102 protein-coding genes and 1 pseudogene (1 of these 103 running past the window's edge) are annotated in these 115,343 nt (G+C 52.2%); 56 read left to right on the forward strand and 47 right to left on the reverse strand.

Translation table 11 applies throughout. The features are described from left to right. Positions 1-13: 13 nt before the first annotated feature. Positions 14-1,912 (forward strand): ABC transporter substrate-binding protein, encoded by a 1,899-nt coding sequence (locus BM231_RS20120; RefSeq protein ID WP_093522479.1) that lies wholly within the window; start codon positions 14-16, stop codon positions 1,910-1,912. 75 nt (positions 1,913-1,987) lie between these two features. On the opposite strand, the gene BM231_RS20125 is transcribed toward BM231_RS20120, so the two are convergent. From BM231_RS20125 to BM231_RS20145, 5 genes are all read right to left on the reverse strand, one after another. Continuing rightward, a complete protein-coding gene (locus tag BM231_RS20125; protein WP_244527200.1) occupies positions 1,988-2,410 on the reverse strand; it encodes a GFA family protein in 423 nt (140 codons plus the stop codon). Positions 2,411-2,418: 8 nt separating this feature from the next. Then, a complete protein-coding gene (locus tag BM231_RS20130) occupies positions 2,419-3,456 on the reverse strand; it encodes a phosphotransferase (protein WP_093522206.1) in 1,038 nt (345 codons plus the stop codon). Between the two features lie 84 nt (positions 3,457-3,540). Beyond that, positions 3,541-4,452 (reverse strand): SDR family NAD(P)-dependent oxidoreductase, encoded by a 912-nt coding sequence (locus tag BM231_RS20135; RefSeq protein WP_093522208.1) that lies wholly within the window; start codon positions 4,450-4,452, stop codon positions 3,541-3,543. Further along, a complete protein-coding gene (locus tag BM231_RS20140; RefSeq protein ID WP_093522210.1) occupies positions 4,449-4,919 on the reverse strand; it encodes a MaoC family dehydratase in 471 nt (156 codons plus the stop codon). Before BM231_RS20140 ends, BM231_RS20135 begins: the two co-directional genes overlap by 4 nt. Before the next feature lie 7 nt (positions 4,920-4,926). After that, a complete protein-coding gene (locus BM231_RS20145) occupies positions 4,927-5,760 on the reverse strand; it encodes an SDR family oxidoreductase (RefSeq protein WP_093522212.1) in 834 nt (277 codons plus the stop codon). 347 nt (positions 5,761-6,107) lie between these two features. Here BM231_RS20145 and BM231_RS20150 point away from each other — a divergent pair, with 347 nt between their 5' ends. From BM231_RS20150 to BM231_RS20160, 3 genes are all read left to right on the forward strand, one after another. Continuing rightward, positions 6,108-7,367 carry an acyl-CoA dehydrogenase family protein gene (locus BM231_RS20150; RefSeq protein ID WP_244527196.1) on the forward strand — a complete coding sequence of 420 codons (1,260 nt, stop codon included), beginning with the start codon at positions 6,108-6,110 and terminating at the stop codon, positions 7,365-7,367. Positions 7,368-7,431: 64 nt separating this feature from the next. Next, complete coding sequence (locus BM231_RS20155) at positions 7,432-8,622, forward strand: acyl-CoA dehydrogenase family protein (RefSeq protein WP_093522214.1); 1,191 nt, start codon at positions 7,432-7,434, stop codon at positions 8,620-8,622. Between the two features lie 11 nt (positions 8,623-8,633). Next, complete coding sequence (locus BM231_RS20160) at positions 8,634-9,749, forward strand: acyl-CoA dehydrogenase family protein (protein WP_093522216.1); 1,116 nt, start codon at positions 8,634-8,636, stop codon at positions 9,747-9,749. A 156-nt stretch (positions 9,750-9,905) separates the two neighbouring features. On the opposite strand, the gene BM231_RS20165 is transcribed toward BM231_RS20160, so the two are convergent. Next, positions 9,906-10,697, reverse strand: a complete 792-nt coding sequence (locus BM231_RS20165) for an SDR family NAD(P)-dependent oxidoreductase (protein WP_093522219.1) — start codon at positions 10,695-10,697, stop codon at positions 9,906-9,908. A gap of 2 nt (positions 10,698-10,699) precedes the next feature. Beyond that, entirely contained in the window at positions 10,700-11,686 is a 987-nt protein-coding gene (locus BM231_RS20170; protein ID WP_093522221.1) for an NADPH:quinone oxidoreductase family protein, read from the reverse strand. 233 nt (positions 11,687-11,919) lie between these two features. Between BM231_RS20170 and BM231_RS20175 the strand changes: the two genes are divergently transcribed. Beyond that, on the forward strand, positions 11,920-14,313 hold the full coding sequence (locus BM231_RS20175) for a plasma-membrane proton-efflux P-type ATPase (RefSeq protein WP_093522223.1): 2,394 nt from the start codon (positions 11,920-11,922) through the stop codon (positions 14,311-14,313). Between the two features lie 78 nt (positions 14,314-14,391). Then, positions 14,392-15,435: a helix-turn-helix domain-containing protein gene (locus BM231_RS20180; RefSeq protein WP_093522484.1), complete on the forward strand. Its 1,044-nt coding sequence runs from the start codon at positions 14,392-14,394 to the stop codon at positions 15,433-15,435. On the opposite strand, the gene BM231_RS20185 is transcribed toward BM231_RS20180, so the two are convergent. The 3 genes from BM231_RS20185 to BM231_RS20195 all read right to left on the reverse strand — a co-directional run bounded on the left by BM231_RS20185 (position 15,432) and on the right by BM231_RS20195 (position 16,962). Further along, positions 15,432-16,040, reverse strand: coding sequence for a hypothetical protein (locus tag BM231_RS20185; RefSeq protein WP_093522225.1), 609 nt, complete (start codon positions 16,038-16,040; stop codon positions 15,432-15,434). The two genes, BM231_RS20180 and BM231_RS20185, sit on opposite strands and share 4 nt — an antisense overlap. Positions 16,041-16,148: 108 nt before the next feature. Then, a complete protein-coding gene (locus BM231_RS20190; RefSeq protein ID WP_093522487.1) occupies positions 16,149-16,565 on the reverse strand; it encodes an acyl-CoA thioesterase in 417 nt (138 codons plus the stop codon). Positions 16,566-16,596: 31 nt separating this feature from the next. Further along, on the reverse strand, positions 16,597-16,962 hold the full coding sequence (locus BM231_RS20195; protein ID WP_093522227.1) for a SpoIIAA family protein: 366 nt from the start codon (positions 16,960-16,962) through the stop codon (positions 16,597-16,599). A gap of 251 nt (positions 16,963-17,213) precedes the next feature. On the opposite strand from BM231_RS20195, the gene BM231_RS20200 reads away from it, so the two are divergent. The 7 genes from BM231_RS20200 (at position 17,214) to BM231_RS20235 (ending at position 22,351) form a co-directional block, all read left to right on the forward strand. Further along, entirely contained in the window at positions 17,214-17,474 is a 261-nt protein-coding gene (locus BM231_RS20200) for an SHOCT domain-containing protein (RefSeq protein WP_159437976.1), read from the forward strand. 666 nt (positions 17,475-18,140) lie between these two features. Then, positions 18,141-18,749 carry a protein-methionine-sulfoxide reductase heme-binding subunit MsrQ gene (locus BM231_RS20210; protein ID WP_093522233.1) on the forward strand — a complete coding sequence of 203 codons (609 nt, stop codon included), beginning with the start codon at positions 18,141-18,143 and terminating at the stop codon, positions 18,747-18,749. A 127-nt stretch (positions 18,750-18,876) separates the two neighbouring features. Then, complete coding sequence (locus tag BM231_RS20215; protein WP_093522235.1) at positions 18,877-19,479, forward strand: peroxidase-related enzyme; 603 nt, start codon at positions 18,877-18,879, stop codon at positions 19,477-19,479. Positions 19,480-19,609: 130 nt separating this feature from the next. Continuing rightward, positions 19,610-19,936, forward strand: coding sequence for an ArsR/SmtB family transcription factor (locus BM231_RS20220; RefSeq protein ID WP_093522237.1), 327 nt, complete (start codon positions 19,610-19,612; stop codon positions 19,934-19,936). 46 nt (positions 19,937-19,982) lie between these two features. Then, on the forward strand, positions 19,983-21,032 hold the full coding sequence (gene arsB / locus BM231_RS20225) for an ACR3 family arsenite efflux transporter (RefSeq protein ID WP_093522239.1): 1,050 nt from the start codon (positions 19,983-19,985) through the stop codon (positions 21,030-21,032). Between the two features lie 104 nt (positions 21,033-21,136). After that, positions 21,137-21,646, forward strand: a complete 510-nt coding sequence (locus tag BM231_RS20230) for an NUDIX hydrolase (RefSeq protein ID WP_093522241.1) — start codon at positions 21,137-21,139, stop codon at positions 21,644-21,646. Between the two features lie 54 nt (positions 21,647-21,700). Then, positions 21,701-22,351 (forward strand): histidine phosphatase family protein, encoded by a 651-nt coding sequence (locus tag BM231_RS20235; protein WP_093522243.1) that lies wholly within the window; start codon positions 21,701-21,703, stop codon positions 22,349-22,351. A gap of 110 nt (positions 22,352-22,461) precedes the next feature. Here the strand turns inward: BM231_RS20235 and repC are convergent, their stop codons facing one another. The 3 genes from repC to repA all read right to left on the reverse strand — a co-directional run bounded on the left by repC (position 22,462) and on the right by repA (position 26,308). Beyond that, positions 22,462-23,763 (reverse strand): plasmid replication protein RepC, encoded by a 1,302-nt coding sequence (repC, locus tag BM231_RS20240; protein ID WP_093522245.1) that lies wholly within the window; start codon positions 23,761-23,763, stop codon positions 22,462-22,464. A gap of 254 nt (positions 23,764-24,017) precedes the next feature. Continuing rightward, on the reverse strand, positions 24,018-25,091 hold the full coding sequence (gene repB, locus BM231_RS20245; RefSeq protein ID WP_063310228.1) for a plasmid partitioning protein RepB: 1,074 nt from the start codon (positions 25,089-25,091) through the stop codon (positions 24,018-24,020). Continuing rightward, positions 25,088-26,308, reverse strand: coding sequence for a plasmid partitioning protein RepA (gene repA, locus BM231_RS20250; protein ID WP_093522247.1), 1,221 nt, complete (start codon positions 26,306-26,308; stop codon positions 25,088-25,090). The genes repB and repA overlap by 4 nt, the downstream gene beginning before the upstream one ends. Before the next feature lie 845 nt (positions 26,309-27,153). Here repA and BM231_RS20260 point away from each other — a divergent pair. Continuing rightward, entirely contained in the window at positions 27,154-27,861 is a 708-nt protein-coding gene (locus tag BM231_RS20260; protein WP_280142358.1) for a GntR family transcriptional regulator, read from the forward strand. Positions 27,862-27,981: 120 nt separating this feature from the next. Here the strand turns inward: BM231_RS20260 and BM231_RS20265 are convergent, their stop codons facing one another. Both BM231_RS20265 and gshA read right to left on the reverse strand, forming a co-directional pair. After that, on the reverse strand, positions 27,982-28,512 hold the full coding sequence (locus tag BM231_RS20265; protein WP_093522251.1) for a GNAT family N-acetyltransferase: 531 nt from the start codon (positions 28,510-28,512) through the stop codon (positions 27,982-27,984). Further along, entirely contained in the window at positions 28,494-30,098 is a 1,605-nt protein-coding gene (gshA, locus tag BM231_RS20270) for a glutamate--cysteine ligase (protein ID WP_093522253.1), read from the reverse strand. Before gshA ends, BM231_RS20265 begins: the two co-directional genes overlap by 19 nt. 786 nt (positions 30,099-30,884) lie before the next feature. Here gshA and BM231_RS20275 point away from each other — a divergent pair. Next, the gene (locus BM231_RS20275; RefSeq protein ID WP_139226378.1) at positions 30,885-31,361 is read left to right on the forward strand and encodes a hypothetical protein; all 477 of its coding nucleotides are present in this window, start codon (positions 30,885-30,887) and stop codon (positions 31,359-31,361) included. Here BM231_RS20275 and BM231_RS20280 read toward each other — a convergent pair. Then, positions 31,358-32,257 (reverse strand): LysR family transcriptional regulator, encoded by a 900-nt coding sequence (locus BM231_RS20280; protein ID WP_093522257.1) that lies wholly within the window; start codon positions 32,255-32,257, stop codon positions 31,358-31,360. The genes BM231_RS20275 and BM231_RS20280 overlap by 4 nt on opposite strands. A 121-nt stretch (positions 32,258-32,378) precedes the next feature. On the opposite strand from BM231_RS20280, the gene BM231_RS20285 reads away from it, so the two are divergent. Then, positions 32,379-33,101, forward strand: a complete 723-nt coding sequence (locus BM231_RS20285) for an SDR family oxidoreductase (protein WP_093522259.1) — start codon at positions 32,379-32,381, stop codon at positions 33,099-33,101. 88 nt (positions 33,102-33,189) lie between these two features. On the opposite strand, the gene BM231_RS20290 is transcribed toward BM231_RS20285, so the two are convergent. Continuing rightward, on the reverse strand, positions 33,190-34,428 hold the full coding sequence (locus tag BM231_RS20290) for a serine hydrolase domain-containing protein (protein ID WP_093522261.1): 1,239 nt from the start codon (positions 34,426-34,428) through the stop codon (positions 33,190-33,192). Positions 34,429-34,642: 214 nt separating this feature from the next. Here BM231_RS20290 and BM231_RS20295 point away from each other — a divergent pair, with 214 nt between their 5' ends. Further along, positions 34,643-34,996 (forward strand): hypothetical protein, encoded by a 354-nt coding sequence (locus BM231_RS20295; RefSeq protein ID WP_093522263.1) that lies wholly within the window; start codon positions 34,643-34,645, stop codon positions 34,994-34,996. Positions 34,997-35,025: 29 nt separating this feature from the next. Here the strand turns inward: BM231_RS20295 and BM231_RS20300 are convergent, their stop codons facing one another. Beyond that, a complete protein-coding gene (locus tag BM231_RS20300; protein WP_093522265.1) occupies positions 35,026-35,877 on the reverse strand; it encodes an AraC family transcriptional regulator in 852 nt (283 codons plus the stop codon). A 369-nt stretch (positions 35,878-36,246) separates the two neighbouring features. Between BM231_RS20300 and BM231_RS20305 the strand changes: the two genes are divergently transcribed. Continuing rightward, positions 36,247-37,083 carry a ferredoxin--NADP reductase gene (locus BM231_RS20305; protein WP_084403631.1) on the forward strand — a complete coding sequence of 279 codons (837 nt, stop codon included), beginning with the start codon at positions 36,247-36,249 and terminating at the stop codon, positions 37,081-37,083. Positions 37,084-37,157: 74 nt separating this feature from the next. On the opposite strand, the gene BM231_RS20310 is transcribed toward BM231_RS20305, so the two are convergent. Then, complete coding sequence (locus tag BM231_RS20310) at positions 37,158-38,318, reverse strand: aromatic ring-hydroxylating oxygenase subunit alpha (RefSeq protein ID WP_093522267.1); 1,161 nt, start codon at positions 38,316-38,318, stop codon at positions 37,158-37,160. Positions 38,319-38,410: 92 nt separating this feature from the next. Between BM231_RS20310 and BM231_RS20315 the strand changes: the two genes are divergently transcribed. Beyond that, positions 38,411-39,004 carry a TetR/AcrR family transcriptional regulator gene (locus tag BM231_RS20315; RefSeq protein ID WP_093522269.1) on the forward strand — a complete coding sequence of 198 codons (594 nt, stop codon included), beginning with the start codon at positions 38,411-38,413 and terminating at the stop codon, positions 39,002-39,004. On the opposite strand, the gene BM231_RS20320 is transcribed toward BM231_RS20315, so the two are convergent. From BM231_RS20320 to BM231_RS20335, 4 genes are all read right to left on the reverse strand, one after another. Further along, entirely contained in the window at positions 39,001-40,782 is a 1,782-nt protein-coding gene (locus tag BM231_RS20320) for an ABC-F family ATP-binding cassette domain-containing protein (protein ID WP_093522271.1), read from the reverse strand. The two genes, BM231_RS20315 and BM231_RS20320, sit on opposite strands and share 4 nt — an antisense overlap. Positions 40,783-41,124: 342 nt before the next feature. Then, positions 41,125-44,430 (reverse strand): error-prone DNA polymerase, encoded by a 3,306-nt coding sequence (locus tag BM231_RS20325; protein ID WP_093522273.1) that lies wholly within the window; start codon positions 44,428-44,430, stop codon positions 41,125-41,127. Continuing rightward, complete coding sequence (locus BM231_RS20330; protein WP_093522275.1) at positions 44,427-45,905, reverse strand: Y-family DNA polymerase; 1,479 nt, start codon at positions 45,903-45,905, stop codon at positions 44,427-44,429. The genes BM231_RS20325 and BM231_RS20330 overlap by 4 nt, the downstream gene beginning before the upstream one ends. Beyond that, on the reverse strand, positions 45,859-46,452 hold the full coding sequence (locus tag BM231_RS20335; protein WP_093522277.1) for an ImuA family protein: 594 nt from the start codon (positions 46,450-46,452) through the stop codon (positions 45,859-45,861). Before BM231_RS20335 ends, BM231_RS20330 begins: the two co-directional genes overlap by 47 nt. 208 nt (positions 46,453-46,660) lie before the next feature. On the opposite strand from BM231_RS20335, the gene BM231_RS20340 reads away from it, so the two are divergent. After that, a complete protein-coding gene (locus BM231_RS20340; protein WP_093522279.1) occupies positions 46,661-46,894 on the forward strand; it encodes a hypothetical protein in 234 nt (77 codons plus the stop codon). A gap of 8 nt (positions 46,895-46,902) precedes the next feature. On the opposite strand, the gene BM231_RS20345 is transcribed toward BM231_RS20340, so the two are convergent. Then, positions 46,903-47,469, reverse strand: coding sequence for an invasion associated locus B family protein (locus BM231_RS20345; protein WP_093522281.1), 567 nt, complete (start codon positions 47,467-47,469; stop codon positions 46,903-46,905). A gap of 130 nt (positions 47,470-47,599) precedes the next feature. Here BM231_RS20345 and BM231_RS20350 point away from each other — a divergent pair, with 130 nt between their 5' ends. After that, on the forward strand, positions 47,600-47,953 hold the full coding sequence (locus tag BM231_RS20350; protein ID WP_093522283.1) for a VOC family protein: 354 nt from the start codon (positions 47,600-47,602) through the stop codon (positions 47,951-47,953). Between the two features lie 112 nt (positions 47,954-48,065). Beyond that, positions 48,066-48,452: a hypothetical protein gene (locus BM231_RS20355; RefSeq protein ID WP_093522285.1), complete on the forward strand. Its 387-nt coding sequence runs from the start codon at positions 48,066-48,068 to the stop codon at positions 48,450-48,452. A gap of 30 nt (positions 48,453-48,482) precedes the next feature. Here BM231_RS20355 and BM231_RS20360 read toward each other — a convergent pair whose 3' ends face one another. Continuing rightward, on the reverse strand, positions 48,483-49,745 hold the full coding sequence (locus BM231_RS20360; RefSeq protein WP_063310212.1) for a multidrug effflux MFS transporter: 1,263 nt from the start codon (positions 49,743-49,745) through the stop codon (positions 48,483-48,485). A gap of 302 nt (positions 49,746-50,047) precedes the next feature. Here BM231_RS20360 and BM231_RS20365 point away from each other — a divergent pair, with 302 nt between their 5' ends. Beyond that, positions 50,048-51,289, forward strand: a complete 1,242-nt coding sequence (locus tag BM231_RS20365) for a hypothetical protein (RefSeq protein ID WP_093522287.1) — start codon at positions 50,048-50,050, stop codon at positions 51,287-51,289. An 8-nt stretch (positions 51,290-51,297) separates the two neighbouring features. Here the strand turns inward: BM231_RS20365 and BM231_RS20370 are convergent, their stop codons facing one another. Both BM231_RS20370 and BM231_RS20375 read right to left on the reverse strand, forming a co-directional pair. Continuing rightward, complete coding sequence (locus BM231_RS20370; RefSeq protein ID WP_244527198.1) at positions 51,298-51,771, reverse strand: GtrA family protein; 474 nt, start codon at positions 51,769-51,771, stop codon at positions 51,298-51,300. Next, entirely contained in the window at positions 51,747-53,225 is a 1,479-nt protein-coding gene (locus BM231_RS20375; RefSeq protein ID WP_093522291.1) for a UbiA family prenyltransferase, read from the reverse strand. The genes BM231_RS20370 and BM231_RS20375 overlap by 25 nt, the downstream gene beginning before the upstream one ends. Positions 53,226-53,723: 498 nt before the next feature. Here BM231_RS20375 and BM231_RS20380 point away from each other — a divergent pair, with 498 nt between their 5' ends. The 6 genes from BM231_RS20380 to BM231_RS20405 all read left to right on the forward strand — a co-directional run bounded on the left by BM231_RS20380 (position 53,724) and on the right by BM231_RS20405 (position 59,579). Continuing rightward, entirely contained in the window at positions 53,724-55,352 is a 1,629-nt protein-coding gene (locus tag BM231_RS20380; protein ID WP_093522293.1) for a peptide ABC transporter substrate-binding protein, read from the forward strand. Positions 55,353-55,446: 94 nt separating this feature from the next. Continuing rightward, entirely contained in the window at positions 55,447-56,370 is a 924-nt protein-coding gene (gene oppB / locus BM231_RS20385) for an oligopeptide ABC transporter permease OppB (protein ID WP_093522295.1), read from the forward strand. Positions 56,371-56,381: 11 nt separating this feature from the next. Further along, the gene (locus BM231_RS20390; RefSeq protein ID WP_208860535.1) at positions 56,382-57,311 is read left to right on the forward strand and encodes an ABC transporter permease subunit; all 930 of its coding nucleotides are present in this window, start codon (positions 56,382-56,384) and stop codon (positions 57,309-57,311) included. Between the two features lie 11 nt (positions 57,312-57,322). Then, positions 57,323-58,177, forward strand: coding sequence for an ATP-binding cassette domain-containing protein (locus BM231_RS20395; protein WP_093522297.1), 855 nt, complete (start codon positions 57,323-57,325; stop codon positions 58,175-58,177). Positions 58,178-58,179: 2 nt separating this feature from the next. Beyond that, a complete protein-coding gene (locus BM231_RS20400) occupies positions 58,180-59,040 on the forward strand; it encodes an ATP-binding cassette domain-containing protein (RefSeq protein ID WP_093522299.1) in 861 nt (286 codons plus the stop codon). Between the two features lie 131 nt (positions 59,041-59,171). Beyond that, positions 59,172-59,579: a GFA family protein gene (locus BM231_RS20405; RefSeq protein WP_093522301.1), complete on the forward strand. Its 408-nt coding sequence runs from the start codon at positions 59,172-59,174 to the stop codon at positions 59,577-59,579. 2 nt (positions 59,580-59,581) lie between these two features. On the opposite strand, the gene BM231_RS20410 is transcribed toward BM231_RS20405, so the two are convergent. After that, complete coding sequence (locus tag BM231_RS20410; RefSeq protein WP_093522303.1) at positions 59,582-60,778, reverse strand: benzoate/H(+) symporter BenE family transporter; 1,197 nt, start codon at positions 60,776-60,778, stop codon at positions 59,582-59,584. Between the two features lie 290 nt (positions 60,779-61,068). On the opposite strand from BM231_RS20410, the gene BM231_RS20415 reads away from it, so the two are divergent. Continuing rightward, entirely contained in the window at positions 61,069-62,064 is a 996-nt protein-coding gene (locus BM231_RS20415; RefSeq protein WP_093522305.1) for a UDP-glucuronic acid decarboxylase family protein, read from the forward strand. Between the two features lie 25 nt (positions 62,065-62,089). Here BM231_RS20415 and BM231_RS20420 read toward each other — a convergent pair whose 3' ends face one another. The 3 genes from BM231_RS20420 to BM231_RS20430 form a co-directional block, all read right to left on the reverse strand. After that, positions 62,090-62,749, reverse strand: a complete 660-nt coding sequence (locus BM231_RS20420) for an SDR family NAD(P)-dependent oxidoreductase (RefSeq protein WP_093522307.1) — start codon at positions 62,747-62,749, stop codon at positions 62,090-62,092. A gap of 70 nt (positions 62,750-62,819) precedes the next feature. Continuing rightward, on the reverse strand, positions 62,820-63,749 hold the full coding sequence (locus BM231_RS20425; RefSeq protein WP_093522309.1) for a nuclear transport factor 2 family protein: 930 nt from the start codon (positions 63,747-63,749) through the stop codon (positions 62,820-62,822). 12 nt (positions 63,750-63,761) lie between these two features. Continuing rightward, a complete protein-coding gene (locus BM231_RS20430) occupies positions 63,762-64,685 on the reverse strand; it encodes an alpha/beta hydrolase (RefSeq protein ID WP_093522311.1) in 924 nt (307 codons plus the stop codon). A 269-nt stretch (positions 64,686-64,954) separates the two neighbouring features. On the opposite strand from BM231_RS20430, the gene BM231_RS20435 reads away from it, so the two are divergent. From BM231_RS20435 to BM231_RS20460, 7 genes and pseudogenes are all read left to right on the forward strand, one after another. Further along, positions 64,955-65,581: a class I SAM-dependent methyltransferase gene (locus BM231_RS20435; protein WP_093522313.1), complete on the forward strand. Its 627-nt coding sequence runs from the start codon at positions 64,955-64,957 to the stop codon at positions 65,579-65,581. Positions 65,582-65,778: 197 nt separating this feature from the next. Then, positions 65,779-66,387 (forward strand): TetR/AcrR family transcriptional regulator, encoded by a 609-nt coding sequence (locus BM231_RS20440; RefSeq protein WP_093522315.1) that lies wholly within the window; start codon positions 65,779-65,781, stop codon positions 66,385-66,387. Positions 66,388-66,541: 154 nt separating this feature from the next. After that, positions 66,542-66,685, forward strand: a pseudogene (locus tag BM231_RS27485) (TetR/AcrR family transcriptional regulator); the annotation flags it as partial. A 51-nt stretch (positions 66,686-66,736) separates the two neighbouring features. Further along, positions 66,737-67,129, forward strand: a complete 393-nt coding sequence (locus BM231_RS20445; protein WP_244275146.1) for a TetR family transcriptional regulator C-terminal domain-containing protein — start codon at positions 66,737-66,739, stop codon at positions 67,127-67,129. A 60-nt stretch (positions 67,130-67,189) separates the two neighbouring features. Further along, a complete protein-coding gene (locus tag BM231_RS20450; RefSeq protein WP_093522317.1) occupies positions 67,190-67,603 on the forward strand; it encodes an Ohr family peroxiredoxin in 414 nt (137 codons plus the stop codon). 47 nt (positions 67,604-67,650) lie between these two features. Beyond that, entirely contained in the window at positions 67,651-68,682 is a 1,032-nt protein-coding gene (locus BM231_RS20455; protein ID WP_093522319.1) for an NADP-dependent oxidoreductase, read from the forward strand. A 90-nt stretch (positions 68,683-68,772) separates the two neighbouring features. Further along, on the forward strand, positions 68,773-69,450 hold the full coding sequence (locus tag BM231_RS20460; RefSeq protein WP_093522321.1) for a type 1 glutamine amidotransferase domain-containing protein: 678 nt from the start codon (positions 68,773-68,775) through the stop codon (positions 69,448-69,450). Positions 69,451-69,616: 166 nt separating this feature from the next. Here BM231_RS20460 and BM231_RS20465 read toward each other — a convergent pair whose 3' ends face one another. Then, positions 69,617-70,165: a TetR/AcrR family transcriptional regulator gene (locus BM231_RS20465; RefSeq protein ID WP_208860536.1), complete on the reverse strand. Its 549-nt coding sequence runs from the start codon at positions 70,163-70,165 to the stop codon at positions 69,617-69,619. 93 nt (positions 70,166-70,258) lie between these two features. On the opposite strand from BM231_RS20465, the gene BM231_RS20470 reads away from it, so the two are divergent. Beyond that, positions 70,259-71,548 (forward strand): DJ-1/PfpI family protein, encoded by a 1,290-nt coding sequence (locus tag BM231_RS20470; RefSeq protein WP_093522323.1) that lies wholly within the window; start codon positions 70,259-70,261, stop codon positions 71,546-71,548. Between the two features lie 166 nt (positions 71,549-71,714). Further along, complete coding sequence (locus BM231_RS20475; RefSeq protein WP_093522325.1) at positions 71,715-72,245, forward strand: YcnI family copper-binding membrane protein; 531 nt, start codon at positions 71,715-71,717, stop codon at positions 72,243-72,245. A 131-nt stretch (positions 72,246-72,376) separates the two neighbouring features. On the opposite strand, the gene BM231_RS20480 is transcribed toward BM231_RS20475, so the two are convergent. Continuing rightward, positions 72,377-76,237: an autotransporter outer membrane beta-barrel domain-containing protein gene (locus tag BM231_RS20480; RefSeq protein ID WP_208860537.1), complete on the reverse strand. Its 3,861-nt coding sequence runs from the start codon at positions 76,235-76,237 to the stop codon at positions 72,377-72,379. 344 nt (positions 76,238-76,581) lie between these two features. On the opposite strand from BM231_RS20480, the gene BM231_RS20485 reads away from it, so the two are divergent. The 3 genes from BM231_RS20485 (at position 76,582) to BM231_RS20495 (ending at position 78,551) form a co-directional block, all read left to right on the forward strand. Then, entirely contained in the window at positions 76,582-76,920 is a 339-nt protein-coding gene (locus BM231_RS20485) for an MbcA/ParS/Xre antitoxin family protein (protein ID WP_082826935.1), read from the forward strand. Further along, complete coding sequence (locus tag BM231_RS20490; protein ID WP_244527199.1) at positions 76,917-77,645, forward strand: RES family NAD+ phosphorylase; 729 nt, start codon at positions 76,917-76,919, stop codon at positions 77,643-77,645. Before BM231_RS20485 ends, BM231_RS20490 begins: the two co-directional genes overlap by 4 nt. 150 nt (positions 77,646-77,795) lie before the next feature. Beyond that, positions 77,796-78,551: a hypothetical protein gene (locus BM231_RS20495; RefSeq protein WP_208860538.1), complete on the forward strand. Its 756-nt coding sequence runs from the start codon at positions 77,796-77,798 to the stop codon at positions 78,549-78,551. A 45-nt stretch (positions 78,552-78,596) separates the two neighbouring features. On the opposite strand, the gene BM231_RS20500 is transcribed toward BM231_RS20495, so the two are convergent. The 3 genes from BM231_RS20500 to BM231_RS20510 form a co-directional block, all read right to left on the reverse strand. Continuing rightward, on the reverse strand, positions 78,597-79,073 hold the full coding sequence (locus BM231_RS20500; RefSeq protein ID WP_093522329.1) for a GNAT family N-acetyltransferase: 477 nt from the start codon (positions 79,071-79,073) through the stop codon (positions 78,597-78,599). Positions 79,074-79,245: 172 nt separating this feature from the next. Then, positions 79,246-80,619: an alanine/glycine:cation symporter family protein gene (locus BM231_RS20505; RefSeq protein ID WP_093522331.1), complete on the reverse strand. Its 1,374-nt coding sequence runs from the start codon at positions 80,617-80,619 to the stop codon at positions 79,246-79,248. Between the two features lie 313 nt (positions 80,620-80,932). Beyond that, positions 80,933-81,847 carry a LysR family transcriptional regulator gene (locus BM231_RS20510; RefSeq protein WP_093522333.1) on the reverse strand — a complete coding sequence of 305 codons (915 nt, stop codon included), beginning with the start codon at positions 81,845-81,847 and terminating at the stop codon, positions 80,933-80,935. 105 nt (positions 81,848-81,952) lie between these two features. Between BM231_RS20510 and BM231_RS20515 the strand changes: the two genes are divergently transcribed. Next, positions 81,953-82,849: an AEC family transporter gene (locus BM231_RS20515; protein ID WP_093522335.1), complete on the forward strand. Its 897-nt coding sequence runs from the start codon at positions 81,953-81,955 to the stop codon at positions 82,847-82,849. Positions 82,850-82,931: 82 nt separating this feature from the next. Here BM231_RS20515 and BM231_RS20520 read toward each other — a convergent pair whose 3' ends face one another. Beyond that, positions 82,932-85,235 (reverse strand): hypothetical protein, encoded by a 2,304-nt coding sequence (locus BM231_RS20520; protein WP_093522337.1) that lies wholly within the window; start codon positions 85,233-85,235, stop codon positions 82,932-82,934. Between the two features lie 369 nt (positions 85,236-85,604). On the opposite strand from BM231_RS20520, the gene mbfA reads away from it, so the two are divergent. Beyond that, on the forward strand, positions 85,605-86,555 hold the full coding sequence (gene mbfA, locus BM231_RS20525; RefSeq protein WP_193758278.1) for an iron exporter MbfA: 951 nt from the start codon (positions 85,605-85,607) through the stop codon (positions 86,553-86,555). Positions 86,556-86,561: 6 nt separating this feature from the next. Here the strand turns inward: mbfA and BM231_RS20530 are convergent, their stop codons facing one another. The 4 genes from BM231_RS20530 to BM231_RS20545 form a co-directional block, all read right to left on the reverse strand. Further along, complete coding sequence (locus BM231_RS20530; protein WP_093522340.1) at positions 86,562-87,617, reverse strand: ABC transporter ATP-binding protein; 1,056 nt, start codon at positions 87,615-87,617, stop codon at positions 86,562-86,564. A gap of 11 nt (positions 87,618-87,628) precedes the next feature. Continuing rightward, positions 87,629-88,507: a carbohydrate ABC transporter permease gene (locus tag BM231_RS20535; RefSeq protein ID WP_093522342.1), complete on the reverse strand. Its 879-nt coding sequence runs from the start codon at positions 88,505-88,507 to the stop codon at positions 87,629-87,631. Then, entirely contained in the window at positions 88,500-89,381 is an 882-nt protein-coding gene (locus tag BM231_RS20540) for a carbohydrate ABC transporter permease (RefSeq protein ID WP_093522344.1), read from the reverse strand. The genes BM231_RS20535 and BM231_RS20540 overlap by 8 nt, the downstream gene beginning before the upstream one ends. 141 nt (positions 89,382-89,522) lie before the next feature. Next, positions 89,523-90,794, reverse strand: coding sequence for an ABC transporter substrate-binding protein (locus tag BM231_RS20545; RefSeq protein ID WP_093522346.1), 1,272 nt, complete (start codon positions 90,792-90,794; stop codon positions 89,523-89,525). 279 nt (positions 90,795-91,073) lie between these two features. On the opposite strand from BM231_RS20545, the gene BM231_RS20550 reads away from it, so the two are divergent. Genes BM231_RS20550 through BM231_RS20570 form a run of 5 tightly spaced genes read left to right on the forward strand, consistent with a single transcriptional unit; the run spans position 91,074 to position 97,919 of the window. Then, complete coding sequence (locus BM231_RS20550) at positions 91,074-91,799, forward strand: IclR family transcriptional regulator (protein ID WP_057462437.1); 726 nt, start codon at positions 91,074-91,076, stop codon at positions 91,797-91,799. A 3-nt stretch (positions 91,800-91,802) separates the two neighbouring features. Further along, on the forward strand, positions 91,803-92,870 hold the full coding sequence (locus tag BM231_RS20555) for a Gfo/Idh/MocA family protein (protein WP_093522348.1): 1,068 nt from the start codon (positions 91,803-91,805) through the stop codon (positions 92,868-92,870). 17 nt (positions 92,871-92,887) lie between these two features. After that, positions 92,888-94,762 (forward strand): thiamine pyrophosphate-binding protein, encoded by a 1,875-nt coding sequence (locus tag BM231_RS20560; RefSeq protein WP_093522350.1) that lies wholly within the window; start codon positions 92,888-92,890, stop codon positions 94,760-94,762. A gap of 2 nt (positions 94,763-94,764) precedes the next feature. Beyond that, positions 94,765-96,213 carry an NAD-dependent succinate-semialdehyde dehydrogenase gene (locus BM231_RS20565; protein WP_093522352.1) on the forward strand — a complete coding sequence of 483 codons (1,449 nt, stop codon included), beginning with the start codon at positions 94,765-94,767 and terminating at the stop codon, positions 96,211-96,213. Beyond that, on the forward strand, positions 96,213-97,919 hold the full coding sequence (locus tag BM231_RS20570; protein ID WP_093522354.1) for a dihydroxy-acid dehydratase: 1,707 nt from the start codon (positions 96,213-96,215) through the stop codon (positions 97,917-97,919). The genes BM231_RS20565 and BM231_RS20570 overlap by 1 nt, the downstream gene beginning before the upstream one ends. Positions 97,920-97,974: 55 nt before the next feature. Here BM231_RS20570 and BM231_RS20575 read toward each other — a convergent pair whose 3' ends face one another. Further along, positions 97,975-99,075: a TIGR03032 family protein gene (locus BM231_RS20575; RefSeq protein WP_093522356.1), complete on the reverse strand. Its 1,101-nt coding sequence runs from the start codon at positions 99,073-99,075 to the stop codon at positions 97,975-97,977. Between the two features lie 93 nt (positions 99,076-99,168). Continuing rightward, a complete protein-coding gene (locus tag BM231_RS20580) occupies positions 99,169-101,895 on the reverse strand; it encodes an autotransporter family protein (protein WP_208860539.1) in 2,727 nt (908 codons plus the stop codon). A 551-nt stretch (positions 101,896-102,446) separates the two neighbouring features. Between BM231_RS20580 and BM231_RS20585 the strand changes: the two genes are divergently transcribed. The 7 genes from BM231_RS20585 (at position 102,447) to BM231_RS20615 (ending at position 109,802) form a co-directional block, all read left to right on the forward strand. Continuing rightward, complete coding sequence (locus tag BM231_RS20585; protein WP_208860540.1) at positions 102,447-103,463, forward strand: cytochrome-c peroxidase; 1,017 nt, start codon at positions 102,447-102,449, stop codon at positions 103,461-103,463. An 11-nt stretch (positions 103,464-103,474) separates the two neighbouring features. Beyond that, complete coding sequence (locus BM231_RS20590) at positions 103,475-105,154, forward strand: methyl-accepting chemotaxis protein (protein WP_093522358.1); 1,680 nt, start codon at positions 103,475-103,477, stop codon at positions 105,152-105,154. Positions 105,155-105,335: 181 nt separating this feature from the next. Then, on the forward strand, positions 105,336-106,565 hold the full coding sequence (locus BM231_RS20595) for an HlyD family efflux transporter periplasmic adaptor subunit (RefSeq protein WP_093522360.1): 1,230 nt from the start codon (positions 105,336-105,338) through the stop codon (positions 106,563-106,565). Continuing rightward, positions 106,562-107,737 (forward strand): FtsX-like permease family protein, encoded by a 1,176-nt coding sequence (locus tag BM231_RS20600; RefSeq protein ID WP_093522362.1) that lies wholly within the window; start codon positions 106,562-106,564, stop codon positions 107,735-107,737. Before BM231_RS20595 ends, BM231_RS20600 begins: the two co-directional genes overlap by 4 nt. An 11-nt stretch (positions 107,738-107,748) precedes the next feature. Further along, a complete protein-coding gene (locus tag BM231_RS20605; protein ID WP_063295815.1) occupies positions 107,749-108,465 on the forward strand; it encodes an ATP-binding cassette domain-containing protein in 717 nt (238 codons plus the stop codon). 266 nt (positions 108,466-108,731) lie between these two features. Then, positions 108,732-109,193 carry a c-type cytochrome gene (locus tag BM231_RS20610; protein WP_093522364.1) on the forward strand — a complete coding sequence of 154 codons (462 nt, stop codon included), beginning with the start codon at positions 108,732-108,734 and terminating at the stop codon, positions 109,191-109,193. Positions 109,194-109,196: 3 nt separating this feature from the next. Next, positions 109,197-109,802: a cytochrome b/b6 domain-containing protein gene (locus BM231_RS20615; RefSeq protein ID WP_093522366.1), complete on the forward strand. Its 606-nt coding sequence runs from the start codon at positions 109,197-109,199 to the stop codon at positions 109,800-109,802. Positions 109,803-109,855: 53 nt separating this feature from the next. Here BM231_RS20615 and BM231_RS20620 read toward each other — a convergent pair whose 3' ends face one another. The 4 genes from BM231_RS20620 to BM231_RS20635 form a co-directional block, all read right to left on the reverse strand. Beyond that, positions 109,856-110,947, reverse strand: coding sequence for a DUF2235 domain-containing protein (locus BM231_RS20620; protein WP_093522368.1), 1,092 nt, complete (start codon positions 110,945-110,947; stop codon positions 109,856-109,858). Positions 110,948-111,139: 192 nt separating this feature from the next. Beyond that, positions 111,140-112,210: an ABC transporter ATP-binding protein gene (locus BM231_RS20625; protein ID WP_093522370.1), complete on the reverse strand. Its 1,071-nt coding sequence runs from the start codon at positions 112,208-112,210 to the stop codon at positions 111,140-111,142. Between the two features lie 23 nt (positions 112,211-112,233). After that, positions 112,234-114,441 carry an ABC transporter permease gene (locus BM231_RS20630; protein ID WP_167550324.1) on the reverse strand — a complete coding sequence of 736 codons (2,208 nt, stop codon included), beginning with the start codon at positions 114,439-114,441 and terminating at the stop codon, positions 112,234-112,236. A gap of 106 nt (positions 114,442-114,547) precedes the next feature. Beyond that, positions 114,548-115,343, reverse strand: the 3' portion of a protein-coding gene (locus BM231_RS20635) for an ABC transporter substrate-binding protein (RefSeq protein WP_093522372.1). The gene runs 227 nt beyond the window's last position; the window shows 796 of its 1,023 coding nt (coding positions 228-1,023); its start codon lies off the right edge, out of view; it ends in the stop codon at positions 114,548-114,550.

Here is a 115,343-nt window from a genome sequence, read left to right on the forward strand (position 1 = left end):
GGGGGAGAATTTGATGAAGAGCGTTACACTCACGTCGATTGCTGCTTTGACGCTGCCGTTTCTGGCCGCCAATGGCTGGGCCTATAACGAAGCGCCCATGCTCAAGCAGTTAGTTGAAGCCGGTCAATTGCCGCCGGTTGAAGAGCGCCTGCCGAAAAATCCACGCGTCATTCCAGTCTACGACAGCATCGGCACCTATGGCGGTGTCATGAAGCGTGCATTCAAAGGCCCAAGCGACCGCTGGGGCCCAACCAAGCTCATGGAAGAGCGTGTGGTTGAAACCTACATGGACGGTGACAAGAACCTGTCTCTTGTTCCCGGCTGGGTTGGCGAATATTCCGTGAGTGAAGATGCCCGCGAGTTCACCTTTACAATCCGCGAAGGTCTGCGCTGGTCCGATGGTGCACCTGTCACCACCCGTGACGTTCGCTTCTGGTATGAGGATGTGTTCCTCAACGAAGACTTGATGCCATCCATCAAAGCGCTTTACACCTCCAACGGTGTGCCAATGAAGCTGTCTTTTGCGGATGATTACACCTTCACTGTTTCCTTCGAAAAGCCTTACCCGCTGTTCCTGACAGTGTTGGCCAAGGAGAGCACCGGTCGTCCGGGCCTTGATCGCCCAGGCTTCATCGAGCCATTCCACTACCTCAAAGACTATCACCCAACCTACGCTGACCCGGCCAAGTTGGAGGCGGCCATTGCTAAGTATGGTGCTAAGAAATGGACGGACCTCTGGGATTCCAAAGGCCAGATTCAGGCGTGGTGGTTCAATCCGAATATGCCAGTTCTCACCGCATGGCGCGTGAAAACACCACCACCATCTGACACTGTGGTGATGGAGCGCAATCCCTACTATTACGGCGTGGATGCGGAAGGTAATCAGCTTCCTTACATCGACCAGATCGAGCACCGGCTGTTCCAAGACCCTCAAGCCATCAACTTCATGGCCATTCAGGGCGAGATCGACCTCCAGAACCGCCACATCAACGTGGCTGACTTCACGCTGCTGAAGGAAAACGAAGCCAAGGGTGACTACACCATTGAAAAATGGACCAAGGCGCTGACATGGTCGATCATGCCGAACCTGAACTCGGCTGATGCAACCAAACAAGCCTTGTTTGAGGACATTCGCTTCCGCGAGGCTCTCAACATCTCCGTAGACCGCGAAACCATCAACGAACTGGCGTTCTCCGGTCTCGGTGAAGCACGTCAGGCCTCCCCGATCTCCGGCTCACCGTTCTACGACGAAACCGCCGAGAGCCGCTGGACGCAGTACGACCCGGAACGGGCTACCGAATTACTCGACGAGATTGGCCTCACAGAACGGGACTCAGCCGGTTTTCGTCTGATGTCAGATGGCCGTCGTTTGAGCCTGGTGCTGGAAACTCGCTGGGACATTCAGGGGGAATTGCTGGAAGTTGTCCGCACTTATTGGCAGGACATGGGCATTGAGGTTCTGGTGCGAATCATCGACCGAACCCTGTTCCAACAGCATGTTGAGACCGCCGATTTTGACATGATCCTCGATACGTTCGATCGCTCCTCTGTCATCACCGCTGACCCGGTTCGTTTCCTTGGCCGCGGCGGCTTTGCGCAGAACTACTTCAACTGGTGGTACTCCAACGGCAAATCCGGAGAAGAGCCGCCAAAGGATCACGCAATCCGCGATGTTTGGGCAGCTTGGGACTCAGCGCAGACGGCAACCAGTCTGGAAGAAGCAAATGCCTATGCAAAACAGATGGTTGACGTTCACACCAAGAACGTTTGGCACATTGGATTGGTGGGCGAAACACCAGCGATTTATGTGCGCAAAAACAATCTGAAGAACTTCCCTGCGGGGTTTGTCCATGACGACGCGTTACGCGGCGTTGGCCTCGCATACCCGCAGCAGCTCTACTTTGAGAAGTAAGCACCTCAACTGAGCTCTGCGTAACATGCCCGCCTAACCCGATTTAGGCGGGCATTGTTGTGTTTGGGATCTGGATCAGACCTTCTCCGGCTTCCAATCCGGTTGAGTTTCAAAGACCGCAGCTGTTTCCGGCAAGGCATCCCAATGCGGTTTGTCGCGGTCGAAGATGACGACCTGAATCTCCAAATCATCCGCGTTGTCCATGGAGCCGAGAGGGAGTGTCATGTGGTCAGGCGCCTTGGTATTACGGCCATAAATCGGACTTCCGCAGCCTGAGCAGAAGGCTTTGGTGACCTGCGAGCTGTTGGCGGAAGTATAGACATACTCTCCCAGTTTGCCCGAGATAATCACCTGATCCGCACGGAACATGGCGCCAACCGTGTGACCAGTGCCACTCAGCCGGCGGCATTCCTCACAATGACATTGAGCTGTAACCACCGGATCACCCTCAATCTTGTAGGACACTGCCCCACACATGCAACGCCCGGATCGTTTCATCACGCTCATTACTCCACCAGTTCGCCAACCACTTCACACGCCATACCTGCGATGAGAGGGACAGCTTTTCGCATCATTTCTGCAGCTTGCGGATTGGACGCATTACCCGCTTCCGCACGGGCCACAACCCCTTGAAGAATAGCGGCTAATCGGAACATAGAAAACGCGAGATAGAACTCCCAGTTCTCAATCTCGCTGAGCCCACGACGCATACAGTACTGGCGTACATACTCTTCTTCAAGCGGAATACCAAGCGCCACACGATCCAGCCCCGCCAACCCGCGCAGGCCTTTGAAAGACGGCAATCGCCACTGCATGCACTGATAAGCCAGATCCGCCAGCGGATGCCCGAGCGTGGAAAGCTCCCAGTCCAATACCGCAACAATGCGTGGTTCTGTGGGATGGAAGATCAGGTTGTCGAGGCGGTAATCCCCGTGCACAAGCGAGGATGTTCCGTCGTCCTCCACCATATTGGCTTCCAACCACTCCATCAGGCGGTTCATCGCTGGAATCACTGTGGTTTCAGAGGCTTTGTACTGCTTGATCCAGCGCCCAGTTTGCCTCTCAAAATAGTTGCCGGGCTTACCATAGTGCATCAGGTCAACGGCATTGGGAGAGACATCATGAAGTGCCGCCAACACGCGGTTCATCTCCGCAAAGATCGCCATGCGCTCTGTGTTAGAGCATTCCGGCAATGAAGGATCCCAAAAGATCCGCCCTTCAACATACTCCATCACAAAGAACATGGTGCCGATTGGAGAGCTGTCCTCGGACAAATGATAGGTTTTGGGCACTGGCACATCGCTACCCGCCAGAGCCGTCATCACCTGATACTCGCGATCCACCATATGGGCGGATTTCAGCAAATTTCCCGGGGGCTTAGCCCGCATGACGTAGGTCTTGTCAGAGGTCACCAGCTTGTAGGTCGGGTTGGATTGCCCACCCGGAAACTTCTCAATCTCCAGAAGCTCACCAAACTCCGGTATGTGCTGCTTCAGATAAGCCTGTAGCACTGGTTTCTCTAATGTATGCAAGGCGTTCGTCATGGGCTCCCCTCCTCCATGAAACATCCGGTTGCCTGACTATTCCACCGTCCCGTGAACAGTCAGGCTCTTTTTCGGCTTTTATGATCAGGCGTTGGCCATTGCCTTTACCAGTTTGGCGACACCTTCCATGGCGCTGTTCACCGGCTCCGCATCCGTGCGGTCAGCAATACGGCCCCAATTGGCAGCAATTGCCTCTGGTGTACGGTCGCCCTCAGCCAAATGAATGCCTTGTGTTTCAACCATTTCCGCCAGTGTGTAGGTGCCGGCAGCTGCCACAAGCACCTTGCGGGATGGCGCAGCCTCAGAGCACAGGAAAATCACAGCAGGTGTGATGTTTTCCGGCGCCAGCATCTTCAGCGTGCCAGCATCCATGATGGTTTCTGTCATGCGTGTCCCAGCAGAAGGTGCGATGCAGTTGATGTGAATGTTGCTCTTTGCCCCTTCCAGACCAAGCGTATTCATCATGCCCCAAAGGCCCGCTTTCGCAGCGCCATAGTTCGCCTGCCCAAAGTTGCCATAGATGCCGGAGGGAGATGTGGTCATGATGATACGGCCATAGCCTTGTTCTTTCATCACGTTCCAGACGGCCTTGGTGCAGAGCGCCGCACCATTGAGGTGCACATCTACTACCTTGTTCCAGTTGGACATTTCCATCTTGGCAAAGGACTTATCGCGCAGGATGCCAGCGTTGTTGATGAGAATATCAACGCGCCCGAATGCTGCAATAGTGTCCGCCACCATAGCGTTGACGGCAGCCTCGTCCGTCACATCCGCAGCATTCGCGATTGCTTTGCCGCCTGCTGCTTTGATCTCTTCAACAACAGTTTCAGCCGCTGATGCCGATGAGCCGGAACCATCAACAGAGCCGCCCAGATCATTCACCACCACGGCAGCACCGCGCGCTGCAAGATCCAGCGCGTAAAGACGGCCAAGCCCGCCGCCTGCGCCTGTAACAATCGCTACCTGACCGGCAAAATTTATCGTGTCCTGCGTCATGCAGCTACCTCTTCAAAAAACGTCATTGTCAGCCATTGTGCGACCAACGCGGGGCTTTCGACACCCTCAATCTCAATTGAAAGACCAAACTCCTGAAGGATCTGCCCTTCTCCCTTGCGGGTCAGATTATCCAGAGTAAAACGTCCCCGGATGCGCTTACCACTGGCAACCGGATGTAAGAAGCGGATTTTATTGAAACCATAGTTGATCCCCATGGTCCGCCCTTTCACACCCGGCAGGGTTTCCACGGCAAATTTGCTGGCAAGAGAGAGCGTGAGAAACCCATGGGCGATGGTACCGCCAAACGGAGTTTCAGCAGCGGCGCGCTCAGGATCCATATGGATAAACTGCTCGTCAAAGGTCAGCTTGCCGAAGGTGGAGATCATATCCTGATCCACTTCCACCCAGTCAGACAGGCCAATCTGCTCGCCAACTTTTCCTTCAAGCTCTGTTACTGTCAGTTCCATAAGCCCCTCACTGTCCAAACAAATTGGTACCTGTGGCGATATGAATGCCGCCATCCAGCGGGATCACTTCTCCCGTGACATAGGACCCGCCTTTGCCACAAAGGAACAGCGTTGCGCCTGCGATATCATCAGGGTGCCCGATCCGGCCAAGTGGCACACCTTTCCCGACATGCGCTGCTTTTTCGTCCGTGCCCGTTGCAAACGCTGTCATGTTGGATTGGAACGGTCCCGGCGCGAAGCCGTTGAATGTAATGTGTTCTTTCGCCAGCTCCTTTGCGAGGATACGCGTCAGCTGGTGCACTGCGGCTTTGGAGGCTGAGTAAGAGTAAGCTCCATCCCCAATCGGCGTGGAGCCCATGACCGAGCCCAAATTGATAACGCGGGCCGGATCTTCCGGTCGTCCACTGGCTTTCAACTCCGGCAATAAGGTCTGCGTCAGATGAAACAGGCCTGCCACATTGACATCCATCACCTTCTTCCATGCGAAATATGGGAAAGTGCCCAGTGGCTCTCCCCAAGTGATGCCCGCGTTGTTGACCAGAATGTCAAGCTTTGGACTGCGCTCACGCACTGCTTCAGCGAGAGCTAACACGCCTTCTTCAGAGCCAACATCTCCCTGAAACGCCTCAACCGATCCGGCAGCCTCTGGATTGTTGGCTTTCAGGTTTGTATTGATCTCTTCTGCTGTTTTCTCAACCACGTCCAACTTGCGTGAGCAGATGAAGACGCGTGCGCCACCCTCTGCCAGTGCAGTGGCAACCATGCGGCCAATGCCAGTTCCACCACCTGTTACCAGCGCCGTTTTGCCAGCTACACCAAACAGTTCCTCAAGATATCCCATGAAGACACCCTACCTCCCATAGTGTTCTTCGATCTGTCACCGCATCTCACGCGACCTGATTTAGGCATTTCTTCATTCAGATACCTCCGCCCACGTCTTTGGGAGGCCACCTTAAACCAATGGTCAAGCGTGCTCTTCTTCGCGCGCAGTTGACAACATACTCACTAGTATGTTTCCGTATATCAACAGTTGTAAAGCAAAATTTTTAGCTCGTTTCTTTTGTCTCTCCGACCTGGGAATTTGATTTTGTGTGGGAGCTCATAATCACTTATCCCTCTGATAGTAAGTGGAATTTCACCACGGGTTTGTGAAGATAAAAGAGCTCAGATGTCTTGGGAGGGTCAATCATGAGCGACACTTTATTAGCCGAACGTCCAGCTATGGACCTTGGGGTAAGCCAGCGTGTAGCGCCACTCAGGGAGCAAGTGCGCAACATGGTTCGCGATGAAATCATGCCTCTTGAAGATGAATTCCATGACGAGATTCCCGTGGGAGACCGCTGGCAACATACGCCGCGGCAGACCGAGATTCTGGAAAGCCTTAAAGCAAGTGCACGCGCCAAGGGACTTTGGAATTTCTGGCTGACAGACTCCAAGCGCGGCTATGGCCTCAGCACCGTTGAATACGCTTATCTGGCAGAAGAGATGGGCAAATCCCCCCTCGCTCCGGAAGTATTCAACTGCAATGCACCTGACACCGGCAACATGGAAGTGTTTGAGCGCTATGGTTCCGAGGAGATGAAAGAAACCTGGCTGAAGCGCATGCTTAACGGCGAGATTCGCTCAGCCTACCTGATGACTGAGCCAGATCACGGATCATCCGACGCCACCAATATTCGTATGTCCTGCGTGCGAGATGGCGACCATTATGTGCTGAATGGTGAGAAGTGGTGGTCTTCTGGCGCTGGCGATCCGCGCTGCGCGGTTTACATCACTATGGTTCACACCCCAACAGACGGCACCAAGCACCAGCAGCACTCTATGATCGTGGTAGACGCCAACACGCCGGGCATCACCAAGCTGCGCCCGATGCAGGTGTTTGGCCATGATCACGCACCTCATGGACACCTGCACCTGCGGTTTGAAGATGTACGCGTTCCTGCCGAGAACCTGCTTTTGGAAGAAGGACGTGGCTTTGAAGTGGCACAAGGCCGCCTCGGCCCGGGCCGCATCCACCATTGCATGCGCGCAATTGGGCAGGCAGAACAAGCGCTTGAGCTGATGTGCAAGCGTTCCATCAACCGGGAAGCCTTTGGTAAGCAGCTCTACAAACTGGGCGCCAATTTCGACATCATAGCCGAATGCCGCATGGAGATTGAGCAGGCCCGCCTTCTCTGCCTGAAAGCCGCATGGATGATGGACAATGCCTCCGCCCGTGAAGCGGCGTTCTGGATCAGCCAGATCAAGGTTGTTGCACCGCGCATGGCACTTAAAGTTACAGACGAAGCCATGCAGATGTTTGGTGGTCAGGGCATCTCTCAGGATACCCCACTGGCAACCAACTGGATGAACCTGCGCACCTTGCGCTTTGCGGATGGTCCTGATGCCGTACACCGCAACTTCATTGGCCGCTCTGAGCTGCGCAAACACACTCAGGAAAAGATCTGATAAGGCAGGAGAGCCACCGCTCTCCTTATCCTTTGCATCTGCACTCCAAAACAGGGAGAACGCAATGACATCACTTGATGACTTCCGCATGGAAACAAGGGCTTGGTTGGAAGAGAACTGCCCCCAAGACATGCGTAAAACCGTCACCACAGAGAGCGACATCTGTTGGGGTGGTCGTAACTGGACGTTCAAGTCCGAAGCACAACAGCAATGGCTGGAGCGTATGGCCGAGCGTGGCTGGACGGTGCCAAGCTGGCCGAAGGAATACGGCGGCGGCGGCCTCAATGGTGACGAAGCTAAGATCCTCAAAGAGGAGATGACGCGCATCAACGCCATGTCTCCGCTGGAAAGCTTCGGCATCTGGATGCTTGGTCCTGCTCTGCTGAAATACGGCTCTCACGAGCAAAAGCTGCAGCACCTGCCCAAAATCGCACGCGGTGAAATTCGCTGGTGTCAGGGTTACTCAGAGCCAGGTTCCGGCTCCGATCTGGCGTCTGTTCAGACCAAAGGCGTGGACATGGGCGATCATTTCCTCGTCTCCGGCCAGAAAATCTGGACATCCTACGCTGATCAAGCAGACTGGATCTTTGCCTTGGTGCGCACAGAGCCGGATGCGAAGAAACACAAGGGCATTTCGTTCCTTCTGTTTGATATGACCAGCGAAGGCGTCTCCACCAAGCCAATCCGCCTCATTTCCGGCAGTTCTCCGTTTTGTGAAACCTTCTTTGATGAAGTGAAGGTGCCTATGGAGAATGTGGTTGATGAGCGCGGCAACGGCTGGACAATCGCCAAGTACCTGCTGACCCATGAACGCGAAATGGTCAGCAACCTAGATGCAATTTTTGGTGGTTCCGCAGGTCTTTATGAAACTGCAATTGACTCAATCGGGCTCGATGAGACAGGCCGATTGGATGACCCGCTCCTTCGCGCTGATATCGGGGAGTTCCTGATTGATGAGATGGCGCTGACCGCACACCTTGCCGCCGCAAAAGACTTCCACCGTGCTGGCAACCAGCTGGGCGCCCGCTCAGCAGAGCTGAAGTATCTTGGCACCGAACTGAACAAACGCCGCCAGAGCCTTGTTGTACAGGCTGGCGGATTGGAAGCGTTGTCCGGACCGGAAGAGAACAACGGTATCGGTAATCAGTCTGCGTCATGGCTGCGCTCCAAAGGCAACAGCATTGAAGGCGGCACCTCGGAGATCATGCTTTCCATCATTTCAAAAGCAGTGCTACGCCTGCCATCATTGGGTTAAGGAGAGAAAACATGGAACTTTTCAGCTCTGAAGAAACCCTTCTCAAGGACTCTGCCTCTGGCTTTATGGCAGAAAACGCCTCCGTGCAGGCGCTGCGTGATCTGCGCGATCAGAAAGAGGCTCTTGGCTTTAATCAGGAGCTTCACAAAACACTGGCCGAGATGGGCTGGTTTGGCATGTTGCTGCCGGAAAACGCTGGCGGTTATGACTTTGGCCACCGCGCTGCAGGCCTTGTGGCAGAAGAAATGGGGCGCAACCTGACAGCCTCTCCGTTCCTCTCCACCGCTGTTTTGAGCGCAATTGCACTGCGCCAGTCTGGTGGTGATCATCTGAGTGAGTGGGGACCAAAGATTGCCGCTGGTGAAGCTGTTATCGCACTGGCAATCGACGAAGGCGCAAAGCACAACCCATCCCGCATCAAAGCCACGGCAGAGCCGGATGGCAACGGCTTCATTCTCAACGCCAGAAAACGCGCCGTGTTTGATGGTTACAATGCCGACCGGCTGATTGTTGTTGCAAAAACCGGCGAAGACACAGGGCTTTTTCTGGTAGACCCAAGCGCGGCGGAAGTTGCGGTAGAGCGCAACGCTATGCTGGACAGTCGCAATGCGGCAAACATTCAGATCACAAATTTGCATCTGGATGGCAAGGATCTGCTCTGCCCGCTTGATAAAGGCGCAGCCGTTCTGGAAGCCACACTCCGCTCCGGTCGTGCAATTGCAGCATCAGAGCAACTTGGAGTTGCAAAAGAAGTTGCAGAGCGCACAACGGAATACCTGAATGAGAGAAAGCAATTTGGTGTACCAATCGGCATGTTTCAGGCACTTCAGCACAGAATGGCCGACCTTTACTGCCAGATTGAACAAACAGCTTCACTCATCTCCTCCGCGTTACGTGCGATAGATACAACCTCAGATAAAGCAGAGGCACTTTCGAGAGCAGCCAAAGCGAAGGTTGCTAAGGTTTCTCGCGTGGCAACAGAAGAAGCAGTGCAGATGCATGGTGGAATCGGTATGACAGACGAAGTTGATGTCGGATTGTTCATGAAACACGACCGCGTGTTAACAGAGATGCTCGGTGACAGCGCTCACCATATAGACTTTCTGCTAAAAACACGGGGTCTTTAACTGTATAATCCGTAATTCTACTTGTGATTATTTCTAAAGTAACTTCATAATTGAAGCCATCTGGTCCACCCCTTTGGATCAGCGAGAGCCAGTCCGCAACAGCATTGCCCGGTGTTGCAGACTGGCTCTTTCCTTTTTTGGCTAACCAAAACCATCTCAGATCTTCATACCCGGCATGTTGAGGGAGGATGTGTTTCCGCCATCAACGGCAAGGGCCTGTCCGGTGATGAAGCTGGCATCACGGCTGGCAAGGAATGCGATTGTTGCTGCAACTTCAGCAGGATCCCCGTGACGACGCAGCTCTGCCCTTGAGCCGAGTCTGTCTTCTTTGCCCACATTGCGGGCATGATCAAACACAGGTTTTGTCATTCCGGTTTCAATAAGCCCCGGACAAACTGCATTCACACGCACGCCGTGCTCGCCAAAATCACAGGCAGATGTCTTCGTAAAATTGATGAGCGCAGCTTTGGAAGCACTGTAGGCATTTCCGCCAGCACCGGCTCTGATTCCAGCAACGGATGCAGTATTCACAATAGAACCGCGGCCTGAAGCCTTGAGTTGCTCGCGGGTGTACTTGGTAAATAGCATTGCGCCGAGTACATTCACCTCATAAACCTTGAGCCAGTCGCTAAAGTCCTCATGGCTGCCGCCCCAGGAACCTTCGCAGATGACCCCGGCATTGTTGCAAAGAACGCTTATACCGCCAAAGGTGTTCTCAACCGCATCCACACAGCTCTCAACCGCTTCTTCATTCGCAACATCGACGACATAGACCCGTGCACGGCAACCTTCTGGCAACAGCTCTGCGGTTTCATCAAGGCCGTCCTCATTCAAGTCCACCAGAGCGATCGCGGCACCTTCTTCTGCCAGACGGATTGCGGTTGCGCGACCGATGCCGCTGCCTGCTCCTGTGATCAGGGCTGCCTGACCTGCAAATCTGGGTTGCATCTTCATTCCCTCCCGGTTTCCAGAACAACCTTCCCTATCACACGTCGTTCCATGAGGTCTCGAAGCGCCTGAGGAGCTTCTTCCAGTGAATAGCTCTTACTGACAACTGGGTTGATTTTGCCGTCCTCAAGCCATTTAAACAGCTCTGAGAAGTTCTTCTGGTCCTTATCCGGCTCCCTCATGCGGAACGCCCCCCAGAACACGCCCATAACCGCACAGCCCTTCAGCAGAGGCAGGTTGGTGGGGATCGTCGGGATATCGCCTGCCGCAAAGCCTACAACCAATGCGCGACCATTCCAGGCTGTGGAGCGCAACGCCTGCTCAAAGAGCTCCCCGCCGACAGGATCATACACAACATCAACGCCGGTCTTGCCGGTGATCTCCTTGAGTCGCTCTCTCAGGTCCTGCGTGGAATAGTTGATCAGCTCATCTGCACCTGCTTTTCGCGCAGCTTCCAGTTTTTCGGCAGAGCTGGCCGCAGCAATCACCTTGGCACCCATAACTTTGCCCAGCTCAACAGCCGTGAGCCCAACACCACCGCCAGCGCCCAACACCAGCAGTGTTTCTCCTGCTTGCAGCTGCGCACGCTGCTTCAAGGCATGCATGGATGTGCCGTAGGTCATCGTAAAGCCAGCTGCAACGTGAGCGGACATCGCTTCAGGTCGCTTCATCACCGCAGACGCATCAACCACAACCTCTTCGGCATATCCGCCTTGCTGCAGCAGAAGCGCCATCACAGGATCGCCCGGAGAAAATTGGGTGACACCCTCACCCACCGCCTCAATTCTGCCAGCAACCTCACCACCTGGCACAAATGGCATTGGCGGCTTGATCTGATATTTTCCCGCAATCACCAGCGTATCAGGGAAGTTGACGCCCGCAGCTTCCACCGCGATCCGCACTTGCCCTTTTCTCGGCTCTTTACGTTCAACATCTTCCACACGCAGAGCCTCTGGTGGTCCGTATTCTGAGCAGACAACAGCACGCATGATTTCCCTCCCAAATCAAAACATACCCGTGAGTATGTTACGGAAACACAGTGAGCGCAACCACAACGCTAGGTGCAACGCCCCTTCCCTCTTGGCAAACCTGAATAATTTGAACAAGCGGCTTCGCAATCAGGAAACCACGGTTCATGGAAGCTCAGCTTGTTCTCATCATCCGTTTACATGCTGCGGTGAAGATAATTCCATGATGTGTACGCAATCCATGGAAAGACCGGATGGCAGAACAGGAAAAGCCTAATTTAGCTGATGAGTTCAAACGCCTTGAAAGCTCACCGGAAGGGCTGTCTGGTTCAACCGCATCCAACCGGCTAAAGCAGTATGGTCCCAATGCGCTGGAGGAAAAGAAGACCAGCAAACTGGTTGAGTTGCTTTTGACATTCTGGGGCCCAATTCCGTGGCTCATCGAAATCGCAGCCATCCTGTCTGCCATCATTGAGCACTGGGCCGATTTTGCGATCATCCTGTTTATGCTGGTCCTCAACTCTGGCATCGAGTTTGTTCAAAGCAGCAAAGCAGCAGACGCGCTTGCCGCACTGAAATCATCCATGGCTCTCAAAGCACGCGTGAAACGAGACGGGAAGTGGACTGACATTCCAGCCGAGGAAATCGTACCCGGCGACATCATCAATCTGGAAAACGGAGATATCATCCCGGCAGACTGCATTTTGGAACGCGGGCCATACCTTGCCGTCGACCAGGCTGCTCTAACGGGAGAGTCACTCCCAGTCGACAAGCAAATCGGCGATGTGGCGTATTCTGGATCGATCATCAAACAGGGCACCATGCAGGCGCTTGTTACAGCGACGGGCGGCAACACATTCTTTGGTAACACAGCCAAGCTGGTTCAGTCTGCCGGTAACATTTCTCATTTCCAGAAAAGCGTTCTGGGCATCGGCAAGTTTCTCATTCTGGGCACGGCCTTGTTTGCGGCGCTGATCATCATCAAACAGCTTTATCTGCAGCAAAGCATTTTGGGTATCATTGAACTGGTGCTCGTACTGGTAATCGCATCCATCCCGGTTGCGATGCCCGCAGTTCTATCTGTCACTATGGCTCTTGGCGCACTCACGCTTTCAAAGAAGAAGGCCATCGTTTCACATCTTCAGGCAATTGAAGAGCTGGCAGGAGTGAATGTGCTGTGCTCGGACAAAACCGGGACGCTTACCAAAAACGAACTCACACTTGGCGAGCCCGTGTTGTTTGATGCGAAGAGCGAGAAAGAACTGGTCGTCATGGCAGCTCTTGCCTCGAGTAGCATTGAAAAGGACGTCATCGACCAACTGATTGTCAGCAAAGCCGAACGGGGCGTGCTGGAACTTTACAAGCAAAACACATTCACACCGTTTGATCCTGTGAGCAAAAGAACGGAAGCCGGCATCTCCGGCCCAAGCGGGGCGTTCAAGGTCATCAAAGGTGCGCCGCAAGTCGTCATCGATCTCAGCACAAATACACCAGAGGAGAAAGCCGTCGCCAGCAAAGCCGTGCACGAGTTTGCAGTCAAAGGCCTGCGCGCGCTTGGCATTGCCAAGACCAACGAGAACCACGAGTTACGCCTGCTCGGGATCCTCTCTCTTTTTGATCCGCCCCGCGACGATTCCAAAGCGGTGATTGAAGAAACCCAGAATGCTGGCATTGCGGTAAAGATGGTAACAGGCGACGATGTTGCAATTGGCCGAGAGATCGCCGGACAACTGGGACTTGGCACCTCGCTTAAAAGCGCCAGCCAAGTGTTTTCTAAAACCAAGGATATGGACAACCTACCAGCCAACATCCGCGAGGAGATCGTCAACGCAGATGGCTTCGCCCGTGTCTTTCCCGAGCACAAATACGGCATTGTCAAAGCACTTCAGCAATCCGGAGATTACGTCGCCATGACGGGTGACGGCGTGAATGATGCTCCAGCATTGAAACAAGCTGATGTGGGCATTGCCGTTTCAGGTGCAACAGATGCAGCCCGATCTGCCGCAGATTTGATCCTCACACTGCCTGGCCTCTCCGTCATCACCGATGCAGTTATAGAGGCACGCAAAATCTTCGCACGGATGATCAGCTACGTTGATTATCGCGTGGCTATGACAATCAACCTGATGGTGTTTGTCTCTGCCAGTGTGCTGTTGTTAGAAGAGGTGCCTCTGACAGCCATCATGATTGTGATGCTGGCGCTGTTGGATGACATCCCAATCATCACCATCGCCTACGACAACACCGAGGCTGCACCAGCGCCAATGGAATGGCAGCTCGGAAACATGTTGCGCACGGCAACGGTGCTCGGGCTCATTTCAGTTGTCGAGAACTTTGCCCTGATGATGGCAGTGCGGCATTGGCTGGATGTACCCGCTGCGGAGTTGCAGAGCGTCATGTTCTTGCAGTTGGTTGTGGCCGGACATCTACTCCTGTTTGTCTGCAGGCACGATCACTGGTTCTGGCAGGCACCACGCCCTTCAGCGAAATTGCTCATGGCAATAATCACCACTCAATTACTGGCGGTTGTCATCTGTCGATCCGGCTTCCTTGTTCCCGCTATCAGTTGGGATCTGATCGGCATCGTCTGGGCGCAAGCCATCCTCTGGATGTTCGTACTCAATGTTGCCCGAAAGCTCTGCCGCTAAAAGAAATGCAGTACGCTCTTTTACTCCTTACGCAGACAGACTAGATATAGAGCATTGTCTGCAATTGGAGTTGGCGCGTTGCCGAGCTTACCCCTTCCCTTTTTTACTGCCTTGTTCTTATGCTTCATCCTGCTGCGCCTTATGGTGGGGTATGGACGCAAAATTCCGTCACTGCTTATTGCAACCATCAGCCTTTACGCAATCCAGTCGGTTCTTCTTGGTATCAAGTGGGGCATGGGAGGCCTCCCACTCTGGTCGCTCATAGGGCTGGCATTGTTGTTGCCGCCTGCGACCTGGCTCTCATTTCTTCAACTCACTGATCGCCTTTCGAAGAAGGCTGTCGGCTGGACTATTGGTGCAACAGTTGCATCTATTAGCTCTCTCGCTTTGGCACCCGCTTTCAACGCCCCGGTGCTGATCGACCTTACAAGTGTCGTTGTCTATCTCGGTTATGGACTGTTGTTCTTCCGGTCTGCAACGACCAGGCAGTGGGAATGGGCCAGCCATCTGCCCATTGATCAGATGCTCCCGGCGCGCCAGACACAGCTGATCGCAGGCGCTATTTTCTCAACCTCCGCACTTGTTGATTTAGCCGTTGCAGCAGACTTTGCCGTAAACAAGGGGACCAATGCAGCAACCATCGTTGGCACGGCAAACCTCTTCATGCTGCTTGCGCTGGTTACAATCGCTGTTCTGTTTACTCGCAAACCAGCTGCTACACCGCAGTTGCCACAACCCGAAGCAAAGACCGTTTCGGCCTCCGAGGAACAGATTGTGCTGGTCGAGGCTCTCGATCAACTCATGCAAAATGAACATCTGTATCGGGATGAGAACCTTTCTCTCGACAGGTTGGCACGTAAACTCCGAGTGCCAGCGCGTCAGATTTCGACAGCTGTCAACACAGTGCGTGAGGTCAACCTGCCGCAATACACCAACGGCTTTCGTGTGACTGAGGCCTGTCATCTGCTAGAGACAACAGACACCCCAATCACCACGATCATTTACGAGGTTGGCTTTACGACAAAGTCTAACTTCAACCGCGAGTTCCAACGCATCACCGGCAAGAGCCCGAGTGCCTGGCGAAAAGAAAGCCGTACATCGCAGAGCGTGGAACCTGCTTAAAAGATCTCCAGCAAGATGCTCGTGGCGTGCTTCCAACCGCGCGCTATGTTGATGTCGGATACGAGTTTGTCGACGTTGATGCGGATGTTTTCTTTTGGAACATCTGCATCAAATTTCAGATACACTGCTGCTATCTCGCCAGCTAAATCAAAGCGCGAAACACTCCCGTCGAAGTGAATGACAGACTTCTCCGATGCGATGGCAACCTCCTTAAACCTGCCCACGAAGTCCCCCGCTAATCTATCCATCTTAACATTGACGTTCATCGGTTTCGGCAGTCGGAGCGTCGCTGCCGGATCGCACCAACCAATCCCCCAGGACCCGCGTCTCTCAAATTGAATGGTCAGCAAACCATCTTCACTTTGGGATGTTGTAGCGGTGAGAGAACAGCCTCTTGCATCACTTGTCTCAAGTTTGATGTCACTTGAACCACTGGTGTCTCCGACAATGCGAAGCCCCAAATTACTTCCTGCAATTTTGATTGAATGCACGCCTGCAGGGGTAAGGACCTGAGAGGTCTCCATTCCCGTAGAGAATGTCGCGTAGGCCGCAATTGCTATCACTCCAACTGCGATGAGGGCTTTGGTACTGTGTTTGATTGTCATCTGGAAACTCCATGATTTGCCTAGTGAAACCATGGGCGTTTGCGGGAATGACTGCGACCTAGAACCTGATTTAGGACCAGAAAGACCTCCTGAAACGCGTTGGAGGACTTAGTCGGGCTTAATGAGAAGGAGCTTCGCCGTGTCACGCACAGTTGGTGGAAACGGACATGCGTGGCGTGTCTCCCGATCCAGATGCGCGCAGATCAGTTCAGTGGTCGCAATCAATTTTTGCGTCTCGGAATTATACATCTCGTGCAGGATAAAGAGCGTCTTTTCATGAATATCCATCACCCCAGATCGGCACTGGAGCAGGTCTCCCGCGAGCGCTTCAGCATGATATTTCGTCGTCTGCTGAACGGCAGCCATACCCTTTTTGTGTTCTCGAAAATAGGCGGCGCTGAGCCCGGCTCGGGAGAATAAATGCCAGTTGGCTTCGTCGAATTTCTCGGTGTACCACTGAACATTCATGTGTCCCATATGGTCCAATTGGTATGGGTAAACAACACCACGATAGGTCTCGATCATCATTCGATCCTGGCCTCGATAAGGCTTCGCTCTACTCTTTAACCCACTCCCAGGCCTTGTCGAGATTAGCCAAATCAAAGTGCTTTTCGCCTATGCCAAGCATGGCAGCAAACGGGCTATCCATCGCGACGAGCCATTCCCAGATCTTTGTATCAGACACAATTGCGATGCGATGAAAGCTCTTGATATGAGTCATCGCCCACTTCAAATCTTCGTAGCCAGCCTCAATGCCCCACTTCGCTTGGTCATTCAAAATCACCAACACACTAACCTTGGCATGCTTATCGAGGACATTCTCAACCTGCGAAATCAGCTCCATTTCCTCGCTAAGATCGACCTTTCCATCCACCTCAAAGCCAAGGACATTTTCCGAACTTTCTGCGAGTTTTTTGATCATGCTGACACCTCTTTTCCTGTCTGTATGCTACCTGATCTACGCCTTCCATCCTATTGCAATCGACAGTTAGTTTCGACGTAAATTGGAAATCACTCACCATTTTGAAAAGTTGACAGCTGTCCACTTTTTTAAAAGTGTAACCGTTATGCGCATGCAACGCGGTTGGGACAGTTGATTACAAATCTAATTTGAAAGCTAATACGGCACTCTCCATTCTAGAGATGTCTAACAAACATCCCAAGGAGATCACTATGTTTCACCAAGCTGGAATGCACGGGTTCCACTTTTTCCCATTCCCAATCACTCTTATCCTTTTGCTCATAATCGGCTTTTTGATCGCACGCTCATATGGCTATTTCGGAGGTTCAAGCACCGCGAGCAAGGTCGCTCCGGAAGCGCCGAAGTCGCAAAACTCAGAAGCTCTGGACATTCTAAGCAGGCGTTTTGCAACTGGTGAAATTGATGAGGAAGAGTTCCAGAAACGCACTCAAGTGCTGCGTTTGAACCTGTAACATCACCAAACATCGGCACTCAGTTCGGGCAACACGAGTGCCGATTTCATCCAGCAAGATCAATGTTGCCAGCTGGCAACTCAAGCATACTCACCTCATCAGTTTGGTTTAGTTGAGCCCCGCACCCCAACACTCATGGCCAAACCGCGCATCAGTGAACTGATGTTTCGGGCAGCAGCTTTCCCCATATTACCCTCCAAGCCGACATAACCAGAGAACAGCTTCAGATTAGCGAACCGCAGTTTCGCCAAGTCAGTTTGCAACGAAACAGCTGTCGCCGCTTGCGTTTGCAACAATGTTTGCATCAAGAACAACGCAACTCTTGTTAAAGTGTAATCAAGGAGATCCTCTGCCAATCACCCGCAGAAATGATGAATTTGGAGCCTTTATAGAAGCTTCATAAATTGTCTCGTTCCTTCAATAACTTGCATCATAACCTAACCAACACCACAAACCGGCTAGACCTCAAAGTCAGCCAAGTCTCAAGACATTTTGTTACATCTGATTTCTTGCGGAAAAGTCAGAGCTGATCCAGTGTTTGGACAAGGTTGAACAGCGAACACCGCAGTCGCAATCGACCGCACACTGCTGGCTTCCCACGTACCCCAACACCGCGAAATCAGCAGTGTGCACCTTACAACTCTCTGCAAACTCATCCGGGCGATCATGTCTTACCTTCGAGCATTCTGGAACTCACCATTTACCTTCTGGTTCATCCTTGCGCTCCCGGGGCTTCTCATCATTGGAGAGCTTCTCCGCGAAGTTGATAAACTGGAGCATCTACTCCACCCAACTGGTGAATTTGCCGCTCGTTTTCTAATCATCAGTTTGATGATCACGCCGCTTATGTTCTTAACCAACGGCCAACGCTGGGTCCGTTGGTTGATGGCACGGAGACGGTATATCGGTGTAGCTGCCGCCTGCTATACAGCCCTACACATCGCTATCTATCTGCTAGATAAAGGATCTCTTGGCCCCATCTTGGAAGATCTGGTCAAAATCGGAATCTGGACCGGTTGGCTGGCCTCCCTCATTTTCATTCCGCTCACAGTTACCAGCAACGACTGGTCCATTGCTCGGCTTGGTTCCAACTGGAAGGGTCTTCAAAAGCTAGCCTATGCTGCAGCGCTTCTCGTGTTTACGCACTGGGTTCTTGTAGACTTCAAATTTGGGCCTGCTCTGGTTCATTTCACACCGCTTCTGCTCTTGCAGATCTACCGATATGTGCACGTCTCCAATAAACGAAAAGAGCGTAAACTCACCGCCCACGCCTAAAATCCCAAGCAGGCCTCCAACTAAGCCCGCCTTTTCCCAAAGGCGGGCTTTTCTTTGCTCTCCTTTTGTAGTGAGGACAGTCCCTTCAATCACGGTTAAGCTGTTGAAATGGAGGAGGGACCATATAATGACAACAACCGATTTTCAGAAGATAGAGAGCGCAAGCCTTACGCACCCAACGGCCTTGAAGCTCAGCCTGCCAGATCCGTTACCTGATGATATTCAGGAACTTTTTGGTAAATGTCAGAGCAAGCTCGGGTTGATCCCCAACGTGTTAATCGCATTTGCGCATAGACCAGAGAAGCTCAGGGCATTTTCTCAGATGTACAATGAACTGATGCTTGGAGACTCTGGTATTTCCAAGCTGGAAAGAGAGATGATCGCAGTCACAGTCTCGTCGATCAATTCCTGCTGGTATTGCCAAGTCGCGCATGGTGCAGCTGTTCGGGAGTATTCTAATAAGCCGGAACTGGGTGAAGCTATGGTGATGAACTATCGCTATGCTGATCTGACTGACAAGCAGCGTGTTATGCTCGATTTTTCTACGAAGATTGCGAAGGCATCCTCCGAGATCGTGGAGCGTGACCGGCAAGGGCTCCGGGATGTTGGCTTCTCTGAAGAAGACATCTGGGATATTTGCGAAGTCGCCGCCTTTTTCTCCATGTCCAACCGCATGGCCTCCGCGACAGGTATGCAGCCCAACCCAGAGTATCACTCTGCTGCCAGATAAACAGAGCAGGGGAGGGGTCTTTCAGCTGTCAACTTGGATTCAAAAAAGTTGACAGCTGTCAACACAGAAAGATCTTGCCAATCTGAAGGGGCAGGAGTATATCGTTTATCGACGATATACGGAATCAACGATGACTGAAAACATCTGCGTAACAGAATTCACACCTGCCTCTCTCAATGAAGAGGAAGAAGAAAAGCTGGCCGTCCAGGCGAAAGCCCTGGCTCATCCCGCGCGTGTCCGTCTGCTTAAGATCATGGCAGCTCAACCCGGTTGCGTCGGCGGCGATCTGGTGAACTCCATCGGTTTGGCACAGTCGACCGTGTCCGAGCATCTTCGTATCTTGAAGGATGCGGGCTTCATACTGGCAGAAGTTCAGCGTCCGCGCATATGTTACTCAGTCAATCGATCCGAATTGAAGAACTTCAACTTCCTCTTTGAGAGCAGCTTCAAGCTCTAAAAATTTGTCGAAATAAATCGTCTATCGACGATAGGCAGGAGAAATCATGGGTATTTTTGAGCGCTACCTCTCAGTTTGGGTAGGTCTGGCAATGGCACTGGGAGTGGGAGCAGGGTTCCTTCAACCTAGCCTTTTTCAGTTTATCGGAGACCTACAGGTTGGCGGCATCAACCTGGTTATAGCGGTCCTCATCTGGTTGATGATCTACCCAATGATGGTGCAGGTCGAGTTTACCGAAGTTCGCAATTGCTTCGTCAAGCCAAAGGGCCTGATTGTAACACTTGCCATGAACTGGCTGGTCAAACCGTTCACCATGGCTGCGCTTGCTGTGCTGTTCATGCGCCATCTATTCGCGCCATTCATTCCTGCTGATCTGGCCGATCAATACATCGCAGGCATGATTTTGCTTGGCGTTGCCCCATGTACCGCAATGGTGTTTGTTTGGTCCTATCTGACAAAGGGGAATGCAAGTTACACCGTTGCACAGGTTGCCACCAATGACTTGATCATGATTTTCGCGTTCGCGCCAATCGCAGCGTTTCTTTTGGATGTCTCTAACATCATCGTGCCATGGGATGTCTTGTTGGTTTCAACCGCGCTGTTTGTCGCGCTGCCTTTGGGGGCAGGGTGGTTAACCCGCATCGCACTTAAAGACGAAGAGCATCTTTCCTCCTTCAGCTCCGGAATGAAACCGTTTTCGATCGCAGGTCTGGTTGGTACAGTGTTCTTGCTGTTCGGTCTTCAGGCCAACAACATCATCTCATCACCAGCGGACATCGTTTTGATTGCAGTTCCGCTGCTCATCCAAACTGTCCTGATTTTCTTCGTGACGTACTTCTGGATGAGAAAATGGCGTCAGCCACACAATGTGGCAGCCCCCGGTGCGATGATCGGCGCCTCGAACTTCTTTGAACTGGCCGTTGCTGTCGCAATCAGCTTGTTTGGTGTCACCTCTGGTGCAGCCCTAGCAACAGTCGTTGGTGTCCTGGTTGAAGTGCCCGTGATGTTGGCCCTGGTTTCTTATGCCAACCGCACGCGAGGCCAGTTTTCTGAAGACAGCCAGGTTTCGGGCCCAACGGCCCATTCCAAAACTTAATAATGAGGGCAGGGGAGTTATCTCCTGCCCTTCGTCCCTCTTGGTTTTTGAATTTTCTCTGAGTATGCTCATGGTCTATTGGATCTATATTTTATGAGTTACTCATGCGCCCCAACAATATTCCCATTCTGAGCAATGCTGTTTCTGTTTTTCTTCTCGACTTGAATGCAGTGGAGCCACAGGTCTTGCTCATGCGCCGCGCTCATACTCTGCTCGGAGCCTGGTGTCAGGTCGCTGGCAAGGTGGAACCAAATGAGACCGGTTGGGAAGCAGCATTGCGAGAGGTGAAAGAGGAAACCGGTTTGGTTCTCACCGAACTCTGGTCCGCAGATCTTTGCGAAGAGTTCTATGTTGCGGAAAAGAACATCATCCAGAAACTGCCAGTGTTTGTGAGCTTTGTCTCCAGCGATACGCCAATCACCATCAACGAAGAGCACGACGCTTATCAATGGTTCTCATTTGATGATGCTATGGAGCTGTTCAGCTTTCCCGGCCAACGACGCGTTCTTGAATATCTCCAAGCCGAGTTCGTGACACGCAAGGCAAGCCCGCATCTTCGGATAGAATTGCCAGCCCAGCAAAATGAAGAGGCCAGCGAAGTTCTGACTTCCTGACGTCTACCTATGCGTAGGGATGGTTTCCAAAGAACGAAAAGCTAACGGTCGAAAATGATAAATGAGCTCATCCTTTTGCGGCATGGCGAAAGCCAGCATATGCTGGATGGTGTTGTGGGAGGCTGGACAGATTCCGCCCTTACACCTCACGGCGTTAATCAAGCGAAGCAAACGGCTGACCACTTGGCGACTTTTGTTCCAGCTCATGTCTTCCAAATTTTCACCAGTGATCTAACGCGTGCAGTGCAAACCGCGCAATGGTTAACTGCGAAAACCGGAAAGACGTTCGTCCAAGCCCGCCAGCTGCGTGAGTTGAACAACGGTGTGGCAAAGGACCTCTCAAAAGCAGAAGCCCAGAAGATTTGGATCTCCCCAACCGAACCCATTCTTGATTGGATCCCCTACGCTCAAGGAGAAAGCTGGAGGATGCTTTACTCTCGAATAGCGACCTACATGGAGTACTTGGCGAGTGCCAATATCGAGAAGCTCATACTCATCAGCCACGCAAACTCAATAGTTTGCATCATCAATTGGTGGCTTGGCCTTTCAAGCGATACTCACCTGCAAAACATTATGTATGACATCAGACCCTGTAGCCTCACGCATTTGAGACGAGAGAAGGATGGTTCTTCCAGAGTGGAAAAGCTAAATGACATAAGCCATCTGATGAAGGATCCAAGATTTCCGACCAAGGGCATCTTTTGATGCGATGAATGCAAATGCGGCTTCTGTATTTCGGTCTCACCACTTCAGCCCGCTAACACCACACTTGCGGATCCATCTACCCCATCCGCAAGAAACCTAAATTGCAGCCCTTATCCGAGAGCCAGTCCATAAAGCGACTTGTGCAGGGCGAGTTTTCCGTCCTTGGCGCGGTCAACGCAGGCGCGGAAGTAACCCGCCGGCCGCGAAATCCCTTCAGGATCGCGCAGGGTCTTTTCAACCGTCACAACCAGAACCGCCGCCGCCATTTTTTCACCCAGCGTCACAACCGCTTGCTTCCAGCCATCTTCGGACAGGCCAATTGCTAAACGAAGCTGCTCGCCAGACTGCGCAAGTTCAAACCAGCTTGAGAACTGCATGCCCAGCATTTCCTGGGTTTCCGTTGTTGCGCTATCAATCAAACCAATGGAAATAGCAGATAAATGCTCACTTAAACCGTTATCTAGCTGACCAACTTGCCGAGATTGCAATTGAGCTGGAGCGTTGGATTTGGCAGAGAATTTGCTTGATTGGTCTTTTTCAAGAGCAATCTTCGAAGCTTCATTGGAAGCGGAGTTGCTATTTAAGTAGCCATCATTAGATGGCTGCCGTGTTTTACTATTTATAGGAGTTTGATGGGTTGTAATATTATAAGGGGTGACATCAATGTCATGGTCGCCTGACATTTGAGCATATTCATTGAATTCAGAGGTTGTTTGCTCATCCTTCGCGTTCTCTTCTGCAAGCTCTTCAACAATCAGTTCATAGAGTTTTGAGATCTTGTCTGCGCGCTCCAGAAGCAGCATTGGCGTTTCCATAATGGCAGAGAGTTCTTCCAGGAACACTGTGCAATCCACGCCTTCATTTTGTCCGGTACGGCAAGCGTCAACGATTGCGCGGGACAACCGATTAACAGTGCGCTTTGCTTCCTGCTCTGCCCGCACACGCGCCTGAAACTCTTCCCCAATCCGTTTGATCTCGTCAATACGCTGACGGGCTGGCGAAAAGTCAAACCCATATCCACGGTCAATCTCACCACTTGCGCCATTACGGTAGATAAAACGACGGCCTGTTGAACTGTCGCGGTATGCCAGTATGCCCACCTCAACCAGTCGCTTAAGTGCGCGGATCACTGTGCGCGTGGAGCGGCACACGTACTCTGCCAACTTGTCATTGGAAATTGCGACCAGCGGACGACGGTCCTGTTTCCAGTCATCAGCCCGTGTCAGACCGATCAGAATATCGAGAATATGGTAGGCGGTACCATCAATCCCCAGAGCAGGGGCCGCCTTTTTTAACGTGATTGCCACCTCGGCTTTTGTTGTTTTGACGATGTCATTCGCCATTGCCAGTCGCTGGCTTTCCAACATGCCGGGTGTCATTTTGCGAAAGGACGCAACACCGGTGCTTTGCATAGCTAACCCATTCACCGAGGGAAGACCCAAGGTGTTATCCAAGTAAGATTGGGGATTGAGCGCCCGAAAAAGCAAAAATGCGCCACAAAGGGTTTCAAGAAAGCATTGCTGACTTGATTCGCACCGTGCGTTCGTCGTAGGATGATCGTGCTAAAGATGGTCCTCGACGAGTGCTATTCACTCTCTTGGGCGACGATTTTAGGGCCTTGCTGATTGCCGTCAGCAGGGCCTTTCGTCATTCAGGGGTTACACCATCAGGCATCCTCCCCCTTCGTGTCTTCAAATTTGGCAATCAGGCCCGGCAGCTCTTTCAGCAAGAAGGAGCTAAAGTCACTCTGCGTCTTGCTATCAACGGAGAAGACAGTCGCTTTGCCTGTGTGCTTGACGAGCACGTGCTTGTTTCCAAGCCATTCAGAGGATTTGGCAGCGCGAGTATGAGCTGCAACAGCAATCTCACCTGAAGAGGCTGTCGTGCTGGCCTCCAACTCGCTCGGCGTTTCCTGCAGCAACTGCAACACTTCACTAAACCGCTCATCACTGTGCAGTTCAGTGAACGAGTCCAGTGCAAACAGCGAGGTAATCGCTTTTTCGTGGTTTGGCGCCAGTTGACCTTCGTGGAAGAAACTTGCCATCTCTTCCCACCGTGGCCGCCCTATTTTTGGGGCAGGCCCAATCACACGCAAAAACTCCTCAGGCATGGTTGCCGCCAGCTTGCGGAGTTTGGAAACGAGAGACTTGTCCTTGCCAATGGCTTTGACAATGAGTGTCTGCGGGTAATCTTGAGCAAGGCGGAAAACAAACAGACAGGTTTCAATGAAACTCAGGTCTTTCCGTTCATGGTTTTCCTGGCCTTGCGCCACAAGCAATTCTTCATCAGAGAGCGCTTTGATCACACCACGGACAGGCTTGCCCAAGGCGCGGCAGGCTTTCCAACGACGGTGGCCATAAGCAATCTGGTAAATGCCGTCTTCATCTGGCGCAGGGCGCACCAGAATGGGGACCTGTTGCCCGGTCTCAGCAATGGACTCTTTGAGCGCCTCAAATGCCGGATCAAACGCAACTTCCATACGGTCTGCAACAAAAGATGGTTGAACCTGTTCCGGATTCAATTCCACCACGTTCACGGAGGTCGCCATTTGCGTGTTCAGTGTTTTCAACTCTTCACGCAGCTTGTCGCGTTCGTCCTTGATCAGGTTGATCTCGGCCGCGCCAATAGCACCGGATGACAAACGGGGGCGCGGCGCCGTTGCATCCGCAACCATGCCTGCCATACCGCCGCCTGAAAACAGCGTATCTAATGCGTTTTTCCGGTCCTTAGCTTTGTTCATAGTGTTCGACCCCAAGAGCTGCGGAGAAGATCTTCAATTTCACGGTTTACCGAATCCATGGATTCAAGCGCACGCTTGAGCGTTTCGCGGCCAATGGCTCCCGGTTCCAATTCATAAAGCGACTTCTTTTCAAGGCCCGCATTGGCAACCGCAGTGGATTCCAAAGCTGGCGATGTCAGCACATCCTCACCAAAGAGGGCACGCAACAAGCCAACCACACGGGTTTGCGGGCTGTCATTCGGATTGTGACGGGTCACGAGGAACCGCATCCAATCCAGATTCATTTCGCCGCCATTGTTCTCAATCACGGCCATCAGGTCAGAGCTCATGCCGAGGAACTGGTTACAGCTTGCAAGGTCCAGCATCTGCGGGTGCAGCGTGATGAGCAATCCGGTGGATGCAAACAGCGCGCCCAAAGTGAGGAAGCCCAACTGCGGCGGGCAATCGATCACAACAACATCGTAGCGATCATCAACTTCATTCAGAACGTTGCGGATGCGGCGGAAGAAGATGTTTTCGCCGGTAGACGCACCAGACGCGATCGCCGTTGGAACGATGTGCTCAAACTCAGCCAGCTCAAGGTTGGCCGGAACCAGATCCAAATTGTCAAAATAGGTCGGGCGGATCACCTCGCCCAGTGTACGGCGGCCTTCATCATAACGCAGGGCACCAAACAAGGTGCAGTTTGGCTCAACGTCAAACTCAGGCTGCACACCAAACATGGCAGAAAGCGAGGCTTGCGGATCCAGATCAATCGCGAGCACACGGTAGCCGCGCAGTGCCAGATAATGCGCTAAGTGCGTGCTGGTGGTGGTCTTTGCAGAGCCGCCTTTAAAGTTGGCGCACGCAATCACCTGCAGCTTTTCACCGTCGCGACGGCGCGGCAGGATGTTAACGGCTTCATCGCCTTTTTTACGGGCGGCAAGCACTTCACGGATCGCGTTGATCTGCTGCAACGTGTAACTGCGGCGGCCATTGGCAAGGCGGGTTGGCGTCGGGCCTTCTCCGTCCAGATCCAGCTGGCGAATGGTGCTTTCAGAAACACCGATAAGACGGGCAACATCGACAGAAGAGAACGAGCGCAGCAATTTATGCGCTTCAGGCGGATAAAGTTCTTGTCTTAACCGGTGCAGCTGGCCAGAAAGGAGCTGCGAATAACGGGAGATCTTCTCAGACGGAGTTTCCTCACGCAAAAGAGTGTTGTTGCCGTATTCCACTTCGCTTAGCCCTCAAACGGTTCTAGTCATCCACAAACGGAAAGTGCGCCCATATGGCCCGTGTTTGCGTCGAAAGGGTAACCAACCTGTAGTTCAGTTCAATCCCTTTTTGGTTAATCCTCATTAACACTTATGACCATCGCCTCACAAAGAGGCATAATTACTATTAATTTCAGATAGTTAGCTTGTTTCAAAAACTTAAAAACGAGGCGTGCATAAAATCGACAAAACAACCGATCCATTTCTCCAGAAACATATTCCTGCGTCAGGTCGGCCCGACTCAACCATCCGGCTATTGATTCTCTCCCCTCTCCAGTGAGCAATAACACTGCCTGAGACAGGGGGGATAAGTTTTCTGAAACACCAGAGAGAAGCTGAGTAATTCATCGTATAACGGGGGGAGATTTTTTGCGGATTAGACGTGGTTTCCACTTAAAGCGTTGCTAATAGTTTCTGCCGTTTATACGCGAAGAAATAAGCCTACAGAGTATAGTTGAGAATATTTTATTAAAATAGCGAATAAACTCTATTTCTGTTCATCGAACTCTAAGTAAGTCTGATTCATATGCTCAATGAATAAGAGCGCACTTACACATTTTTTTAAAAATAATCGATAATTCGACATTATTTTCCATAAAACACTCTCGTTTTATTGGAAAGTTATGTCATTCCTACGCAATTTCATTGCTTTTATAGTTCAGATATTGTTTTACAATTGATGTAATAAGAAGGCCAATTCATATTTGCAATTTAACTTGGTCGGACAAGAAAACAAATGACATAGTTTCCATAGCTACGAAAAGAAACGCCAAATTGCATAGATAATAATTGTAAGGCAGATAACTTTGAAAATAGAGGATACCTTAGAAAGAGCCGTAACATCGGTCACTGCACAAAACGTCCCGTCATCCGCCTCTCTCATTGACAGGGCCTACGCGCACCTGCGGGCGGCAATTTTGTCTGGCCAGCTTGAGCCAGGCAGTAAATTGCGCATTCGCGAGATGTGCAGCACATTTGATGTTGGGCCAACACCTGTACGTGAAGCACTTTCCCGTCTGGTGTCTCAAGGACTGGTTGCCACGCAATCTCATAAGGGATTTTATATTCCAGAACTTTCTCAAAAAGAGTTTCAGGATATTATTGATCAGCGCCGCCTTCTTGAAAGCGCAACGGTAAGAACTGCCGTTGAAAAGGGCGACGCTCAGTGGCGTGAAAGCGTGCTGGATGCCTACCATGCACTGCAGGAAATTGAGCGGACATGGCAAGCATCACGGCGTGATTTCTGGAATGAATGGGAAGAAGCCAACCGCGTGTTCCATATGACACTGGTTGCCGGTGCAGGCTCCAGTTGGGCAAGCCGGTTCCTGCATATGCTTCATGACCAATGCACCCGCTACCGCGCTGCCATGCGCCGTGCCGGGTTTATTTCAGAAGGCGTACAGGATGATCACACACAGCTGATTACCGCTGTGCGGACCGGGGACGGCGCGCTGGCCGAGCAAACGATCAAAGCACATGTTGATCGTCTACCCGCTCTTTGCATGCCATCTTAGAGCGCGTTCTGTTTGGTTGAATTCAATCAGACAGCAAGACTTCGCTCTACCCAAGATGTTAGAGCACGATGCGTGGATATTTACGAACGTGACGTGCTCTAGTGGATTGATATATTGAACTTATTGTCGGTGAGAGGCTTGGTCTCCCACCGCAATAGCCGGTGAGCGCTTCAAAATTTCCGCAGGGGAGCGTAAGCGTTGCCAGGTCTGATGAACCTCAGCTGGTGCGGTGATATCCTCATATCCCAGCGCGCTATAGAACGTCATTGCCGCCTGATTGATGCGATCCACTTTCAGCTCGTGCCTGCAGCCATACGTTTCCAGCAAAAACTGAAGCGCCTGTCGCCCGAACCCGCGTTTGTGGTGGCTGTAGTCTATGTACAGCGAATGCAGGAAATGCTCTGGCGTGTAATAGCCGATGAAGCCGACACGTTCCCCCGCCAACGTCAAGACCCAGACATCCTCACCCTCAACAAGGCTTTGAAACTGGCTGGCGCTGACATGACGGGTGTAGTCATAGGCAAACGTACGGCTCGCCACGCTCTCATAGAGCGCAGCGAGCATGTCGTGATCGTCCGATGTGTAGGGCAGGATTTGGAGCAAGCCTTGCCTTCCGTGTTCAGGGTCAGGCTTTACTGGCCGTCCAGACATTCTGGCGGCAAAACTTCCGTTTTGTTTTGCGAATCCAGGAAATGATCGAAGCTGTGGCTTCCTGCTTGCGTTTCAACCTGCTCATAAGCTGCGCGGGACTGAGAGACCATCGCTTCCTGGAACTTCAGACGCTCACCAGACAGCGGCATCGCTTTCAGGTGATCAGACTGGTTCTTAGAAAGATCAGCGATAAAGCCGGTGTAAGAGCCCTTTTGCTTCACGCCTTTCAGAATTTGAGCGGATGGTGTGAGCTCTGGATTGTCCAGCTTGGCCGCTTGTGCGTTCACAGCGTCTGTATGGCCTGTACCGCCATACACTTCATCCATGATCTCAGCAGTCAAGCGCATGTCGTCAAGCACCTGATGGCCTGCTTCACGCAGTTCCATCCCACCATCGCCATAGGCTGGCAGCATCAGGTTTGGCAGACGGCCCTGCCAGGCAACCATGCGCTGCTGATCATTGAGCGCCTGCTGCTCTCCAGAAGAGATACATGGAGATGGAGCAAGGGTCATGTGGGTCAGGAAGGCATTGAGGAAGTGGGCCTGCTGCTCACAAATCCCAATCGGATTGAGTGGGTTGATGTCGAGGGAGCGCAATTCGATGTATTCGACACCACGGCGGCACAGCGCAGCAATCGGGCGCTCGCCTTCCTTGGTGTTTCGCTTAGGCCGCGCAGAGCCGTACAGCTCATTTTCAAGCTGCAGCTGGTGCGTGTTGATCTGCTTGTAATCGCCTTCTTCCGCCACACCAATTTGCTCGTATTGGCGCACAGACGTTGCAAGAGCACCGCGCAGGCCCTCAATGTAGTCGCAAAGAGAGTTGTAGTGAATGTCCAGCTCGCTCTGCACGACGCTGGTGTAACCCAGATCGCTCATGCGCAGAGACGTTGCATACTCGCCGAAATAAGTGTCATCACCCAGCATGGAGAGCGTTGGGTGCGGAGATGCCAGATAGCTTTTGTCAACGGCAGGAGAAGCACCAAACAGGTACAGCACCAGCCAGCCATGACGCTGCAGGTTACGGATCAGGCCCAGATACCCCGCACTGCGGAAGTCCTGAAGGCTTCCGCCGGAGGTACACTGCTCATGAAACTCTTGCCAGAGGCCATCGGAGATAGAGAAGTTGTAGTGAATCCCGGAGATCGTCTGCATACGCTTGCCATAGCGATGCGCCAATCCCTTGCGGTAGAGCGTTTTGATCTGCGCCGCATTCGAGTTTCCATACTCCGCAATGCGGATCGTCTCATCACCGGCGATTTCCGGCGGCATGGACGCATTCCACAAATACTCACCAGCATCCGTTTTACGCGCCGCAAAAGCTTGTAGTTCTTTCAGAAAATCAAGGCTTTCTGCAACAGAGTGCACAGCAGGTGTGATGAACTCCACCTGAGCCTCAGAAAAGTCTGTCGTGATAAATTTGTGCGTTAGCGTTTTACCCAGAGATTCCGGGTGATCACGCAATGACATAAAGCCATCTCTGCCAACACGCAGAGCTTCTTTTTCGATCCCCACGCGGAGTTCAGCAAGACCTTTTCGTACTGCGCTATTTTCCAACAGCTTCAGCGTGGCTTCACCTAATTTTGTCATTCTCGTTCCGTTAATCTGCGCAAAACGGCTATATGGGCTCAAAGTATCCTAGTGCACCTTTCGGTTCACTCTCTCATAGATACTTCGTAATTTCGTGGATGCAAGAGTACAAAACCTGTCGAATTTTCCTTAGTGTTTAATGCGCAACTTCCATCATTAATGCGTGAACCAAGTTCAATTCGAGAATAAAATTAAACTGAGAAAATGAAGAAATTACCTGTCTGACTATCAACGCGCCAACACGATGTATTCCTTAACCCACTTCAATAATCAAAAAATATATACTTCGGCAAATCATCATCTATCCACGACCTAAACTGCTGATTTCACCATAAAAGATCTGGATTATCTTCACCCTCAAAGACAGTGGACAGAAAACGGCGCGCTTGCATGCACCGAAATACAATCCTCTGCCTCGTAAAAAAGCGGAGCATCCTTAAACCGCCTTACAAAGTTCGTGTGCATTTTGAACACTCTATCTGATATTTCGAACGCCGTGCATCACGCTGCAGAGCCAAAAGCTTCCCTTCAAACCTTACTCAGCATCTAAACTTTGCTTGCTTTAAGCTGAAGACTTCTAAGTAAAATCACTATCGCCCACCCCACATAAAACAGCGTGCTCCTCGCGAGTATTATCGAGAATTATGGCGGGTCTGCCTGCAAAATCTTCAGTGGATGCAGAGTTGGATAACTCCTTGTCTTTCGGAGAGGTCGACACTGTTCCTCACCATTTTTGAGGCTATCAGCAAAACAACCTCAGCAATTCTTATGGGTGTCGTCATTTGCATGTGCCCGTTACCTTTTGCAGATCGACCTGAAGAGGCCCACGACTTGCAAATCAAACGCCCTTTAAGCACTCTCGCAATCACTCTTCCCCTCCTGACAGGGTGCGTTTCTGATGAAGAGCGCCTGCCACAGGCCTATTCGCCCACCATCGAGATTCCGCAGGGGGCAACGCTGATTACCGTCAACACCACGCCTGATGGTGCCTTCTGTTTTCTGGAAGGGTATCGGTCATCTATCTTTGTAAAGCACACGCCGGGTCCAATGGTTGTACCTGCCGGATTTGAGAGCAGAAACCTGATTTGCGAGTTGAAAGGCTACAAAACCACACAAGGCGCCGTGCTTCCCGGCCCACCACCGCCAGATGGTGACAAGATCATCATCCAGCGTGTCTTCATACCGGTTGGTGTGACTGTTCCAAACTCCAGCCCCGCAGGCGCTGTTGTGCCAGATGGCTTTGTTGGCACCTACCGCCGTTAACCCAGCACCGCCTCATAGCGGGTTTTGAAGTTGGCTGTGAGGTAATTCATCAATTCGCGCACCCGATGCAGTTGGTGGCGTGTTGGCGGGCTCACCAGCCACAGCGGTGTTGTCTGCTTCCACCCAGAAAGCATTTCCGTTAGCTCACCGCGTTTGATCAGCGCATCGGTATAAACATCCGCAAGGCGCGCTATGCCCAGGCCCGCTGCAGCCGCCTGACACATAACCCGGCCATTTGAGATCTGAAATCCTTTCTCCGCCTGCACCACAATGCGCTCCTGCCCGCGCGTGAAGATCCACTCCTGCACACTGCCTGAGATGAAAGGAAGGCCCTTCAGATCGGAGGGATGGCGGATTTTTGAGTGCGCTGCCACAAAAGAAGGGGAGGCCACATAGCGTGTTGTGATGGTGTGCAATTTACGAGCGATCAAGGTGCTGTCTTCCAGATCCCCCATCCGCAACACAAGGTCATAATCCGTCTCCAGCAGATCTTCCCGAATGCTGGAAAAGTCCAGCTTCACTTCAATCCCCGGATTGGCGTGCTGATACTCAATCACCAGCGGCGCAATAAGTTCCTCACCAATCAAACCACCCACGGCATTCATACGAATAGGGCCGGTCAAACTGTCTGTCGCCTGAGAGGCGAGATCGGATGCGTCTTCAATCTGCTTCACGCCAGTGCGGCACATTTCGTAGTAGCGCTCACCAATCTCGGTCAGCCGCAGTTTGCGGGTGGTTCTAAACAGCAGCTGCACATCCAGTTGTTCCTCCAACTGGCTCACCTGTTGGCTTAAACTCGCTTTTGAAAGACCCGTTTCATCAGACGCTAAGGTAAAGCTGCCATGTTCCGCCACGGCTAGAAACGAGCGCAGGCCATTCCAGTAAATATTGTTCATCTCAGCCTAACAATCATTTTGGATTACCCATATTTATCAGCGTGATCATTTTTGTACAATCGCCGCAACACAACGCAAGTTCATCTTGCTCAAGAAAAAGCTAACCAGGCAGGAAAACAAAATGACAAAGCCACTTATCATTATCACTGGCGCAAGTTCAGGCATTGGCGCAGCGATCGCGACATCTTTCAGCGCTGCTGGTCATCCTCTTCTTCTTCTTGCCCGCCGGGTTGAGCAGATGGAAGCTTTGGGTCTTCCAAACACACTGTGCCGCGGTGTTGACGTAACCAGCCGTGAGCAACTGATTGCAGCTGTGAAAGAAGCAGAAGAAAAATTCGGTCCAGCGGACGCAATCGTCAACAACGCTGGCTGCATGCTGCTGGGTGACCTGTCCGTTCAGGATCCGTCCGAATGGGACCGCATGATCGACCTGAACGTTAAGGGTGTTCTAAACGGCATTCACGCTGTTCTGCCAGGCATGAAAGCGCGTAAGGGCGGCTCCATCATCAACGTCAGCTCCATCGCTGGCCGCAAAACCTTCCCGGCCCACGCAGCTTACTGCGGCACCAAGTTTGCCGTTCACGCCATTAGCGAAAACCTGCGTGAAGAAGTGGCAGCTGACAATGTGCGCGTCATGACCATTGCTCCAGGCGCTGTGCAGACTGAATTGCTGTCTCACACCACTTCTCAGGAAATCATTGACGGTTACGAGCAGTGGAAGAAAGAAATGGGCGGCGTGCTTAACCCGCAGGACGTGGCAAACGCTGTGCTGTTCGTTTACCAGCAGCCACAGAACGTCAACATCCGCGAAGTTCTGCTTGCAGCAACGGGCCAGCCTGCATAACGCAGAGCAACCGAGTTTTTGCAGAAGCCGGCTCTCCCGCAGAGCCGGCTTTTTCTTTGGAACGAACGCTTATCAATTGAAACGCGCTTTAGGAGTTTGGCACGTCGCTCAAATGACGGGCAATTGCCTGAAACAGCGCGATCGACTTCATCTTCACCATCTCCTTATCGCGTTGATAAGAGGGATAGGTCGAAGTTTTAGCGATCACCACATTCCGAGCTGGGTTGATGTAAAGGAACTGGCCGTGAATGCCGATTGCGGTGAAATCACCTTGATCGGATTCCAGTGGCAGCCACCACTGGTATTTATATCCAAGCGGAGAGGGGCTCTCCGGATTGTTATAGCCCGGCATCAAGCGCGGCTCATCCGGCGTGACTGATGTGTTGATCCACTCTTCAGACACGATGCGCTCGCCTTTGTGGTTCAAACCACCCCGCTCCAGCACCATTCCCACACGCAACATATCGCGCAAGCGGATGTTCACCCCACCAAAGACAACTGGTTCACCTTCCTGATCCACCATGATTTCTGCAGAGGATTCTGCGCCAATCTTGGACCAGAGCTTTTCGTTGAACCACTCTTTGTAGGGTTTGCCAGTCGCTCCGCGCAGCACCCAACCCACAACATGCGTATCAATTGAAGAGTAGCGATTGTAGGTTCCCGGCTCCAGCTCTCGCGGCACATCCTTGGTGAAATCATCCTGAGAGCCCAGCAGGATTGCAACGACGGACTGGACGATGTCGGAATTCAGATCAGCGTAGTTCTCGTTCCAACGCACACCCGACGACATTTCCAGCACGTCTTTCAGACGAACCCCGTCGTAAGCCGTTCCCTTGAGCTCCGGCACATACTTGACGACCTGATCTTCCACACTGTCGATCAGCCCTTCATCCAGCGCCACACCAACAAGAATGGAGGCCATGGATTTGGACACCGACATCTGAATAGCGTGGGTCTCAGCGGTGTTGCCACGATCATAGTACTCATGGATCAACTTACCATTGTGCATGATGGCAAGGCCGGTGGTGTGGGAATCCAGAATGTAATCTGCCGTTGAGGCTGCCTCGCCCTTGTACATAAAGGTCGCTGGCATCGGCGACGCCTGATGCGCCCGAGGCAATTCATAGGTCTCGTCCGGCGCTTCAACCGTGGTACTGGAGTACTCTTTGTAAAGCGACCTGAATTTCTGATCGATGTTCTCAGGCTTGAATGCATCCGCATAAGCCATCACGGCGCGGATCTCGGCAATATCTTGCCGGAAGTAAAAAGCACCCGCTGCCAACAGCAGCACAACGGCCAGAACACCCCAGCCAATCTTCTTCAACATGATGTCCCCCCAATCGCGGTGAAAGATCTAAGCCTCCAGAGCGAACCCAAACCTTACGCATAGGTTAAGCGCTTGTAAAGCGAGCCTCTGGCAACTTAAGAGCGGTGTATTACCCAATTAAACGCAATTAAAACATAAGCGCTCACACAACCTTTGCGGGTTTCCTGTTTAATGCTGGCGACCTTCTTTTCTCAAAGTGGTGGGAGCAAATGGCATGCAGACAAAAGCAAAAACAACCCTTATTGCACTAAGTTTTCTCATATTTTCAACGGGTTATGGCGTGGCGCAAATCAACAACTTTGCTGACGACCCAACAGCCAACGCCGATGCTAATCCACTGAAGTCGGAATACCCCGACATCGTGAGTCCAGTATCAGATTGTCCCGACATAGCAGAAAAATACCGCACCGGCGGCACTGGAGCAGATCCTCTGGGTTATCCGCCAAACTTTGGTTTCACGGACATGTCTTCCGCTGATCAGGAAGCCTGCATCAAGGAAATCAATAAGGATGGTAACATCAACGAGAAGCAGGAAACCCAGGAAGAAAACAACATTCTGCAGAACTGATGGCGGCCAGCTTCCTCCTTAAGTATCTGTTATTGCAAAGGTAAGCAGATCTCGACAACGAGATCTTCAGGTGCTGTGTTGGTTGGGCTGTTCCAAAACACTTCATAGCACGGGTGGTCTGCTGCCTCTTCTCCAGAGCTCGGTAGCCACACGCCATAAAGGTAATGAAAAGCGGCGCGCAAACCAGCATAAGGCCCTTGATGGCGCAGCACAGCACAGCGACCAGCCGGAATGCTATGTGTTTCAAGTCCTTCAGTATTTTCGAATTTAGACGGAACAACCGCCCCCACACGAGACCGCAGCTCCTCCGCAGAAACAATCGACGGATCATCGTAATAGATGCCAACAAACGGCCCACATTTCCGGATTACACCACGAGAAGACAGCATCGCCGCCAACTTGCTATAGACGACTCCCATGTCAGAATAGGAGCCACGATGAGAAAGGACCTGCAAGACTTTCTCCGGCTCATCTCGAACTTCCACCGGATGCATTGAAAAGATACTGCTTTTCTCTAACGCAGTCACAGGAGCCGCGCTTTTGCGCTCGCGGAACTGGCCGGGAGCGACGCCATATTCTCCTTTGAACGCACGAGAAAAACTCTGCGCGCTAGGGTAGCCATATCTCTCGGCAATCTCTGTAACGGCTTGTTTAGTCTGAATTAAATCCAACGCTGCACGGTTCAAACGAATGCGGCGAATGGAGGTCGCAAGCGTTTCACCGCGCATGCTCTGGAAAACTCGATGCCAATGAAAGCGCGACATGCAGGCGACATCAGCCAAAGCATCAAGGCTTAGATCTCCATCCAGATTCTCATAGATGTACTCAAGAACACGCAGCATTCGTTTCTCATAGGCAGCCTTGTTCTGCTCCGCTTTCACGTCCCGTTCCCTCTGCCTGTCATCATTTCCACCCTTACAACACAGAGGGACTGAACATATCTTGCTATCTTGACCTTAGAGCAGGCATGCCAAGCTGATTCATGAGGGAACTGAAGTCATCTTTACTAGCGACTTGCTTTGAGTATTTCCACCTATTGCTGAATTCTCATGTCAGCTCATCTTACACGCTTTCTTTCAGAAACTGACAGTTCTTTGAGCTCCGACGGTGACTTAGTCACTTTCACGAGTAAATTTCTGAAATTTTACTTATAAAACGGTTGCTTTTCGGCCCTTGGCTCGGATAAAGCGGAGGCAACAATTGGCCAAGTATCGGGCTATGGCCTAATCAAAACAATCTAAGGATTGCAAATGACCGACGCAGCGTTGGCCCCAGCTCCTGTGCTTGATCAGGAAGCCAAGACCGAATTTCCTATTCCGGCAAACGTATTTGCCGAAAAAGTAGTGTCCGTAAAGCACTACACTGACCGCCTGTTTAAATTCCGCATTACGCGCCCAAGCTCTTTCCGTTTCCGCTCTGGCGAGTTTGTCATGATCGGCCTGCCAAATGCTGAGAAGCCGGTTTTCCGTGCTTACTCCATCGCAAGCCCATCCTGGGACGAAGAGCTGGAGTTCTTCTCCATTAAAGTTCAGGACGGTCCGCTCACCGAGCACCTGCAGAAGATCCAGCCAGGCGATACCGTTCTTATGCGTAAGAAGCCGACCGGTACACTCGTAAACGATGCCCTGATCCCAGGTCGACGTCTTTATATGTTCTCTACCGGTACTGGTGTCGCTCCGTTCGCATCATTGATCCGCGACCCAGAAACCTATGAGAAGTTTGAAGAAGTTATTCTGACCCAGACTTGCCGCGAAGTGAATGAACTCACCTACGCGAAGGAACTGGTTGAGGAAGTGAAGAACGATCCACTGGTTGGTGAGTTCGCAGCTGGCAAACTGCGCCTGCACACAGCAGCGACCCGCGAGCCATATCCTTGTCAGGAACGCATCACCAATCTGATCGAAAACGGCAAGCTTTTTGAAGACCTTGGCGTACCAAAGCTTGATCCTGCCATTGACCGCGGCATGATCTGTGGCTCCATGGAAATGATCAACGACACCAAGGCGATCCTTGAAAAGCATGGCCTTGAAGAAGGTTCCAACGCTGCCCCATCTACATTCGTGGTTGAGCGCGCATTCGTTGGCTAAGCCTTTTGCTTCAGAATTTCGCGAGAAGCCCGCTGTTCATTCAGCGGGCTTTTCTTTTGCCTGCCCATCTCAGCTCATGCCTCTTCTGTCACTTTCATCGCATCTTCAAGGACTTGGTTAAACCGATCAAGCGCCCCTTCAAAGCGACCAAAAGTCAGATGCGTGTTGGCCCCGGATGTAAACCCTTGCTGAATCTCTTCGCCCAACTCAAAGTCTTCCTTCAGGGTCGTCGAGGTGATCGCTTGATTACGGACCCAGTGCTTCTGCATTTCGTCAGTTTGTGGCATGGAGTTCGGGACCAGCGTCGCCAATCGGACCCGTGTGCGGTTAACGGCAAGCGGCTCACAATGCACCCAGACAACATGATCTTGCTGAACAAGCAGCTGCGTTCCAGGCAAAACTGAATAGATGATGTTGGCGTGCTCACGAATACTCCACTCGTCCTGAGGTTTATCTCTCAGCTCAAACAGAGTGATGCGCGGCAACACGGACCGCATGTTCCCTCCCAGCATCTGATAACTGGAGAGGTTATCCGGAAAGTAGGGGCCAATCGTTTTGCGGTGGGCCACGCGGAAATGATAGGCCTCGATCCCGCCTTCAAGCAGTGTCTTCCAATTAGCCGCAATTTCAAAGGTTTCTTCCACCGCGATCCGATGATCAGCGAGCCCCAGCCATGATAAGTCGTCGGAAAGTGGTGCAAGGCATTGCTGGATTTCCCCTGCATTCCGAATCTCTGGATCGGCAATGACCCAAATAAAGCCGTGGGCTTCCAAAACTGGAAGTTCCCTCAGGCCATATTGAGAGCGATCCAGATCCGGAAAGCCTTGCTGCTCCTGTGGCACCGCTACCAAGTTGCCTTGGTTGGACCATGTCCATGCATGGTACGGGCAGGAAAACCTTTGTTTACAGCCAGTTTCCTCTCTCACCAGCTTAGCACCACGGTGGCGACACACATTGAGAAACGCATGAGCTTCTCCCTCAGCATTTCTGGTCAACAGCACAGGAAGTCCGGAAACCGATCGGCTTAGGAAAGCATTTGCCTTGGACAGTTCTGTAGATTGCGCAGCAGCAACAGGCTTGCCGCGAAACAAAGCCGCCATTTCCTGAGCAAAGCGATCAGGGCAACTGTACCGTTCCACTGGGGAAAGCGTGACTTTCTCATCCAAGAACTTCTCGTTCTTCGCATCCAACCCAAGCAGTTCAGCAATCAAACCAATTTCTTCATCCCGTGTCATGGCAAACCCTCCACTTACCGATCGGTAAGTATAAACTTACCACTTGGTAAGTTGTCAAGTTTATCCTATACAGAACCTAAAGGGAGCAGGATTTGGATCAATACGCAGACAGCCCCAGAACGCGTTACATCACAGCAGCGAGCGCGGTCTTTGCCCACAAGGGGTATCACGCCGCAAGCCTCGCAGGCATTGCAGACCAACTTGGGGTGACCAAACAGGCTCTGCTTCATTTCTTCGGCTCAAAGGTCGTGCTTTATGAGGAGGTGCTCAGCGCGCTTTCTGATCGGTTGTTGTCTTCAATCGAAAACGTCGAAGGAACTACGCCAGAAGCCATGCTGCGCACATTCTTCCTTCACCTCTCACAGGACGCACTTTGCAATGTGGAGGACACGCAATTAGTCGCCAGAGCCCTGCTGGATGCCCAGACAACTTCCGAGAACTGGCCGATGAAGCCTTTTCTGGATGCACTGGGCGCACTGGCCCACAAGACGAAACGCTGGTCAAAAGCCTCGGATGCTGAGTTGTTTTGTTGGATTTACCAGCATATCGGCTCAATCCAGCATTTCGCTATTTCGCAGACCACACTCCGAGGCATGTATGGCGCAGAAGCTTTCGACGTGCTGAAGGAGACGCACCAAGCACAGCTCCGCGCGGCTCTTGCAGATCTGGAGAACGACCCGGTCTAGCCGTTCAACTCAAGCCGCTCGTGGATCTGAGTAATCTCGTCTTTCCATTGCACCTGCAGGTGAGGGGACTGTCTGTTAGGCCGCCGCGCCAGATCCGCTTCCATCAGCGTTTCCAACTCAATCAACCGTTCAAGCAATTCATCTTCACCCGAGTGATCCGGTTCAGGAGCACTTTCCCCAACCGTAGTGTCGACAACTGATTGTGAAGCAGCATCCGCTTTGACAGCTTTCACCTGAACTTCAGCGATCAACGCATAAGCCGCATCCGCATCGTTAACCTCCTGCAGACGTCCATTTTGCACGACCCAGAACCGGTTGCACGTCGCTTCCACCAGATGCCTGTCATGCGAGACCAACAAGAATGAACCGTTAAACGACTGAAGTTGGTTTGACAGCTCATTACGACCGTATAGGTCCAGATGGTTGGTCGGCTCATCAAGCATCATCAGGTTGGCTTGCACCTGAGACAGAGAGACAAGCAACAGACGCGCGCGCTCACCGCCGCTCAATTGAGAGATTTTCTGTGACAACTGATTGTACTTGAAGCCAGCCGCAATAATGGTCTTTTCGCAGTCAGGCACCCGCAGATCGACACCAAGAGCTTCTCCAACAGACACCATACCCTCAACCAGATTAGCTTCCCCCGGAAGCTGCTGAAGCGTCTGATCATAAAACGCAATCCGACATCGAGGATGAACCCGAACATCGCCCGCTTCACTCGTCCGTTTCTCCCAACAGCAGCGCAACAGGCTGGATTTACCCGTCCCGTTCGCCCCCATCACCGCAATCCGGTCACCGGGCCGCACAGCAATGTCATCGACATTGTATAAGAAGACATCCGCCACAGGCGGTGTCACGTTCAGGTCTTTCAGTTGAACCAGTCGGTCAGCCTGAATTTGCTCTCCGGCAATAGACAGGTTCCACGGATAAGCCTCGACGGCGTCAGTCTGGTCGTCCTTCATTCGGTCAACCATTTTCTCCATGGACTTGGCTTTGCGAGATAGGTCTTCGTTGTCGTACGTCCGCCCCCAATCCGCGAGACGTTTGGCACTTGCCTCAACGCGCTTGATCTCTTTTTCCTCGGAGTCACGCCGGGCAATACGTGCTTGCGTCAAAACTTCATGCTCTGCCAAGGCCTTCGTGCAGGGCAAATCGAAGGCATGCAGTTTGCGATCCTGAAGAATCCAGGTGCGGTTGGTGACGGAATCGAGCAGGGTCGCGTCATGAGAGATCATCAGAAAGCTGCCCTTCCATGATTTCAGGAAGCTTTCGAGCCACATGATTGTTGGCAGATCCAAATGGTTGCTTGGCTCATCCAGCAACAACAGGTTCGGCTCTGTCATCAAAGCACGTGCCAGCATGAGCCGTGTCATCTGGCCACCACTGAGGTCTTTACAAAGCACAGCGGACTGGTGAGGTTCAAACCCCATTTCCGGCAGCATCACATCTACCTTCCAGTCCATCCAGTCACGCTTGTCCTTCGGCAGCGCATCACGAACAGCCTCAGCCAGCGTCAGTTCCATCAATTGCTTGGGAAGATGCTGCTCAACGCAGGAAACGACAGCAGCACGAGAAACCGAGATGCTGCCCTCACTTGGTTCATTACGACCAGCAAGGATGTTGAGAAAGGTCGACTTACCGCACCCGTTGTGGCCCACGAGTCCAATCCGGTCGCCTGCATTGAGCCCGAAGGAGTGGTTTTCAAACAACACACGCTCAGGCGACTGCTGCCACAGACCACTGCCGGTTATCAATGGATTGCTACTGGACTTCGCCATGGGACCGTGCCTCCCAACACATAAAACATTAAGAAAACGGATTAGAGAAAAATTGCGAAACTTCCAAGAGGGCGGGAGGTGTAATGCAGCAAGGGCACTTCAACTTAAGGGAGAACAGAGGATTTCGCGTCACACATATTCGCAGAAAACTCGGAATATACCTCACAAAAAGAATGTAGTTTGAATGGTTTCAATCGACAAGAAAACCAAAATTCAGTGTCTGTCGAACACTTTAGCGCATCACAGTTTGTCTAGAGTTTTCATTCCTCACTCCTTATTCTAATCTGCCTTAATTTACTATTTTCGCACAGTTTATACGATTGCCGTGATAGACGATCCGCACTAGTGGAAGTCGCGACTTGGGAACAATTTTTTGGCCTGCTCTCTTGGGTGCCGAGCACGAGTAATCGTAGGTAAGATTCTCTGATTGCGGGGAGCATCATCTGCCACTGGAAGCATTTTGCCAATCTCTTCATCCAATGGATGGCCAAGTATAGATAAGCGTTCCGAATAATCTTTTATTTCCTGTGCGATCAAATGCACGACTGTGCCCTCTCGTTGCAAATAGCCGGTGACATATAGCAGGCGACCTGAGATAACTTCACGCCGGAATTTTTCGTAAACTTTAGGCCAGACAACCACGTTACAGACCCCGGTTTCATCTTCCAATGTAAGAAAAATCACCCCAGAGGCCGTACCTGGGCGTTGGCGTGTAATAACAAGGCCACAGACTATTGTGTGGCCAAGTGGTGCATCCTGAAGGGCGGCATGAGTTGTAAGTTCAAGTATATCCGGACGTAGCAACTCCATGGGATGAGCGCGGAGAGAAAAGCGGGTAGAGAGGTAGTCTTCAACCACCTCTTCGCCCAGATGCATACTTGGCAGGTGGACTTTTGGCTCAAAAATAACTTCACCGTCCAAAGGGTCGTTGAATAGAGGCAAAGGTTCAGTCCCCTTAATTGCCTTCACCTGCCATAAAGCCTCTCGGCGATTGAGCCCCATACTGACGAAAGCATCAGCTTCAGCCAGTCTTTCTAGAGTTGCAGGACCAACACCAGCTCGATGCCAAATGCTTTGTGGGTCCGGGTAGCCATTGCCCCGTGCAGCGACAATCCAGAGAGCTTCGTCCTCTTTAAACCCTTTAATCTGTCGAAAACCAAGTTGAATAGCGAGCTTACCGTCCGTGCGCCATTCTAACTTATTGTTCCAATGGCTGCGATTCGCACAAATAGGACGTATTTCCACATCATGCTCTCTTGCATCACGTATAATTTGTGCTGGAGCATAAAACCCCATCGGCTGAGAATTCAACAAAGCGCAGGCAAAAGCTGCCGGATGATGGCATTTAAGCCATGCAGAAACATAGGCAAGGAGTGCGAAAGCCGCGGCATGACTTTCGGGAAAACCGTAGTTACCAAAACCCTCAATTTGAGAGAAACAGCGTTCTGCAAATTCTAACTCATAACCACGTTTCAGCATGCCCTTTACAAAACGTTCCTTAAACGAACTTATGGTGCCCATACGCTTGAAAGTGGCTAGAGAACGGCGCAACCGGTCAGCTTCAGCTGGCGTAAAACCAGCTGCAACTTCGGCAATACGCATGGCTTGTTCCTGAAACAAAGGCACACCAAGGGTTTTGCCTAAAACCTCTTCCAGATCTTGAGAAGGATATGTGACCTTCTCTTTGCCCTGACGACGTTTGATGTAAGGATGCACCATCCCTCCCTGAATGGGACCAGGGCGGACAATGGCCACTTCGATCACGAGGTCATATAAATTGCGAGGGCGCATACGCGGTAGAAAATTCATCTGGGCACGACTTTCTACCTGAAACACACCAATGGCATCTGCTGCGCACAACATATCGTAAGTTCTGCTATCATCCTGAGGCACGGTATCAATTGTAAGCTGATTGCCGTGTTTTTCCTCAATCAAAGCAAAGCACTTACGAATGCAAGTGAGCATGCCGAGACTCAGAACGTCGATCTTGAGGATACCAAGAGCATCGATATCATCCTTGTCCCATTCAATGATGGTCCGATCTTCCATCGCTGCATTTTCAATGGGGCACAACTCATCCAGACGGCCTTTAGTTATAATGAAACCGCCCACATGCTGGGATAAATGGCGAGGAAAGCCAATGATTTCTTTAATCAAGTGGATGGTAAGTGCCAGGCGTTGATTTGAGCCATTTAACCCCAGTGCCTTCAAACGTTCTTCTGGTACTCCTTGATTGGAAGATCCCCACATCTGCCCGGAAAGGTTCGCAAGTAAATCTTGCGACAATCCCATTACTTTCCCTACTTCTCGAATGGCTGCCCGGGAACGGAAGTGAATAACAGTAGCGCACAGGCCCGCTCGGTGCCGACCATACTTTTTATAGATATGCTGAATAACCTCTTCACGGCGCTCATGCTCAAAATCAACATCAATGTCTGGCGGCTCACCACGATGTTCTGAGATAAATCGTTCAAACACCATAGAGATGGTTTCCGGGGCAACATCTGTTATACCCAAAGCGAAACAGATAATTGAGTTGGCTGCTGACCCCCGTCCCTGACACAAAATATCTCTGGAACGGGCAAAAGATATAATGTCATGCACTGTGAGGAAATAGGCGGCGAAGCCTAGCTTATCGACCAGTGCTAACTCCTTTTTAACAAGGCCTTGTACTTTTGGGCTTTCACCTTTGGGATAACGACGCTTGATACCTGCGAGTGTCAATCGCTTCAAACGCCCCTGAGCTGTTTCTATTGCGTTGCCTTCCTCTGGATAGTCATAGGAAAGTTCACTCAGGCAAAAAGAGCACCTATTGGCAATTTCTAGCGTACGCTTGATGGCTGCAGGATGAGCACGAAACAGAGACGCCATATCAGAGAAAGGTTTCAAACGCCGCTCGCTATTGGGCAAGGCCCGACGGCCAATTTGATCGATAGTGATACCTTCACGGATGCAGGTCAGGACATCAGCAAGTTGGCGCCGATTGCCGCGGTGCATAAGGACATCTCCCAGAGCCACCATAGGAGCAGCAAGGCGTAAGGAGAGCTTGGCACAAGCATTAAAATAAGCTTGATCATTGCCATCATATTGCGGAGCGGCTCCAAGAAAAACATGGGAGGGAAAGGCTTGCACCGCCTGCTGGATATGTTCTGCAACAGCACTGCAATCTAAGAAAACTTGCGGCAAGGCTATGAGTACCATACCGCTACCTTCTTCCAGTAAATCTTTATATAATAACTTACATTGGCCTTTATCAGTACGACGCTTTCCTTTACTCAGCAGACTAGACAAGCGGGCATAGGCATCCCGATCTTGCGCTAAGGCAATCCAGTGGATTGGGCTATCTTCAAGAACCAAACGGCACCCAATCACCAAACGCGGCAGGGGGAATGTTGGAGTTTGCAAATCATTTTTGTCTTCCTGTTCATCCATCTGATGGCTGGAAGCAATAAGTTGTGCTTCATCTCGTTTTCGAGTGATTTCCTTTAAAGCAGAATACGCTCTCACCACTCCTGCCAATGAATTATGATCTGTGATTGCAATAGCTGACAAGCCCAAGTGAGCTGCGCGTGCCATCAGCTCCTCTGGATGAGAGGCTCCATTAAGAAAAGTGAAATTGGAAGTGACGCACAGCTCGGCATAACTCATGCAAACTCTCCTTGCACAAACCACGCCGGGTGCCGTGGGGTGTAAAACATCCAGAGCCTGCGCCCTTGTTTAGTTTCTATGTGCCAGTAATCTCGAACACCAGAACGCCAACTCGGATCATCCAACCACCATTCTGGGGCAATACGTTCAGGCCCAGTAGCTTTAACAAGAGAGAAATGCATACGCCGCCAGCAAAACTTACGAGGCGGTATTCTGCTCGTGGCATTAATAGGTTCCGGCGAGAATAATCGCAAAGGACGTTGCGATCCTTGGTTCCGCGGCCATTTGCTTTCTGGCGAGGTATAGGCCGCAGAAGCCTCTACAAATGCTCGCTCAGGTACATGACTTTCTGCTGGCAGAAAGCGGATGATATTGTCCAACCCAATACGGCTGCCAAGACGTGTAATGAGATCATCTAGAGCATCTCCAGAGTCCTGGTGAGCTGTGTTTGCGTCCACCTGTACCAGAGGGAGAGGCTCAACATCGAATGCTTCTAAACGCAGCTGATCAATACCATAACCCGCATCTAACTCTCTCACACTGCGTTCAAACAAAGGCAAGATGCATTCAGCCTCTCGCATTGGACGGGCAAGGCGCAACTCTGCCTGAACAGCTGCCTGATCAACCCGCTGACAGATCAAACGTAAGGCCCGGGCACCAGATTCTTGCCGCTTTAACTTATTGCAAATACGATTCAGTAGGCGTTCAAGGCCTGCTATAACATCGCCATAAAGACCGATCGGATCCGGAAAGGTAATGCGAGCAGCATAAGAGATTTTTGGAGCTTCAGGTTCAATCTGCTCCGACTGGTCCCCTAGAGCCTGATCCATACGGCGGACCACATCAAGACTGAAACGACGACTGATTGTGGCCCGAGGCATAGCCATCAATTCTCCAATGGTACGCAGGCCAAGGCGCTGTAAGGCTGTACAAGTAGCATCATCCAGCCGAAGAGCAGCTACAGGCAAAGGGCTGAGAGCAATTTTGAGTTTGTCTTGAGGAACTATACCTTTGCTGTAACGGGAAATAGCCCAGGCTGCACCGCGAGTACCAGCCAGACCTGAACGCACATGTAAACGAGAATGGGTAAGACGCTGATGGATATCTTCCAGCATCTCTTCCTCTCCACCAAGCAAATGAGTGGAGCCTGTTACATCTAAGAGGAGGCTATCGTTGCCATCAAACCCCACCCACGGACAATACCGATCTGCCCAACGTAATAAAGCACTCAGGAAATGGTGATCCGCATGGAGGTTAGCAGGCCCAGTCCGTAGATCGGGGCAAAGGGCTCTAGCATCAGATAGGCCCATGCCTTGCACCAGCCCTTGCTGAACCGCCTGAGAGTTGAGGCAATAAAGCCGTTCCATGTTTTTCTCATGATGGGTTACCGCAAAGGGGGCCTCAACCGGATTGATCCGCAGTATGCGATCACTGGCAAGCCTCGGAAACCACAATGATACGATGCGCCTGTGCATTCCAACAAACCTTCCAACTACCCAGCGTTCCCTTTTTGTTCTTAATTAACTCCCAGTGTAGAACTGTCAATCCTGCGGTCTTGGGGTTATGCCCATCACTCACAGAAGTTGGACATTCTGGAGAACATTGCCAGCGAGTTTGTGCTGCATTGCTACCCATTCCTTCTGAAACTATAAGAATGCCTGTCGCCTTCCCCATCTCTGCGGCAAGTTGCAAGCGACGGCCTGCTGTAAGATCCAGCGGGCGATAAAGCTCCGTAATGACATGAGATACCGCGCCAGAACGCAGGGCCTCTTCTGCACAAGATAACAGCATTTGCTGATTTTTCGCTCTGGCCAGGATGATCCGTGAGGGATCGCAAAAAGGTGTCATACCAACAGGATTGACGATATCGCTTTGCCAATCTAGCTGAAGCCAAAGGATAGTACGTGCATTGTCGCTTCGGTCTGCACCGCAAGCCATAGCAGCAAAAGCCGACGCACCAGCTCCGCAAACTTCGTGGGCTCGCCCAATTTCAAGTGGGAAAAATTGTTCTAGTTCTGCCATACAATGCAGAATATCACCCAGCGCTAGAACATATCAAGAACAAATGCTTTTATGGTAAACATCTATCTCGCATCACTTACTCATAACCATATGACCTAAGATGTTTCACTGTTGTCCTTTATAACCTCACAATATATGCAGATCGCAGAAAAGACCGGTGGCGCGCTGACGTCGTGATTTCCCAGACTGGAAAGAACAGAAACCTCAGATGACGATCTCTACCCAACTCTCCGTAAATCCAAAGCAAAACAATTGGGTGTTTTTCACCGTTGCCACCTCCGCGCTTGCTCTCACAGCTGCTATTGGCCTTGCATATCTTGCAAATCCAAACCCGGTTCCAAAGCTGCATCTCGCTAAGGCTGAAGTCTCACATTGCACCGTTGCCGGAGCAACAGCTGTTTTAGGTCTTCGCGGTGAATGGAACTGCATTGCTGCGCAGTGACCACGAGCTTACTTTGAGTTCTGCGCTCGCATCTCGTTGTAGGCTTTTGTAAAACCGGTGGCAGAAAAGTTGATACCAACCTTTTTACCTGCTCTGGACATCATCACAAATCGTCCTTGATCTTTTGCAGCTTTCATTGCGTTGATGAAGGCCTCTTCAGTTTTGCCTTCAATCACACAGCCTTGCGCCATACAGCGATTGACCCGTGCGACCGCCTGAAAATCACCAATGTTCACGCCAACGCCCGGAGCCAAAAGAAAGTCGAGCGGCAATACATATTGCACCATATCGCTCTTTTCTTTCTGGCTGTAGGTGAGTGTCATCAGCAGAATATTCTGGCCGCTTTCCTTATGAACCACACGCTGCTTGATCTGGCAGCTCATGCCGTTCACGGCAGGGTCATAGCACTCCAGCAACCAATCTCCGTGTTGTTGCGTGGTAACCTTAGGGCTGCTGGCAACAGCTGCGTCGCCTTTTGGGGCTGATTGAGCAAAGCCCGGCGTAGCACCAAGAAAAGCAACAGCTCCCAGAGCAAGAGCTGCAATTGTACAAAGGGGAAAACCAAAATTCTTCATTTGAATATCTTGCTTGCAACTATAACGATAGGACTGAGTTATCTATCACACCAATCTAGTTTTGTTGCAATATTGGAGATTTGCGGGAGACCTCTTGTAAAGAGCCCCATGTTTTCCTCAAGGATTTGAAATTATGAAATCTGGAAAAATCAATTACATCGAGTTGCCCGCAGCTGATCTGGAAGCGGTAAAGGCGTTTTACAGCAATGCACTTGGCTGGACTTTCGAGGACTACGGCCCAGAATACACCGCTTTCAATGACGGTGACTTTGATGGCGGTTTTTTCAAGGCAGACCTTTCGTCTTCCACCGCAAGCGGTGCAGCGCTTATTGTGCTTTATGCGGAAAATCTGGAAGCATTGCAGGACACATTGGTGAAAAACGGCGCAAAAATCTGTCGTGAGATCTTTACCTTCCCAGGTGGGCGTCGTTTCCATTTTCTTGACCCTAACAACAACGAACTAGCTGTCTGGTCAGACAAATAACAGGCGAATGCGGCGCTTACCTGCAATATTAGTTGGGGTGATTTGAGGGATTCACCCTGCTCTATGAATAGGCGTAGCTTCCAAGCGAAATTCAGTTCTTCAGGAGATTCGCGTGCGGTTCGCCAAAGCATCAGATGCCGGTCAGTTCAGCCCACTCAGTTCTAAAGGGGCTTCACTCGGAGTTCTCATTGCATCTGCAATGCTCCTTGCCGCCTGTCAATCCAATGTTTTTGGCCCCGATCCGTCAAACCCTCCCTCTGATGCATATGTTGTTTCTATCGAAACCAAGCCATCTGGCGCGCAATGCATTTTGGATGGGTATGCTGAAAACCTACACGTAAAAAGCCCGGGACAGCTCGTCATTCCAGAGGAATACAAGGACGCGCAACTCGTGTGTACGAAAGAAGGCCACGAGGAAGTCCGCGATGACTGGTACCCTGGTGCAGGCGTAGAAATGCCGACAGTTTCCTGGGTCAGGACACTTCCAAAGAAACAGTAGTTTCTATCTCTTAAACCTTCTTAGCAGCGCTTATGCGCTGGCCTCAGCTGAGATCGTATTTGACGATGCGATCTTCTCTGCCTTCTGCACCCTTGCACCAATAATCACCAATACAAGCGCTATTCCGCCAAAAGCACAAAACGCAAAGGACAGGGGCAGCAAGGTCTGATCATAGAAACGGCCAACAATCACTGAGAGGATGAGCGCAATAAACGTGGTAGACGCGCCAACCAATGTAGCAGCCAGACCAGCGATATGTCCGAGTGGTTCCATGGACATGGCGTTCAGGTTTCCGTTCAACATCGGCTGACAGAAGAACGCCAATGAGAGATAGGTCATGAACAGCCACAGATCAGGCGTGGTATCAATGAGGAGTAGATACAGCCCAAAGCTAAGGCTGGTGACGATCTGAATGGTCAAAGCAGCACGGCACATGTTCTGCAAACCAATGCGCCTCACAATACGGCCATTGACGATGGATGCCATGCCAAACACCACGGCAATGCCGGAAAAATAGAGTGGGAATGTTTCGTGGACATTGAAGATGTCTGCAAACATCGGCTGAGCGGTACTGAGATATGTCATCATCGTACCAAAAACAAAGCCAGAAGCCGCTGTGTAATATAAAGTTGCCTTATGGCTTACGACTTCTTCAAGACCTTCCCAAAGCACTCTGGGCGTGATGACCCGGCGATTTTCTGGTTTCAACGTTTCTGGCTGACGCATTGCTAGCCAGATGCAGCCAACAGACGCCATAACCAACATGATGACAAAAATTGCCCGCCACCCAGCAGCAAATAGAATGCCCTGACCAATCAACGGCGCTAATGTGGGCACAATAATAAACACTGCTGTTACAAACGATAGGATGCGCGCCATTTCCGCGCCGACATATTTGTCGCGAACAATCGCCATAACAACCGTCCGGTGAGCACTGGCTCCGACACCTTGAAGCAAACGCCCGAAAATCATCATTGGCAACGATGTCGCTGTGGCTGCGAGCACGGCACCAATCGCGAAAACAACAGATCCCGCATAAACCGCAGGCTTTCTGCCAAAGCGGTCAGAGACAGGACCAAAAATAAACTGCCCCAAGCTTAACCCAAGAAACAACGCAGAAATGATGAGCTGAACGTTGTTGGAATTTCCGACATTTAAATCTTTGCCAATGACTGAAAACGCTGGCAGCACGGCGTCAATAGAAAGCGCAGTCAAGCTGGTCAGCGTAGCCATAAGGGCAACAAATTCAACCGTTCCCAGGCTCGCACCTGCGGTTTTCGGAGAGTCCGACATCTGGATATTCCTGTAACAATCCTGGCAGTTTTGCGGATTTCTTCTGAAAACCCAACACCAAGGATCTACCGTGATTACGGCATTGTCTGTGGGAGCAACATCTTTCACCTATCAGGCAATAAACGTGAAATCAAGAAATGAGATGAATTGTAATCAATGACGTTGTTTGAGGAGTTAGCTCTAAAAACATCTCCAGCACGGTTATTATTGCGGGAGCTTCGCAGCGGTTTCAGGTCTCTTGCGCGTCTTTAAGAAGACACTAGGATTCTTGATGTTATTACTCTCCCATATTTGGGGGCATTATGATTTTGATTGAACGTTTTAGAGGCGCACTTCTCACAACAATACTTGCTGGATTGGTTTTCATTCTTCTGGCAGCCGTTTTCTTTCGCATGGTTGGGGAGCAGCCAGAAAGCAACTCCTACGCCCTACTTGCGGAGGCTTTTCTGCAAGGGCGCTTTGACGCTTCACGCTGCTTTGATCTCGACTGCGCTCTTTTCGAAGAGAAGATCTTTGTCATATTCCCACCTGTACCTGCCTTAATCGCGCTGCCGTTTGTGGCAATGTTTGGTGCAGGGTTTCATCACTTTATTGCTCTAGGGATGATTTGCTTCGTCATTACCGGATTGGTGTGGTGGCAGATAACGCGTAACTACCAGACGGACTACCGACTGGCTCTGCTACTGGTCGCTGCTTTCCTCTTTGCAACACCGCTACAGTACATCGTGCTCCGCGCCGATGGTGTCTGGTTCTTTGCACAAGCCGTCGCTGCAATGCTGACGTCGCTTGCACTTTGGTCAGCGCTCATCAAGAGAAATGCATGGCTTGTGGGATTATTCATCGGTCTCGCGTTTCTCACCCGGCAGATGAGCATTCTTTACATGCCCTTCTTCTTTGTTCTGATGACGCCGACGGACAGGTCAATCTTCGCAATTAATTCTGAGAGCATTCAACGACTGCTTAAGCTCGCCGTTTTCCCTGCAATCGCGATTGGCATTTACTTTGCTTACAATTACGCCCGCTTCGGCGATCCCATGCAAACTGGATATGCATATATCTTCCCGCCAGAATGGGATGCATTGGGTGATCCATCTGCAAAATGGATTGAGGCACGCGTGCAGGAACTCGGTCTGTTCCATCGGGACTACCTGCTTTTCAATCTGGTCCACTTCTTTGTGCAGGGACCGGATGTAGAGTTTTCAGGCAAATATCTGACGCAGATGAGCGGTTTTGGCGACAAGGGGATAGCGCTCTTCATCGGTGCGCCGTTCCTGCTTTATTTCTTTCTCGCCAAATGGAACCGGGAATACCTTTTCGCGGGACTGACAATCGCTCTCATCGCAGGAGTGACGCTCTTCTATCACTCCAACGGCTTCTCCCAGTATTCCGTGCAGCGTTACGTGCTGGACTGGCTTCCGTTGATGATGCTCTTTGTTGTGCGAACCGTGCGGCAAGACAATATGGGGATTTTTGCGATGCTTGTGGTGCAAGCCTTGTTTATTAACGTAGCCATGCAAGCGCTTGCTTTTGCGGCAAACGGTTGAGTGCTGCTCTATCGGGTTTGGCGGAAAGTGATCACCTTGTGGCCAAGATAGTTCGTCACCGCTCCAATAGCGATGGCGAAACCATGTGCAAATGCCTGTGCGATAAAGACAGGCAGGGTAGTCATGAGCATTGCGTTTAAGCCAACAGACAGCCCAAGCACGATAAGAGCTGAGCAGAGATTCACTCCAAGAAAGATCAGTATCTGCCTTTTGACACTCTCAGGCTTTTGCGCCCCTACAAATACAAAATGCTTATAGAGGGTGTATCCGACACTCATTCCGATGAAATAGGCCAGCAACACCGCCAGCCAAAACGGCATGACTACAGACAGAGCAATCCGCAGAAGCCAGTTTACAAAGGCAGACAAGCCACCAGCAAACAGAAATCTGACAATCTGCCTGAATTCAGGGCTGGTATCATAAGACGACTTGAGCGCAGCAAGGCGGGCAGCAACCATCAGACCAAATAGCCTCCGAACCATGCGAACACAAACAGGATGGCAAGAACACCGCCAAGCACAAGGCTCTGCTTATCCTTCAATGCGAAGACAACAGGATCATCGTTCAGTTCCAGCCTCTGGCATTTTAACCAGACCCGGCCAAGCCAAAGGAAAAGGATGGGTGGCATTCCCCATAAAAGCATTGATGCGGAATAAAAGTCTGCATTGAATGCTTCATTGGTCAGGTAAAGCACCATAACCAGCGTTGCAGCCAATCCACTTGCCGACCCAAGCGCAAGGAGAATGGGCAAATCTCTGTTGCGATATCCACGACCCGACATCTCTCCATTTGTGCCAGCCTCCACATGACGGCCAAGCTCCGTATGGCGTTTTGCCAACGACAGCGAGAGGAATAAGTACATGGAAAAGACAAAGAGCCAGGGGGAGGGCGGCACGTCAACCAGCGTTACACCAACCCCAAGACGCATTGTAAACAGCACCGCCAGTACAGCCGTGTCGAGCAAAGGTACCCGCTTCAGATAGAAGGAGTAGGCAACCGTTGTTACCAAGTAGGCGAAAAGACCCAGCACGACAAAGGGCCCCAATATGGCTGCTATGGCAAAGCTCAGAGTAAACCCCAAAGGAATTGCCAGCATAGCATGGGCTATCTTCAGCTTACCCGATGCCAGTGGCCTTGCCTTCTTGCTCCAATGCTGGCGATCCGCTTCAAGATCCCAAAGGTCATTCAGCAAATAAGTGGAGCTTGCAAGAACGCCGAGAGCCACAAAGCCCAGCACTGCACTCGCCCATGCTTCAGGGTTCAAGGCCTGACCACCCAATATAAGAGGCACAAAGAGCAGCGTGTTTTTTGCCCACTGGTGGAGGCGCAAACTCTTCAGGAGAGGCCGAAAAAAACCATCAGGTCTTACAAAGGTCTTTTCTACTTCACCACATCGCATCGCTTTTTGAGATAAACTGTCGGAGGGATGGACGATCAAAGAACGGACAGCGCTCTTAAAGACAGGCAGATCGGAAATACTATCACCAGCATACGCGAAACCATCCGGAAACCGTTGTTCCAGATAGCTAGCTTTGTTGCTCGATTTCAGATTGATCTTGCCATTGCTGGCGTGAACTTCATTAACAAAACCGAGCCGACTGGCAACTGCGATGGCTAAAACTTCATCAGCGGCTGTCGCCATATGAACGTCACGTCCTTTGCCAGCTTCTGCACGAGCATAGGCAACAACATCTTCGTTCAATGGCAAATTATCGATTTTTAAATCTACACGGATAGCCAGTTGCTGTTTTACATAGGCGCGTCCGCGAAAGAGCCAATAAAAAACAACGAATAAGTTCAAAGGGTTTGATTTGAGGAACAGAATGAGTGCTTCAAAAAAGCAATCCGTCCGTATCAGCGTGTGATCAAGATCTAATATAAGCGGCAGTTGTAATTCAGGTTCCGCCGACCTCTGAAGTCTCTGAATATCTTCCATATGCCCCACCCGAAGACTCTGCCCGGTAAAGAGTATGGGTTATGAATACCTAACTAATTACTCTCAATTTTGGTTAATAGTGTCTTCGAATGATTCAGATGTTTTTCCTTGGAAATTTTATTGGACGCAAAACTACTTAAAAAGCTTGTAAATCCTAGGATTGTGCAAGGTTCATAGCCAAACGATCTAGCGATATTTCCCCCAGGATATGATGCAGCGGGCATTTCTTGCGCAGAATACAATTGAATAAGAGAAAAACTACGTTAGAGTGCGTACCGGGATATGCGTATCTGCCAGCAGCGAGGGGAACTGAGCATAAAGCCACTCGTGGGGAGCTGCTAACAGGCGAAATAATTTCTATTTTGCGTTGCTCTCAGGAAAATATGCAATTTTTTGGGTTTGCCCTTCAATTGAGGTGAACTCTAGATCCTATTGAGAAATGTATCCAAGTCGGCGCTGTTGGGGAACAGGCGACCGATGTAGTGAGGAGATTCCTAGATGAAATTCAGCAAAAGCTCTCTTTTGGCGAGCGTAGTCGGTACCGCATTGCTATCTACCTCTGCATTTGCTGCGGGTGTTCATCCAGAAACAGGCGAGAAACTCGCTGACGACCAGACTTTCACATACCGTATTCTCGACGAGCACTCTTCTTTTGACCCACAGGTCAACGAAGACGTATCCGGCTCCGATATTGCGCGTAACCTGTTCGAAGGTCTTTATAGTCAGGACAACCTTGGCAACTTGGTACCAGGTGTTGCTCTGAGCCACACTGTTTCTGACGACAACCTGACTTACACGTTCAAACTTCGCGACAATGCGAAGTGGTCCGATGGCAAGCCTGTAACAGCAGGTGACTTCGTATATGCATGGCGCCGTTTGGCTAGCCCCGAACTCGCATCTCCATACCAATGGTATGCTGAGCTGATGTCCGTTGAGAATGCAGACGCGGTCATTAAAGGCGACATGAAGCCTGAAGAGCTTGGTATTAAAGCTATTGACGATCACACTCTTGAAGTCAAACTGACTCAGCCACTGCCTTACTTCACTGCAATGACCACCCACTCCAGTACTTTCCCATCTCCTAAATGGGCGATCGAAGCACATGGAGCTGCGTGGACTAAGCCAGAAAATATCGTTTCTAATGGTGCCTATAAGCTGGTGAAACACGTTCCGCAGGAAACTGCTGTTATGGAGCGAAACACCAACTACTGGGATAACGAGAGCACCATCATCGACAAGGTTGAAACACTTGTCATCAATGATGAAAACATCGCTTTGACGCGATACCTCGCAGGTGAGATGGATCGTACTGAAACCCCAACAGGACAGTTTCCACGCCTACAGAAAGAGTATCCAGATCAGGCGGTGGTTTTCCCACGCCTCTGTTCTTACTACTACACCTTCAACCAGTCTGCCTCCGGTCCAGAAGAGTTTAAGGATGTTCGTGTACGTAAGGCATTGTCCTATGCTCTTGACCGCCGCGTGATCACAGACGCAGTCATTCAGGAAGGTCAGTTCCCAGCTTATACCTTTACACCTGCAGTGACTGCTGGCTTTGAGGTTCCTGATATCGAGTTCGCTAGCTGGTCACAAGCCGAGCGTGATGCGAAAGCGAAAGAACTGCTGGCAGCTGCTGGCTTTGGCAAAGACAATCCGCTTGAATTTGATCTTGTTTACAACACTTCTGAAGGTCACAAGAAAATCGCAATTGCGATGACCCAAATGTGGAAACAGAAGCTTGGCGTTAAGGTCAACATGAACAACATGGAATGGAAAACATTCCTGAATGAACGTAAAAACGGGAACTTTGAGCTTGCTCGTGGTGCATGGTGTGGCGATTATAACGAAGCATCCACCTTCCTTGACCTGATGGATTCTGAATCCGGCTACAACGACGGCAAATTCAACAGTGCGGAAGTTGACCAACTTTTGCACGATGCAAAGTCAATGACCAATCCGCAGGCGAACTACACTCGTGTTGAAGAGATCATGGCAGACGAAATGCCAGTGATTCCGATCTATCACTACACAGAAGCATATATGATGAATGCACAGTTGAAAAACTGGCCGATCAAAAACGCTGAGCAGAACTGGTACGCTAAAAACCTCTACAAGGTTGCGAAGTAATCCAGCAATCAAGAGCACCGGTGTCCCAGACGCCGGTGTTTTTGCATCTTTTTGTTGCTGAATCACCCGTTCTTCATACGAGACACTAATAACAATGCTCAGCTACATCCTACGAAGAGTGGCTATCGCAATTCCTACATTGCTGCTGCTCATAATAATCTCATTCTTGCTCATGCATGCGGCTCCCGGTGGCCCATTCACGTCCGAGCGCCCGCTCCCTCCTGCGGTCCTTGCCAACATTGAGGCCAAGTATGGCCTGAATAGTCCGATATACGTTCAAATCATCAACTATATTGGTGGAATCATTACGGAATTCGATTTCGGCCCATCCTTTAAGTACAAGGACCGGAGTGTAAACGACATCATCGCACACGGCTTTCCAGTCACACTGACCTATGGCTTCCTGTCATTTGCAGTCGCAGTCATTGTTGGAGGCGCGCTAGGTATCGCAGCAGCGCTCAAACAGAACAGCTGGCTTGATTACTTTGCCGTTGGCGTTTCTATTGGTGCACAGGTCCTGCCTAACTTTGTTATGGCACCTATCCTTGTCCTCGTGTTCACTCTGTGGCTGGGTTGGTTGCCTGGTGGAGGTTGGAACGACGGGCAGTGGAACCACCTGATCTTACCGGTGATCGCACTTTCTACCAGCTACATGGCATCCGTTGCGCGTTTGACGCGTTCTTCCATGCTGGAAGTGTTGCATACCAACTTTATCCGTACCGCCATGGCGAAAGGCCTGCCGTATAAAGTTATCATCTTCAAGCATGCGCTTAAGCCTGCTCTGTTGCCAGTCATGTCTTATCTCGGCCCTGCGTTCGTCTCCATGATCACAGGTTCCGTTATCATCGACATGTACTTCTCGACCGGTGGTATCGGCCAGTTCTACGTGAACTCAGCACTCAACCGAGACTACGCTGTGATGATGGGCATCACGATCCTCATCGGTGGTCTCACCATTCTCTTCAATCTCATTGTCGACATCCTATACGCATGGGTCGACCCGAAGATTAGATACTGAGGGCTGATCACATGATGGTAGATGTTCAAAAAATGGAGCAGTTGGCAGACAATCTGGCTGCTCAAGAAGAAGTCGTAGGGCGTTCTCTGTTCGCAGATGCCCGTCGCCGCTTTTTCAAAAACAAGGCTGCTGTGGTCAGCCTGATCCTTTTGTGCGGTGTATTCCTGTTCTCAACCTTCGGTCACATGATCGCAGTCTGGTCCAACGAAGAGATCGATTGGGGTATTCTGGGGCAGATTGCAGAACTCGGCGCACCAAGCATTGAAAACGGCCACTATTTTGGGGCTGATGAACTTGGCCGCGATCTATTTGCTCGCGTGGTTCAGGGAACCCAGATCTCGCTTATGGTCGGCATCATCGGCGCTTTGATCGCTGTTGTCGTTGGTACATTGTATGGCGCGATCGCTGGCTATTCTGGCGGCAAAGTCGACAACGTGATGATGCGTATCGTCGATATTCTGCAGTCCATTCCTTACATGTTCGTTCTGATCCTGCTTCTGGTGGTGTTTGGGCGGTCAATCTTTATGCTCTTCGTGGGCATCGGTTTGATCTCCTGGCTTGACATGTCTCGTATTGCTCGTGGACAGACGCTGACCTTGAAGAACAAAGAGTTTGTTGAAGCTGCAATCGCGACTGGCGTAAAACCAATCACGATCATCCTTCGCCATATCGTGCCAAACTTGTTGGGCGTTGTGGTGGTGTACTCGACCCTTCTGGTCCCACAGATGATCCTGACCGAGAGCTTTATTTCGTTCCTTGGTCTTGGTGTTCAGGAGCCTAACACCAGCTGGGGTGCGATGATTGCTGAAGGCGCTGGAACAATGCAGTATGGCACGTTGTGGCAGCTGGCATTCCCAATGTTCTTCTTCATCATCACTCTGTTCAGCTTTTTCTTTATCGGCGACGGTCTGCGTGATGCGCTTGACCCTAAAGACCGGTAGGAGGTGAAATCGTGGCGCTCTTGGATATCCAAAATCTACGGATCACCTACGACACTCCTGACGGAGTGGTAGAAGCCGTAAGAAACGTAAACCTACAGATCGACAAGGGCGAAACCCTCGCGATCGTTGGCGAATCCGGCTCTGGTAAAAGCCAGACAGCCTTCGCGACCATGGGGCTTCTGCCTCACAACGCGCAGGTTTCCGGATCAATTAAGTATCAGGGACAGGAAATTATCGGGCTTTCTCACGAGGAGATGAACAAGCTTCGCTCCAATGAGATCGCAATGATCTTTCAGGACCCAATGACCTCCCTGAACCCGTATTTGCGCATCTCGGACCAGATGGCCGAGACGCTCATTTACAACTCGCCAGACGGCAAGCGCATGAAGAAGAAAGATGCGATTGCTGAATGTGTGCGGATGCTCGAAGCGGTAAAGATCCCGAATGCAAAAAACCGCATTCATCTTTACCCGCATGAGTTCTCCGGCGGTATGCGCCAGCGTGTGATGATCGCAATGTCATTGCTGTGTCGTCCAAAGCTGTTGATTGCAGATGAACCTACAACTGCGTTGGATGTGACCGTTCAGGCGCGCATCATGGATCTTTTGGTGGAACTTCAGGAAGAGTTCCACATGGCAATTGTTCTCATCACGCATAACCTCGGCATCGTGGCTGGCTCCTGTGAGCGCACCATGGTGATGTACAAGGGTGAAGTGATGGAGCAGGGCTCTACTGTCGATATCTTCGGCAAACCAAGCCATCCATACACGCAAGGTCTGTTGAGTGCTGTTCCGCGTCTGGATCAGGACGAAGAACGTCTGGTTACGCTGGATCGCAGCTTTGAAACCCCAATGGCGGAGGGCTGATTTTGAGCACGAAAGAGCCAATCTTATCCGTTCGCGACATGCGGGTGGAATTCAAGATCAAAAAGCAAAATGCTTTGCCTTGGCATCAGCCAGACATTCTGCGGGCGGTTAAAGGTGTTTCCTTTGATCTGGCAGAAGGGGAAACCCTCGGCATCGTTGGTGAATCCGGCTGTGGGAAGTCCACTCTTGCCCGTGCGATCATTCGTATGATCCCATCTCAGGGCGGCGAAGTGTTCTGGCAGGGCCGCGACCTGATGAAGATGAACGAGAAAGACCTTCTGGGGATCCGTAAGGAAATCCAGATGATCTTTCAGGATCCTCTCGCATCGCTTAACCCACGCCTGACCGCTGGTCAGATCATCGCGGAACCGCTGAAAACGCATCATCCGAACACATCTAAGGATGAAGTAAAGAAGCAAGTGCGTGAACTCATGGAAAAAGTTGGTCTGTCCGCACGGATGATCAACCGCTATCCGCACGAGTTCTCTGGCGGACAGTGTCAGCGTATCGGTATTGCACGTGCCTTAATCACAAATCCAAAGCTGATCATCTGCGACGAGCCTGTTTCTGCGCTCGACGTATCTGTTCAGGCACAGGTGGTGAATTTGCTGATGGATCTGCAGAAAGAGCTTGGTCTGTCTCTGCTGTTTATTGCGCACGATCTGAGCGTGGTGAAGCACATCAGTAACCGCATTATGGTTCTTGAGTTTGGTGACATCGCTGAGATCGGCGAAGCTCACGACGTGATCCACAATCCGCAGAGCCCTTACACTAAGGAGCTTATCAACGCGGTGCCGATCCCGGACCCTATTGCGGAGCGCAAACGCATTGCGGAGCGCCGTGCGTTGGAAGCTAAAGCCTAAGACAACATGTATCTTGGATACAACAGGCGGCGGGGCAGAGGCTCCGCCGTTTCTTTATGTTTTGCATTTGAGGACTGACGCTGCCACATTGCAGCTCCAACCATACATTTTTGTCCCTCAAGGCCATTATTATGCGCGAAACTCATAAAGGCTCCTGCCTGTGCGGGACCGTTCAATTCCAGATTCAAGCCACTTTCAAGAAGTTCTATTTCTGCCACTGCAGCTATTGCCGCAAAGGAACCGGCTCCGTTCACGGCTCTAATCTCTTTTCCTTTGATGCAGACTTCGCCTGTACAAATGGGGAGGAATCCATAAAGTCCTACAATGTGCCGTCCACCCGTCACCGCAGAAGCTTTTGCGAAGACTGTGGTGCTCCTGTGCCAACATATGACCGCGAGAACAACTTTCTAGTGGTGCCAGCCGGGTCACTGGACACACCCGTCGATGCAGAACCAACTGCCCACCTCTTCATGGGTAGCAGAGCAAATTGGGACAATCATCTGGAAGACGTCACGAAGTTTGAGAAGCTCCCTGAGTAATCCTAGGCCTTTTCTGTGGCCTGTTCACTCTGCAGGCCCTTCTGCTTCCAATCCATCCAAAACTTCAGGCCCATCCCGACCAGAAGCCCCCAAAACGCTGCACCAATGCCGAAGAAGGACAGGCCTGACGCAGTAATCAGAAAAGTCAGGATTGCATGCTCACGACTTGGCGCGTCTTTCAGCATGCCCTGAACTGAGACGGTGAGCGTTCCAATCAACGCCAGTCCGGCAACGCCGCCGATCAAAATGCGCGGCGCCAGTTCAACCACACCAACAAACCCGGCAGAAAAAATGCCGAAGATGATATAGACGGCTCCCGCAATCACTGCAGCCCAATACCGCTTTGCAGGGTCTTTGTGCGCATCTTCATTGGCACATATGGCAGCTGTGATGGCAGCAAGGCTGATCCCGTGCCCACCAAATGGTGCGCTGAGGACGGACCCAACGCCTGTCCAGCTGAAAAGCGGCCCGGGAACGGGCTGATACCCAAAAGAACGCAGAATCGAGACACCCGGAATATTCTGGGAGGCCATCGTCACGATGTAGATCGGTATTCCAATCCCAATCAAAGCAGAGAGTGAGAACTCCGGCATGACGAACACGGGAGCTTGCACCAGTTTCAGCGAGTTAAGACTTGAGGTATCTGCATGGAAATAAAGCACAACAAGGAACGCTAAAAGCGCTGCAGGAACGGCTAGTAACTTGTTGATCTGTCCCGCAACAAACCATGCCAATACAACAGGCAAAGCGAGAGCTGGGATCTCAGCCACCGCTTCAAAGGGAACGAGACATAGCGGCAGAATGACACCTGCCAGCATGGCTTGGGCCAGAGTAACCGGGATCAAGCCAACAATGCGGCCTAAGGGCTTCCAAAGCCCAGTTATGACCACAAGTACACCTGCAAACACAAAAGCACCGACAGCTGCTGCAAATCCGCCTTCTGGAAGACCAGAGGTCGCCAACAACGCGGCACTGGGTGTCGACCAGGCGACGGAAATGGGGACACGCTTCCACAAGCTGAAGCCAATACCGCAAATCCCCATGGCGATGGCAAGTGCCATAAGGCCAGAGGTGGCTTGTTCCGCGCTTGCACCAACACCGCTCAGCCCGTGCAACACAATGGCAAATGAACTGGCAAACCCAACAAAAGCAGAAAGAATGCCAGCGCTGGTCGCACTAGCTGAAAGGGAGGAAGACATTAAGGCCCTGCAACAAGCTGTTGGCGTGAACCTCTCAAATTTGGGGAACAGAGAAGCCGCGCGAGGCGTGAGGAGTTCTACGGGTAATGCTAACAGCCATGCCGCTGTGAGCAAGCCTTCAACCAGCACATTTATTTGAATTTTGCTCAACAAACACCTGTGAGCTTTCATACCGTTGAAAACATTGCAATTTATCGGGGCCCAATTTTCGGGAGAGGTTTTTCAATATTTACGTCAGAAGGCAGGCTGATAGGCTTTTCCAATCTTTGGCGGTATTGCGGATTGGCCTCATGTTCTCACTTGATGATCGGCGCAGAATTCTTGTGACAGGAGGTTCAGGCTTTCTGGGCTCTTATCTCAGTGAGACCCTGTTGGAGGCGGGCCATGAAGTGCTGTGCCTCGATAATTTCTTCACCGGCACCCGCATGAATGTGGAACACTTGCTGGACCACAAACGGTTTGAGCTTTTACGACATGATGTGTGTCAGCCACTATTTGTTGAGGTCGATGAAATTTACAATCTGGCGTGTCCGGCTTCTCCCGTTCACTATCAGTTTGACCCTGTGCAGACTACCAAGACCAGCGTGCTCGGTGCCATCAACATGCTGGGTCTGGCAAAGCGGGTTAAGGCTAAGATCCTGCAAGCTTCCACTTCAGAAATATATGGCGACCCACAGGTTCACCCGCAGCCGGAAGAGTATTGGGGCAACGTCAACCCAATTGGTGTACGCTCTTGTTATGATGAGGGAAAACGCTGCGCAGAGACGCTGTTTTACGACTACTACCGCCAGAACAACATCAACATTAGAGTTATGCGGATCTTCAACACCTATGGCCCACGCATGCACCCTAATGACGGGCGCGTGGTTTCCAACTTCATCATGCAAGCGCTGACAAACAAGCCGATCACACTGTACGGCGACGGCATGCAAACCCGCTCTTTCTGTTATCGGGATGATCTGGTGGACGGAATGATCAAACTGATGAACGCGCCAGACCATATTTCCATGCCGGTCAACATCGGCAATCCCAAGGAATTCACCATCAAGCAACTCGCAGAGCTTGTGCTGGAGCTAACCGGGTCCAAATCCCGGATCATCAGGGAGCCTCTACCTCAGGATGATCCGCTCCAGCGCAAACCTGACATTACCCGCGCCCGGGATTATCTGAGCTGGCGCCCAACCACAGAGTTGCGCGAGGGCCTGGTCAAAACAATCCAATACTTTGAACAGCTTATGTCCAATCAAGGAGAGACAGCCGCGAAGAAGCTTATGCCTGCGGAGTAGGGTAGCTTTTTGCAAATGCAGTTTTCTACCACCCCATCGGATGATGATCGCTGAAGAAACCGCCATTGGGTCCGGCTTCTGGCAGTGTGGCCAGCCATATCCCAGTTTCGGCACCTTGCTCCGGTGTCCGTGGCGCAGTTTCGCCGCCCATTCGGGTTGCGACCCATCCAGGGCACATTGAGTTGATCTTTACGCAGGACGGTAGCTCTCGCGAAAGCGCAAGGGTTAGGGCATTGAGCGCTGCTTTCGCCACCCCATAAGCGCCGGGGCCAGCTAATCCTTCAGTGAAAGACCCCCAGTTGGAACTCATGTTCACAATGCGCCCGTATTGCCTGTCGATCATAGCTGGAGCCGCGCGACGGATCAGGTGATAGGGACCATGCACCATCACTTGCATGCTTTGTTCAAACTGTGCAGGGTTTTCCAGCATTGGTTCTTCATAGAGCACTCCGGCGTTGTTCACCAGAACATCAATAATTCCAATATCATCAAAGGCTTGCTCGACGGATCGCAAGTCTGCCACGTCCAGATGCACATGCCCACAGTCAAGCTGCTTGGCAGCCTCCGCGCCTGCCTCCGCATTCCGCGAGCCGATAACGACCTCAAGGCCTTCTTTTTTCAGTCCTTTTGCGATGGCATACCCAATGCCCCTGTTACCACCGGTAATCAACGCACGTCTGGCCATCTGGCACCTCTGTTCAGTTCACACCAACATTCATTTGCAATTAAATAAGTAATTCATTTTTATATTACCATCAAGGTTCGCCAATCAGAAAATGATCTGGGTCTTTTCCCTCATCAAAGTCGTAGGCAAAGCGGAAGGGTTCTGGATTAAAGTACTCGCGATAATACTGAATTTTGCCATGAGGTACGTGGAACAAGCCGCCATAGATCTGGTTGTATTCCCGCCCTGTGGTCAGGATCTCAACCTCACCCGTGAATTCCGCAAAGACCCATTCTGGCGACATCATGGGGTAGAATTTCAGATTGGAGGTGAAATCCGCTTCTCCGGCATTCTCCGGCCAAGCACTGTAATGTTTGATCAGGTTCGCCTTGCCCTCAACCACATCCGGGAAGCCATCAGGAGAGTAGGGCATATCCTGCACGGCCTTTTCGGACCAGACATCAGCAACCGCCTCCATATCTTTATTTTCCAAGGCCTTAAGGAACTTGACGACCGCGGCTTGCGCCTTTCGTCTTTTTAGGAAAGCAGGCGGATGGGCCTTTGCCCTGCTCTTCGCAGTTTCCAGAATCTCGCCGTTACCATTTTCGCTTTTCAGAACAAAACTATGCTTGAAGATACGCCAGTGATTGCTGCGTTTATGCAGCCGGAACTGATAGAGGCCCTCCACTTCCCAAACAGTATCACCAAGATACAGCTGACCAGCAACAGAGCAGGAGGCGTTGGCGATGCCTTCCTCAATGCGAATATTGAAATCATTGAGAGAATGGCGCATCTGATCGAAACCCGGCAATAACTCCGCCCAATCCATGAGCTGCTGTTCTCGCGTTTTCTTATGCGCTGTACCGCCAAGCAGTGAGCTGTAATCCATCTCTACGTGATCACTATAAAGCAGACCTAGGCTTTCATAATCCCCTCGATCAAAGCAGTTCACAACGCCTTCCAGCACCGTGGTTATAGCGGCGGTGTCTTTTGCAGTTTCAAGGTCGGAGAGCTCACTCATAAACGGTCCTGCTCAAAGCGTGGAAAGGAAGTGCTCAGCGACAGCTTCCAAAGCCCGATCAATGGGTTGGGCCTTGTCATAAAAGTCAAACTGGCTCACATCCTCAAACCACAACGTGGTCGCCCGGTCGCCCATGCGCCGCGCAAACTCCTTGGCACCTTTCGGGATCGCAGCAGCCTCGCTGTGCACGATCAGGGTTGGTTGGTTTTGCTTATCCGCCGTGTGCACACCATCAAACGTCAGCCACGCCTCCCACGAGGCCAGATTGAACTTGTTGTCAAACTCCGGGATCAGACCACGGTCTTCCTCGGTGTAATACTCCACGTCAAACATCAGCGCGGTGTCATCCACTTTACTGGCAGCTACGATATACCGCGGCTCCTCATGGGTCAGCGCATCACGGCCCAGTTTCATCAACTCGGCGACACCTTCCGCCCCACCGTAAACCTCTGAAACAATTTCAGAATTATGCAACCATGGCCCGACAAGTGCCAGTGAGTGAACGTGCCGGTTTCCACCTGTTGCGGCGCTCATATACCCTGCTGAGGCACAAATCCCCAATCCGCAAATCCTGTCCGGATCCACATCAGGGCATCGTCCCATGAAATCAATAGCGGCGCGGATATCATCGGTTTTGCGGGTGGGGTCTTCCAGATACTTGGTTTTGCCATCATGCGCAGAAAGGCCCCAGCCACGAAAATCAAAAGCCAGCGCCACAAAGCCGCGCATGGCGAGCTCAGAGGCGTAGAGACCTGCCATCTGCTCTTTCACTGAAGTCCAGGCTCCGGTGACCACAACACCAGGAAGCTTACCGTGCGGTGGTCTTTTCTTCGGGAGGTAGAGATCTCCATGCAAGACTTCACCGTGACACTCAAATTCCACGGGCCGTACTTCAACCTTGTCCAGATTATTACCCAGCTTCTTCCTCTCAGGCATTGGCTGATCCTTGGTTCTTTGCGCAACTGTTGAAGACTAGGATCAACCAAAGACCAGAACAGGCCTTTAACAGGCAACATGGGCTTGTCTGCATCGTAAAAACGTAGCTGCACGAACACTGCAAAATCGCTTAAACTCCTAGCAGACCAAAGCCGGACGTTGGGTCATTCGCGCAATCCATTGATTGTAGTTTAGAATTATCTAAATTATATATTGCTTTCTTAGCCGGCTACTCCCATATAAGCCGTGTTGCATAAACGAGGCCTGAGATGAACGAGAAAGTCGCACACTGGAATGCGGTTTATGATGCCCGCGAAGAAGAATACCTGACCTGGTTTGAAACCCAGCCAACACTGTCTTATCAACTCGTGACCCAGCATCTCAATCTAGGCCAAACCTTCATTGATGTGGGTGGGGGCGCCTCCAAGCTGATAAGCATTTTACATGCTGCTGGATACGGCCCGCTTGCTGTACTCGACATCTCATCTGTCGTATTGGAAGCAGGCAAAGAGCGTCTCGGCGGTGTTGCTGATGATGTAGAGTGGATCAACGCAGACATCACCAAATGGACACCGGACAAGACCTACCAGGTCTGGCATGACCGGGCCGTCTTCCACTTCCTCACGGAGATTGAAGACCAGAAAGCCTATGTAAACGCGTTGGTTAAGGCTGTTCCCGTTGATGGCACTGCAATCATCTCCAGCTTTGCTGAGGATGGTCCAGAGAAGTGCTCCGGTCTTCCTGTGCAGCGGTACTCTTCGCGCACTCTTGCCGCGAAACTCCAGGCGCTTGCGCCGGGTGTCTTTGCGTTGACGGATGCACAAACGCATACTCACATTACGCCAAAGAAAAACCAGCAGAATTTCCAGACAAGCGTGTTCAAGCGCGTTGCGTAATATGTAGAAGACCGACTTGAGAACCCTGTAAGCCCCTATTAGAACGGCGGAATTCAGCAAGCGATCCATATTTATCAGAAATCATAGATGGCGATTTACCATCATCTTGGCAAAATGTTGTCCCATCATGTGTTTCTAATCAGACTGCTTGCAGAGTTGAGTGTGTAGCAGGCGACGATTTGGGAAAGAGGCGAATTATGAGTGATACAGACAGTTCCCACTCCGAATATTCAGAGGACTTCCTTGTACCTGCTTCCAAATCATCCATTCTCGAAGCTGCTATAACCTGCTTTGAGAAGTTTGGTTACTTTGAGACCACTTATGCCGATATCGCCGCTAACGCTGGCCTGAAGGTTAAGGACGTAACACAGGTCTTTCCTACGAAAGATCAGGTACTTGCTGAATACATCACCACCTATGAAGATGCCCTGCGCATTCAATTGGATGACCATGACAAGGCCGAGGAAACGCAGCTGCAGCAGATCTACTTCATCTGCAAAACAGCGCTGATTTTCCTGCGGACCCACAGGGTGATCACCGCGATCTGGTTTGAGTTCTATCGCCACAACGTGGCCAAGGTGGTTCTGCGCCGTTTCTTCGGGCAGATTAAAGCCCGGCTTTCCGATCTGGTTAAAGAAGGCATAGAGCAGGGTACCATCAAAGAGAAAGACGAGCACGACGTGGTGGAAGCCATAATCGCTCTCGTCGAAGGGACTTTGATCATCTCACGTTTGGAAGAGTCTACGGACTTCGAACAGCGCTTCGACAACTCATGGGCGATTATGGAAGAGGGGCTGCGGGCATAACTCCGCCCGGTCTTCACCTCAATCAGAAAACTATCCCCGCTAGACCGCTCAGGGAATTACCCGCATTGAAGTCCTTGTGAATAGACGTCATAAGGGATATTCCGAAGTGGACTAGACGACCGGTCTATTTTTAATTAAAACACACCATATGAAGATGAAGAAAAGCGAAGCCACAAGACTACACATCTTGGAAACTGGGCGTAAGTTGATAGCAGAGCAGGGCTTTTCCAGCATGGGCCTGAGCGTACTGTTAAAAACTGCCGGAGTTCCGAAAGGCTCATTCTATCATTACTTCGAGTCCAAAGAGCACTTTGGTTGCGTACTCGTCCAACAATACCTAGATGAGTATATGAGAAGCTTGGATGCCCTGCTTGCGACAGAGGCTCTGAGCATGCGCGAAAAGCTGTTCCAGTACTGGCATCTTTGGGAGAACTATCAGCACTCCGAGGATGCATCAAAGCACTGTCTGATCGTAAAGCTAAGCGCGGAAATAGCAGACATTTCTGAAGATATGAGAGAGCTGTTGGCCCAGATGACCACCAGAGTAGAGAAACGTTTAGGCGACATCATAGAAGCCGGCATCAAAGACGGTTCTATGGCACCCAAGTTAGAAGCCAGAATGGCCGCTCAGGTGCTCTACCAAATGTGGCTTGGCGCTAGCCTCATCGGAAAAGTTACACGAGATAAGAAACCACTCCAGAAAGCACTGGAGGTCACAGAAATAATGCTGCCTGCTGCATAACGCCATCAACCCGTATGAACCCGAGTCCAATAGACGCCAGTCCAAATCTAAGGTGAAGATATGAAAGTCTTCTATGACACTGACACTACAGCAGAAAACGGACGCTCCGGCAAACCGACGTTGAGCGACGAAGCTGCTAAAATTCGAGTGACCCCACCAGGAGCGGAAGGCCCTGGCATTACACCAGAAGAACTCTTCGCGGTGGGTTATGCCTCCTGCTTTGAGCATTCGCTAAAGATGGTTTCCGGACACAAAGAATATCCGCTGGATACAGTCAATGTTCGCGCCTCTGGCAATGTGGTGGAGAAAGACGAAGGCGGCTTTGTGCTGGACATTGACCTACATCTGGAGTTCTCCGGCCTGACCCGTGAGCAAGCCGATGATGTGATCAAGACCGCCCATACCCTCTGCCCGTATTCCAACGCAATTTGTGGCAATGTAGATGTGCGCGTTTACACCAAGCTGAATTCATAAAGACGAATAATAACAAAGCATTACTGACATTAATTGAGGAACCTGAAATGCCGCAGAATACCGAAGTGAACCGCCAGATTGTGCTGGCGGAACGCCCTGTCGGGGCTCCAACATCCAAAAACTTCCGTCTTGAAGAAGCCGCTATCCCAACTCCGGGTGAGGGCGAGATGCTGCTGCGCACGGTTTATCTGTCTCTGGACCCGTACATGCGCGGTCGTATGAGCGATGCTAAATCCTATGCGGATCCAGTTGAAATCGGGGATGCAATGGTTGGCGGAACTGTTTCCGTTGTGGTGAAATCCAACCTGAAGCAGTTCAGCGAAGGCGACTGGGTAGTTAACCTAGGTGGTTGGCAAGATTACTCAATTTCCAACGGCGAGATGGTTTTCAACCTTGGCAAAGAGCCAGCAATGCCGTCCTGGGCACTGGGTGTCATGGGCATGCCGGGCTTCACTGCCTACGCAGGCCTGCTAGAAATTGGTGAGCCGAAACCGGGTGAAACCATTGCAGTTGCAGCGGCCTCCGGCCCAGTTGGCGCAACCGTTGGCCAGATCGGCAAGATCAAAGGTTGCCGCGTTGTTGGCATCGCGGGCGGTGCGGAAAAGTGCAAGCATGCCGTTGAGAACCTTGGTTTTGACGTCTGCCTTGACCGCAACTCTCCAACCTTTACGCAGGACCTGAAAGCGGCTTGCCCGGACGGAATTGACGTTTATTTTGAGAACGTTGGCGGAGCAGTGTTTGACGCGGTTATGCCGCTTCTCAATGCAAATGCCCGTATTCCGCTGTGTGGATTGATCTCTCAATACAACGCAACAAGCCTGCCGGATGGTCCGGACCGCATGGGCATGCTGATGGGCACATTGCTGGTGAAGAAGATCCGCATGCAGGGCTTCATCATCTTTGACAGTTTCCCAAATCTTTACCCTAAATTCGCAGCGGATATGCAGCAGTGGATTGCAGAGGGTAAAGTAAAATACCGCGAGCAAATGGTAGACGGTTTGGAAAATGCGCCGGAAGCATTCATGGGCCTCCTGGAAGGCAAGAACTTCGGCAAACTGGTCGTAAAAATCGGCGACTAATCTCTAAACGAGAACAACAAAAACAACATGAACACCAGTGCCCCGGCACTGGTGGCTACTCCCCCTATGCCTGCTGAAAGGTAGATCACAATGAACGTGCTTATGGTCCTCACATCCCACGACGAGCTGGGCAACACAGGCGAAAAGACCGGCTTCTGGCTGGAAGAGTTCGCGGCACCTTACTACGTCTTCAAAGACGCTGGCGCAACAATCACTCTGGCCTCTCCTGCTGGCGGACAGCCTCCACTGGATCCCAAAAGCGACCTGCCGGATTTCCAGACCGCAGCAACAGACCGCTTTAAGGCCGATGCCGCCGCAAACGAAGCTTTGGCCAACACCGTGAAGCTAGACAGCGTTTCTGCCGATGCATTTGACGCTGTCTTTTACCCGGGCGGCCATGGCCCACTGTGGGATCTGGTAGATAATACAGCCTCTATCTCTCTGATCGAGCAGCTGTATTCCGCTGGAAAACCAGTCGGCGTTGTCTGTCATGCCTCTGCCGCACTGGTCAACGCTAAGGCTGCAGATGGCTCTGCGCTGGTCAACGGCAAGAAGGTCACCGGCTTCTCCAACACAGAAGAAGACGCTGTGCAGCTGACTGACGTTGTGCCGTTGCTGGTGGAAGATGCCTTACAGGAAAAAGGCGCTATCTACGAGAAGGGCGCTGACTGGGGCTCTTTCATTTTGGAAGATGGCAATCTCATTTCCGGCCAGAACCCGGCTTCCTCTGAAGCTGCAGCAAAAGCAATTCTGGCGCGTCTGGGCTAACACCAGACACACCTCGTTTTTAAAACCGGCGCGGAGTTATGCCCTGTGCCGGTTTTTTTGTGCCCCGTCGGCAGGGGGATAAATCTGCACCGTCCGGTTTGCGTTGCTATGTGCGTTGGTTTGCGTGATTTACGTTTTTCATGCGTTGGAAGGGGACACATGTTCTCTACGCAGATTGCATCACTCCCAGTAGGGTGTTGATCACCGCGCCCATCTTTTTGCGGTAGTCTTTGGCATCTGTGCAGGACACAAACACCCCTTTTGCAGCAAACACAAGTACCATGGTCGTCTCAACCGGAGTGGGCGAGAGCTGTCTGCTTTCGATGAATTTTTCTAATCGTTGTTCAAAGCGATCAATGGGCGTTTTCGCGTTGGAGGCAATCAACTGCAAGCCACCTTCCAGAATGTCCATGCCATGAGGTGAGTTGCGCACCATCTGCACGTGATCACCGCCCCATCTCTCAAAAGCTTCCAGCACAACTTCCAGTGTCGCATCCGGCGCAGCATTCTCCAGAACGGCAATCGCAGTGTCATTCACTTCCGACATGTACTCCAGCAGTGCCCAATCGCGAACGTGCTGCTTGGTCTTGAACCGATTGTACAGCGTTTGCCGCGTGACCCCGACAGTCTCTGCCAGATCGCTCATGGTTGCCTTCTGAATCCCGTAGTGGCTGAGCAGCTCGACCACGGGTGCGTATTTGATCATCGATGCCATTTGACTCTTTTTACATTTTTTATATAACTTGTCAAAATTAAATAAGCAGATTCTTTGGCTGACATGCTCAGCCTAAGGAAAAGGAGAATACCCATGAGACGCTACCGTATCGGCTATGTTGCCTTGCCGGGGTTCAACGAGTCCGAACTTGGCGAGATGCAGGCGGTTCTTGGGATTCATCCGCTCAATCGCAGCTGCATCATCTCGTCAAGCAAGGCTCCCGTCACCGGGCAGCACGGCCTGACGTTTGTTCCAGATGCCACCTTTGCCGACTGTCCGGCGCTAGATGTGCTGGTCATCCCTGACTTGCCGCGGGCTGTGCAGGATGATCCGGCGTTTCATGCGTTTTTGACAGAGCAATGCGCGCGGGCATCTTATGTGCTGGCGGCCAGTGGTGGCGTTCTTGCACTGGCAAAGGCCGATGTGCTTGAGGGCAAAACCGCAACGGCAGATGATGACGGCACCAAGCAGCTGACAGACTATGGCATCACGCCGGTGTTTGAACGCAAGGCCGTCGTGGAGGGCAAGTTCTACACTGCAGGTCATTCCACCGGAATGATCGAAGCAGCCTTCATGGTGCTGGAAAAGCTGCGCGGCACAACTCTTGCCAAGTTTGCGGAACTGACGCTGGAATACGACCCGCATCCTCAGTTTACCAACCATACCCCCAAAACAGCAGTGGATCTGTCTGCTCACAACGCCCCGACCATCGCGATGATCCTGCCGTCCGGTTGTTACCTGCCGGACTATATGGGCGCGGTGGAAGTGTTGAGTGCGTTCCCCAACTCAACACTGCACGTGGTTTCTCATGATACCACTCCGGTCCAATGTCTCCTCGGACCTAAAGTGGTGCCAACAACAAGTTTTGCAGCCTGCCCGCAGGTTGATTTTCTGATTATCGGCGCAACTCTGCCAACCCTGCTGAAAGACAAGGCGTTGCTCGACTTTATCCGGCGACAGGAACCGGAAACGAAAGGCATGATCTCCGTTTGCGCGGGCACGCTGGTGTATGCGGCAGCGGGTGTTTTGCAAGGCAGGACTGCGACCTCCAATTATCACCACACCCCGCTGCTGGATAAACTTGGCGCCAGGTCCAGCGGAACGGAAGTTGCCATTGACGGTAAGTTCTACAGTGCTGGCCCCGCCATAGGTTCATACGAAGTCGCCCTGACAGCCATTCGCGATACCTATGACGTCGATGTCGCTCACCACATTGAGCAAAACGTACTCCAATACGCACCTCATCCGGTGTTCGGCGTTGGCTCTCCAGAAAAAGCAGGCAAGATCATGGGCTTCATCGGCAGATACCTCTTCGCCCCCTCCTTGCCAATTTACCTGAGCGCTGGCCGCAAAGGGGCAAAATACGTTGCCACACAAGCTTAAGCCGAAGCCTTTAGCCAACAAAAACAATTGATCAGCTTCTGACGATCCCCCTCACAGGAAGCAAGCAACATGCAGTATCGCAAGCTTAGGCTTACCGAGATTGCCTGCATGCTGTTTCCTGTGCCGATTTCCTGTCAGAGCCAATTTTAACGAGGAAAGAAAATCCATGAAAAAGCTAGCTTTATCAATACTTTCATTCTCTATGGTCATCGCAGCTTCCGGTGCATATGGGCACGCGACCCTGGAACAGAAAGAAGCAGAGCTTGGTAGTACCTACAAAGGTGTTATCCGTATTGGTCACGGTTGTGATGGACAGCCAACACTCAAGGTCCGTGTTGAAATTCCTGAAGGCGTGATCTCCGTCAAGCCTATGCCCAAAGCAGGGTGGGAGCTTGAGACTGAAACCGGTCCTTACGCGAAAACCTATGAGTATTACGGCAAGACTCTCAGTGAAGGCGTCAAGCAGATCACCTGGACTGGTAGTCTGAAACACGAGCATTACGACGAGTTCATCTTCCGTGCCAAGCTGCACAAGACATTGGCTCCTGACCAAACTCTCTACTTCAAAACCACACAGGAGTGCGGTACTGGGGAAAATGCATGGATCGAAATCCCAGCTGACGGCCAAAACAGCCACGACCTGAAGCGTCCGGCTCCGGGCGTACACCTGACCAAACCATCAGAACATTCACATTAAACCGGCCTGTGTTTTTACTGCTCAGTCACATCGCTGGCGGACAAGGCTCGGGCAAATCGCGTTAATCTAGTGCCTTTCCATCAGCAGCATACTGGAGCACCCAAGCCGCTCCAGTATGCACTCCCGGTTGATCAGAATTTGTAGGAGACACGCCCGAAGAAAGCGGTGTCTCGAGTATCTTCCCCATATTCACCAAGCACACCGACAGAAGCACCAAAGTTGCCGTTGGTATAATCCAGAGAAGCAGATGCGCGCGCCAGTGTCTGATCCTGATCACTTGTGACAGTAGCCACACCATTTGCACCGGAGCGGAGCACATCTTTAAATCCACCGTCACCCAAAATCTGACGCAAACCAGCACGAAGATTGGCCTTTAGCTCTCCATCCTGCACCTGATAAGTTCCGGTCCAACCGAAGGAGGCATCAACGGAGAACTGGTGATTGCTGATCGCATCATACCGCACATCCGGCACACCTTGATTGTCAACGCGGAACGCGCCCCGCGAGTGCCAGAGATGACTCAGACCAAATTCTGGTGAGAAGATATTGTTACTATGCTCCCAGATGTAACTGGCCGCAACGCGTGTCAGCAGGTTCTGGCTGTCATAGGTTTCTTTCGCCTGAGCCGAGCTGTCCTTGTAGGTGTTGCTCGTGTGGTAGAACGTGCTCTGCCCAGTAAACAGCATCGCATCTTTACGATAAGCACCCTGAACACCAACACCGTAAGTATCAACTGTTTCCTTTGCCTGGTCGTAGACCCCGTCAAAGTCCAGCGCGCTGTGACCATAAAAAACGTTGGCCCCAACAATTAGATCAGATGAGATGACACGGTTGTATCCCGTCACCACACCTGTTGTACTAGCAGAATAGCCAAGACTATCATTCTGATTTTGCTGAGAAAGGTGCAGAGGCGCGGCATAAAACACGCCATATGACCCACCGGCGTTCGACTTGCCTGCCATATCCGCAACAGCCTTTTCCGCATCTGACACGGGTGTGCCCTCATACGACAGCAATAGGCCTTCACCGCCTGCATTCTCCGCCTCAAACATCAGATCCATCAGCAAGCCAGCACCAATGCGCTGGGTAGCATCAATCACCCCGTACTGTTGCTGCGCGACCAATTGCGGACTGGAAACATCGGGGGCAAATCTGAAGATAACCTCTTGATTGGTGGTCCCCCAACTGCTCTCCACTGCCTCAACACTCCAGCCATGACCAACCACACCGCTGGTATCCAGATGCGCGAACTGCTGGACATCCTGACCTGCAACAAGATCCGGGATCTCATAGGCCTCGTTGACTTTCGTACTGTTTGAGTGGTGAACATGCAGCGTTGCACTGTTAAACGCCACATTGTTCGGATTATCCGCCTGAATGGTCCCGCTGAAGTTTTCAGCAAGATCATCATTGAAGAGAATGCCGTAGGAGTTCACAGTCAGCGCATTGCTTCCGGCATGCACCTGATAGGCCTCAGACCCTGTACCACCAGTGGCTCTCGCCAGGATCAAGCCACTATTGCTCAGTGTCGTCGCCCCATTGAGAACAACACCATAAGCAATCGCCTTATCCTGCACCCCATTGGCCGTACCAGCCGTAGCTGAAACATTGATCAAGCCGGTGTTGGAGAAGTCACCTACAATGCCGTAACGCGTTGCATCTTCCACGTAGCCGATACCGAAGGCGCGTGCGCCACCATTGGCTTGAGCAGCATCACCGCTCTCAGCCTTTCCGCCAGTAGCACGCACAAAAATGGTTCCGCTGTTTGCTTCCGCATCCCCTTTGATCCCGAGAGCAAGACCTTCTGCATTTGCAGTCATATTCGCTTGCGTTGTAGCTGACGTCCCAACCGCCTCCGCTTCAATCAGGCCTTTATTCTCACCGCCAAGCGAGCCATCAAGACCCGTTGCATCTGCGTAGCCATAAGCAGGGCCACCCACCGAACTCGCGGTTCCACCAGTACCTGATGCTCTGACAACACCCAGATTATCGGGCTGATCACCTCCACCAGTCGCTCTGATACCAAGGTAGACACCAACAGCCTCTGCTGAGGCATTGGCACTGCCTGAACCATAAGCAGTTGCGGTTCCGCCTTCTGTTTCTGCGATTACGGTTCCTGTGTTAGAGCCATCTAAGCGGCCAAAGAGGCCCATGACACGGGTATGTGAAGATGCGTTCCCACTCCCTTCCGCTACGGCTTTGCCACCGTATCCGAGGGCAATCAGAGAGCCCGTATTATCTCCTTCCACCCCATTATTGACGGCATACACATATGCCATGGCCTCAGCTGAAAGTACTCCTTTAGCCGTTGCTGCTCCGGCAACACCGCGTGCGTATACCGTGCCGCTGTTACTTCCTCTTATGTCATTATTGACACCCACAGCACTGGCAATTGCATCAGCTCCACTGCCAGTGGCTCCATCACCCACTGCAGTTCCAGCAAGCGCTTCAATACGGATAACACCTGAATTGTTGCCTTGGAGCGTATTTTCAGCGCCAAACGCAACCGCATTTGCATTGGCTTGAAGGCCAGAAGCGGTTCCGGCACGTGCGATTACATCGATTTCGCCAGAATTATTACCACTCAGATTAGATTTCGTGCCTGACGCGACTGCAGATGCGTCGGCATATCCGTTTTTCGAAGTCGCTTTTGCATCTTGTCCGGCAGCCCTCACAAAAATAAGTCCGCTGTTCGCTCCAATGTAACCCTTCACACCAGCTGCAAGTGTTATGGAATTTGCGGTTCCGCTGCCAACAGTCTTTGACTGACCTGCACTTGAAATCACACTTATCCGGTCCGTGTTCTCAACCCGCAGGTCACCATGCACACCATAGGCATCAGCTGCGGCATTGGCTTCTCCACCAGCGGAGGTTGCTGTGGCAGCTCTGTTATCAGCATCAACAAGAATAGAACCGCTATTCGCTTCGATGTAGCCATTCACACCAGCCGCAAGTGCTTTGGAATTTGCAACTGCACTACCACCTGTCTCTGATCGACCAGCTCTTGCGACCACGTCGATCAGACCCGAGTTAGTAGTCTGAAGATCTTCATAGACGCCATAGGCATCAGCAGCAGCATTGGCTGTTCCACTAGCAGAAGTCGCTGTGGCAGTTCTGTTATCAGCATCGACTAGAATAGAACCGCTGTTCGCTTCCGCATACCCTTTCACGCCAATAGCAAGGGCATATGCATCAGCATCTCCTGCGCCCTCAGAGGTTGCTCGCCCACCTTTTGCAACAATGTCAATCAGGCCCTTGTTCTCACCTTCCAGATCATTGTCGATACCGGTGACATCTGCATCTGCATCCGCTGTACCAATGGTGGAAACGGCTACACCCGCATAACCTTCAGCCTTGATGGTGCCGATATTGTCTCCCTCAACCTCAAGATAAGTCCCAAAGCCTTCAACGCTGGCATCTGCCCTGCCACTCCCATCGACGGTGGCTGTCCCCGCCTGAGCAAAACTGGAGAGCGTCCCCAGATTGTCGCCCTTCAGTCGGCCATCAATAGCCTTCACGTTCAGCTTTACACTGGCTTTTTCAGAACCCGATGAGATTGCGCTTTGACTGGTGCCTTTGACAGAAATTGCTCCGAGATTGTCCTTTTCCAGAGTGCCTTCAACACCATCAATTGTGATCGCAGCAGTTGCTTTTGAGTCTGCGCTGGTGCTGCTGTCAGCCGTCCCACCACTGACAGTAACAGAGATATTGCCTGTATTGTCTCCGGTGATATCGTCACGAATGCCGCGTATTGTTACTTCAGCTGTCGCTCCTGTACCGGAGGCTTCACCGCCAACGACTTCTACCTGAAGTTCCCCGGAGTAGCCCGAAAGAGGTCCCGAGATCACTTGCGTATCGAGTGCTGTATCATTCGGTGCAGTTTGTGGCGCTGTAATATTCACCGTCTGCGCCGCGGCAGGTGCAACCAAAACACTGCTTAAAACGAGTGCAAATGCAGAAACACTGCTCAAACTGCGAGATTTGTAAGTCACGGCCCCACCCCAACTGTTATATTCGTATTTCTATCGATAGTTACCGACACAACACCCGTGCATCAAGGAGGACGCTTGGTCATCCACGTTTATATTAGTTATTGCGTATAGTAGGATGTACTTGAATTAACTGCCACTTAGGTTTTTTTTCTAAGCCGGTTTTCTCGCCGGATACTGCCAATTTCGCCTCAAAAACTTGACATTTGGCGTTATTTTTGTAATATAGCGACATATGGCATTACACTGCTTCACAGGTGATGAGAGGGATTATGCCCAGCCTTCGAAAGATTGAACAACCTCTGGCTCCCGGTGGGCCCAAGTTTACCGAGGAAGAAGTGCATGCCATGCAGCGGGCGGTGATCAATCTGTTTGAGCGCTGGCAGCTGACGGATGAGCAGGCCACATTGTTGCTGGGAGACATTGCCAAGCGCACCTATCAACGCTGGAAGACCAGACACTATGGCCGTGTCAGCGTGGACCTTGCGGCGCGCCTGTCCAACCTGCTTGGCATTCACAAAGCACTTCGTCTTTTGTTTAGCGATACCAACCGTGGGTATGGCTGGGTAAAACGCGCGAACCATGACTTTGGCGGCAAGTCTGCTCTTGAGATCATGATGGGCGGACAACTCACGGACTTAATGCGCGTGCGCAGATATCTTGATGCGCAGCGAGGCAACTGGTGACCACATTAACTTTGGTGGAGACGGACCTGAAAGCTCCTGAAACACATGTCAGCTGGCCCAAGTATTATCGTCTGGTCAACTCGGCTTACCCACCCATAGATTTGTTCGAAGACATTGCCGATCCGGCAGACTGGGAACTTTTGGCCGCTGCAGAGAGCCGCACCAATCCGCGTCTTGCAGAAACCATCGGCAATCTGGACCTTGTCCCTGTTGGGCGACGGGTCAATGGAACGGGCTCATCCTATCTGATGGCACCGTTCACCCATGCCTCTCCTGACCGGACTGGCCGCTTCCATGATGGCTATTTCGGCGCGTTTTATGCCGCCAAGTCTTTTGAAACCGCACTGTTCGAGACCGTTCACCACACCGGAAATTTCTATGCTGCCACACAAGAGGCGCCGGGGTGGATTGCGCAGATGCGCGAGTTGATCGGCAGTGTTGATGCAAAACTCGCTGACGTAACTGATCCCCGTTTTGACGTTCTGCTCCACCCCGATGATTACAGCGCCTCTCAGGTCTTCGCTCGTAAGCTGCTGGAAGAGGGGGGCGAGGGCATTCTCTACCCAAGCGTACGCGACGAGGGCGGCTTATGTATTGCCGCGTTTTATCCCGATGTGGTGGAAGCACCGCTGCAGGCCCGGCATTTCAGCTATCACTGGAGCGGTGACGCGATTGATATGATCAAGGACCTGAACTCAGGCGAAGTTTTCGAGATCGCTGATTAACGCCAACACCCTATAAAATAAGCAATATGTTCCACGTAGATTCCCTAGCGTCAAAAATTGCAGTTTTGCGACTCTTATTTCCAGAAAGAACAGCGCCACGCAGGTTTGAGCCACTAGCATCGCACTATTGATTTTATAAGGACAATAATTGTGAGCTTTTTCAGCAGTAGCGGCGGAACCTACAGCTTCTCCAACTACAGTGTTGCAAAGTTTGTTGGCAACTCTACGTCTTCTATCAGCACTCGCGTCAGTCAAAGTGTTTTGTCACTGGATGATGAAACAAAAGACAAGCCAAAGACGCCTGACCTTAAGCCTACTCCAGATGCTGCAGTTGATGCGCGCGCCAAACTGACAGATCTTTATGGCGACCTCGACACAACATCCAGCAAGTACAAAAATGACATTGAGGCATTCCGCAAAGAGATTTTTGACGATCTTGGGTTTGACCGCGAAACTCTCCACCTGATTGCCAGCAATGAAAACGGCTATTTCTCTGATGAAGAGATCAAAGCTGCAAAGCAAGTGATGGAAGAGCAGCTTGAAGAGGTCTTGAACAAGGACGCTCCGGAGGATGGACCAACTGCTGAAAATTACCTGTCTCTTTTGAAATATCTGGAGGAAGAAACCTCAGCAGAAGAGAGAAAGTCATTCGAGTGGGCGGAAAGCAAAGGAAGCGCTCAAGCCGCTTATAAACGACTATCAGGTGGTAAGGAGAGCGACCTCTTTTCTGACGATCCCGTCGTCAACTTACTCACCAAAGCCCATGAAGACCTGTTCGATGCTCAGAAGACCAATCCTGACGCAGAACTGGAGTCCATGTCCGCCCATGATTCCGCTCAGTACCAGTGGGAGCGGAACAACAACAGTTATGACTCTTACAGCCCGCCGGATGCCTGGTGGAGATAAGCCGCTGCAACGACACGAAGACCTCTGCTACACACGTGGCAGGGGTCAGGCAATACGCTGGCATTGAAGCAGCATTGGAACGTCCTTACCCCAGAAGTCTATAAATTCTTCCAGCGGCTCAAATCCAACAGAAGCGTAGAACTTCCGCGTCTCCGCGTAGGCAGCATTTTCGCGTGACGGGCCGAGTGTTTTGACGGTCAAATACGTCGCGCCACAGTCTGTTGCATAGCGTTTGGCCAGCTCTACAAATGCTCGCCCAATCCCCTTACCATGATGCTCTGCCCTGATCGCCAGTAAGTGAATGTCAACGGACGCACGACTGGTTTGCGTCAGCGCCATAAGACCAAGCGTCTCCCCACCTGCCTGCGCGATGAAGACGGGCCTCGTCTTCACGTCCTCCAAGTAATCCTTATAGACGTCGTAAGGACCGAACCAGTCAGGCAGATCTGAGAGGATCGCGTCACAAAACGCTGTACATTCAGTTTTGCAGGGAAGCTCTGATAGTTGGAGGTTCTTAGTCATGGTGCAGATGACGCTCACTTAAAAACGAATGAGCCAACTGTGCGGCCACGGCTTCGCTTGTGTCAAACGACGAGTTGCAAGTTGGCGCTATTACGCTGCATATTCCAGACAGCACATACAAAAATGGCCCGGTTTCATCACCGGGCCATTCTTTTGAAAACTGTGTTTTCTCTTATTCAGCCGGGGCTTTTTCCACGCCCTCAGGCTCATCATCTTCGGAGAAGAACTCCTTGGTGAGCTTGAAGACAATCGGGCTGAGAAGTGCCAGCGCGATCAGGTTTGGAATAGCCATCATCGCATTCAGCGTGTCAGCCAGCAGCCAGATGAAGCTCAGCTCTGCAGTCGCACCGAAGTAGATCGCAACCACCCAGAGGATGCGGTATGGCTTGAGCGCACGAGGCCCAAAGAAGAAGCCAACGCATTTCTCGCCGTAGAAGCTCCACCCCAGAATAGTGGTGAACGCGAACACTGAGAGCGAGATCGCAATCAGGTAGCCGCCAACACCTGGCAGAGATGTTTCAAATGCCAGAGAGGTGAGCGCTGCACCGGAGGAGCCAGAGGTCCACACACCGGAAGCCACAATCGCGAGACCAGTGATGGTACAAACGATGATGGTGTCGATGAACGTGCCGAGCATTGCGATCAGACCCTGGTTAACAGGGCTCTTGGTTTCAGCAACCGCGTGAGCGATTGGCGCAGAACCCAGACCAGCTTCGTTGGAGAAGACGCCACGGGCAACACCAAAGCGGATCGCAGCCCAAACAGCAGCACCAGCAAAGCCACCTTCAGCAGCTGTAGAGGTGAATGCCTGAGCAAACACTGTCTGCACAGCAGCACCGATGGAATCGATGTTGATGATCAGAACAACAAGGCCAGCTGCAATGTACGCAACAGCCATGAACGGAACCAGCTTACCAGCAACGTTACCAATGCGTGTTACTCCTCCCAGAATAACAGCAGCGGTGAGCGCCATCAGGATAACAGCAGTTGCTTGTGCCGGAATAGCGAAGTTCTCATTCAGAACGTTTGCAACACTGTTGGCCTGCACACCATTACCAATACCGAACGCGGCAACAGCGCCGAATGCAGCAAAGGTTGGAGCAAGCCAGTACCACTTACGGCCAAGACCGTTTTTGATGTAGTACATCGGGCCGCCAACAAAGTTGCCAGCGTTGTCACGCTCACGGTATTTCACCGCGAGGACAGCCTCGGCATACTTGGTTGCCATGCCCACAAGAGCAGTCATCCACATCCAGAAGAGAGCGCCAGGTCCGCCCAGGAACACAGCCGTCGCAACGCCTGCAATGTTACCTGTTCCGATTGTAGCTGAAAGAGAAGTCATCAACGCATTGAAGGGGCTGATTTCACCACCACCTTCGCCTTGGCGACCCTTCCAGAGCAGGCTAAAGCCCGTGCCCAACTTAAAGATGGGCATTAGTTTGAGTCCGATCTGGAGAAAAAGTCCTACCCCGAGAATGGCTATAAGCATCACAGGGCCCCAAACGATAGAATTGATTTCGCCTAGGATATTCGTCATTGTTTCCATGGTTAGCCTCCCACCATGATTTTTATTATGATTTAGTTTACATCCTCGGCATGCATAGGGAATACATCTACAATAGAACTATTTCAAACTTTTCTGTTGTTTTTCAATTAGTTAATTTGAAATTACGTAGTTTACCTATGGTCATCACGAAAATTTTTGGTGAAAATTTCGCGTCTGACGGGCGTAAATTATCGTTTTCAACCGACCACCTGGTACAGTTTTGGAAAATCCATCCCCAGAATCGTAACTTATGAGCATATTCTGATTAACTAAGATAAGAGAGTTGCGACACTACCCCTAGGGCAGGAGAAAATTACTCCTCCCGATAGATCTCTTGCTCTGCAAATTCCCAAAATCTCGTCACCGCACTGTTGCTGGGTGTTTTCGGCAACCGGGTCAGAAACAGACTGCGCGGGGCGGGGGGATCAAGCGGCAAGACTTTCACACCGTCCAGATCCTCAGGTAGCGCCAGCTCTGCAATAATCGAGCAAGCAAGGCCGGATCGTACCACTGCCAGAATGGATGTAATTTGCTGAATGGAGTGGTCCACACGCGGCTCAATATCCGACCGGCCAAACCATTTACGCACCAACGGCTCACTGCCCCCCTTAGTCATAATGAAAGGCTGCTGCTGAAAAGCCTCGGCACTCATGTGCTGCGGCAAATCCATATCATCTGCAGTGATAGCAACGAGACGGTCACAGGCGATGGGCAGGCTCTCGAACTCTTCGTTTCCATCAAGCCCCGGCACAACTGCCACGTCCACCTCACCGCGCCGCAAAGCTGCGATGATCTCCTGATCCTGCGCCTCACGCAGTTCCAACGCGATGCCCGGATAGTGGCGTGAGAACCGCGTCATCACATTGGGCAGCAATTGGGTAGAGGCAGACGGGCCTGAAGAACCGATGCGTACGCGCCCGCCTTTGTTCTGGCGCAGATCGTTGATGCTGGCCAGTGCGTTCTCTTCCGCCGCCTGCACGCTCAGGGCATATTGCGCGATCAGCTTGCCCTCATCCGTCAGCTGTACGGGTTGAGAACCACGACGGAGCACCTTTACGCCAAGCCGCTTTTCAAGCTCAGCGATGGATTGGCTGACGGCAGACTGGCTCACCCCCAGTTGATGCGCCGTTTTGGTGACGGAGCCAACCGCCTGCATCAAAGGCAGAGCGCGCACCGCAAGCTCTGGCAGGCGTGTTGCAAAGGGGTTGAGGCCATCAGGCTTGGTCATCAGGTATCACCATACATTATAAGCTGAGCTTATTATTTTATATTTCATCATTAGCCTAAGACATAGCAGCAGGAAAGACCAGCCAAACCAGTAGGGAGAGGGCGCATGGGGATTGCGATGGCATTGCTGCCAAGTCTGGGTTTGCTGGCTTTGGGCGGTGTATTTGGCAAACGTCTGGACCAGGCCACATGGCGGGGCATTGATACGTTGAACTTTCAGTTGCTGTTCCCAGCCCTGATGTTCTCAGCTGCGGCAGCCCGGCCAATCAATCTGGATGATGCAGCCATCATCGGATTGGGCACCTGGGGTATCTTAGGGGTCGGCTTGTTGCTTGGCTGGATGTTGCGCCCATTTGGTCCAGCACAATTTTTGGATTTTGCCGCTGGTTGGCAAACAGCGTGGCGGTTCAACACAGCCATCGGGTTTGTAGCCATCAATGCGTTGGACGCAGACAGCGCCTCTCTCATGGCCATAGCCATTGGCTTTGCGGTGCCAATGGCGAACCTGATGGCGGTAACGGCTCTATCCATAGGCAAAGGTCTTGGCCTGCGCAAGGCAGCGGAAAAGGTGGTGCTCAATCCATTCTTTCTGGCAGCCCTTGGCGGTGTTGCGGTGGGCTTGAGCGGATATCCGCTTCCCTCAGTCCTTTCGGAAGGTCTCAATCAACTGGCTCTGGCCGCCATCCCCCTAGCATTGTTGGCGATTGGAGCGACACTTGATTGGCAGGGACTGATGAAGCTGGATGTTTATACGGGCGGGTTGAACTCCATCAAACTGTTGGCCTTGCCTTGCATTGCCTGGTTTATGGTGCACAGCTTTGCCATTCCAAAAGAACAAGCATCCGTGTTGGTGCTGTTCGCAGCTTTGCCCACCGCATCAGCCGCCCATGTACTGGCCGCCGCCTTTGGTGCGGACTGTCGGCAACCGGCCACGCTGATCGCCCAATCCACGTTGCTCTCATGCATAAGCCTGCCGCTTTGGATCGCACTGCAGACCGGATAATAGAACGGGCCCTGCGGAGACCGCAGAGCCCAAGCCATTAGATAAGGAAGGTCATTCGTCGTTTATGAGCACATGAGCTCATTTATGCGGCTTGTTTGAAAGCCGTAGGCTTAAATTCCAGAACCCAACAGGCTTCCAGCTTGTTTCTCTTCCAAGGCAGGAAGGAGCGGACGCGGTACTTCACCTGACGAAGTTCCAGATAGTCCGGCAAGCTTGCACCGGGGCCAGCAGATTTCTGAATTAGATCTGCCCAATCCCGTGCCAGTTTGGTTGGTTCTTCGACGATTTGCATTCCGTCGCTCTTTTCTCCAGTGGTTTTGGAGATCAGCTGCTTGTAAACGGATGGGTTCAACAGGGCCTTCAAGGCGCCGCTCAAACCATGCAGATCTTCACCAAAGGCCTGATCATCTTCGTCAGCGATGTTACCGGCATTTTCCTTGTCTTGATCTGTTGGCTCATTCAGCACAACACTGCTGGCTTCTGTGGTGCCGTGTTCAACTTCCTTGATCACGACATTGTACTGATCCTTCTTGCCACCTTCCATCGGTGTGATTTCAACCTGGAACATGGCTGACCAAGGCTGTTCCTTGGCCCATTTCAGGATCTTGCGGATGCTCGTGCCGTTGCTCATCTTGGCCATGACTTCCTTCATGGCATGGTCCTGCAAGCTGCTGATCGCATCATGTGCATTCCCATAGCTTTGCAACAGGCCGTCACCCTTGGAAGTAAGAAACTCGTCCAGATGGCCTCTCTTGTCCTGAATGTCGCTGCTCTTTTGTGACTGATCTTCTCGCAGATCAGACATATTAAGAGCCAGATCGCCCAGATCACCTGCAATGGCTCGTGGCAGATTATTGATCAGGTTAACCTCCGCAACAGTGTCAGAGGTTGGTTTCTGTTCCACAACCCAGGCCGTCTTCACGGTGTCCGTGTTGGAGAAGAAACCCTTCTTGATGTCGTGATAGCGGATTTGCTTCAAGGTCATGTAATCAGGCAGCTGATCACTGATGTCCCGGCCATTTTCCTGCGCACGGGCAAGGGTTTCACCCCAGTTCATTGCCAGATCACTTGGCTTTTCGACAAATGGCACATCATCATTGCTGGCTTCACCCGTAACCTTGGTGGTCAGGGCGGCCATCATTTCCGGTGAGCGCAAGCCGTTGAAGATCAGCTCAGGATTTGCCATGAGCTTTTCTTTCGACAGATTTCGCTGTGCCAGGTCGGTGTTGCTGTCGATATCCAAACCATCAGTGTCTTCATTTCCCGCAGAGCTGTCACGCAGCTGCGCTTCAATGTTGAAGAACTCACCCTTGGTGGTGATGTCGATATCAACGAGCTTTGCCCATGGTTGGGTGGCAACCCAGTTCATGGTCTTACGAGGGCTGTTGGTTTGGGCAAGATGGTCGTTGACCATGTTCTTGGCCATCTTCGCAAGGCCGGAGGCTGCATTCAGGGCGCGGTCGTTCTGCTCTGCCAACTCATCAACGGCAGAATCCACGGTCTGGCCAAAGCTGATGGCAGACTGAACGTCGTTTGTGGTGTTCAGCGCCATACCCAGCTGCCGGGCAACAGCCATGCGGTATTCAACAACTTCCTGTTCAATTTCTTCCAGCTTTTGCCGCTCACTGTCAGAAACCGCGTTTTCCTTCGCATTGTCGATGGTGTCGCTCATAGCTTTGCCGAAGGCATGCTGGCGGTACAGCTCATTGACATCTTTGACGAGTGCATTCCCAAGCTTGACCATATTCTGGCTCATAAACACCAGCATTTCGCGGTGGGCCGGGGTCAGCTGCTTAGGGTTGGAGTTGGCTGCATTCTGCAGGAATTCATTGAAGCGAGGATCATCTGCCTGGCTGTCAAAAATTTCCTTGGTGACACTCCGGGATTCTTCCCTCAGTTCCTTCTTCAGATCACGGGTGAACTGCTGCTTGACCATCTCATCAGCTTTTTCCTGAGGCATGCCCAGAACATCTTTCACATGATGTTCCCACTTGGCAGCTGAAGGGTCAGCATAAGCTGTTGCGAGAGGGTCTTTTAAGAAATCCTCTTTCTTCTGCTGGAAGGTGCGCAAGCGGTCTAACCGCTCACGAAGCGTTTCGGATTCCGGCAGGCCAATTTCCTCAAAGACAGCATGGACCGGCATTGGCTTTGCGCCAGCGGGCCGTTCTGGAGGTGGGGTGTCGACGACGACATAGTCGCTCAAATCCGGGTCGGCAGTTCCATTGCGTTGGTCATGATTACCATGAACGCCATTGACCTGCTCGTTTGAGGTTCTTGCTGTACGGTTGGTTTCGTCCCCATCTTCCTCAGGGAAGTTCCAATGCATGTTCTGGTAGACTGCCTTGGCCCAATCGTGCTGTTCAGCATTCAACTTATTTACAGGCATGACACGTCTCCTGCTAACTAAGTTTTGTTATTGGCTAATAAAGTTGTGCTCCTCCTATCCGTTTATTTTAAGGCACGGAATCGACTTTAGTATAATAAGTTAAGACCGATTAAACCGGTCTGCTCAAATGCAAGCGGTCTAAGCATTTAAACCGACAATACCGATCACGTTTTCCCAAAAACATCAATCACATCTGCTGATAGCGCAATCAGTGAGCGGGTGCCCAATTCTCCCGGCTTGCCATGTCAGCCCGTTCAAATTTGCGGTTTATTTGAGGGACTGAAACCGCCTGTTTGCAATGAAATCTGCTTAGGATCTGCGCGAAATTGCAAACTAGAAAGCTCATGGATGTTGTATCTGACGTCACGCATGCGATTTTCTGACCTGAGCGAGCAGCAGGTGCTGGCGCTTGCCATCTCGTCAGAGGAAGATGACGCCCGCATCTATCGGGGCTTTGCCAAACGACTGCAGGATGATTACCCCGGAACCGCCGCCGTCTTTGCCGATATGGCCAATGAAGAAGACCAGCACCGGATAGCGCTGATCGAACTGCATCAAAAACGCTTCGGCGACACCATTCCTCTGATCCGCCGCGAACATGTTTCCGGGTTTTATGCCCGAAGCCCACTCTGGCTCTCCACCCAGCTGACACTTGATCAGATCCGCCATATCTCCGAGAACATGGAGACGGCCTCGCGCACATTCTATGAGAACGCAGAGAAGAAGAGCACGGATGCAGATACCCGCCGCTTGCTGGGCGACCTGGCAGCGGTGGAAGCGGATCACCAGAACAAAGCCCGCAACTTGTCACAAACCCACCTGGCCTCAACGGGAGAGCAGGAGGAAGAAACCGCACACCGTAAACTGATCCTGACCCTGATCCAGCCGGGTCTTGCCGGGTTAATGGATGGCTCCGTCTCCACACTCGCCCCTGTTTTCGCGACAGCCTTTGCAACGGGCAACACATGGACCACGTTTCTTGTTGGCCTTGCAGCCTCCATCGGCGCGGGTATTTCCATGGGCTTTACGGAGGCGGTCTCGGATGACGGGCAGATTTCCGGACGAGGTTCACCTGCCTTGCGCGGCGTAGCGTCTGGCGTGATGACAGCTCTTGGTGGGCTGGGTCATACCATCCCGTATTTACTCAGTGATTTCTGGGTGGCCACGTTCATCGCATTTTTCGTTGTGGCGGTTGAACTCTGCGCCATCGCGTGGATCCAGAGCAAATACATGGAAACGCCGCTCTTGCGGGCGACGTTTCAGGTTGTTCTCGGCGGCTCACTGGTGTTTGCCGCCGGTGTCATTATCGGCGGTGGTTAGACGCCCTTACAGGGACGCCCCACCTTCAGCAAACACATGCAGGAGTTCACGATTGACGGAAACCGGCAACATATCTCCTTCTCGCACAGTGATGGAATGGTCCACCCGCATGGTGAGTGGGTCGGAGGAAAAGCTGGTTTGCAGGTAGGCGAGGGACTCTGACCCAAGTTCCTCAACCAGTTCTACCTTCGCAGAGAAATCACAGGCTTCTGTGTTGGAGATGCTCATATGCTCCGGACGGATGCCAAGCGTGATCGCTCCATTTGCTTCAGCCCTTTGTGCATCATTGATGTTGAAGCCATCCAGCTGAATTGCACCTTGTTGCGCAGTCGCACCGATGAAGTTCATGGAGGGCGCTCCGAGGAACCCGGCCACGAACTTATTCGCCGGACGCTCGTAAAGATCAATCGGACGCCCGACCTGCTCAATCACACCGTGGTTGAACACCACAATCCGGTCTGCAAGGGTCATCGCCTCGGTCTGGTCGTGGGTCACGTAGATGATCGTCGCCCCCAGACGCTTATGCAGGCGAGCGATTTCCAAACGCATCTGCACGCGCAGGGCGGCATCCAGATTGGAGAGCGGCTCATCAAACAAGAACACCTGCGGATTACGGATGATCGCACGGCCAATGGCCACACGCTGACGCTGACCACCTGAAAGCTGACGCGGGAACCGCTCCAGCAGGTGCGTGATCTGCAGCGTATCGGCCACTTCATTTACGCGGCGTTTCACCTCATCCTTCGGCGTTTTACCAAGACGCAGGCCAAAGCTGATGTTCTCCGCAACGCTCATATGCGGAAACAGTGCGTAGGACTGGAACACCATCGCAATTTCACGCTTGGACGGGTGGGCGCGGGTTACATCTTTGTCCGCGATGCTGATCTGGCCGGACGTGACCTCCTCCAGACCGGAGATCATGCGCAGCATGGTGGACTTGCCGCAGCCGGATGGCCCAACGAAGACGATGAACTCACCCTTTTCGACCTCAAGATCCACCCCATGGATGACCTCATGTTGGCCGTATGACTTCTTGATGTTTTTCAGTGACAAACTACTCATAATGTCCCCGATTATCCTTTCACGGCACCCATGGTCATGCCTTTGATGAAGTAGCGCTGGAAGAACAGGAATACGATCAGCGTTGGCAGGCTGGCGATCAGCGACATAGCGCCCTGAATGCCCCAGGCAACGGAGTATTGGCCCTTCATAAACACGAGCCCCAGCATGATGGTGCGTTTCTCGTCAGATTGGGTGAAGATCAGCGGCCAGAGGAAATCGTTCCAGATCCAGGTGAATTGAAGCGTCGCCAGCACCGCAATGGCTGGCAGGCTGATGGGCAGTGCAATCTTGGTCAGCACTTGCCATTCGTTTGCCCCTTCCAAAATTGCCGCCTCACGCAGTGGGTTTGGCACGGTGGCGAAGAAGTTGCGCATCAATAACGTACAGATCGGAATACCCAGCGCCGTGTGCACAATGATCATCGGCCACAGCGTGTCGATGAGCCCCATCAGATTGAAGAGGCGAAACAGCGGGATCAGAATGACCTGCGGCGGGAAGAACATGCCGGACACCACCAGCAAAAACACCAGGTCGCTGCCTTTAAACGGCAGCTTGGAGAACACATAACCCGCCAGCGTGCCAAGCCCGATGGAAAACGCCGTTGCCGGTGCGGCCACGAGGAACGTGTTGAGCATGTAGCCATGCACCGCCGGATTGCTCAGCACCTCAATGTAGTTGCCCCAATACATGCTGCTGGGAATGGCCCACAGGTCACCAAGTGCAATATCCCGCGTGGTTTTGACGGAGGACAGCAGCACGCCAAAGGTTGGCGCAAGAAACAGGATTGCCAGCGTAAACAGGCAGATGAAGATGACAACAGGCCACGGATTGAACCGCTTCGGTGCAACATATTCACCGCTGGCGCTGCCCAGACTAGCCGTATCAGCCATAGATCTCGTCCACCTTTTTAAGCTGCTTGAAATAGAGGCGAATGATGGTCAACGCGACGAGGAACAGCACGACGGAAATGGCACTGCCATAGCCCATCAGGTACTTTTTGAAGCTCTCGTTGTACATATGCATGGCCAGCGTATCGGAGCTGTTGAACGGCCCGCCGCCCGTCATGATGTACAGGATATCAAAGCCCTTCAGCGAGTTGATCACGCTTAGCGCAACAACAACCACGGTGGCTGGTGTCAGCAGTGGCAGGATAACGTGGCGGATGCGTTGCCATGTTGTGGCGCCTTCCAGCTCGCACACTTCCAGCAGATCACCGGGAATAGCCGTCAGACCTGCAAGGTAGATCACCATGGACAGGCCGGTCGCCTGCCAGGACCATGCAACGATGACCGAGTAAAGTGCGCTGTCCGGTTTCGCCAACCACGCGTAGTTGAAGCGGTCATTGGTGACGTACTCGATAATGGAGTTCAGCAGGCCCCAGTCGGGCTGGTAGATCCACACCCAGACCTGACCGACCACAACAGCAGACAGACAGATTGGCAGATAAAAGATGGTTTTAAAGATCGGGCCGCCGGGCACATGGCTGTCGATCAGCAGCGCCAGCGAAAGGCCAAGAACAGTTGGAAGCACCACGGCAATGGCCATCCAGATAATCGTGTTTATTGCCGCAGACATGAAGAGGCGATCGGAAAACAGCTTTCCGAAATTCTCAAAGCCAACGAAATCATAGGTGTCACTGAAACCGTTCCAGTTGGTAAAGCCGTAGTAAAACGAGCTTAGGAGCGGCCAGATGATGATCAGCGCGAATACGCTGAGGGGGAGCGCCAAAAGGGCAACGCGCCAGAATGTGTTGCTTTGATTCATACCCGTCTCAGAAAAAGCCTGCCTCGCAGTGGTGCATATCTATCTCCCAAAACCACTATGGTTTGGCGGGAGAATGCGTGAAGCTATAGAGGCAAGCCGACCGCAAACATGTTGCGACCGGCTCTGTTTTAAGTGCAATGATTATTCGGCAAACGCGCTTGCAGCGCTGGCCTGTGTTTCATCCAGAATGACGTCCACTTTGGATGGGTCATCCATGAAGCGTGCGAACATGGACAGACCAACTTCCGCCACTGGCGGAGGCGTGGACAGGTCGTAGTTGAACGCAAAGGTCTGTGCAGCGTCGATGGTGTCGAGCGCTTTCAGCATCACAGCGTTGTAGTTGGACTTTTCAACATTCACGTTGGCAGAAAGAGCGCCCTGAATGTTAGCCCATTTCGCCTGCGCTTCCGGATCAGACACCAGATACTCAAGCAGCTGCTCAGCCCCTTCCGGGTTCTTCGCATTTGCGGAGATCACCAGACCATCCACCGGACCAACAACAGCGTTTGGAACGCCAGCTGTCACTTCCGGGAATGGGTAGAAGTCATAGTCTTCACCCGGCTTCAGACCGATGGAGTTCCAGTAACCGGTGATCCATGTCCCCATCAGGGTCATGGCCGCGTCACCACGAGCAACCTTGTCAGAAGCATCAGTCCAGCTGTCTGCATTTGCATTTTCAACAAAGTAGCCTTTGTCGACCATGCTCTTCCAAAGACCCATCGCCTTTTTAACTTCAGGATCGGCATAAGAGGCTGTGCCGTTCATCAGTTTTGCGCGGTAGTCAGGGCCCGCGGTGCGAAGGATCAGGTAGTCAAACCAGAACTGAGCAGGCCAGCGGTTCTTGGAACCCAGCGCGATAGGGGTCACGCCGTTTGCCTTCAGCTTCTCACAGGCTGCGAGGAACTCTTCCCAGGTTTTTGGAGCCTCAAGGATGCCAGCCTTTTCCATAACAGCTTTGTTAAAGAACAGACCGGAGTAGTGGTAGCCAAATGGCACCAGATAACGTTCGCCGTCATACTTGGTTGCACCGTCCGCAACAGACTTAGCGACAACGTTGTCCAGACCGGCTTTGTTCCACATGCCGTCGATTGGGCGCAGATCACCCGCATCAATAACAAACTGCGTTCGTGCGCCAGCCCAGTATGAGAACACGTCAGGCAGTGCGTTGCCCGCCGCGCGCACCAGAATACCGGTCTTGAAATCTTCATGACCGATTGGGCTGTCTTTAACGGTAATGCCGGACTTGGCTTTAAAGCCCTCCAGAATGTCCTTCAGGCCTTTCTGGCCCAGCTCACCGGTGAAGTAGTGAGAAATGGTGACTTCGTCCGCTGCAAATGATGGAACCATGGATGCTGTCGCCATAACGGGCGCAAGCACCGCAGCAAGCAAAAGTTGCCTTCTGCGCTTATTCATATTTCAATCCCCTCCCAAGAGTTTGCATATGCTTTACAAATTCATTTCGTCAATAAGTTGCCTTATGTGCAACAAAACTGAATATACGTCCCATTTCGCCGCGCATTTCGTAAAATGTCAAGCTTATTTTGTACAAAAATACGTATACTGCCCCTTGCACTCCTGTAAAACCTGTGTCAATTCTGAGTCCAGACGCTGGAATTTTGTTGCCCTATGTTTAACTTTGTGTAATTAGTTGTCCATATTCCAACTTTTCCAGTGTGTGAATGGAGATTGACGTTGCGCCTTTTACAATCGCTATCCCGTGGACTTCAGACGCTCGACTATCTTGCCCAGCAGGCTAAACCTCTGCGGCTTACGGATATCGCGAGTTACCTTGGTGTCGACAAGTCCAATGCGACGCATATTCTGCGTACTTTGGTTGCATGCGGTTACGCTACGCAAGGGACTGATAGGCGCTACGCAGCAAGCGAGAAAATGACAGGTTCTCAAGGGTCTGGGCCGACGGCTGAAGCCATTGTTGCCGTTCGCCAGCAGTGGCAGCCTATCCTTAAGCAGCTCACCCGTGAGACGGGCGAATGCTCACACATGGCTGTGCTGGCAAGTTCACAGGTCTGGTATGTGGATAAAATCGATTCTGAGCTTCCGCTCAAGGTTGATCATCCCATCGGGTCGCTGGGACCATTGCATTGCACCGCTCTTGGCAAGGCCTTTCTGGCGTTTGGTGATGCACAGGCAGAGCAGGAGCTGAAGCAATTCACCCCTGTGACCCTGACGGACCACACCGCCCTTGCAGCAGAAATCTCCAAAAGCAGAGATCGTGGCTACGCGATTGACGACGAAGAATTTACCTCCGGCATCCGCTGCGTAGCGGGACCGGTTTTTGATGAGCATGGGGTGATGATCGCCGCGATCGGCGTTTCAGGACCGACAGTTCGAATTGATGACAAGCGCTTTGAGGAGCTTGGCGCGCTTGTTCAGAAAATGTGTTTTATGAGGGAGTAAAGGATGGGGAACCAGCCGGTTCGCGTTGCCATTCTGGGCACAGGTCGTATTTCGGATTTGCATGCCATTGAGTATAAGCAGAACCCGAAAGGCAATATTGTTGCCTTGTGTGATCAAAACGTAAAGCAGGCCCAGTCTCAGGCAGAGGCATGGGGCGTTGATGACCCGATCATCAGCGATGATTACAGAGAGCTACTGGCCCGTCCAGATATCGATCTGGTAGAAATCCTGCTGCCACACCATTTGCATCTGCAGGCCGCACTGGATGCCATCGCAGCTGGGAAGATGGTCTCGCTTCAAAAGCCCATGTGCATGAACATGGAGCAGGCTGACATCCTTGTTGAAGCCGCTGAAAGCTATGACCGCCCTTTCAAGATCTTCGAAAACTTCATCTTCCATCCCCCTGTCCTGAAAGCCAAAGAACTGGTGGATGCAGGCGCGATTGGAGACCCGATTTCCATTCGCATCAAGTCCAACCCCGGCAAGAGCAAAACCGCCTGGAAGGTGCCTGCAGCAGCCAACGCATGGCGGCAGATGAAAGACATGGCTGGCGGCGGCCCGCTGGTGTTTGATGACGGACACCACAAATTCGCGCTTGCCTGGCACTTCATGGGCATGCCGTCTGACGTGCACGCCTTTATCGGTCAGACCGAAGTCTTCAAAGGCATCTATCTGGATGCTCCATCCATGGTGTCTTTCCGCTTCCCCGGCAACAAGATCGGCAATCTGGAGGTGGTTTACTCTCCGGAGCTGGAAATCGCGACCAGGCACTACGCGCAGGATGACCGGGTCGAGATCACTGGAACCCAAGGCGTTCTCTGGATCAACTGCGGTCACGGCTCCATTGGCGACCCTGCGCCGCTTATTCATTACCGCGAAGGCAACGTCACCGAGTACCGCGATATCTATGCGGGTTGGGAGCAGAGCTTCGTCAACTCCACACGCCACTACCTTGATGCCATCACCGAGGGCGGCGCCCCGATCCTGACAGCACGGCAAGGCCGCGATGTCTTAAGTTTTGCGCTGGCGGCAGAAGAGTCTGCACGCACTGGCCAGACGATCAGCTTCTAAGCGGCGGGAGTACAGAGATGTCTTTATCTGTTCCGGGCAGCATGCAGGAGCGCGCCAACTGGCTTCAAGCTCAAGGCGGGCTGGAAGCTGCCATCACTGCAGGCCATTTTGCTGAACAAGTGACCATGACGCTCTCCGAGGCGTTGGTTCTGGGCCTGATGCGTCAGGGCGTCACCAAGTATCTGGCAATCTTCGGCCACGGCTCTACCGAGCTGGGCGAAGTGCTGCGCGTTTATGAGGACGCTGGCCTTGTACGCACATGGCAGTTCCGCAATGAAGTGGAAATGGCCCATGCAGGTACAGCCCTGCGCTGGGTTTATGGCGAGGTTTGCGCGGTTGTCACGTCCATCGGGCCGGGTGCTTTGCAGGCTATGGCAGGGTCTTTAGCAGCCGCCTCCAACGGCATTGGCCTCTATCACATCTATGGTGATGAGACGACCTATGGCGAAGGCTACAACATGCAGCAGGTGCCAAAACCGCAGCAGGGCCTCTTCCAGCAAATCACCTCGGCCATGTCACAGGCCTACACGCTGCATACCCCGGAGGCCCTGCGCAGTGCTTTGCGCATGGGGGCCAGCTGTGTCTACCATCCATTCAAAGCAGCCCCGTTCTACCTGAACCTGCCGCTCAACACCCAACCACAGAAACTGGATATCCGGCTAGACAGTCTGCCGACTGTTCCAACCTATGAACCGACCATTCCAGCGGTAGACCATAACCTGCTGGAGGCGGTGGAACGGCTGAAATCCACCAGCAAGATCGCCATCAAGGCAGGCGGCGGCTCCCGTCCATTTGCCGAGGGACTGCGATCCCTGGCAGAAGCCGCTGGTGCGGTTGTTGTGGAAGCTCCCGGCTCACTTGGTATTCTGCCAGATTCACACCCGCAAAACATGCATGTGGGTGGTTCCAAAGGCTCTATCAGCGGCAACCATGCCATGCAGGAAGCCGAGCTGCTGGTCGCCATCGGTTCACGAGCCGTATGTCAAAGCGATTGCTCCGGCATGGGTTGGCCAAAAGCAAAACACGTCATCAACATCAACGCCGATCCAATGGATGTGCAGCACTACGCCCACACCACTGCTCTGAATGGTGACATTGGCGAAGTGGTGAAATTGCTGCTTGCTGAGCTAAGCAAAACTGGCGTTGGCAACAAAGCTGACTGGTTGAAGGACTGTGCTACTAAGAAGAGCGAATGGACTGCGTTCAAGGCAGAACTCTATGCAGCAGGCGCAGTCAATGACGAGGTTTGGCAGGGCGGAGTGATGACCCAGCCGCAAGCCATCAAAGCTGCATCTGACTTTTGCAAAAAACACGGGGCCATCAAGCTCTTTGATGCGGGCGACGTGCAAGCCAATGGCTTTCAGGTTGTGGAAGATGACCGTGTCGGCGAGACCATCACCGAAACCGGAGCCTCTTATATGGGCTTTGCCGTCTCTGCGCTCATCGCAGGCGGCATAGCGGACGAGGGGAAATACTCTGTCGCCTTCACGGGAGATGGCTCCTTCATGATGAACCCGCAAGTGCTGATCGACGGCGTGGAGCATGGTGTTCACGGCACAGTTCTGATCTTTGACAACCGCCGCATGGCCGCCATCAGCCACCTTCAGCTCGCCCAGTATGGCAACGACTACCGTACCAATGATGGTGTGGCTGTCGATTACATCGCCATGGCAAACGCAGTGGATGGCGTGCTTGCCATATCTGGCGGGCACAGCGCGGAAGATTTGAGTGAAGCGCTGGAGAAAGCCAGAGCACACAAGGGCCTCAGCGTGGTGCATGTGCCTGTTTATCACGGCGAAAACCCGGTGGGCGGCATGGGCGCTTATGGCAATTGGAACGTTGGCAACTGGTGCAAGGACGTTCAGGATAAATACTTGAAAATGAGCATTTAATCATGACAGATGCGAAACTTCTTATTGATGGAAACTGGGTGACCGCCAGCAACGGCGACACCCGTGACGTACATAGCCCGGTCACTGGCAAAACCATCGGCACCATTGCGGCCGCAAGCGCAGATGACATTGCCACAGCCCTGAAACTGGCGAAGGGTACATTCCCAAAATGGGCTGCGGTTCCAGCCTGGGAACGCGCCAAGGTTCTGCGCAAGGCTGCTGACCTGATCCGCGAACGGACGCAGGACATTGCCCGTGTGATGTCGCTTGAAACAGGCAAACCGCTGGCAGAATCCATTGGAGAGACCGGAGCGGCAGCAGACCAGTTTGAGTGGCAGGCGGAAGAGGCCAAGCGTATCTACGGCCAAACCATTCCGGGTCGCAACGCGGACGAGCGCCTTACTGTAAACTACCAGCCGGTTGGGCCATCTCTGGCGCTATCTGCCTGGAACTTCCCGGCACTCCTGCCCGCCCGCAAAATCGCGGCAGCTCTGGCGGCTGGTTGTACGGTCATTGCACGCCCAGCTTCAGAAGCCGCTGGCCCGTGCTTTGCCATTGGTCAGGCGCTGGTGGATGCTGGCCTCATGCCGGGAGCACTGGCTATCCTGACAGGCGACAGCCGCACGCTTGCGCCTGCATTGATCAACGCACCAGAGATCCGCAAGGTATCTCTCACCGGTTCCGTGCCAGTGGGCAAGGATGTGATGCGCCAGTGCGCAGATGGCATGAAGAAAGTCACCATGGAGCTGGGTGGCCATGCCCCCGTGGTCATCCATAAGGACTTTGACCCGATTGCAGCGGCCCAGAAACTGGCCGCCACCAAGTTCCGCAATTGTGGTCAGGTTTGTATTTCTCCAAGCCGGTTTTATGTGCACTCTTCGATCGCGAAAGAGTTCGCAGAAGAGTTTGCCCGCTACGCCAAAACTCTGGTGGTGGGTGATGGCCTGGAAGAGGGTGTCACCACTGGCCCGCTCATTCGCCAACGTGCTGTGGACCATGCGCTGCGCCTGACTGAAGATGCCATCGCCAAAGGCGCGGACCTGCTTTCAGGTGGAAACCAGCCAGCAAACTTGCCAGATGGCAGCTTCCTTGAGCCAACGGTTCTGATGAACGTGCCGGATAATGCTTTGATTATGATCGAGGAGCCATTCGCTCCGGTCGCGCCGATCTCCACCTTTGATGATGAGGAAGACGTGATTGAACGCGCGAACAACACGCCGTTTGGTCTGGCAGCCTATGTGTTCTCCTATGACAGCGCTTTGGCACTCAAAACCGCTGATCGGCTGGAAGCAGGCATGGTTGGCATCAACGAAACCCTGCTGGCAACCGCAGAAGCACCATTCGGCGGCAACAAGGAAAGCGGCTTTGGCCGTGAGGGTGGCTCGCTCGGCATCATGGATTACCTCGTCCCGAAATACACCCGCCACCTGTTAATCTCCCGAGAGATCTGATGAGCAAAAAAGTACAGGGGCTGGAAATCGGCCTGACAAACTATGGCGACAAGGGCTTTGCCCGCTATCTGCGCCGATCCTTCGCCAAATCCATGGGCTACACGGATGCCAGCCTCGATAAACCAATCGTTGGCATCTGTTACACCGAGAGCGGGTTCAACAACTGCCATCGGCATTTCCCCGAGATGCTGGAAGCCATCAAGCGCGGCGTATTGGCCTCCGGCGCACTGCCGGTGCCGTTCCCGATCATGTCTCTGGGCGAGGTGTTTCTGAGCCCAACCTCCATGGTCTATCGCAACCTGATGGCCATGGCTGTGGAAGAGATGATCACCGCTCAGCCGATGGATTCCGTCGTGCTGATGGGCGGATGTGACAAGACCGTTCCCGCTTTGCTCATGGGTGCTGCTTCTGCTGGCAAACCGGCCACCATGGTTGTGGCTGGCCCCATGATGACTGGCCGCCACAAGGGCGAACGCCTTGGCGCCTGCACCGATTGCCGCCGCTTTTGGGCACAATATCGTGCAGGCACCGTGGATGAATCAGAGATCAACCAGATCGAAGGTCGACTGGCAACCACCGCTGGCACCTGCGCCGTGATGGGCACCGCCAGTTCCATGGCTGTGATTGCAGAAACCCTTGGCATGATCCTTCCAGGTTCTGCTGGCATCCCTGCTGTTCATGCAGATCGCCTGCGTAATTCTGAAGAGACAGGTGTTCTTGCCGCTAAAATGGCTCTCTCAGAAAACGCCCTGACACCAGACAAAATCATGACCCGTGAAGCGGTTGAGAACGCCCTGCGCGTTTTACTTGCCGTTTCAGGTTCCACCAACGCAATCATCCACCTAACTGCTGTTGCTGGTCGCCTTGGCATCGACATCTCATTGGACCGCATGAACCAGCTTTCCGACGAGACACCCGTGGTGGTGGACCTGAAGCCGGTTGGTCAGGGCTATATGGAAGACTTCCATAGTGCTGGCGGTTTGGATGGTGTTCTGGACGCGATCAAAGACAAGGTGCACCGCAGCCCGATCAACATTGAGGGCATAAGCCTTGGCGAGCGTTTGGATGCACCAAAGGCCGACCCGATCGACCACAAAGTGATCCGCACCGCTGACAACCCGGTAGACCCACAAGGCGGCCTGATTGCACTGAGCGGTTCACTGGCACCAGAAGGCGCAATCCTAAAACGTGCTGCCGCAACGCCTGAGCTTCTTGAGCATGAGGGCAGGGCAGTTGTGTTTACGTCTCTGGAAGACCTCGCCAATCGCATCGATGACCCTGATCTGGACATCAACGCCGATGACGTCATGGTGCTACAAAACGCAGGCCCGCGCAGTCCATCTGGCATGCCAGAAGCAGGCTATCTGCCGATCCCGAAAAAGCTGGCCCGCGCCGGCGTGAAAGATATGGTGCGTATTTCCGATGCCCGCATGAGCGGCACGGCGTTTGGCACCATCGTTTTGCACGTAACGCCGGAAGCTGATCTGGGCGGACCCTTGGCTCTGGTGCAAAATGGCGACCGTATCCGCCTCTCTGCGAAGAGCAAGAGCATCGATCTGTTGGTTTCAGAGGAAGAATTGGAGCGTCGCTGCGCGGCCTTCACCTCGCCAAACCCGGAACCAGCCCGCGGCTACAAGCAGCTTTATCACAACACGGTACTGCCAGCGACCAAGGGCTGCGACTTCGACTTTCTGCAGAAGGTCTGAGAGCAATCATAAATGCGAGTGAGCAGGGAACCTCTGCTCACTCCTCAGCGCTGGGTCACGCAGTCTCCACTTGCTTTGAAACACTGGCGATTGTGCGCAGGCTACTCATTTCTGAGGACGTCGGCGAGGCACCGGATGGCAATCGAACTCCCGGCAAAGTGCAAACATCCAGCATTTCCTTCACCACCCCTCTAAACCGGATCCATTCCACCACATCCCCTGTGGCAAGGTTGATGACCTGCACGCCGCACCATGGGTCTGCGTCGCGCTTCCTCAACTCCTCATCCAACGGCAAGCCTTTGAACGATCCATCACGGGGCAGCGAGAGGCCAACGATGGCGTGGTTCTTGTGAAACGCCAATCCGCGAGCGAACCCCGGCAGGAAGCACCGTGGCTGGAATGCGCCGCTTGCAAGATCAATTACCCCGAGATGACCTGTGCCTGAGTTAATCACCCAGAGCTCGCCCTTATGCCAGCGTGGCGAATGCGGCATGGAGAGTTTTTCAGTGATGACCTCATTGCTGGCAATGTCGATCAGACAACCGCCTTCATCCCGGCGATCCCGCCACCCGTTGATCACATCCGCCCGGCTGACCATGGTTACATAAGCGGGTTTGCCATCTTTGAGCGCAATGCCATTGAGATGACACCGGTCTTCAGCAGCGTGTTTGGAGATGAAGTCGGGTGTCCACCAGGGGGCAAAGGAGTGGATGGGATGCAAGGTCGACAAGCAGGAGTACATGGTGTTTGCGAACACGATACTACCGTCGTCTGTGACCACAATGTCATGAATATCCAGATCGCCCGTTGTATGCGCCACACGAGGTACATAATACTTGTCTGCATCCCCGACGCGTTGATCGTCCTCCAGAATATTCTCAAACCGGATCACTTGATTGGCTGTACCCAGAATCAACCGTTGCGGCTCTGCCCAAAGGCCCATGGCACGACCTGTGCCGATGGCGTGAAAGTGGATGCCTCCACTGGGTTTGACCCCAACAAGAAACAGCTGCCCTGTTTGATAGGAGGAGATGGCAAGCGAAACCTGATGAGTGCTGAGCCATGTGGCCATACCGCGAGAGCACGAAATGTCATCGGGCTCCAACCGCTCTACAGCCTCGGCCGTTTGCGCAGGGTTGTTTGCTGAACCTGTCATCTCGTCCCCTTTCACTTCATTCTTGTTTGAAACTATAGGCTCATCCCACAAGATGGGCCTCAGCGAGTTATGAGGGTTCGAAAATTCCGAGGCTTAGAACTTGATCGTAAAATCTAACTCGATGACATGGATAGTTGCATTGTCGCCAAACTGACCGTTGTACTCCGCATTCACGAAGAGATTTTCTGTGGCACGTGCATCGAGGCCGACTTCCAGCTCAAACGCATCTTGAGAGATGGGCGCGCCATCCACCCCAAAGGCGGTGCTGCCAGCAAAGGCTAACAAGGCGGAAGGATCTGTATCCCCATAGGCATGGCGCCAGCTGAGGGATGCATTGACGTTGAACCAGTCATGGACATTATAAACACCCCGCACACCCAGATTGGTGAAGGTGCTGTCAAAGCTGCCACCCTGCTTGGTTAAGGCAGCAGTTCCACCATCCTCTGCGAAGCCATCCGTGTGCACGTCGATGTATGAGACCCCTAGGAATGGCTCAAACGCGAACGCATCCATGACAGGAACCTCATAGTTCGCTTCAGCATAAAACTGCCAGCCGCGGCCTTTATAGCTGCTGTGCTCACGTTCATTAATGGTCGAGAAATCTACCGTTCGCGCGCCTTCAAGGAAGTGCCAATTGTAGATGCCTGCCAGAACAAAGCCGATATCCTTGGCTACTGTCTCCCCATAAATGCCAATAGACCATGTGGTTGCTGAGCCGCTGGAGGAGCGGGCATCCTGCTTCACATTTGTGCGGCCATACCCGCCAAGAACACCTGCAAGCGTTTCCGCGGCAAACTCCCGATCATACCCGAACAGCAAACCGCCCAAACTGTTATCTAATGACGCCGTATCGCTGGTGCCAAACGTGTTGGACCACGCACCGTAACCAATACCCCAGAAGTCGTTCCGCCGATCTGCTTCCAGATCCGTCGGATCCTCAGGCGCAAAAGCTACGGAGATGGAGCCGAGCGATGCATCAGCATTGCGGATACGGTTGTTGATCAATGCCATCCGGCGATAATTGTTCTCTACCAGCGCACCTTGAATGGAGGCATAGATTTCGCCGGAAAGATCGTCATAAGCCGCGCGCGCCTCAGCGCCGTTGGAAAGCCCAAGCAAAGCCTGCGGTAAGGGGTCTGAAAGCGGCAAGCTGTCCAAACCGATACAAGCCACAGATCGCTGATTTTCATTGCTAGCAAAGCCGCAGAAATTATCAGCAATGGCAGTGGCTGTCAGGTTCACGAAGTTTGCGCCATAAGACAAACTCCAATCAATAAACAGCGTGTCTTCCACACTATCAAACGTGCCTGTAACTCCACCGAGCACTTCCAGAATTGTAAATGTGCTCCCTGACGTGAAAGTGGCACCTGTGGTCGAAACAACACCGCCCTGTAAATTTGCAGAGCCCGAGATATCCAACACATCAAAATTGCTCATGCTGGAATCGAATGTAACGAGCATCGAACCAGTAGTCTCATTAACAAAGTCACCAGTAATCGTGGTAATCTCAATACCGCTTTCACCTCCGGGAGAGATAAGGCCTGCATTGGTAAGCGCATTACCTGCACCGAGAACAACGGAAGTTCCTGAGTTGAAAGTCGCGCCATTCAGGTTGTTGAACGCGTTCGTTCCCGCATCCAGATCGATGCCATTGGTTGACGTAAGCGTGCCGGAGTTGTTGATCGTGTCATCCCCAGTCCCGCCTTTAATGTCGTCCACGACACCCGAGATTGCGTTGGTACCAGTCAGGGTAAACGTCGTGTCACCGACTGTCTGAATGTTAATGCCAAACGACTGCGCATTGATGGTGCTATCGGTCAGATTAATCTGAAAACTAGTAGCAGGTGCAAGGCCATCGGAAATCAAAATACCATCAGAACTCGCTCCATTGGCGTTGATCGTTCCGCTGTGCGTCACAGTGGCGGTGTTCTCAGAGTACACCATGATACCATGCGCCGTATTACCGCCTGTGGTGATGGTACCATTTTGGTCGATCGTCACTGCACCAACACCGCGTGCGCGTGCAAAAATACCGCGCGAGTCGTTACCAGCAGTGGTCAACGTTCCAACATGCGTGATGCTAACATCTCCCGTCCCATCAGAACGTGCAAACAAGGCTGTACTTGATGTGTCCGCTGTATCGACATTACCGGTCTGCGTGATGGTTATGGCACCTGTGCTGCCACCTTGCGTGGTCGCGTAGATCCCTTCCGCATACATATTGCCAGTCGTGGCGATATCACCGGTATGGGTGATCGTAATCTCTTGAGAAAAAGCAACTTCAATGCCTCGGCTGTAATAGCCATCCGTTGTAATATCGCCGTTATGTGTGATTGTTACGGCATCAGCGTTCCTCACATCAACACCAGAGGCGTATTGGCTTATTGTCTGGATACCACCGGTGTGCGTGATGGAGACATTCCCGCCACCTGGGTCTACCTCAATTGCATTCCGGCCATCTGTCGAGATGATAAAATCACCTGTATTACTGTTGATCGTAACATCGCCGTTGGAATCAAATAAAATGCCTGGAAGAAAAAACGAGGGTGTGATGTTTGTCGTGACGTTTTCGATGATCAGATTAGTGTAAGTTCCGCCCACTCCCCCGTCGATATCAACCCCAACCGACAAATCGCCCGAACATGTTACTGCTGATCCGCTGATGGAACATTGGGGTTGGGGTGACACAGATTGCGCGCGCGCTGGCATGATTGCCACGCTCGGCAGCACAATGATCGCCGTGGAAAGAAGAAGAGATTGATAGAAGCCACCAGAACACAACAACCGTGCTGGCTTGAAAGATGTGACGCCGCCGCTCATTTAAACCCTCAGACTGCAAAAAACTAAGGCACTTAAATCTCTCGAGATACGCCGAGTACTGGTCTCTTTCGTCTGGCAGTGTGCAACTATGCCAAACAGATACACGTCAACGGGTTCACCTGAACTGCGAGTGGATGCCTTATAAGCGCAGACAAGCGATTTCGTTAACAAAGAGTTAAGAGAGATAGTAGCGGAGCCCTCTCTTATCACAAGCTTTGAAAAGTGAGGGCGCTGGTTCAGCTAGATTCAACTGACGAGGGACATAAGAGATTCTTAGCGGAGTCAAGCTGTAGAACTTACCCCTTCACGCATGCGCTGAGCATATTTAGAACGCTCCTGAGACACTATCGCGCCAGTTCAATACGCGTTTTGCAGGCAATCAATTCTTCGTAACTCACTGTAGAACCGCAGTTTTTAGAGTCATCAGTGGAAAGCTATCTAAACTCACATCACATATCAGTGAAGATGCCTAATCAAAACAATCGATAAGGCATTCATTAACCCTTGCTCAGCTAGGGGATCTCCCTTGTATTTGCTTAAGGGAGAGCATCATGTCATTTCTAGGAAGAGTTGCAGGCTATGTGTCTGCTGCCGTTGTGTTGGGGCTGACCTCATCTCCCTTGAGTGCTGCAGACATCAATTCGCTGAAAGAGCAATATCGCCGACCGTTGGAAATCCCATTTCCAGAGAACGCGCCGTATTCTCCGCAGATGGCAACGCTTGGGAAAATGCTGTTCTTCGATCCTCGCTTGTCTGGCAACAAAAACATCAACTGCGTCAGCTGCCACAACCCGTCCTTCGGTTACGAAGTGCCCGTTCCGACCGCCGTTGGTTCCGCCAACACCCATCTTGGCCGTCAAGCTCCAACAGTCCTCAACGCCGCCTGGGTTGCCCCGATGTTTTGGGATGGCCGCGCCGAAACGTTGGAAGAGCAAGCTGCCGGACCAATCACCAATCCGGAAGAGATGGACGGCAAGTTTGACACCATCGTTGAAATTCTTGACGAGATCCCCGGTTACAACAAGTGGTTTGGTCTCGTCTTCCCACAGGACGGCATCACACGTGACACTGTGCTGACCGCAATCGCCACTTATGAACGCACGGTTGTTTCCGGCTGGTCTCCGTTTGACCGTTGGGTTGAAGGTGAGGAAAATGCTATTTCTGCCTCCGCCAAACGCGGGTTTGAGCTGTTTAACGGCAAAGGCGACTGTGCAGTCTGCCATACGGGTTGGAACTTTACGGACAACAAGTTCCACGACATTGGCACGCCGACAGAAGACATTGGCCGCGGGCTTTATGAGGAAGACAACCCCAAAGCCCAGTTCGCTTTCAAAACCCCAGGCCTGCGCAACCTGACCTACCGCGCCCCGTTCACCCACAATGGCAGTATTCCTGATCTGGAAACCATGATCGCCCATTACAATGCTGGCGGCATCGAACGTCCGTCCCGGTCCGAGCATGTGCGCCCGCTTGATCTGTCTGAACGGGAAGTTCAGGACCTCAAGGCATTCCTTGTTTCGCTGACCGCCGAGCGTACTGAAACGCCAATGCCAACACTGCCAAACTAAGGGCCGGATCCATGACTATTCGCAGTAAAATCTTCATTCCGATCCTTAGCCTCATTGTCGTCGCTATGGCACTGATGGCATTCCTTGTCTGGCAGGCAGCTGAAGGCCGTGAAAACCTTGGCCGTGTGACGCTAAAAGCGCTGGAAGCACAACGCCTTTCCTTCACCATTGTCAACGATTTTGAGCACGCCAAAGAGGTGGTCGATACAGCACTCGCTATGACCACGTTCATTGAGCCCGAAGAGTTTCGCCGTGAGTTCAAAGACATCAACGCGTCTCTGGGCATGGATATTGAGGAGACCCTAGAGGTTGCTCTCAATGAAGAGATGCGGCAGGCCGTTCTCTCAGCACAGACCAGCTTTAAAAACTGGAGTAAAGATGCGGCCATCCTGCTGGGTATTACACCATCCCGCATGATCCCGACCAAAGAGAAGATCGAGCGCCACAATCAGGCACTTCGGGCTTCCATCAACGCGATTGTGTCATCCACAGTTACCGCCAGTCAGTCAGCACTTGCACAGGCCAATGCGGATGCACGGCGGCTGAACATCATTTCCCTCAGCTTTGCGTTGATCGCAGGTCTTGGCGGACTTGGCTTTGCTCTCTTGCTTGCCAACAGCCTTAGCAAACCAATCGTCTCGCTCACCTCCAAGATGGATGAACTTGCCTCCGGTGCGGTTGATGTGGACCTCAATCTGGCCGCCCGCAAGGATGAAATCGGCAAGATGCAGGACGCGGTCATGGTGTTCCGAGAGAACGCAATCGCCCGCCGTGAGCTGGAACAGCACGCCAAAACAGAGCGCTCCCGCGAGCAATCGCGCCAACAGCAAAAAGAAGAGGTTGTCGAGCAGTTCCGCGTGGTTCTGGAACGCAATGTATCCATGCTTTCTAACCAGTCTATGGAAATGCGCAGTTCCTCTGAACGCTTGTTCGACGTCGCCAATCAGGCAACCCAGCAGGCCAACAGCGCAGGCGAAGCCTCTGCCAGCGCCTCACAAAACGTAGAGACCGTTGCAGCAGCAGCGGAGGAGCTGTCTGTTTCTATCCAGAAGATCTCCAGCCAATCCACACGCGCCAACACGCTGGTGACGTCTACCTCTGAAATCGCGCAGACCACGGACAACGAAGTCATTGCGCTTGCAAAGTCCGCTGAGCAAATTGGCACCGTTCTCAACCTCATCCGCGACATCGCCGAGCAAACCAACTTGCTGGCGCTCAACGCAACCATTGAGGCTGCACGGGCAGGGGACGCGGGCAAGGGCTTTGCTGTGGTAGCAACAGAGGTGAAAACCCTGGCAAGCCAGACAGCGCACGCCACCGAGGAAATCTCAGCGCAGATCAACGGTATTCAGAGCTCCACGCGCAGCACAGTCGAAGCCATTGGCTCTATCACAGCGGCAGTAAAAGAAATCAGCGAGCTGACCTCCTCAATCTCTGATGCCGTTGAACAGCAGCAAATGGCAACCGCAGAGATCGCCCAAGCCGTTCAGGCAGCATCCGACGGAACAGCATTGGCCGCCAGCAACGTTGTTTCTGTCAGCGGCGCAATCAACGAAACAACCACTGAAGCCGGAGCAGCCAACAAGTCCTCAGCCTTGCTGGAGCAGGTCACCAACGACCTCTCCGCCGAAGTAGACACCTTCCTCACCCGCATCGCAGAAGAAGACACCCAACAGGCTGTCCGAGCTTAAGCGCAACACATAAAACCTGAACTGCTGTAAAAGGCAGTTCAGGTCCACCTCACAGTCCACCCATAGCACCCAAAACGCAAATTCCACCTGTGTTACAAATCCGTACAATTTTTGGGTTGCGTGATTTTCATATTAGAATATTAGAAAGTAATAATTAATAAGTCACAGCAGAGGTGGTCCTGTGACCCATCACAATGCACCAAACAAAGATTTGCCTTTGGAAGACACTGGCATTTCGTCTATTTTCGGCAATGCTCGCAAGGGCTTGCCGTTCAAACGGATTATTCTGTTTGTCCCTGTCTTCATCGCTATCATGTTCACTGGTGGCGTCATGGGCATGTATTTCCAACCCGCTGGCCTGCGCCTGTTTTATGAGATGACAGGTTTGGAGCCGGGTGGTGGAAGCAATCAGAAAATTGCCGTTCCAATCAACACGACAGTGACCAAAGAAGACATTAAAGCGCTGGAAGCTGGCGCTGTGGTGGCACTTGGTAAGCTGATCCCGCGGGATGGTGTTTCAACCATCGCGGTGCCATTTGGAGCAGGGGATGCACGTATCGCAGACCTGCCAGTCTCAATTGGTGATTGGGCCGCGAAGGGTACCATTCTGGCGTCTCTCGACAACCGACCTTCACTGGAAGCCAGCGTTGAAGCGGCAAAGGCGGAAGTCGCTGTATCTGAAGCGTCACTTCGGCAGGTGCAGCTCTCCATCACGGCTAGTCAGGTAGAGAATGAGGCTGATCTGAACCGATCCAAAACCAATGCCGATCTGGCAAATGCGGAGCTAGAACGCACCAAGTCTCTGTTCGCCCGTAAGGTGGTCACACAAGCCCAGTTGGACCGCGCAGAAGCAGAGGCTGAAAGTGCTTTGCTGGATGTTGCCCGTAAGGTGGCAACCCTGCAGCGTTACAGTGGTTCAGCGGATATCTCTCAGGCGGATGTGGAACTCGCCAAACGTAAGTTACAATCCGCTCAAATCGCCTTGCACACTGCAGAAGTGAACCTTGAAAAATCTGTTGTCCGTGCACCGTTTGATGGCACCGTTCTGGACCTGTTAGTGCAGCCCGGTGAGCGTCCGTCTTCTGCTGGTCTCATCGAGTTTGGCAATACCCGCGAAATGACGGCAGAAATGGAGATTTATCAGAACCAGATTGGCCGTCTGAACATTGGTGATACTGTCACGTTGCGGGCAGAAGCCCTGACGCAGGAACTGCGCGGGACGCTGACCGAGATTGGGTTGATCGTTGGGCGGCAGAACATCATTAGCGTCGATCCAGCCGCAAACACGGATGCCCGCGTTGTGACAGTTGTTGTGACGTTGGATGAAACGTCTTCTGAATTAGCAGCCAACCTGACCAATCTTGAGATCCTCGGTTACTTTCAGCCAGCAAGCAATGAGGCCCTCAAGTGACCCGTTTTCTCACATGGGTGTTGGGCCGGTTGCCCATTGGCTGGCTGCAGCTGACACACAACAAAGGCCGCTTTGCTGCGGCTCTGGCAGGGGTCGCCTTTGCCAACGTGCTGGTGTTTGTTCAGCTGGGGATGATGGGCGCACTCACGGGCTCTACACTGCAACCTTACGAGCTGTTTGATGCGGATATTTTGATCTCTGCCTCTGATGCAAAATCCCTCACCGAAGGCGGTAATGTTGCCCGCGTGCACATGCTGCAAGCACTGACAGTGCCAGAGGTGGCATCGGCAGCACCAGTTTACATCGCCAAGGTCGATTGGCGGGTGCAGAAAGACCAGATCGCCGGCTTGCAACTGGTTGGGCTTCCCATCGAAGCTATCGACTTTATGGCACCAGTGCTACGCCCTCAGTTTTTACAGTTGGCCTTGCCGGATACGGCATTAGTGGACCGCAAAACACGAGGTGGAACAGAGGAATTTTTCAACTCCCTTTCACCGGAAACACCCGCTGTTTTTGAAATGAACAACCGGCAGATCAAACTGATCGGCACCTTGCAGATTGGCGCAGGCTTCAGTGCAGATGGCAATCTGGTGATGTCTGATCAGAGTGTGCTGCGGCTCTCTCCCTCCCGCAGTTCTGGAGCACCGGATCACATCCTGCTGAAGGTAAAAGAAGGCACCTCCATTGAGCGGGCTGTTGAACTGCTGAAGCAAGTGTTGCCGACGGATACCTTGAAGATCCGCAGTTTTGCCAAAGCGGCAGCAGACGAACAAGCCTATCAGACCTCAGAAAAGCCGGTGGGCATCATCTTTGGGTTTGGCACCATCATCGGCGTGCTGGTGGGCATCGTCATCGTGTATCAGGTTCTCAGCACTGATGTGGCCGATCACCTAAAGGAATATGCCACCTTCAAGGCAATGGGGTTCAGTGAAGGGTTCTTCCTCAGCATCATCTTTGAGGAAGCCATGGTCCTTGCTGTGCTTGGGTTCTTCCCCGGTGTGTTTGCTGCCATGGGCATTTACAAGATGCTGGCATTGAAATCCGGCCTCCCGGTGGGACTCACATTGGCACGAGCGCTCATTGTTTTCCTCGGCACGCTAGCCGCCTGCGCACTTTCCGGAACCATTGCAACGCGTCGATTGGCACATGCTGATCCAGCTGACCTGTTTTAGCGGAGCTGATGATGACATACACACCACATGCTCCAATCAGTGTTTCCGGTCTCAACCATTGGTTTGGTGAGGGGGAAGCCCGTAAGCAGGCTATCTTCGATGTTAACTTCGAGATCGAAAAAGGTAGTCTAACCGTGCTGATGGGGCCGTCCGGGTCCGGTAAAACCACCCTGCTAACGCTCATGGGTTGCCTCCGCGATGTCCAGAAAGGCCAGCTCGCCTTGCTGGGTCATGAACTACATAGCGCGGACGAGACGATGAAGATCATGTTGCGGCGGCGTCTTGGCTTTATTTTTCAGGCGCATAACCTACACGAAAGCCTGACAGCGACCCAAAATGTGCTGATGGGGTTGCAAGTTCACCAAAACGGCGTGAAGGCGACAGTCGATGGGGCTCAGCAGGAAAAAGCAGCCCGACATATGCTCAGCATTCTGGGGCTGGAAGATCGCAGTGACTATCTGCCTGCCCATCTTTCCGGCGGACAAAAGCAACGGGTTGCCATTGCCCGTGCTCTCGTTTCTTCACCAGATATCATCTTTGCAGATGAGCCGACAGCAGCTCTGGACAAGGACACCGGGCTTACAGTGGTCAAACTGCTTAAAGAACTAGGCGAAAAGCGCGGCATCACGACGGTAATGGTGACACATGACAACCGCATCCTGCAATTGGCGGACCGTATCCTGACAATGGATGAGGGCCATTTGATAGAGGAAGCCGTGCCTGCATGACCTCTCCAACCGCAACTTGCAAGCGCCCGTTACACCTTGCGACAAACTATTACAACATTCCCGTTGAAGCGATATTTGACTCAACTATTCTAATCGAAAGCAAGCTCAAATCCGCCTTGTACGGATATATACATAACTAGACTAGACAGAGATAATAAATAGACGCTGGCACCTAATACAGTACCAGAAGATTTATTTCGAACAGAATAATCAAAACAAAAACACCCCCATCAAATACTAGGCAATCACCAAACACGGAGAAATCCATGCGTAAACTATTGATCACTGCGCTGGTCGCTATGACTGCAACTTCAGCTTTTGCGGCAGACACAACCAAAGACGATGTCGTAGACGCTCGTCGCGCTTACTTCACCTTGCTTGGGCATGATATGGGCGCTCTTGCAGCCATGGCAAAAGGCGAAATTGAATACAGCCCAGAAAAAGCCAAAGCAGCTGCAGGCAACATGATGACAGTTGCCAGCTACAACGCAGCTGGCCTTTATGTTCCGGGCACTTCAAACGCCGATCTGCCTGGTAAAACCCGTGCACTTCCAGTTATTTGGGAAGACATGGCAGGCTATCAAGCCAAGGGGAAAGATTTTTATCAGGCGCTCGTTGCACTCAACGAAGTAGCTGGCGAAGGTCGTCCTGCACTGGGCAAAGCACTCGGCAAACTGGGCGGAACCTGTAAAGGCTGCCACAAAGAATTCCGCGCGAAGGACTTTTAAAAAATGACGGCTGCGAGCACTGATCATCTTTTGGAAGCACAGGCGAAGAAAGGCATCCGCATCTGGGATTTGCCGCTGCGCGTATTCCATTGGCTTTTCGCAGGCTGTGTGGCCGCGGCGTGGGGTTTGGGCAAATTCGGGCCTGACGTAATGACGCTGCACTTCTGGTTTGGCTATGCAGTGCTCGCACTCATTGCGTTCCGTTTGATTTGGGGTTTCATCGGGTCAGAGACAGCCCGTTTCTCAAGCTTCATCTACAGCCCCAAAGCACTGCTCTGTTACATCGCCAAACTGCCAAAACGGCAGATGAGCAACTGGAAGGGACATAACCCGCTTGGCGGACTGTTCGTCTTCCTTCTGCTGGGTGTCATCGGAGCGCAGGCGGCGCTTGGTCTGTTTGCGGACCCGGAAGACTACATCAATGTGGGACCGCTGGCGTCATGGGTGGGTATCGACAGCGCCCGCACCGCATTGGCGTGGCATGGCATTCTAGCCCGCGCAACGCTTATTCTGGTGGTTCTGCACGTGGCAGCGATCTTCTTCTACCGTTTGTGGAAACGGGAAGATCTTGTCACACCTATGGTCACAGGTTACCGAAAAGGCAAGTGATAATCGCAGGAATTCAAGCCGGAGCGGATCCATCTGCTCCGGCTTTTCTATGTCTAAGAGGTTTCAGCTTCCCGAGCCGAAGATGTGCGCTTGATCGGCGGTTCCTCAATCGGGTTCTTATCCATCATCCACGGCTTGTAGCCCAACTCTGGATTATTCACTCGCTTGAACACGCTTGGGTGCACATGAGGCTGTCCGCGTTCCCGTGCGTTCAGGTCAACACGTGGCCACTCTCTTTGCTTGACCTTATAGATATACTCAAAGATGCCCTCACGCGGGTTATGGATAGTACCCGTTTCATCCGGATCCATCTTGGAAACCAGTGCCTTGCGACTCCCCTCATGAACGCGCAGGCCATTGCGCTCTGCATGCTCCAACATCCAGTTGAAGGTGATGTCTGAAAGTCGGGCATCCTTATAACCTCCCCCAACATCTGTATGTACGCCCGCAAACCATGTTTGCTGCATGATCTGATTTGGTGCTGTGCTCTCATTCCACAGGACAGGATGGAACACCTCACGCTCGTCATCAATGGACAGCGCATGGTAAGCGTTCTTCACGGCAGCGGGCAGCGTGAGATTGTGAAACTCATGTTTGAAGCCAGGGAGTTTGTTGACGGCAGAAGAAAGAGACTTCCACGGCAGACCAAGGGCAGCGACGGTATCCCAAACACCAATAAACTCAATCTCCGCCCACATGTTGTGGTGCTTCTCACAAAACTCTTGCGCCTTGGCTTTCCTCACATGGCCGTCGCTAATCTGGTAAATCTTATAGGCTTTGGCGATCAGTTCTGGTCGGGATTTTGGCAGGATACCGAACATCTCAATAAATCCCGCAAGGCTACGCACAGTGGTCGCGCCGCGGCTGAAGCCAAACAGGTAGATCTTATCTTTCGCCTGATAGTTCTCAAAAATGAACTGATAGCATTCCATCAGGTTCTTACTGATGCCAAACCCTGTGGTGTTGCCAAGGAAACGCGTAAGCCGAGAGCGATGCGCTTTTGTGCCAAGGCCGCGATCATAAAACAGCACCTGTCGTTTGGTTCTGTTTTCGCTGATTTTGAAGAGCTTATGGACGTTCGTGTCCGGGCCTTCGCCACCCTCCTGACCGGTGCCGTCTGAAAACACCACTATGTTCTTCACCATGGCCTACCTCCCGAAACTGCAGTGCCACTTAAACTTAATCAGCAAATGCAGGTAAGTACAGCTTATGCGAGCATCCACACCTCATGCACCCCACACATTCTTATGAGGCAGACACAAAGAAACCCGGAGAGGGGGATCTCCGGGTTTCTGTTGTAGAAGAGAGGGTTCGGATGGAGGTGGCCGTCCTAACCTTTATGCTTCTGGCAAAAAGGCCAGCCCCTCTTCTTTCAGGTGGATGAAGGCTTCTGCGCCTGTTGGAATAACCGTTGCGCTCAGGTTGTGATCAATGGCAAACAGCTTACCCATTCCAGTGTTGAGGGAGTACTGGATCTGGTTGCCGAGATAAGCTGCATAAGCAATGCCAGCAGCTATGCCATTGGTGCCATCCTGAGACACGGAGATGCCTTCCGGACGGATCGCCAGCTTACCGTGCTGACATGCCGGTCCAGAGTAAGGCAGAACAACAGAGGCCCCACCAACATTCAGCGAGACACTGCCTTCACTGAAACCTGCGATCTCGCAGTCCACCACGTTTGCGTCGCCAATAAAGTCCGCAATAAACGCAGAATTCGGCTGGTTGTAGAGCTCGCGCGGCGTCCCAGACTGTGCAATCTCTGCTTTGTTCATCACGATGATGCGATCTGAAACAGCCATTGCTTCTTCCTGATCATGCGTCACATAGACGGCGGTCAGGCCAAGCTTCTGCTGGATTTCGCGGATCTCTTCACGCACATGACGACGCAGTTTCGCATCAAGGTTTGAGAGTGGCTCATCGAGCAGTAGAACCTCAGGCTCCAGCACAACAGCACGAGCAACAGCCACGCGCTGCTGCTGACCACCGGAAAGCTCGCTTGGCAGGCGCTCGCCGTACCCAGCCAGACCAACCATTGCCAAACCTTCTTCCGCTTTGGCTTTGGCTTCCTTCGCAGGTACTTTGTTGACGCGCAGGCCGTAGGACACGTTGTCGACCACACTCATATGCGGGAACAACGCATAGGACTGGAACACCATGGAGACATTACGGTAGGTCGCCGTTAAGTGTGTAACATCCTTGCCGCCGATATAGATGGTGCCTTCAGTTGCCGCTTCCAGCCCTGCAATAAGACGCAGGGTGGTGGTTTTACCGCAACCACTTGGGCCAAGCAGAGTGACAAGTTCACCCTGCTGGATTTCCAGATTGAGAGGCTTCAGTGCGGTGACAGAACCGTATTTTTTGACGACATCCCGGAACTGTACAGAGCCTGTTTTTTGCATAATAGACATGATTTACTCCAGAAACTCTAGGATTAAGCTGAAGCCAGCTCGTTGTTCTTGTTTGAGGTTTGCAGACGGTTCTGACGGCGCAGTTTGCGTTGCCCAATGACGACCTGCAGCAGCAGGATTGCCACGAGCATGGTAATGATCAGCACGGAAGAGTACGCAATCGCTATGCCATACTCGCCATGTTCAACACGGCCCACAATGAACGAGGTTGCCATGTTGTGGCGTGCACTCACCAGGAAGATCACCGCACTCACAGAAGTAATGGCGCGAACGAAGCTGTAAGCCAGAGCCGCAAGGATCGCAGGTCCCATCAGAGGCAGGATCACCTTACGAACAGTGGTGAAGCTGTTTGCTCCAAGAGTAATGGAAGCTTCATCAAGGCTCTTATCCAGCTGAGACATAGCCGCGATACCACCACGAACACCCACAGGCATGTTGCGGAATACGAACACGATGATCAGGATGATGCTTGTGCCAGTTAGCTCGATTGGTGGTGTGTTGAAGGCCATGATGTAAGCCACACCAATCACAGTGCCCGGAATAGCAAAGCTGAGCATTGTGCTGAACTCAAACAGGTTCTTGCCAGCAAATTTCTGACGCACCAGCAGGTAGGCAGTGAGCAGACCAACAACAGCGGTGAGTGGAGCAGCGATAGTGGAGATGGTGAGCGTGGTGAAGTAACTATCCCACGCCACTCCCGTCCAGCGGATGCCATTGTTGAAGCTGACGGAGAACGCACGGATGTAGTGATCAAGCGTAAAGGTGTTGTCGTAGCCCCAAAGCTTCACGAAGCTGCCGAACACGATCATGGAATAGACGACAGCTGTGAACGCAGCCCATGGCAATGCAAAGCCGTAGCATGTCCACTTGAGCGCAGAGTTTAGCGGCGAATGCTGGCCGGAGTCAGCTTTACCGGTGACTGTTGCGTAAGATTTTTTGCCGAGCCACAAACGCTGCGCCACAAAGGCAGACAGGGTGAGCATGAGCAAGACGACAGCCAGTACAGCCGCTCTGGATGGATCAGCCACAGCACCGACAATGGCGAAGTAGATCTCAGTAGACAGGACGTTGAAGTTGCCACCCAACACAAGCGGGTTACCGAAGTCAGCGATACTTTCAATGAAGCCAAGCAAGAAGGCATTTGCCAGGCCCGGACGCATCAAAGGCCATGTGACGTTCTTGAAGGTCTGCCACTGGGATGCGTTGAGGGTTTGAGAGGCTTCTTCCATGGATGGGCTTACGCCCTCTACCACACCGATGAGCACGAGGAAGGCAATCGGCGTAAAGGAAAGCAGCTGCGCGAGATAAATGCCGGAGAAACCGTAGAGCCAACGGCTTTTCGAAATGTCAAAAACATCATGCAGCACATCTGTCACTACACCAGCACGGCCGAACATGAGGATCAGCGCCAGACCAATCACAAAGGGAGGTGTGATGATTGGAATAATGGTGAGAACGCGCAGCAGCTTTTTCGCAGGAAACGCGGTTTTGGTCGCGACCAGCGCAAAGGCAAGGCCGAGGAGGGTTGTACCAGCACCGGTAAGCACTGCGAGGAAAACGGAGTTCCAGGCCGGACCGCAGGTTTTGCCGCCAACCAAGCAGGCAAGGCTCCAGATATCGCTGGAGAAGAAGCGGGTGAAGAACAAGGCAATGTCAATGCCTCCATCGCTTGCTTCAAACGCGCGGATCAGGATTTGGGAAACCGGATAGAAAACGAAGGTGATCACCAGAGCAATGATGAGACCGATGCTGCCAACGATGAACGCATCACCGCGGCCCTGACCAAGACCTGAAATGCTGGTGGTGAGGATAAAGAGGAGTGCTCCGGCGGTGATCATCGCCCCAGAGCCGAAGCCAACCTGACCTGCTGCAGCTGAGCCGAAGTTGAGGGCATCAATGAACAGCTCTGGTCCGACTCTGCCAATTGCAAAGCCCTGCGCAAACAACAGAGCAAGGCCTGTCATAGACAGAATAACAAGGGCCTTTGCACGAGTGCGTTCGTCTTTCAGCAAAGCAAACGACAGGCCGATGCCGACGAATGCCAATGCTAATGGAACAAACCACCAGCGGCCATAAAGCAGAGCTTGGAAGAGGGCAGGTGCGGCGTCTTCGCTAAGGAATTCGCTGAACAACCAGCTAAAAGACCAAAAGCCGCTTTCTACTGAGTACCAGGGAAATATGCAAAATCCCACTATTCCGGCGGCGAGCCAGAGCGCAATTGTCTTTCGCATGATGTTGATCCGAGAGTTTTGTATTGGCGCAAGCGCGAATACGATGCAACGCATATGGGGTAAAGGGCGGACAGAGAATAAGTCCGCCCTTCAACGCTCGATTTACTTAGTGAGAAGCGTTTTTAACTTCTTCATTCCAGCGCTTCAGCAGGCGCTCACGAGTGGAACGCTCACCATATGTTGCAAAGTCGTAGTCGATCAGCTTGATGCTTGCCAGATCTGGAGACTCAGGAGCAACGGATGCTTTGGAGTTGGAAGGAACCTGGAAAGACTTCACTTCAACAGAACGGGACTGAACGTCTGGACGCAGAGCATATTCTACAAACTGCTTCGCCAGTTCAGGATGCTTTGCACCTTTGATCACGCTCACAGCACCAACTTCATAACCAGTGCCTTCACAAGGCGCTACGATTTTCAGCGGGAAACCGGAGCCAGCGAGTTTCACCATGTCATGCATAAAGCCGATGGAGATGGTTGTTTCACCGCGAGCTGCAGCTTTACTTGGCGCGGAACCGGACTTTGTGTACTGGTTCACGTTCTTGCCGATTTCAGTCAACAGACGGTAGGCTTCCTCTTCACCAAACAGCTGAACGAATGTTGCAAGCTCGGTGTAAGCTGTGCCGGAGCTGTTCGGGTTAGCAACCTGAATTTCACCAGTGTAGGCAGGGTTTGTTAGGTCTTTCCAGCAAGCTGGCGCAGGCAGGCCACGCTCTTCCAGAACTTCAGAGTTATACGCGATCCCCAAAGCGCCAGCGTAGATGCCAACAGTGCCACCGTTTGAGATTTTGTGCATGTTGGATGCCCAACCCAGCAGGTCGCTGGTGTCAACGCCCGGATCCTGTGTTAGGCCCTCAAATGCTGCGATCAGGTGTGGATCGCCAGTACCGCCCCACCATACGTCA

Source organism: Pseudovibrio ascidiaceicola (assembly GCF_900114245.1).
In the GTDB taxonomy this organism is placed as follows: Bacteria; Pseudomonadota; Alphaproteobacteria; order Rhizobiales; family Stappiaceae; genus Pseudovibrio; species Pseudovibrio ascidiaceicola.

Bases quoted from the DNA above. Each gene is read 5' to 3' on its own strand.
- BM231_RS20120 (WP_093522479.1), top strand. From the start codon at position 14: ATGAAGAGCGTTACACTCACGTCGATTGCTGCTTTGACGCTGCCGTTT.
- BM231_RS20125 (WP_244527200.1), bottom strand. From the start codon at position 2,410: ATGAAACGATCCGGGCGTTGCATGTGTGGGGCAGTGTCCTACAAGATT.
- BM231_RS20130 (WP_093522206.1), bottom strand. From the start codon at position 3,456: ATGACGAACGCCTTGCATACATTAGAGAAACCAGTGCTACAGGCTTAT.
- BM231_RS20135 (WP_093522208.1), bottom strand. From the start codon at position 4,452: ATGACGCAGGACACGATAAATTTTGCCGGTCAGGTAGCGATTGTTACA.
- BM231_RS20140 (WP_093522210.1), bottom strand. From the start codon at position 4,919: ATGGAACTGACAGTAACAGAGCTTGAAGGAAAAGTTGGCGAGCAGATT.
- BM231_RS20145 (WP_093522212.1), bottom strand. From the start codon at position 5,760: ATGGGATATCTTGAGGAACTGTTTGGTGTAGCTGGCAAAACGGCGCTG.
- BM231_RS20150 (WP_244527196.1), top strand. From the start codon at position 6,108: ATGAGCGACACTTTATTAGCCGAACGTCCAGCTATGGACCTTGGGGTA.
- BM231_RS20155 (WP_093522214.1), top strand. From the start codon at position 7,432: ATGACATCACTTGATGACTTCCGCATGGAAACAAGGGCTTGGTTGGAA.
- BM231_RS20160 (WP_093522216.1), top strand. From the start codon at position 8,634: ATGGAACTTTTCAGCTCTGAAGAAACCCTTCTCAAGGACTCTGCCTCT.
- BM231_RS20165 (WP_093522219.1), bottom strand. From the start codon at position 10,697: ATGCAACCCAGATTTGCAGGTCAGGCAGCCCTGATCACAGGAGCAGGC.
- BM231_RS20170 (WP_093522221.1), bottom strand. From the start codon at position 11,686: ATGCGTGCTGTTGTCTGCTCAGAATACGGACCACCAGAGGCTCTGCGT.
- BM231_RS20175 (WP_093522223.1), top strand. From the start codon at position 11,920: ATGGCAGAACAGGAAAAGCCTAATTTAGCTGATGAGTTCAAACGCCTT.
- BM231_RS20185 (WP_093522225.1), bottom strand. From the start codon at position 16,040: ATGACAATCAAACACAGTACCAAAGCCCTCATCGCAGTTGGAGTGATA.
- BM231_RS20190 (WP_093522487.1), bottom strand. From the start codon at position 16,565: ATGATCGAGACCTATCGTGGTGTTGTTTACCCATACCAATTGGACCAT.
- BM231_RS20195 (WP_093522227.1), bottom strand. From the start codon at position 16,962: ATGATCAAAAAACTCGCAGAAAGTTCGGAAAATGTCCTTGGCTTTGAG.
- BM231_RS20200 (WP_159437976.1), top strand. From the start codon at position 17,214: ATGTTTCACCAAGCTGGAATGCACGGGTTCCACTTTTTCCCATTCCCA.
- BM231_RS20210 (WP_093522233.1), top strand. From the start codon at position 18,141: ATGTCTTACCTTCGAGCATTCTGGAACTCACCATTTACCTTCTGGTTC.
- BM231_RS20215 (WP_093522235.1), top strand. From the start codon at position 18,877: ATGACAACAACCGATTTTCAGAAGATAGAGAGCGCAAGCCTTACGCAC.
- BM231_RS20220 (WP_093522237.1), top strand. From the start codon at position 19,610: ATGACTGAAAACATCTGCGTAACAGAATTCACACCTGCCTCTCTCAAT.
- arsB (WP_093522239.1), top strand. From the start codon at position 19,983: ATGGGTATTTTTGAGCGCTACCTCTCAGTTTGGGTAGGTCTGGCAATG.
- BM231_RS20230 (WP_093522241.1), top strand. From the start codon at position 21,137: ATGCGCCCCAACAATATTCCCATTCTGAGCAATGCTGTTTCTGTTTTT.
- BM231_RS20235 (WP_093522243.1), top strand. From the start codon at position 21,701: ATGATAAATGAGCTCATCCTTTTGCGGCATGGCGAAAGCCAGCATATG.
- repC (WP_093522245.1), bottom strand. From the start codon at position 23,763: ATGCAAAGCACCGGTGTTGCGTCCTTTCGCAAAATGACACCCGGCATG.
- repB (WP_063310228.1), bottom strand. From the start codon at position 25,091: ATGAACAAAGCTAAGGACCGGAAAAACGCATTAGATACGCTGTTTTCA.
- BM231_RS20265 (WP_093522251.1), bottom strand. From the start codon at position 28,512: ATGTCTGGACGGCCAGTAAAGCCTGACCCTGAACACGGAAGGCAAGGC.
- gshA (WP_093522253.1), bottom strand. From the start codon at position 30,098: ATGACAAAATTAGGTGAAGCCACGCTGAAGCTGTTGGAAAATAGCGCA.
- BM231_RS20275 (WP_139226378.1), top strand. From the start codon at position 30,885: ATGTGCCCGTTACCTTTTGCAGATCGACCTGAAGAGGCCCACGACTTG.
- BM231_RS20280 (WP_093522257.1), bottom strand. From the start codon at position 32,257: ATGAACAATATTTACTGGAATGGCCTGCGCTCGTTTCTAGCCGTGGCG.
- BM231_RS20285 (WP_093522259.1), top strand. From the start codon at position 32,379: ATGACAAAGCCACTTATCATTATCACTGGCGCAAGTTCAGGCATTGGC.
- BM231_RS20290 (WP_093522261.1), bottom strand. From the start codon at position 34,428: ATGTTGAAGAAGATTGGCTGGGGTGTTCTGGCCGTTGTGCTGCTGTTG.
- BM231_RS20295 (WP_093522263.1), top strand. From the start codon at position 34,643: ATGCAGACAAAAGCAAAAACAACCCTTATTGCACTAAGTTTTCTCATA.
- BM231_RS20305 (WP_084403631.1), top strand. From the start codon at position 36,247: ATGACCGACGCAGCGTTGGCCCCAGCTCCTGTGCTTGATCAGGAAGCC.
- BM231_RS20310 (WP_093522267.1), bottom strand. From the start codon at position 38,318: ATGACACGGGATGAAGAAATTGGTTTGATTGCTGAACTGCTTGGGTTG.
- BM231_RS20320 (WP_093522271.1), bottom strand. From the start codon at position 40,782: ATGGCGAAGTCCAGTAGCAATCCATTGATAACCGGCAGTGGTCTGTGG.
- BM231_RS20325 (WP_093522273.1), bottom strand. From the start codon at position 44,430: ATGAGTTATGCCGAGCTGTGCGTCACTTCCAATTTCACTTTTCTTAAT.
- BM231_RS20330 (WP_093522275.1), bottom strand. From the start codon at position 45,905: ATGCACAGGCGCATCGTATCATTGTGGTTTCCGAGGCTTGCCAGTGAT.
- BM231_RS20335 (WP_093522277.1), bottom strand. From the start codon at position 46,452: ATGGCAGAACTAGAACAATTTTTCCCACTTGAAATTGGGCGAGCCCAC.
- BM231_RS20340 (WP_093522279.1), top strand. From the start codon at position 46,661: ATGACGATCTCTACCCAACTCTCCGTAAATCCAAAGCAAAACAATTGG.
- BM231_RS20345 (WP_093522281.1), bottom strand. From the start codon at position 47,469: ATGAAGAATTTTGGTTTTCCCCTTTGTACAATTGCAGCTCTTGCTCTG.
- BM231_RS20360 (WP_063310212.1), bottom strand. From the start codon at position 49,745: ATGTCGGACTCTCCGAAAACCGCAGGTGCGAGCCTGGGAACGGTTGAA.
- BM231_RS20365 (WP_093522287.1), top strand. From the start codon at position 50,048: ATGATTTTGATTGAACGTTTTAGAGGCGCACTTCTCACAACAATACTT.
- BM231_RS20370 (WP_244527198.1), bottom strand. From the start codon at position 51,771: ATGGTTCGGAGGCTATTTGGTCTGATGGTTGCTGCCCGCCTTGCTGCG.
- BM231_RS20375 (WP_093522291.1), bottom strand. From the start codon at position 53,225: ATGGAAGATATTCAGAGACTTCAGAGGTCGGCGGAACCTGAATTACAA.
- BM231_RS20380 (WP_093522293.1), top strand. From the start codon at position 53,724: ATGAAATTCAGCAAAAGCTCTCTTTTGGCGAGCGTAGTCGGTACCGCA.
- oppB (WP_093522295.1), top strand. From the start codon at position 55,447: ATGCTCAGCTACATCCTACGAAGAGTGGCTATCGCAATTCCTACATTG.
- BM231_RS20390 (WP_208860535.1), top strand. From the start codon at position 56,382: ATGATGGTAGATGTTCAAAAAATGGAGCAGTTGGCAGACAATCTGGCT.
- BM231_RS20405 (WP_093522301.1), top strand. From the start codon at position 59,172: ATGCGCGAAACTCATAAAGGCTCCTGCCTGTGCGGGACCGTTCAATTC.
- BM231_RS20410 (WP_093522303.1), bottom strand. From the start codon at position 60,778: ATGTCTTCCTCCCTTTCAGCTAGTGCGACCAGCGCTGGCATTCTTTCT.
- BM231_RS20415 (WP_093522305.1), top strand. From the start codon at position 61,069: ATGTTCTCACTTGATGATCGGCGCAGAATTCTTGTGACAGGAGGTTCA.
- BM231_RS20420 (WP_093522307.1), bottom strand. From the start codon at position 62,749: ATGGCCAGACGTGCGTTGATTACCGGTGGTAACAGGGGCATTGGGTAT.
- BM231_RS20425 (WP_093522309.1), bottom strand. From the start codon at position 63,749: ATGAGTGAGCTCTCCGACCTTGAAACTGCAAAAGACACCGCCGCTATA.
- BM231_RS20430 (WP_093522311.1), bottom strand. From the start codon at position 64,685: ATGCCTGAGAGGAAGAAGCTGGGTAATAATCTGGACAAGGTTGAAGTA.
- BM231_RS20435 (WP_093522313.1), top strand. From the start codon at position 64,955: ATGAACGAGAAAGTCGCACACTGGAATGCGGTTTATGATGCCCGCGAA.
- BM231_RS20440 (WP_093522315.1), top strand. From the start codon at position 65,779: ATGAGTGATACAGACAGTTCCCACTCCGAATATTCAGAGGACTTCCTT.
- BM231_RS20445 (WP_244275146.1), top strand. From the start codon at position 66,737: ATGAGAAGCTTGGATGCCCTGCTTGCGACAGAGGCTCTGAGCATGCGC.
- BM231_RS20450 (WP_093522317.1), top strand. From the start codon at position 67,190: ATGAAAGTCTTCTATGACACTGACACTACAGCAGAAAACGGACGCTCC.
- BM231_RS20455 (WP_093522319.1), top strand. From the start codon at position 67,651: ATGCCGCAGAATACCGAAGTGAACCGCCAGATTGTGCTGGCGGAACGC.
- BM231_RS20460 (WP_093522321.1), top strand. From the start codon at position 68,773: ATGAACGTGCTTATGGTCCTCACATCCCACGACGAGCTGGGCAACACA.
- BM231_RS20465 (WP_208860536.1), bottom strand. From the start codon at position 70,165: ATGGCATCGATGATCAAATACGCACCCGTGGTCGAGCTGCTCAGCCAC.
- BM231_RS20470 (WP_093522323.1), top strand. From the start codon at position 70,259: ATGAGACGCTACCGTATCGGCTATGTTGCCTTGCCGGGGTTCAACGAG.
- BM231_RS20475 (WP_093522325.1), top strand. From the start codon at position 71,715: ATGAAAAAGCTAGCTTTATCAATACTTTCATTCTCTATGGTCATCGCA.
- BM231_RS20485 (WP_082826935.1), top strand. From the start codon at position 76,582: ATGCAGCGGGCGGTGATCAATCTGTTTGAGCGCTGGCAGCTGACGGAT.
- BM231_RS20500 (WP_093522329.1), bottom strand. From the start codon at position 79,073: ATGACTAAGAACCTCCAACTATCAGAGCTTCCCTGCAAAACTGAATGT.
- BM231_RS20505 (WP_093522331.1), bottom strand. From the start codon at position 80,619: ATGGAAACAATGACGAATATCCTAGGCGAAATCAATTCTATCGTTTGG.
- BM231_RS20510 (WP_093522333.1), bottom strand. From the start codon at position 81,847: ATGACCAAGCCTGATGGCCTCAACCCCTTTGCAACACGCCTGCCAGAG.
- BM231_RS20515 (WP_093522335.1), top strand. From the start codon at position 81,953: ATGGGGATTGCGATGGCATTGCTGCCAAGTCTGGGTTTGCTGGCTTTG.
- BM231_RS20520 (WP_093522337.1), bottom strand. From the start codon at position 85,235: ATGCCTGTAAATAAGTTGAATGCTGAACAGCACGATTGGGCCAAGGCA.
- mbfA (WP_193758278.1), top strand. From the start codon at position 85,605: ATGCGATTTTCTGACCTGAGCGAGCAGCAGGTGCTGGCGCTTGCCATC.
- BM231_RS20530 (WP_093522340.1), bottom strand. From the start codon at position 87,617: ATGAGTAGTTTGTCACTGAAAAACATCAAGAAGTCATACGGCCAACAT.
- BM231_RS20535 (WP_093522342.1), bottom strand. From the start codon at position 88,507: ATGGCTGATACGGCTAGTCTGGGCAGCGCCAGCGGTGAATATGTTGCA.
- BM231_RS20540 (WP_093522344.1), bottom strand. From the start codon at position 89,381: ATGAATCAAAGCAACACATTCTGGCGCGTTGCCCTTTTGGCGCTCCCC.
- BM231_RS20545 (WP_093522346.1), bottom strand. From the start codon at position 90,794: ATGAATAAGCGCAGAAGGCAACTTTTGCTTGCTGCGGTGCTTGCGCCC.
- BM231_RS20555 (WP_093522348.1), top strand. From the start codon at position 91,803: ATGGGGAACCAGCCGGTTCGCGTTGCCATTCTGGGCACAGGTCGTATT.
- BM231_RS20560 (WP_093522350.1), top strand. From the start codon at position 92,888: ATGTCTTTATCTGTTCCGGGCAGCATGCAGGAGCGCGCCAACTGGCTT.
- BM231_RS20565 (WP_093522352.1), top strand. From the start codon at position 94,765: ATGACAGATGCGAAACTTCTTATTGATGGAAACTGGGTGACCGCCAGC.
- BM231_RS20570 (WP_093522354.1), top strand. From the start codon at position 96,213: ATGAGCAAAAAAGTACAGGGGCTGGAAATCGGCCTGACAAACTATGGC.
- BM231_RS20575 (WP_093522356.1), bottom strand. From the start codon at position 99,075: ATGACAGGTTCAGCAAACAACCCTGCGCAAACGGCCGAGGCTGTAGAG.
- BM231_RS20580 (WP_208860539.1), bottom strand. From the start codon at position 101,895: ATGAGCGGCGGCGTCACATCTTTCAAGCCAGCACGGTTGTTGTGTTCT.
- BM231_RS20585 (WP_208860540.1), top strand. From the start codon at position 102,447: ATGTCATTTCTAGGAAGAGTTGCAGGCTATGTGTCTGCTGCCGTTGTG.
- BM231_RS20590 (WP_093522358.1), top strand. From the start codon at position 103,475: ATGACTATTCGCAGTAAAATCTTCATTCCGATCCTTAGCCTCATTGTC.
- BM231_RS20605 (WP_063295815.1), top strand. From the start codon at position 107,749: ATGACATACACACCACATGCTCCAATCAGTGTTTCCGGTCTCAACCAT.
- BM231_RS20610 (WP_093522364.1), top strand. From the start codon at position 108,732: ATGCGTAAACTATTGATCACTGCGCTGGTCGCTATGACTGCAACTTCA.
- BM231_RS20615 (WP_093522366.1), top strand. From the start codon at position 109,197: ATGACGGCTGCGAGCACTGATCATCTTTTGGAAGCACAGGCGAAGAAA.
- BM231_RS20620 (WP_093522368.1), bottom strand. From the start codon at position 110,947: ATGGTGAAGAACATAGTGGTGTTTTCAGACGGCACCGGTCAGGAGGGT.
- BM231_RS20625 (WP_093522370.1), bottom strand. From the start codon at position 112,210: ATGTCTATTATGCAAAAAACAGGCTCTGTACAGTTCCGGGATGTCGTC.
- BM231_RS20630 (WP_167550324.1), bottom strand. From the start codon at position 114,441: ATGCGAAAGACAATTGCGCTCTGGCTCGCCGCCGGAATAGTGGGATTT.